Raw genomic sequence first — 113,944 nt, 5'->3', positions numbered from 1 at the left:
TGGAGGAGCCGATTCCGGGGCGGTCGACCCCGATCAGCCGGATGTGGTTCTTCTCGGCGTAGACCCGGGCGTCGGTCGGGATCTGGCGGCGCGCGCCCGGGGTGCCGTGCAGCCAGAAGACGGCGCGTCCCTGGGGGTCGCCGAACTCGGCGAACCCGAGCTGACGATCGTCGCCGACGGCGATATTGCCTTCCAATTTGGGACGAGCAATAGCGATAACCATGACGGCAGTGTTTCATGTGCGGTGTACGTCGAACCCGCAGATTGCCGGAGGAGCGGAGCCAGCCATGCGAATCATCGACGCCGACGGGCACGTCGCCGAGAACCCCACGCTGGCCGTCGAAGCCATCAAGCGCTGGCCCCAACACGTCACGGCGAGCACCGACGGGACGCCGAGGTTGATCATCGAGGGCCGCAAGTATCCGGAAGACCGCGGCCCCGGCGCCGGCTGCCCGCCTCTGCACGGGATCAGCACGGCGCCAGGCATCAACTGCCGGTCGACGGAGGGCGTGCTGGGCGACGCCGACCGCGATCACATCGACACCATGGTGCTGTATCCGAGCCTGGGGCTGTGTGCGCCCAGCCTCGAAGACCCCGAATTCGCCGCCGGGTTCGCGCGCCTGTACAACCAGTGGATCGCGGATTACTGCGCGCCGTCCAAAGGCCGGTTGCGCGGCGTGGCCGTGGCTCCGATCGAGCACGGCCAGGTCGCCATCGACGTGATGCGCGAAGCCAAGGACCTCGGGCTGGTGGCGACGCTCGTCCCGCCGGCACTCAAGACGCGAAACCTCGACCATCCCGACCTCGACCCGTTCTACGCCGCCGCGGTGGAGCTCGAGATGCCACTCGGTATCCACGGCGCGCCCGGCATTCATCTGCCGAAGATCGGCGTGGATCGCTTCACGAATTACATTCAGGTGCATTGCATCAGCTTTCCGTTCGACCAGATGACCGCGATGACCGCGCTCGTCTCCGGCGGGGTGTTCGATCGGCATCCGGGGTTGCGGGTCGCGTTCCTGGAGGCGGGTGTGGGTTGGGTGCCGTTCTTCATCGACCGCCTGCACGAGCATTTCGAAAAGCGTGGCGACTGGATCGAACACGGCTGGCAGCGCGATCCGCAGGAGTACGTGCAGGCCGGCAACATCTACGTGACCTGCGAGCCGGAGGAGCCCATCCTGCCCGGCGTCATCGACGTGCTCGGCGCCGATTTCATCATGTTCGCCAGTGACTACCCGCACTGGGACGGCGAGTGGCCGGAGAGCACCAAGCACCTGCGTACCCGCCCCGACATCAGCGACGACGTCCGCGCCAAGATCGGCGGCCTGAACGCACAGCGGTTTTACGGGCTCAACTAAGGCTATTCGCCCCACGTATGGGCGCGGCGCTTGCGCACCTGCTCGAGTTTCTCGTCGAGCCGTGCTTGCTCGTCCTCAATGGCGCGCCCCGCTTTGTCGACCGCGTTGTAGACCGCATCGTCGAGTTTGCACAGATCCGCCACAGACACCTCGGGTGATACGAAGACCGAGAAACGAATGCAGTCGTCCAGCATCGTAATGTCGACCTTCGGCGCCGGATCGAGCTCGCGATGAAACTGGCTTGCCAGCGCGCGTATCCAATATTTGGGCCACAGCGGAATGGGCTTGAGCTCGTAGACAATGATGGCGTGCTCGCCGTTGTAGATACCGATGGGCGCCTCGGTGCGGCTGAAGTGTGGTCTGGCCGTCATCGTGGACCTCCGTCCTCCGGTCTACCACCGTGTCGGTGATGCGCGGCCGCCGCGCCGCCGGACTGGTGGCGGGCTTCGGGTTTGGCGCTCTGCTCGCGCTTGCCTTCCCGGCGCCGTCCTGGTGGTGGTGGGCGTGGGTGGGGGCAGTGCCGCTGCTGCTGGTCGTGCGCGCCGCGCCGACCGCATGGGAGGCTGCCGCACGGGCCTGGTGCGGGCTTGCGGGCTACGTGCTGACCACCCAGTACTGGCTGCTGCCAAGCGCGGGACCGCTACTGGCGGTGCTGGCCGCCGGGCTGGGCGCGTTGTGGGCGCCGTGGGGATGGGCGGCGCAGCGGCTGCTGTCTTACCCGCTGACAGTCGGCCGGATGCTTGCCGCCACTGTCGTTTTGCCGAGCGCGTGGGTGCTGGCCGAGGCGGCTCGGTCCTGGCCCGCTCTGGGCGGACCGTGGGCTCTGCTGGGCGCCTCGCAGTGGAACCAGCCCTCCACGCTGGCGTCCGCGTCTCTCGGCGGGGTGTGGTTGACGAGTTTCCTACTGGTAGCGGCCAATACGGCGGTCGCCGGGGCGATCCTGCACCACGGTGTGCGCGGTCGGGTGATCGCCCTGCTGGTCGCTGTTGCCTGCGCTGCCGTAGGGCCGACGTGGTTCGTGCTGGGTCCGGCGCCTACGGCCGGTTCGACGGTGCGTGTGGCGCTGGTGCAGCCGGGCGACATCACGGATGCCGGGGCCCGGCAAAAGGCCGGTGAGGCGTTGACCGCGACGCTGGCGGGTCAGCGGCTAGACCTGGTGGTCTGGGGCGAGAGCAGCGTGGCAGTTGATCTCGCCAGTCACCCGAAAGCGTTGGCGGACTTGGCCGATCTGTCCAGACGCGTCGATGCTGACCTACTCGTCAACGTCGACGCGCCCACACCCACCGGGGCAATCTACAAGTCCGCGGTGCTTGTCGGCCCCCACGGTTCGGTGGGCGCGTATCGGAAGGTCCGCCTGGTGCCCTTCGGCGAGTATGTGCCGCTGCGCCCGCTGCTGGGCAGCATTACCCGCCACACCAAGGCCGCAGCCGCGGACCGCGGCCGAGGCAGCGGACCAGTGGTGCTGCGAACCGGCACGCTGACCGTCGGGCCGTTGATCAGCTTCGAAGCGCTGTTCTCCGACCTGCCGCGCCGAGAGGTGCAACTCGGCGCCCAGCTGTTGGCGTACCAGAGTTCCACGTCGACGTACCAGGGGAGTTGGGCGCAGCCACAACTGGCCGGCCAAGTCGCAGTACGCGCGGTCGAGGTCGGCCGCCCGGCGGTGCACGTCGGGCTTTCGGGGGACAGCGCCGCGTTCGACGCGCGCGGGCGACAACTCGTCTGGCGTCCAGGGGGTTACCGCAGCGCGACCGTCGTTTCTGTTCCTCTGGGGCCGGTCAGCACCCTCTACCAACGACTCGGGGACTGGGTGCTGGCCCTCGCGGTCTCGATCGTCGCGTGCTCCTGCGTGGTTTCTGCACGGCGGTCCCGCCGCCAGGCGGTTAGCGTGCCTGCCATCGCGGCGGGCGCTTCTCGGTGAAGGCGCGGGGGCCTTCTTTGGCGTCCTCGGTCGCGAAAATGCCGTCGCTGTGCCGGGTTTCGTTCTCGTACGCCGACTGCAGATCGAGCGCCAACCCCTCCACAGCGGACTGCTTCGTCGCCCAGACGGCAAGCGGTGCGTTGGCAGTGATCCGCTCGGCATAGTCGTAGGCGGCCTCCATCAACTGCTGCGGCGGCACGACGCGGTTGATCAGGCCCATGGCGAGCGCGCGCTCGGCGTCGACCATGTCGGCGGTCAGCAGCAACTCCATCGCATACGGGTAGGGCATCTGGCGCGGCAGCCGCACGGTGCTGCCGCCGCCCGCGAACAGCCCGCGCTTGGGCTCCATCACCGCGAATCGTGCGTCGGGCACTGCGACGCGAATGTCGGTGCAGCTCAACATCTCAAAGCCGCCGGCGACGCACACGCCGTTCACCGCGGCGACGATCGGTTTGTACACCGGGAACCGATGCAGGACGGCGTGGATCGCATCAGTTTTGTTCCACCCGTCGGGCCGGGGCAGCTCGCCGGTCAACTCCGGGATGAACTTCTTGAGGTCGGCTCCGGTGCAGAAGTCCCGGCCGACACCGGTGATGACGGCGACCCAGGCGGCGGGGTCGTCACGAAACGCGGCCCAGGCGTGGGCGAGGTCGCGGAAATGCTCCATGTCGAGCGAGTTACGCGTCTCGGGCCGGTTGATCGTGATCGTGACGATGTGTCCGTCGCGCACGTAGTCGATGCTCACCGCTTCCCTCGAGACTCGCTATGGGTGTTGACGTGGGTCCTATTGTTATGCGAACGGAGCCGTTACCGATACTCTCGTCCCCATGCAGACAGGGTGACGGTAGTTGAAGACGGGCCGTCACCGAGCTGGAAAACCACCACAGAATTGAGGGGTCATGGGCGAATTCGATCAAAATCAAGGTGAAGCGCCAGTCATTGTGAACCTTGCCGAGGCGGCGATGCACATGTACCGGGCCGCCATTGATTCGTTGCCTTTCCCCGAGGACAAGAAGTTTCAGAAGCGAGCCGAGGTGGTTCTTACCGGCATGCGCAAGCTGCGCGCCGCGCTGACCGACGCCGCGAGCCACAGCAGGTCCACACCCACCGTGATCATGGCGCTGGCCGATGTGCGGCGACGTTACGACGATCTGATGGAGCGGGCCGCGGCGGCGCCCGGAGCGACGCTGGGCCAGCAGCTCTACACCGCGCGCATTCATGCCAAGTTGTCGGCTCAGGAGGCGGCCAAAGGCGTCGGGCTTCGCCCGGAGCTTCCGGACGAGCTCGAGGCCGGGGCCACTCCAACCGACCAGGAGGCGGCGCAGGTCCAGCAGCTGATTGCCGCCCTTCGGGTGGCCGCAGGGTTGGACGACGCCGAGCAGTCCACCGAGACGTACGTCAACGGCTGGGATGAGGCGGTGGTCATGAACGGTGCCGCCGAAGAGGCAAACGCGGGAGCGCACTGACACCGGCGATGCACGGTGGTCGACGAGCTCGATGAGCTGTACCGGGTGAAGCCGGATGGCTTCACCGCCCTGCGCGCCAAGCTGGCCGCAGAGGCCAAGCAGCGGGGTGACGCTGCCGCGGCCAAGCGAATCTCGGCTGCACGCAAACCCACCATGGCGGCGTGGGTAGTCAACCGGCTTGCGCTGCAGCACAAGGAAATTCGATCGCGTCTCTCCGAGCTGGGCGACCAGCTCAGGGACGCGCACGCCGCGATGGACGGGCAGCGCATCCGCGGCCTGTCGGCGGAGCAACACCATCTGGTCGGCGAACTGGCCCGCACCGCCTTCCGGGCAGCCGGGCTGGAAAATGCGTCAGAAGCAGTGCGTGCCGATGTCACCGGCACGCTGCAGGCCGCGATCGCCGACCCCGAGGTCGCAGCCAAGCTGGGCAGGCTATCCAAAGCGGAGAGTTGGTCGGGGTTCGGGTTCGGCGAAGCGGCGGCGGCCGAGCCCACGCCCGAGGATGGGACCACGCGCCGTCAAGTCGACGAACTGCGGGCAGCCTTGGCCGCCGCCGAAAATGCCAAGGCCGAGGCCGACGATGCACTGACCGAGCGTCGCGACGAGCTCTCGGCGGCGAGGATGCGTCGCGACGAGGCTCGCACGAAACTGCGCGCGGCCGAACGAGACCTCAGCGCCGCGGAGAAGGCCTACGACCGGGCCCAGCAAGCCAGCCGCGACGCCGCGGAATCGGTGCGAGAAGCCAAAGCGCAACTGCGCGCGCAGCGCTAGCGGGGAAGGTCTCGCTGCCCGACGCCGGTTGCGAACTCCTTACCACGCAGCCGCCCGCCGGCGGTTGGCTCGAGGGGCGGCGTGCCCATGCCACTACCCGCCCGGAGCCCATCGAGGAATTCGCGGATGGCGTCACATGAGGTTCGCGACGGGTTCCACCCGAGCTCAGTGCGGGCACGTGTGGTGTCCATAACCGGCAGGCTCAGCGCCAGATCGAACAACGTTGGACTGGCGGGCACCAGGTGAAGATTCCATGCCGCGGCGATCACCGCTCGGACCGGGCGCGTCGGAAGCTTGACCGGGCGTGCGTTGAGCAGCTGCCCGAGGGTGCGGGCATCCAGCACGGGATCTGCAGCGACGTTGAACGCCCCGCGAACCGGCTGCACGACAGCGAGCCGGAAGGCCTGCGCAGCGTCGCTCGAGTGCAGGGCCTGCAGGCGCAGGCCGCGCAGGTCCGGGATCACCGGCAACAGCGATGGCCGAACCAGTGTGCTGGGCAGCAGCGGCCCGGCGAACAGCCGACGCTGCTCGGATGCCGACTCCCGCTTGAAGATGAAGCCCGGCCGCAATCGCACTACTCGGACGTCGGGGTGGTCGCGCTCGAATGTGTCGAGCACCCGCTCCAGATACGACTTCTCCCGGCCGTAGGCCGCGGTCGGCAGCGCATGGGTCGGCCAAGATTCGTCGACGCCGCGATCTTGCGGGCCGGGGGAGTACGCACCGACTGACGAGGCGTAGATCAGCGCCCCGACCCCGGCGCGCGCGGCGGCGTCGAAGACCCGGATGCTGCCGAGGACGTTGTTGCGCCAGGTGGTGAGCTCGTTGTGGGTGGGCTGAAAGATCCATGCCAGCTGCACGACGGCATCCGCCCCGCGCAAGTGGCGCTCGAGTTCATCGCTTGCGGCATCTGCTTGCACCCACGTCGTCTTGGCGGGCTGCCATGTCGGCCGGCGCCGCGCGATGCCCACGATCGCTTCGATCTGATCATCCGCAGCGAGAGCTTCGACGACACTGGTGCCGATGTTGCCTGTCGCGCCAATCACCGCCACTCGCATGGGGGACGGATACCCCGGGGCACCGGGCGAAAACCCGGGTGTCGCGTCAGCGGATCGGGAGACCGGTCAGCGCTCTGCCGATGACCAGTCGCTGAATCTCACTGGTTCCTTCGAAGATCGTGAAGATCTTGGCATCTCGATGCATCCGCTCGACCGGGTATTCGCGGGTATAGCCGTTGCCGCCGAGGATCTGGATGGCCTCGTCGGTGACATACACCGCGGTCTCGCTGGCGAACAGTTTGGCCATCGAGCCTTCGGCCGAGCTGAACGGCTTGTTGTTTCGCTGCATCCAGGCGGCCCGCCACACCAGCATCCGGGACGCGTCGATGCGGCTCTTCATGTCGGCCAGCTTGAAAGCGATGGCCTGGAATTCGGCGATTTTCCTGCCGAACTGCTCGCGTTGGCACGAGTAGTCCAGCGCGTACTCGTAGGCGGCACGGGCGATGCCCAAGGCCATCGCCCCGACCACCGGACGGGTGCGTTCGAACGTCATCAACGCGGCCTGGCTGGATGTTCGTTCACCGGAACGGATTTTGGCCAGCCGGCGCTCGAAACGTTCTCTGCCGCCGAGGATCAGCTCGCCGGGGATGCGGACATCGTCGAGAACGACCTCCGCGGTGTGGGACGCGCGAATGCCATGCTTTTTGAACTTCTGTCCCTGCGACAGTCCTTTCGTGCCGGGCGGCACAATGAACGTCGCCTGGCCACGGGTGCCCAGCTCGGGCTCCACCGATGCCACCACCACATGCACGTTGGCGATGCCGCCGTTGGTGGCCCAGGTTTTGGTGCCGTTGAGCACCCACTGATCGGAGGCTTCGTCGTACTTGGCCCGGGTGCGCACGGCTCCGACGTCAGAGCCCGCCCCGGGTTCCGACGAACAGAACGCGCCCAGCTTGGGATCGTCCGGGGTGCCGAACATCTGCGGCAGCCACTCGGCGAGCTGCTGCGGAGTCCCGTTAGCCGCCAGCGCCGCCGCGGCAAGACCGGTCGCCAAAATCGACAACGCTATTCCGGCGTCACCCCAGAACATTTCCTCGAAGACCGTGGGCATGCCCAAACCGCTTGACTCGCCTGCCATCTGGGCAAACAAGTCAGGCGTGTAAAGCCCCACCTTGGACGCCTCTTGGATGATCGGCCACGGAGTTTCTTCACGCTCATCCCACTCGGCTGCCGCCGGGCGGACGACCGACTCGGCGAATTCGTGCACCCAGTCGCGGACGTGCGCCACTTCCTCCGGCAGCTCCAGCGAGAAGGTCGCGTCCATCAGTGCTCCTATCGGCTCGGCACAGCACATACAGTAAACGCTTGTATACTCAGTGGACAAATCCGCAGGTCCAACGACATCGGAGGGGCGATATGCAGCGCAGCGATGTCCGCGCGGTCGGTGATTTGGCGGCCGAGGCGTCGTCGGTGGTGACGGGCGTGGTGCAGGAGATGCACGACGGCATTGCCAGCCGCGCCTTCGACTCGATCGGACCGTTGGGCACTCCCACCAGAGTCATCCACGACGGTCTGGCGCGCAGTATCTACCGCGGCGTGGGCCGCGGTGTTCGTGGCGCGGGCCACGCAGCGGGTGTTATGGCCGCTGATATCTGGGGCGACGACGGCGACGATGCCCTCGAGTCACGCGCCGGGGTTGCCGAGGCCATCGCCGCGATCAACGGCTTGTATGGGCATCAATTGAGTGAGCGCGGCAACCGGCTCGCCGGCGAAATGGCGATCCGGCACTGCGGCAAGCCGGTGCCGCCGGAGGCTGAGTCGCTGGCCGAGGCATTTCCGACGGCAACCGGGCGCGTAGTCGTCTTCATCCACGGCTGGTGCCACACCGAGCGGTGGTGGTCTCGCCGGCCGCGGGAGGGTGACGACACCCGCAGCTACGGTGACCGCTTGCGCGACGATCTGGGTTTCACCCCGGTCCTGCTGCGCTACAACACCGGGCTGCACGTGTCGGTCAACGGACGACAACTCGCCGACATCTTGGACCGATTGCAAGCGCAGTGGCCCGTCCCGCTCAGCGAGCTGGTGCTGGTGGGCCACTCGATGGGCGGGCTTGTGGCGCGCAGCGCCTGCCACTATGGCGTTGAGCAGCACCATGGGTGGACCGACATGGTGAGTCATGTTGTGTGCCTAGGCTCGCCACATCTGGGGGCCGATCTGGAAAAGGGGGTGAACATCGCATCGTGGGCGCTGGCGCGATTGCCCGAAACGCGTGCTATCGCAAGCTTTTTGAATGCTCGCAGCGACGGTGTAAAGGATTTGCGCTTCGGCGCCTGCCTCGACGAGGACTGGTGCGACGCCGATCCCGACGAATTCCTGCGCGATCGTTGCCGCGAGGTGCCGTTCCTGCCTGGCGCGACTTATCATTTCGTGGCTGCAACCGACGCCCGACCAGTGGTCGGGGTGATCGCTGGCGACAACCTGGTGCGCTCCTACAGTGCCTCCGGCCGGGGCAAATCGCGGCGAGTTCCGTTCGACGATGAGCACGGGGCGACGCTGAGCGGGCTGAATCACTTCGACTTGCTCAATCACCCGCGGGTTTACGCCAAGCTGCGCGATTGGCTAGAGCAGGGTTAGCGAGCAACCGATACGGCCGCGATGCGGGCGGCCACGTCTGCTGCAACCGCCAATGTGTCGCCGTCCTCGGCGGCCGAATAGCGGTCGGCGACCGGGTCGTAGACCGCGCCGGCGATCGATCCATGATCGGCGGGCAACTCGACCACCTGCACCGGCCAGCCGTTGTGCTCGAGGGCCGAAGCGAATTGGCGGCTCCACGCGACCGGTACGGCGTCGTCGGCCAAGCCATGGAGCAACGTGAACGGCGTCCGGTTCTCCTCCGACGGGAGTCCCGCGGCGGGTTGCTTTCCGGAGATCGGGTCGGCGACCAGGAAGGCACCGGCCAGACAGACGGTATGAGCGAACCGGACACCGTAGTGGCTTGCCTGCGTCGTCAGCCCCGCCGCTGCCGCGCCGCCCAACGACCAGCCCACGAGCACCAGGCCGTCGGGGTCCTCAATCCGGTCCCGGGCGAAATCCAGCGACCGCAGCAGATCGGCCCGACCACCGTCGTCGGCGTGTGAGTTCCAGTCGGGCACCACGACACCGCGGCCATGGCCGGCCAACAGGTCGGCGAGCGGACGGCAGGCGGCGCGGGCGTTGCTCTGCTGGCCGTGCCACAACAGGACGGCGGGCTGTGCGGGATCGCCGAAAACGTCGACCAGCCGGCCGGGCGCATACTCGACGGTCTCCATACCCGAAGTTTGCCGCGGCGACTAAGTCGTCACGGCTTTGGCGGCTGTCCGGCGGAGGGGTTGATGAGCGAACCGATGATGTCCAGCAAACCGGCGCCGCCTGGCGCTTTGGTGGGCTCGGGGGTCGCCGCGTCGTTCTTCTGCCAGGGCTGACAACCGTCCGTCTTGAACGCCCGGTCTGTCGGAGCGATCTGCACGACCTGGGGCTTTTTGCTCATCGAGTTGTCGATGATGTCATTGCTGCCTGCATTGCCCAGCCGCTTCCAGTAGCAGGTGCCGTTCTTGACGGGTCCAGCCGTGGTGTAGACGCCCGGAACGAGGTCGGTTCCCACTGTGTAGGTGCCGTCGTGGTCGATGGTGGTCTTGGGCCCGGAACCAGACTGCTGCGCAGGTGACGGTGACGGTGATGGGCCAGGTGATGGGCCAGGCGGCGGCCCGGGTCCGTGCGGATCAGCACCGGCGACACCGCTGTTCGTGCACCAACCGGCGAGAATAAGCGCCGCGGCGCCAAGTGCTGCTCGCTTTGACCTCACAAATAGCAGCATACGACGTTGCCCCCGGCGCGCACCGGCCGATATTGCGAGTTAGGCGGTCTTGGTCAGCAGCGGCAACAACATCTTGCGGCGTCTAGAGGTGGCGTCAGCGAAGTGCCCCAGCGCCTGATGTACGGAGCCGACGGTGGGAAAGCTGGCCTCGTCCTTGGTAATCCGCAGCACCCGGGTTACCGCTTGACTTGTAATAAGCGCCCATTCCAGTCCCGCCGGGCGACACTTGTCGTCGATGCGGTACAGGAATCGAATTCCTTGCGCGGGAAGGCATTCCACACCAGATAAGTCGAGGACGATCGGTTTGTCCGGCAATATGAAACGCTGGCAGTATTCGCTGAGGTGGTCGACGTTCATGGCGTCGATCGCGCCGGTGATCGTGACCACGGTTGCCAGGTGGCGACATTGCGCCCTGACCCGGGCGCCACCGCATTCGAATGGATAAGAATCGGTCATTTGCCGCCCCCAGTCCTCAAACTGTTCGCGACGTTATCCGGTTACTCTAAGGTCACCGGGAGCAGCTGCTAATACTTTGCTAAGAAAGGAATTTGACTGCCGAAACTACAGCGTCGAGGACTAGTTCAGTCGCTTGACGGTGCCGGCATAGCTGAGCGCCTGCTCGTACGTTTCGAGGTTGTCCCGGGAAATCTTGGCGTGCACCGGTCGTTCGAGCAGGAAACGTAGCACCGGGTTGTAGGCGTGGTAGGTCTCATGGAATGTCAGCACCGTGGTGCCGTCGGGCTGTTCCTCCAGTTCGTGGTAACCCTCGGCGCGCGACCACAGCGGCTTGCCGATCGCCACATAACGGGACAGCTTGTTGAGCTTCGCCTCGGTCACGGTTTCCCACGAACGCCCCTTGCCGCCCGACAGCAGATATTTGGGCACCGGGAAGACACACGTGCGCACCAGCCCCTCGCCGGCCTCGTCGCCTTCGTTCAGGATTTCCATGCTACCGGTCGGCCACTCGAGGACTCGAGGCCGCGGCGAGTTCGGCGGCGCCGGCGGATGCAGCACCCGCCACACCTTCCTCGGCGGCGCGTCGACATGGAATCGCACGGTGTAGGACTGCATCAGCGTTCTCCCCAGCTATTCCAATAAGTGACGGTTTCCGGCGGCGGGCGCGAGGCCGGCCGGAAGTCGGTGCCAATCGTGTATGCCACCGGAAACAGTGCGGCCTGCGTGACGGTGTCCGGGATGCCCAGCAGTTCGGCGACTTCCTGCTCCTTGGCCAAATGCATCGTCGTCCACACCGACCCCAGACCGCGGGACCGAAGCGCGAGCAGGAAGCTCCAGCCCGCAGGGATGATCGAGGCCCAGGCCGATGCCGCCACCAACCGGTCACCGTCGTCGAATCGGCGCTGCAGGCACGGAATGACATGCACGGGCACGGAGGCCAGCGTCTCGGTCAGCGAAAGCGCACTGGCATACACGCGTCGGGTCTGCGGATCGGACTCGGTGGCCGCGACCTGAGCCAGATACTCTGCGCCGATGCTGCCGTAGATCTCGGCGATCGCGGCGCGCTTGTCGGCGTCGGTGATCACCAGCCACCGCCAGTCTTGTGCGTTGCTCGCCGTCGGCGCCTGCATCGCGATGCGAAGGCACTCCAGGATCACGTCGCGACCGACCGGCCGGTTCAGGTCGAGGCGTTTGCGCACCGACCGCGTGGTGGTGAGCAGTTCGTCGACCGACGCGATGTCCACTCGTCCTCGCTCAGAGGTCGATCGCGCAGGACTGATCGACACCGAGCACGGTCAACGAGCGCCCCAAACCGAGGAAAACCGCGATGCACAGTGTGAGATCGAGGATTTCCTCGTCGGAAAAGACTTCGCGCAGCCGCCCGAACATGGCGTCATCGATCGACCCGTGGTCGGTTGCGAACCGTTCGGCGTACTCGATGGCAAGGCGTTGCCGTGGCGTGTAGCCGGGGTAGCTGGCATAGGTGGCGACATTGTCATAGAGCTCGGGTGAGATGCCCGCCTCGAGCACCGACTGCGCGCGGAAGTCCGAGCATGCAACGCAGTCGTTGATCTGCGCGATGCGCATCCGGGCCAGTTCACGCTCGTCGGGCGGCAGGATGCTCTGCTGGTAGGCGCCGCGGATCATCCGCTCAACCATGTCGCCGAGTTCCGGGCGCAACGTCCAGATCATCGCGGCCTCGCCGCCAGGGCCGTCGGGCACCTTCAACCTCGCCATCAGCTGAGGAAACCAGATTCTCAACTCAGCTGTCTACGGGGTAGCGTCCGTTGAGCGAGGGCGTTCAGGGTGGAGCGCAGCGCTCGAGGAGGTCTCGGCATGCTGTTCATGCACGAGGTGCACACGGTGCGCGGGCGCGCCGAAGACGAATTCGAGGCGGCATTCCGCGACGGCTGGATGCCGATGCTCGCCGACGGAGACGACGCCCGATTGCTGTGGTACACCAACCACGCCCACGGCAGCGGCCCCTCCTACACCGTCGTCACCGTGACCGCGGTTCGCGACGGAGCGGCGTGGGAGCGCCTGGCCCATCGCATTCAGCGCGGCGATCTCCGGCAATGGATGCGCGAATTGGACGAGCTGCGCCACGACGTCGACGGCAAGCTGCTGTTGGCGCTGCCGTGGTCGCCGCTGCAGGACATGTCGTTCGACGAGGTTCCGGCCGACGGGCGCCAGCACGAGCTGACGCTCTACATGCAAGACACCATGTGGCCGTACAAGGAGAAGTTCACCGAATACATCGACCGCTGCGGTGAGGTGTACTCCAAGAGCCTCGACCGAGCGGATTCCATGCTGACGATCCAGGCCGCGTTTCAGCCCGCCCTGGGCAGCCAGCTGCGCCGTGAGGTCGTGCTGATGCAGCGCATCCACCAGCCCGAGGCGCTGCTCAACCTGCTTTACACCGAGATTCCACCCGACTACCGGGCACCCGGAACCTGGATGTACGACGCGCTGGACCTACGCGATCAATGGGTCAGCCGGCTGCTTCGCACCTCCTCGTGGTCACCCCTGTACTGAGCGGCCCATGAACATCGGCACGCTCATCGACCCGGTCGCCGCCGCAGATCCCGACCGCGCGGCGCTCATCATGGGTGGGCACGTCATCGGATACGGCCAACTGGCCACCGCCGTCGAACAATGCGCCGGAGGGCTGGCCGCCAACGGGGTCGAGCCCGGAACTCGCGTCGCCGTCGTCGACGGCGGCAGTCTGCTGTCGATCGCAACGGTGCTCGCCGCGGCCCGCATTGGCGCGGCGGCGGCGTTGATGAATCCCGCGCTCACCGCACCGGAGCTGCGGGGTCTGATGCACAACGCCGGGTGCGCACCGGTCGGGGTGGCCGGCCAGACGTTCGCCCGCGGGCTCTTGGATGCGGGCGCGGCCAAGGTCTTGTCGGCCGACCTATTGCGCGACGGCCCGCTTCCGCCGCACGTGGAGCAGGTCGACGACCGCGACGCCCTGGTGCTGTTCACCAGCGGAACGACCGGGTTGCCGAAGGCCGTCGCAATCACCGGCGCACAGCTGAGTGCGCGGATCCGGGGGATTGCCCCGCCGTTTCGGGCCGAGGTGCCGCCCGCAGTGGGGATGATGTGCGTTCCGTTCTTCCACGTCGGCGGGTCGCTGGGCATGCTGGGCAGCCTGTATGCGGGCAACACCTCGGTCGTCCAGGATCGCTTCGACGCCGGGGAATGGTTGCGGTTGGTGCAGGAGCACCGCGTGGCTACCGCGTTCTTGGTGCCGACGATGCTGCAGCGGATCCTCGACCATCCCCGCTTCTCCGGCACCGACTTGAGCTCGCTGGTCGCCGTCGCGTACGGGGCCGCCGCCGCACCCGTCGCATTGGTACGCCGCGCGATGGCTGCGCTGCCGCATGTGGCGTTCGCCAACGTTTTCGGGCAAACCGAGACGCTGGGGGCCTACACCACGTTGTTGCCGGAAGACCACCGTGATCCCAACCGCGTGGGATCGGTGGGCAGGCCATTGCCCGGCGTCGAAGTGCGGGTGGTGGACCCCGACACCGGGGCCGACGTCGAGCCGGGAAACGTCGGTGAGTTGTGGGTCAAAACCGGCCAAAACGTCAGCGGGGGTTGGCTGCACACGGGGGACCTCGCGCGCCGGGATGCCGATGGCTATATCTATCCGGCCGGGCGGCTCAGCGACACCATCAATCGTGGGGGAGAGAAGTTCGGGCCGATCGAGGTCGAGGAAGCGCTGCGCACCCATCCGGCGGTGAGCGACGTGGCGGTCGCCGGAGTCACCGACGAGGAGATGGGTCAGCGGGTGGGCGCCGCCGTGGTGGCGCGCGCCCCGGTGACGCTCGAAGAGCTGCGGTCGCACTGTCGTGAGCGAATCGCCTATTTCAAGCTGCCCGAGCGGCTGATGGTCCTCGAGCGAATCCCGTACACCGAAACCGGCAAGGTCAATCGCCGTCAACTGGCCGCGTTGATCGCGGACGGAGCCTGAGCCGAAAGGACGTGGCGATGCTGTTCCTTCACGAGACCCACCGGGTGGTCGGCGCACGCGAGGACGACTTCGAGGCGGCCTACCGCGAGGGCTGGATGCCGACGCTCGCGCAAGAGGACGACGCCCGGCTGCTCTGGTATGCCAACCACGCGCACGGCACCGGGGTGTCCTACAACGTGGTCACCATCACGGGCATCGCCGACGGCGCTGCGTGGGAGGATCTGGCCCGCCGCGCCCAAACGGGTGATCTGGCCCCGTGGATGCGTGAGCTGGACAACCTGCGCCACGACGTCACCGGCAAGATCCTGCTGCCGGTCGAGTGGTCACCGCTGCATGAAGTGGACCTGACGACGGTTCCCACCGACGGTGCGACGCACCCGCTGAGCCTGTTCATGGAGGACACCGGCTGGCCCAGCGCGCCGCTGGACGACTACATCCGCTCCTGGGACGAGATCTACTATCGGGTGCTTTCCAAGGCGCCGCCGGGCCGACGCGTGCTCGAAATCCAGGCGTGCTTTCAGGTGGCGCATGGCAGCTACAAGCGCCGAGAAGCGATGCTGTGGCAGAAGATCGACGCGACCAACGACTACGCGGCCCTGGTTCATCTACTGACCACCGACATCCCGCCCGAGCACCGTGGCCCCGGAACCTACATGTTCGACGCCCTGAAGTACCGCGACCAGTGGCAGAGCCGACTACTGCGCACGTCCGCATGGTCGCCGCTGTATTAGCCGCGGCACAACAGCGAGAGTATCGTCGACCGGGCTGCGATCAGGCCAGGTCGAACCGGTCGAGGTTCATCACCTTGTTCCACGTCGCGACGAAGTCGTGCACGAACTTCTCGTTGGCGTCGTCGGCGGCGTAAACCTCCGCCAGACCGCGCAGCACCGAATTCGACCCGAACACCAAGTCGACGGCGGTGGCCGTCCACTTCAGTTCGCCCGTTGCGCGGTCCCGAACCTCGTAGACGTTTTCGGTCGACTCGGAGACCTTCCACTCGTTGCCCATGTCGACCAGGTTCACGAAGAAGTCGTTGGTCAACGTCTCGGGGCGGTCGGTGAAGACGCCGTGCTTGCTTTGACCGAAATTGGCGTTCAGCGCGCGCAGCCCGCCGATCAGCACCGTCATCTCCGGCGCGGTCAGGTTCAGCATGTAGGCCCGGTCGACCAGCAGGGTCTCCGGCGACAGCTTCTCGCCCCGCCGCAGGTAGTTGCGGAACCCGTCGGCCTTCGGCTCGAGCACGGCGAACGACTCCACGTCGGTCTGCTCCTGCGAGGCGTCGGTGCGCCCCGGCGTGAACGGCACCGTGATGTCGAACCCGGCCTTCTTCGCCGCCTGCTCGACCGCGGCGCAGCCGCCGAGCACGATCAGGTCGGCCAGCGAGACCTTTTTGCCACCGGACTGCGACTTGTTGAAGTCCTGCTGGACCTTCTCGAGCACCGGCAGCACCTTGGCCAGCTCCGCCGGGCTGTTGACCTCCCAATCCTTTTGCGGCGCAAGGCGGATCCGGGCCCCGTTGGCGCCGCCTCGCTTATCGGTGCCCCGGAAGCTCGCCGCCGAAGCCCATGCCGTGGACACGAGTTGCGGGATCGACAGCCCCGAGTCGAGCAGCTTGCTCTTCAGCGCGGCGATGTCCTGCTCGCCGATCAGTTCGTGATCGACCTGGGGGACGGGGTCCTGCCACAGCTGGGGTTCGGGAACCCACGGGCCGAGGTAGCGGGAGACCGGCCCCATGTCGCGGTGCAGCAGCTTGTACCACGCCTTGGCGAACTCCTCTTCCAGTTCCTCGGGGTGGTCCAGCCAGCGGCGGGTGATCTTGCCGTAGATCGGATCCATCCGCATCGAGACGTCCGTTACCAGCATTGTCGGCAGGCGCTTCGCCGACTCGTCGAAGGGGTCCGGGACAACCTGCTCGGCGTCCTTCGCGGTGTATTGCCACGCGCCTGCCGGACTCTTGGTCAGCTCCCATTCGTACTTGTACAGAGTTTCCAGGTAGCTGTTGTCCCACTTGGTCGGGGTGGGCGTCCAGACCACCTCGAGACCGCTGGTGATCGCGTCCTTGCCGACACCGCTGCCGTAGGCGCTCTTCCAGCCCAAGCCCTGCTGCTCTATGGGCGCAGCCTCGGGCTCGGGACCGACGAGATCGGCATCGCCGGCACCGTGGGTCTTGCCGACGGTGTGGCCGCCGACGATCAGCGCCGCCGTCTCGACGTCGTTCATCGCCATCCGACCGAACGTCTCCCGGATGTCGATCGCCGCCGCAAGCGGATCCGGCTCGCCGTTGGGTCCTTCGGGATTCACATAGATCAGGCCCATCTGGACGTTCGCGAGCGGCTCGGCGAGTTGCCGGTCGCCGCTGTACCGCTCATCGCCGAGCCAGGTGTCCTCAGGACCCCAGAACATCTCCTCCGGTTCGTGAACGTCCTCGCGCCCGAAGGCGAAGCCAAACGTCTTGAACCCCATGGATTCATAAGCACAGTTGCCGGCGAAGATGATCAGATCGGCCCAGGAGATCTTGCTGCCGTACTTCTTTTTGACGGGCCAGAGTAACCGGCGCGCCTTGTCCAGGCTGGCGTTGTCGGGCCAGCTGTTGAGCGGGGCGAAGCGCTGCGAGCCTTCGCCGCCGCCGCCGCGACCGTCATGGATGCGGTAGGTGCCCGCGGCATGCCAGCTCATCCGGATGAACAACGGTCCGTAATGGCCGTAGTCGGCCGGCCACCAGTCCTGCGATGTGGTCATCACTTCGAAGACGTCGCGCTTCAGCGCCTCGACGTCGAGTTTCTTGAATTCCTCCCGATAATTGAAGTCCTCTCCCATCGGGCTGGCCTGCGGCGCGTGCTTGTGCAGAATCGACAGATCCGGCTGGTTCGGCCACCAGTCCCGGTTCGTCATCGGCCGGTGTGCCTTGGGTTCCGGCGCGTCGATTACTGGGTTTTCGCTCTCGGACACGTGGTCCTTCCTTTCAGCGGTAGGTGAAAGGGGCGATCACATCTGTGATCGCGTCCTGGTTGGTGATGTCGAGCAGTCGGGGCACAGGCCCCAGTAGATGACCTCGGCTTCGTCGAGGGAAAAACCGTTATCGTCGGCCGGGGTCAGGCAGGGCGCCTCGCCGACCGCGCAGTCGACGTCCGCGATGGCCCCGCAGGACCGGCAGACGATGTGGTGGTGGTTATCGGCGACGCGGGATTCGTAGCGAGCGACGGAGCCCGACGGCTGAATTCGCCGGATCAGACCCACCGCGGTCAATGCATGCAGCACGTCGTAGACGGCTTGGCGGGACACCGTCGGCAGGCCGGAACGCACAGCGTCGAAAATCGTTTCCGTGTCGGCATGCGGGTGCGCCTCTACCGCCTCCAGAACGGCGACTCGAGGACGCGTCACGCGCAGATCCGCCATCCGGAGCTGGTCCGCGTAGTCCGACATCGAGGACACACAGACAATATGCGCACTTTTCTGGACCCAGTCAATACTTTGCGTGACGGTGGGAGAAATTCGCCATACGGCGGCGAGGTCTCGGCGATGAAACCCGCTGCCGCACAGGGGGATAGGCGAGGGCAGCGCAATTCGGTCTGGCGGACGGCGCGGTCGTCGCGCCTCGTTTTCAACCTGCCGCGTGACCAGCTGGTTCAGCAATTGTTATCAGCCACACCGGGTCGCCGACTCGCATTTCGGCCGATCGCACTGATACCCTCCCATCGCCGTCCGTTGTGAGGCCACGTGGAGGTGGGCCGCTCGGACCGGCGGCCCGGCATAGTGGCACGGACGAAACAGCAGTGGTACACGACGTAGCGGTGGCCTGACGGGAAGAGTGTTGTGCGAAGCGGAGAGATCAAGGCCCTCACAGGACTTCGCATCATCGCGGCGCTGTGGGTAGTGCTGTTCCACTTCCGGCCACTGTTGGCCGACGCCTCGCCCGGTTTCCGCACTGCGCTCTCTCCGGTACTGAACTGCGGCGCACAGGGCGTTGACCTGTTCTTCATTCTGAGTGGGTTCGTGCTGACCTGGAACTACCTCGATCGGATGGGCTGGTCGTGGTCGACGCGCGACACGCTGCACTTCCTCTGGCTGCGACTGGCCAGGGTATGGCCGGTTTACCTGGTCACATTGCACTTGGCCGCGCTGTGGGTCATCTTCACGCTGCACGTCGGTCATGTGCCGTCCAAGGAAGTGAGCCAACTCACCGCGGTCAGCTACGTGCGTCAGATCCTGCTGGTCCAGCTGTGGTTCCAGCCGTACTTCGACGGCTCGAGCTGGGATGGGCCGGCCTGGTCCATCAGCGCCGAGTGGCTGGCCTACCTGCTGTTCGGGGTGCTGGTGCTGGTGATCTTCCGGATGGCGCATGCGACCAGAGCACGCAGCCTGATGTGGCTGGCGGTGGGCGCCTCACTGCCGCCGGTGGTGATGTTGCTGATCAGCGGCCAGTTCTACACGCCGTGGAGCTGGCTGCCGCGCATCGTCATGCAATTCACGGCCGGCGCACTGGTGGCCGCCGCCGTGGGCAGGTTGCGCCTGACCGATCGCGCTCGCCGCGGCGCCGGGTATGCATCCTTGCTGCTGATCGCCGCCATCGTCGGATTGCTGTATCTGTTCGACGCGCATCCGCTACACGGAGTCCAAGACACCGGCGGGCTGGTCGACGTGCTGTTCGTGCCGCTGGTGATGACGCTGGCGATCGGCGCGGGCAGCCTGCCCACGCTGCTGTCCACCCGATGGATGGTCTATGGCGGGCAGATCTCGTTCTGCGTGTACATGGTGCACGAGCTGGTGCACACGTCCTGGACATGGACCGCCGAGCAGTTCCAGCTCACCCTGCACGGCTCGGGGGGAAAACTGATCGTTGCCGGCCTGCTCACCATCACCGTCGTTGCCGCTGCCGTGCTGTTCCACACCGTTGAAGAACCCGCGCGCCGGTGGATGCGCAGGATGGTTCATGACGGACCGCCGATCACCGACCTGCACACCGACCCGACCGCTGCGCCGGTGCCCGGCAGGGTTCAATCGATCGACCGTGTCCTCGAAGCGCGGCCAAAGTCGGTCTCGGCGCGCGCGGGGTAGACATCGCCCCGGCAGGCGAACGATGCTGCGGCACAGCTGATCAAGTACGATCCCCGATTGGCACGGACGGGTTACATTGATGCCGCACGCGGCCAAGGTCGTGCACAGTGGAGGTAGTAGTGGGTCGTCTGGCCACATTCGTCATCTCGGTGGCGGTGGTGTTCGGCATGGTCGGCCATCGGCCCGCGCCGCCGAGGCCTTTCCAGACCGTGAGTCGCGGGGCCCCAGTGGATCACATCGCGGTCGTCGGGGATTCCTATACGACCGGCACTGCTGAAGGCGGCCTGGGGTCCAACGCATGGACCACGCGTGTGTGGCTGGCGTTGGCTCACCAGGGCATGCAGATCGCACCCGACGTGGTGTCGGAGGGCAGAGCCGGCTACGTCGTCCGCGGCGACCACGGCAGCGTTTTCGAGGACCTCACCTCCAGGGCGGTCCACCCCGGTGATGCGTTGGTGGTGTTTTTCGGCTCGCGCAACGACGAGGGCAGCGACCCGTTGCGGTTGGCCGGAATGGCCCACGACACTTTCGATTTGGCGCGCCGCACTGCACCATCGGCGAGGCTGCTGGTGATCGGGCCGCCGTGGCCGACTTCCGATCCGCCCTTCGACATCCTCTACGTTCGCGACACCCTGGCCGCCCAGGCCCGTGATGCGGGCGCATCGTTCGCCGACCCGATCAGCGAAGGCTGGTTTGTCGGCAGGCCCGACCTGATCGGTCCTGATGGCGTACACCCCAACGACGCCGGCCACGCGTATATGGCGGACAAGATCGCCCCGCTGATACGAGCCCAGTTGTCCAGACGGACCTGACGCGTTTTGCGCAGGTGCGTCCCGGGTATCAGGACGTGGACCTGAGAGATTGGGGAATTCAGATGAGGTCTGAAGCTCGGACAACGATCGCTCTGTTCGGCGGCGCGGCCATGCTGGTGGTAGCGGTCGGATGCGGCGGCGGCGGCAAGAGCGGCCCGACCAGTAGCAGCACGACCACCACGAAGACAACAACGACCACCGTGTCGTCGAGCGTGGCACCTCCCGGCGGCCCCACCGGTGGCGGAGGCCCAGGCGGTGGCGGGGGCGGCATCCCCGGCGGTCCCACCGGCGGCGGAGGCCCCGGCGGTGGCGGCGGCGGCATCCCCGGCGGCCCCACCGGCGGCGGAGGCCCCGGCGGTGGCGGCGGTAGCATCCCCGGCGGCCCCACCGGCGGCGGAGGCCCCGGCGGTGGCGGCGGCGGCATCCCCGGCGGCCCGAGCGGTGGCGGCGGTCCCGGCGGTGGCGGCGGCTGCGTTCCCGGAGTGGGTTGCGGCGGCTGGCCGTGATCGGGCAGTGGCGGTGAGATAGCCGGTCACAGCCGAAATGTCCGCTTCGCTGGCCTGAGCGCGGCCGGCGGGTTTAAGGTTCGGGCAACTCGATTGCAAGGGGACCTTAAATGGCCAAGCTCAGGTTCGGATATTTCATCGCGCCGTTTCACCGTGCGGGCACCAACCCGACGCTTGCGTTGCAGCGGGACCTCGACTTCATCGAACATATCGACGCGCTCGGCTTCGACGAAGTATGGATCGGCGAACATCACTCGGCGGGCAGCGAGATCATCAGCTCACCAGAGGTTTTCATCGCCGCCGCTGCGCAGCGGGCCAAACGGATCCGGCTCGGTACCGGAGTCATCTCGCTCGCCTACCACAATCCGCTGTGGGTCGCCGACCGGTTGATGCTGCTTGATCACCTCACTCACGGGCGAGTGATCGGCGGAGTCGGACCTGGTTCGCTACCAACCGATTCCGCGATGATCGGGCTGAACCCCACCGACACCCGCGAGCTACTCGAAACCAACCTCGACATCGTCGTTCGCCTGCTGGCCGGCGAGACGGTGACCGCGAAAACCGCCACTCACGAATTGTTCGATGCGCGACTGCAGCTCGCGCCATACTCCGACGGCGGGATTCCACTGGCGGTCGCCGCCGTCGCCTCGCCCACCGGCGCGCGGCTTGCGGGCAAGCACGGCATCGGCTTGCTATCCATCGGGGCGACGTTGACGATCGAAGGCTTCAACGCGCTCTCCTATCACTGGGGCATCGTTGAAGAGCGTGCGGCGGCGTTCGGTACGCAGGTCGACCGCGCGAACTGGTCCCTGGTCGGTCCGTTCCACATCGCCGAGACCGACGAACAGGCCCGCGCCGACGTGAAATTCGGCATCGAGCCGTGGTTCCGCTACTTCCAGAAGGTCGCCGCGTTCCCACAGATGACCATGCCAGGAGATCAGCTCGACGAGATGATCGACGTCATCAACGACAACGGCGCCGGCGTCATCGGAACGCCGGAACGTGCACGGGCGCAAGTGCAGCGGCTATGGGATCAGTCCGGCGGCTTCGGTTGCCTGCTTCAGATGGGCCACGAGTGGGCCAATCCGGCGGCGACCAAACGGTCCGCCGAACTCTTTGCCGCCGAAGTGATGCCGCATTTCCAAGGCCAGGCGCAGCCGACGCTCGATGCCGCCACGCGGGCAGGCGAAGTGCGCGAAGACCTCGCCCAGACGCAAATGCAAGCCATCGAGCACATGACCAAGAAATATCAAGACGAGGTCGGCTCGAAATAGCGCTGCTGTCAGCCCGCCTGCAGTATTGCGGTCGCGACGGCTAGGCCGAGGCCGATCACCGCCGGCGCCGTGTCCGTAGCACTATCGGATGCGCGTATGTGAAAACCGATGGCGCCCAACAGAAGCAGAGCCAGACCAACGGCGGCGGCCACGCCGATCGGCCACCACACCAACCCGATGAGCACACCGGCGACCCCGGCAAGCTCGAGTAGCCCGATCGCACGCCATTGCATCGGCTTGACGCCGAGGTGGTCGCGGATGGCCAGCGATTGCCGCGCCCCCACAAGTTTGATCAGGCTGGAAAACGCAATAAGCGCAGCGAGCAACGCGGTCACGATCACTTCGGCGGTCATCACCACACGCTAATACCCGTCGCGGCCGCGAAGGCGCGCAATTCGCGCTCGATGTCGGATCCGGCCGGCTGGTAGACGAGTTCGGTGACGCCCAGACCGGCAAACTCGGTGACCGACTGCGATATCTGTTCCGCCGTACCGGTCACGGCGCTGCGGCTGGCCGCCGGGATGAGCTCGGCGACATGCGGCTCGTCGCGTGGATTGGCTTGCACCAGATGCCCGGCGTGGATCGCGAGATGCCGCTCCGCCTCGGGATAGGCCTCCACCGCCTCGCGCCATCCGCGCCCACCGGGCAGCGCGTCGACCGCGGCTGCGCCGCCGCGCTCGTACGCGGCGTGGTACAGGACCACCGCGCCGGGGCCCGCGGCGTCGGCGACACGTGGCGACGTCAGCTGCTCTCCCTCGTCGAGCACGGTGCCGAAGCACAGCAACGCCCGCCAATCGGTCACCTTGACCGCGTCGGGTTGGGGGAGGACTGCGGAGAACACGCCGTCGCCGAGATCGGCCGCCACGGCCAGGCCTTTCGGGCCGTCCGCGCCGATCAGGATCGGCAGCTCGATGGGTCGCTTCGCCCCGAAGCCGGGGAGGTGAAGCATGCGGATCTTCGCGCCGTCCCACTCGCCGGTCTCGCCGGCGAGCAGAGCCTTCAAGCAGCGGACGTATTCGGCGACCTGCCGCCACGGCATGGGCCGTTTGCCCAGCGCGAAGCGACCGGTGAAGCCCGAACCGATTGCCACCGCGACCCGATCGGGCGCTTGGTCGACGAGCTCGGCGATCGCGGCGGCGTTGACCATGGGATGACGCAGGCTGGGAACCAGCACACCGGGCCCCAGGCCGATGGTTGAGGTGCGTTCGGCACAGCGGCCGAGGATCATCCATACGTCGGGATAGAGCGCTGGCGAATCGTAGAGCCATGCCCGCCGGTAGCCGAGCGCTTCGGCCGTCTGCACATGCGACGGGGTATCGGATGAGGTGGCGAACGCGCACGAGATATCCATACCCGGACATTACCGACGCCGACGGTCAGGGTTCGTCGTCAGCCACCAGACCTTTGACCTGTTGGTGATAGATGATCTTGCCGCCGCCGGCCCAATTGCCTTCTGGGATCTCGCGAATCAACGTCCACACATGAAAAGCCCGTGATCCTGCCGGGTCGATTGCCGCGGCCGCGCAAACCGCGGCGTGCACATCCGCCGCGAGCTGTTCCTTACGGTCTTGGGACAGCGCGCCTTCGAACACCGTCATCTCGACGCGGAAGCGAGGCGCGCCGGAACCGCGGCCGCCCACCGATTGCGCCGCAGAGTCCAACGCATGCAGGTAGACGGCCGTGTTCTCGCGTAGGAACGGTGTGTCGGGGGCCCGTTCGGCTCGCAGCAGCGCCGCGACGAGCTCGTCGGTCAACCGGATTAGCTGGTGCTGATCCAACGAGCCGTGCACATATGTCAGGTCGATCATCGGCATTGCCAACATGCCTAGCATCCCGCATTCCGCGCCGCAGCAAGTAATAAGGTTTCGGCTGTGGAGGGAATGGCCGAGCTGGTGCCGGTGTTGCCGGCGCACCGCATCGACGAGGCCGCGCTGGCGCAGTATCTGCGCGGGCGGCTGCCGGGCTTCGACGGCACGGTGCAGATCCGCCAGTTCCAGGGCGGGCAGAGCAACCCGACGTATCATCTTCGCACCGATGCCGGCGACTACGTGCTGCGCAAGAAACCGCCGGGCAAGCTGTTGCCCCGGGCCCACGAGGTAGAGCGTGAACACCGGGTGATGGCGGCATTGGCCGACACGGACGTGCCGGTACCGCGGATGCGCCTGCTGTGCCAAGACGAATCGGTCCTCGGCACAACGTTTTTCGTCATGGATCATGTTCCCGGACGGGTGTTCCCCGATCGCGTCATGCGCGAGTCCACGCCGGAGCACCGCGCCGCGGTCTACGAGGATCTCGCGCGCGTGCTTGCAGCACTGCACCGCGTCGACTGGCGCGCGGTGGGGCTGGAAGGGTTCGGTCGCCCCGAGGGCTACATGCAACGCCAGGTGGTGCTTTGGACGCGTCAGTGGCGGGCCGCGCAGTTGGAGGAGATGCCGGCGATGGACCTCTTGGCGCAGTGGCTGCCGGAGCACCTACCGCCCGACGATGCGGCGGCGGCCTGCATCGCGCACGGCGATTATCGCCTGGGCAACGTGTTGATTCACCCGACCGAGCCGCGGGTGGTGGCGGTGCTCGACTGGGAGCTGGCGACGATCGGCAACCCCTTGGCAGACCTCGCCTACTTCTGCCTGACCTATCGCCTCCCCGGCGGAGCCGACGGCAGGAGCGGGGTAGCCGGTGAAGACCTCGTCGGCACCGGGATCCCCGACCAGCAGGCCCTCGTCGCGAGCTACTGCCGATACGCCGACCGCGAGCAGCCGGAGTCGCTTGATGCCTTCATCGTCTTCTCGCTGTTCCGGCTGGCCTCAATTGTCGCCGGAGTGTGGCGACGTGGCGTCGAGGGCAACGCGGCCGACACCCGCGCAACCGAGTTTCGGGAACGTTATCGTGAGCTGGCGCAGGCGGGATGGGATCTGGCGCAACGGTTTCCGGCCGCCGGGTAGCACTCAATACAGGTATATCGCCAGCAGCCCGGCCCACAGAATCGTCAACCAGGCGTCGGTGAACAGCTTGAGCCACCGCGGCGCGGTGCGCACTTCCATGAAGTACCGAATGATCATGCGACCCTTGATGAATCCCAGCAGCACGACGGCGACGGTTATCGGCACGCTGGCTATGGCCGCCGCGCCGCGGGTATGCCCAGGTGACAGCCACCACGAGAAGACGGTGATCGCGGACAAGACGATCCATGCGTAGGTGGTTGCCCGGGCGGCGGTCGTGGTCATCGGCTTACCTCATCACGTAAAGCAGGGCGAAGATGACGATCCACAGCAGGTCGACCATGTGCCAGTAGGTGGCTCCGGATTCGACCATGAACATCCGTCGGCGCCGGGGGTTGCCCAATTCGCGCGCGACGACGCCCAAGATCAGCAGGCCGAGCGACACGTGGAACAGGTGCACACCGGTGAGCGTGTAGTAGAACATGAAGAAGTTGTTGCTCGAAAGCGTGTAGCCCTGTGCGACTTTCGCCGACCATTCGTAGGCCTTGATCAAGATGAACGCCATCCCGCACAGGCCGCCCAGATAGGTCAGCCGCAGTGCGCGTGCATGGTCCTCGGCGCGGGCGGCCTGCACGCTGCGGGCGATGAACCAGGAACTGGCCAGCAGCACAAGCGTATTGAGCACGCCGATGTTGATGTTGAGATGCTCCTGGGCGTTTAGGAACTCCTCCGGTTTCATGGCGTGGTAGACCATGAAGATGATGAAGTAGGCCCCGAAGATGATCAGGTCGCCGAGCACCATCACCCACATGTGGCCGTCGCCGGGAGTATGCGCCACGCGCGGTTGCTCGGCGTCAGTCACCGACACTGTTGCCATAAGTCCGTCCTAGTCCAGCGGTGCCTCGTCGACCGGCTGGCGCTCGGTGGCCTTCATCAGAAAGACGATCACGCAGCTCAGCCAGAAGCCGAAGATCACCACGCCCATCCAGAAGGCGATCGAGCCGTTCCATGCGAACGGGCCTGCCTTGAAGACGAAGACCGGCACCGCCATGATTTCGGTGACGATCTGCCAAATAGACACATATGCCAGCCATTTCGGGAAGATCTCGTTCTTGTCGTACAGAATGGCCACCGCGAAGGCGAAGTACGCCGTCGAGAAGCATCCCAGCGATCCGACATACGACAGCAACCCGAGGTCATACAACAGGGCCAGTAGTTGCGGATCGCGATCCGGCCGGTACACAGCGGTCAAAAAGCAGAAGGCGACCAGCAAGCATCCGGGCAGCGCACCGACCGACATCGCCCCGATGTAGCAGTAGGCCATCACCGATCCGACCGTCATGCGCTTCATGTGGTAGCCGACGATGCCGTTGGCCACGCCGGCGCCTCCGATGATCAGCACCAGGACGCCGAAACCGAGGCGAATGGTCAACGCGTGCGCGTGGAAGAAATGCACCATCTGATCGGTGGTCACGTCGGGCCGCGGCGGGGGCATCACCCGGGCCAGCGCGAAGAAGATCACCCCGAACGCGGTGTAGAACGCCGGGACGATCCAAAACACCAGCCAGACATCGCGTTTGCCGGCCCGGGGGGGTTTAACGACGGGTTCGGCACCCGTTCGCGTGGAGACGGTGCTGCTCACCGGGCCACGCCCTCGTCGACTGCCTGCCGCTGCAGCACGCGGCGCAGCACGACGAACATCACCGCGACGAACAGTGCGAAGGCGCTGTTGCGAACCCAGAAGGCGAGTGCACCATTCCACGCCAGCGGCCCGGTGGTAAAGATGGCGGCCCCGACAGCCGGCGCCATGGCGAGCGCGGTGGCGATGGCGTAATGCCCGACCCACCGCGCAAAAACCGGGTTGGGCCCGTCGTCGAAATAGATTGCCAGGCCGAGGAATAGATTCATCGCCACGAACGCCCCGACGGGCGCGATGAAGATCATCCAGGCCATGTCGTTGAGCAGCATGACCAGCTCGGGGCTGCGGCCCGGGCGAAAAGCCGCCACCAGGTAGAAGATGTCGGCGAGCGCGAACAGGGTTGCGCCGCTGACCGCTGCGGTGAGGTAGCAGTAGGCAAAGACGTGACTTTGGGTGGCCATCCGTTTCATCTGGATGACGATCACCATGAAGAACGGCAGCAACATGATTCCGCACAGGTTGAAGGTGATCATGCTGAACCGGATCATCGCGGTGTGGTGGCTGTAGAAACTCGCAACCTGCTCGGACGTCATCTGCGGCGACATCGGCGGGAAAAATCCGGGGAACGCGAAAAAGGCGATCAGCAGCACGACCCCGAAAACCGGTGCGGTCCACAGGCTGATCAGCTGGGTCTTGATGTTGGCCGTTTTCGGTAGGTCTTCGGCTTCAGCAAGGATCTGCATCGCACCTCGATTCCAGGGGTAGCCGATCGGCTATCCCTGACGATAGGCGATCCGACCGCAAGACGGCAAGGGTCTCACTCGGGCAGCTTGAGCATCCGCCCGGTGAGCTGGATCAGCACCGAGCGCAGGGTCTCGTCGTCGATGTCGTCGACGAGGGGATTGATCACGGTGCCGGCGATCGCGCCGGAGAACAGCGCCGCCGAGATCCGCGCCTCGGTGTCGTCGGGTTCGTCGAGCAGGATGGCATACAACCGGGTGATCAACTTGCGGAACGGCTCGTGCTCACCCAAAAGACGCACCATCACCGGGTCGTTCTGCAGGGACCTAACCCAGCGGCGGCGTTCAACCGCCGTGCCGACCACCTCGGTCAACAACACCCTACGGGCACCCACCGAGTCCGCCTCCGCTTCGGCCGCCTCCAGCGCATCCTCTAACGTGGCCAGCTCCCTCTCGGCGACCGCGATCACGATTTCGTCTTTGGTCTTGAACTTGTGGTAGACCGCGGCCTTGGTGACCCCGACGGCGTCGGCGATCATCTGCAGCGACGTTCCGCTGACCCCGTGCTCGGCGAACAAATCCAGCGCGGCGTGCAGAATGCGGTTCTGGGCAGGGGTGTGCCGGACGCCGCCGAGCAGGCGTCGCCCCGCGGGCTGCTCATCTGGCACTCGTTCAGGTTAAGGGAACCGGCCCATACACTGACCGATCGTGGGCATTCTGTTTGGCTTCGCGCCGTGGATCGTCTATTGGGTGCTGGTCGGTAACGTGCCGTTCATTGTGGCGGCGTCGGTCGCACTGGCCATCGCCGTCATCGGGTTGGTGGTCGGCCGCGCCAGGGGCGCGCCGATGCGAACACTCGAAATCGGCGCTATCGGAACGTTCTTGGTGCTGACCGCCGTGACCTTGGCAGTGAGCCAGTCGTTCATGGAGCGCTGGATTCAGCCGCTGAGCAACGCGGGAATCTTCGTTGTGGCGCTCATCGGCGTGCTGATCGGCAAACCGTTCGTGCGTGAATTCGCCGCGGCCGGCCAGCCGCCGGATGTCGTCAAAAGCGATGTGTTCGGCCACCTCACCACGCGACTGACCTGGATCTGGGTCGCGGTCTTCGCCGGCATGACGATATCGTCGGCGATCCCGCCGATCATGGAGGGTTTGGGAGGAGAAGAAGCGACGATTCTGGACACCAAAAGACCGCTGTCGTTCGTCTTTTACTGGGTGATCCCGTTCGCGCTGATGAGCCTGGCGGCGCTGGCGTCACGGGTCCTGCCCGAGCGGCTGACCGCGGCGGCCGGCGAAATCGTCCGGCAGACCACTTTCGTCGCCTACAGCGAAGCCACCATCGACGAGCTGTACTACCTGGCCACCGAACACGCCAAGCGCGAAGTCGGTGCGGGGCAGGAGGCATTCGACGTCAAGGTCGGACGCATGGGCACGCCGCTGGTCGGAGACGACAGCCGGCAGTCATGGCCGTCGACGTACAAAGTGCGCCAGCGGTCCTAGAAGACGCGCACCCAGTCGATGAGCATGTCGGCGGGGTAAGCACCCGGCGCCGGGTCGCCGCCACCTGACCCGCCGACCGCAAGGTTCAAGACCGGGAACATTGTGTAGTCGGGGTCATTGAATGGCCATTTGCGGATGGGATCGTTGAGGTCTTCGATGCCGGTCGCCGGAACGCTGAAGTATGGCTGCGCGCCATCGGCATAGTCTTCCCAGAAGTAGAAACCCGTCTGATTCCAGGTGACTCGCCAGGTGTGCCACCCACCGTCGACTCCGATCGGGTGGGTCTCGAACGCTGTGCCGTACGGATCTGCGTGAACGGTGGTTCCCGACGGCCACTCACCGTTGCCGTACCACTCGACCAGGTCGATCTCGCCCTCGCGACCGGGGAAGTCGTTGGACAGCCACCAGGCCGGCCAGCAACCCGCGGTGAGGCAGTTGAGCTTGACCCGGGCTTCCCAGGTGGTCCCGATGCCCCCGCGCCAGTTGCCGCTGACCAAGCCGCCGAAGTAGGTGCCGCCGTCTCTGGTGGCGCGCAGTACAAGGTTGGAATTGCCGTCGAGGAACACGTTTTGACGGCTGTCGCGGTACTGCCCCCAGAACTCGGGCCGGTCGAACCCCACCGGGTTTTTGACCGGCGTGCGGTGGTTTGACACCGTCCATTTCGACGGATCGGGCGCTGAGCCGGCCGGGCCGTCGAACTCGTCGTGGAAAAGGAAACCGCCGGCTTGGGCGCCGGGCGCCGGGGCCTCCGGTCGCGAGGGGTGAGCCCGGGCCTTCGGGGCCGGGATCGCCGCTGCCAGCGCGCCGATCCCCACGGTCAACATGATGCTGCGTCGATTCATGTCAGGCACAAGCACAGGACCATAGCAGCCTTCTGGCAACATGGCGGCGTGTTCAGCGGGCAGGCCGGATGACCGAGCGCGACGCACAGCGCAACCTACTGGACCCGCTGATCATTGGCGTGTTGGGCGCCATCGTCAGTCTGGTCGGCGCGGGGCGTCCGTCGTTCTGGTACGACGAGGCCGCGACCATCTCCGCCTCGTACAGTCGATCCCTGGCTCAGTTGTGGCGGATGCTGAGCAATGTCGACGCCGTTCACGGCGTGTACTACGTGCTCATGCACGGCTGGTTCCAAATTTTTCCGCCCACCGAGTTCTGGTCCCGCGCGCCGAGCGGCCTGGCGGTTGGAGGCGCTGCGGCCGGAGTTGTGGTGCTGGGCAAGCAGTTCTCGCCTCGCACCGTCGCAGTGAGCTCGGGAGTTCTCTGCGCGATATTGCCTCGGGCGACGTGGGCCGGCATCGAAGCCCGCCCGTATGCCCTTTCCATGATGGCCGGTGTGTGGCTGACCGTACTGCTCGTTCGCGCCGTGTGCCGCAACACCGCGTGGATCTGGCTCTCTTACGGGATCGTCCTTGCATTGTCGATTCTGCTCGACATCTATCTCGTGCTGTTGTTGTTGGCTCACGCCGTTTTCATCGTCATTTTCCGGCGCAGGCGAAGTGTCTTGGTGCGCTTCGCCATTGCAGCGGTTCTGGCGGGTGGTGCTGTGACGCCGTTCGTGGTGACGGCAATCCGTCAAGCGCATCAGATCAGTTGGATCGCACCGATTGGCCGCAGGACGCTCGAAGATGTGGTGGTTCAGCAATACTTCGAAAGAAGCCCGCCGTTTGCGATCTTGTCGGCACTGGTTGTGGCGACGGCTATTGTCTTGTGGCTCTGCACATCCGCGCAACTCGCAGCGGGGGATAGGCAGATGTTGACGTTGGCGATCGCATGGCTGGCGATACCGACGACGCTGATCGTCATCTGGTCGGCGACGGTTCATCCGATCTACACACCGCGCTACATGACATTCACGGCACCGGCGATGGCGTTGGTCTTGGGCGTCTGCGTCGGCGCCATGGCGTTCAGACCGTGGGCGGCAGCGGCCATCGTCGTGCTTTTCGCGGTGGCTGCGCTGCCGAACTATGTTCGTGCACAACGTAACCCGTACGCCAAATACGGCATGGACTACAGCCAAGTGGCCGATTTGATCACCGCGAAGGCGGCGCCGGGTGATTGCTTACTGGTCAACGACACCGTGACGTTTATGCCGGCCCCCATGCGCCCGTTGATGGCGGCCCGCCCGGATGCCTATCGGAAGCTGGTCGACCTCACCCTGTGGCAACGCGCCACGGACCGCAACGACGTCTTCGACACCAATCTCATCCCAGAAGTCGTCGCCGCGCCGTTGAGCCACTGCCGCGTCGTGTGGATCATCACCGAAGCCGACAAGTCGATGCCCGCCCACCAGGAGGCTCAGCTGCTCCCACCGGGCCCCCGCTTCGGGGCGACCCCCGCTTTCGCGGTTCCACGGGACCTGGGCTTCCGGCTCGTCGAGCGCTGGCAGTTCAACCTGGTTCAGGTGATCAAGGCCGAAAAGCCGGCGCGATAAACCTCTACCAGACCCGGATGTAGTCGACGAGCATTCGCGCCGGGTAGGTGCCCAGCGCAGGATCGCCGGCGCCGACCCCGCCCACCGCAAGCGTGAACATGGGCGTCATCCAATAGCCGGGATTGTTGAACGGCCAGCGCATGTCCTCAGGAGGGGCGCCGTGGACGTGGATAGGCTTCGGAGGAACACTGAAGTACTGGGCGCCATCTCGCGAAAATTTGAAACCATCCTGATCCCAACGCATTTGCCAGGTGTGCCAAGCGTCGTCGACCAGGCCCGGGATTGATTTTCCTTCCCATGTCTTCCCGTTGGACGCCGCGTGGACCGTGGTTCCCGGAGGCCAGTTGCCGTTGCCGTACCACTCGAAAATGTCGACCTCGCCGTCGGGCAGAGGATCTTCCTGGACAGTCCAGAACGCCGACCACAGGCCGGGGTACAAACAGTCAAGCTTTATCCGCGCTTCCCAGGTTGTCCCGATTTGGCCGCGCCAGTTGCCGCGCAGTTTGCCGCTGAAGTACTGGTCACCTTCGCGTGTCGCCTGGAGGACCAGATTGGAATTGCCGTCGAGGAAGACGTTTTGGGAGCGGTAGATCCCTTCGACCGGTGGGAACACGTCGTCCTGCCAGGTCTGCGGGGTCCACTTCGACAAATCGGGGCCTTGGCCGGCCGCGCCGTCGAACTCGTCGGAGAAAAGGTACGGTCCGCCGGCCGCACCGGCCGGCGCCGCCGGTGGAGCAGGGTGGGCCCCGGCTTCCGGGAGCGGCATCGCCGCTGCCAGCGCGCCGATCCCCATCGTCAGCATGATTCTCCGTCGATTCATCTCAGGCACAGTCAGACAATATAAGAGACGCCATGGCTGTCCCGCAGCGCTATCGCGTGGCCGGCATACCACCGCTCCGCAATACCTCGAAACCGGTTTCAATGACGGCATCGGGGAGCTCCGGATGTGCCGCGAGCCAGTCATGGTATGCCCGAATCTTCTGGCGGGCCCTACCAGAGGTAGCCGTCGTTATCAAGCTCGCGGCTTCTATCCTGGTGGCCTGTGCGAACCGGCGATCGGCCGCCCGGTAGACCATTCGCTTGATTTCGCGATTGATCAACGGAGAACGAGTGGCTAAACGCTGCGCAAGATCCGCCACCTCCTGCGCGAGATCCGATCTGGCTACCACGCGGTGCACAAGCCCGTATCGATGCGCCGCCTCGGCGGTGAGAAACTCGCCCTCGAGCAGCATCCCCAACGCCCGACCTGCTCCCACCATGCGCACCAGCCGTTGGCTTCCACCACCGGCAGCGAGGATGTCGAGGGCCGACTCCGGTAACCCGATCTGCACGTCATCGGCAACGACACGGATATCGCAGGCCAGCGCGAAAACACAGCCTGCGCCCAGGGCTAGGCCGTTGATCGCAGTGAGGAACACCTTGTCCATCGCGTTCATCCGGCGCAGAGCCGCATAAGTATTCGCTTCGAAGACAAAATCTGCTGCCGCGGTCCGTTGCAGAAGCCGTTGGAAGCCTGCGCTTCGGGCCGCGAGGTTGCTGGCCACGGCCGCGGCCCTGGCGGCGGGATACGGCACCCGGAAGGGGAGCACTTGGCATGCCCGTGCCAACGAAGGCATATCGAGATGCGTCAGGTAGGTGTCGTCCGTGCCGGTGAACACCACTGCGCCGATCGTCTTGTCGCGACGGAGTTTTCGGGTCAGCTCGTCAAGCTCGATAGCCATCGGCGGATCGAAGAAGGGCCGCGGCGGGTGGTTGAACGTGACGGTGAGGACTCGACCGTCTTGCTGAGTCAGAAGCCGAGGTTGATCATGCATGCCCGCGTTGCCCCCGCGCCCACGCCCACGCCAGCCGCTCTGTCAGAGTGACAGCGTCGCGCACCGTATTCCAGCCGATTTGATCCACGGTGTCCGACTTCAGATGAAGGTTGCGGATCCAACCGTCGTCGTAAGACAACAGCGAGATTGCGTGCATGCCCTCGTAACGAGCAATGCTGGTGTCGCATGTGTTCGGAAACGACACGACGCGCAGGTCGATGCCGGCGGATGAGGCCACGTTCGTCGCCAATTTCACGTCGGCGGGAGCGAGCCGGCCGGTCAGACCCTCGCGTCGGGCGGCGACGAGATATCCACCGCTGCCGAGCGAGTCAAGATTGATCACCAAGGTGCGAGCTGGATCAAGACGTCGCCCATAGCCTTTGATCCACGCGCGCATGCCCGCGTTGCCGACTTCCTCCCCGCCCGGAAACACCAGTAGCACGTCGGTGTCGGGTAGCGGACGCTCTCGCAAACGGTTGGCCACTTCGAGGACGGTTGCCACGCCGCTGGCATTGTCATTGGCGCCCGGGGTGGTGTAGCTGCGCATCGATTGGATTGAGGCCAGGCCGGCGATACCGATGACGAATTGCGCGGCGATCCTCGCCCACCGCAGCGGTAACGCGGTGGCGGCCACAGCTATCAGCGCGGGGAAGTGGGTGGGCATGGTTTCTCCGGTCCGTCGCGACCACATTCTGTTGAGCGCGACCGTCCGCGGATGCCAGACAACCCCGTTGTGTGCGGCGTCGTGGTGGGCTACCAACACCAGGGTTCGGTTGCCTTCACCGGTAGCCGGGATATGCGCCGTGACCGATGTGCCTCGGCCGGCCGGCAGCAGCCGCCGGATCCACTGGTTTCGACCGCTGACATCGAGCTCATAGGACGCGGTGATCGCCGCCCCTAATAGCCGCCCGAGACGGCCGGGCAGAGCGCCGGCAACCATCGCGGCAAGCAGATAGGCAAGCTGAGCGGGCGCCCACGACGACTGGGTGCGAAACCGCGTGATCATCACGTCGGTCGCGCCGATGTCGTCGCGCAGCCGCCGAGCAATCCACTCGGCCGAACGGCGTTCGCCCGGAGTGCCGGTGCGGCGATCATGGGACGTCAATTGCTCGACATCCCGCCGCAGGCGTCGGCCGATCTCGTCGTTCGGCCGCGCCGCATCGTGTTGATCTTCAGCTACCAGTCCCTGGTTCGTCATAGGGTGTGATCCTGTTAGACGTCCACTGCCAAAGGCAGCGGGAGCGATGCCAAACACTGCCAATCCCGCTCTGACGTCGCCGGGCCTCAGAATTCCAGCCCCACCCACTGCCGCTCTGCCTGTCCTTGGCAGACTGTGCACATGGCACAGATAACTCTGCGAGGAAACGCGATCAACACCGTCGGCGACTTGCCCGCCGTCGGATCCACGGCGCCGAGCTTCACCTTGGTGGGTTCCGATCTCGGTGCGGTGAGCAGCGAGCAGTTCCGTGGTAAACCGGTGTTGCTGAACATCTTTCCGTCCCTGGACACGCCGGTATGCGCGACTAGCGTTCGGACCTTCAACGAGCGTGCGGCCCAAGGGGGTCTTTCCGTGCTGTGCGTGTCCAAGGATCTGCCGTTTGCGCAAGCACGGTTCTGCGGCGCGGAGGGCATCGAGAACGTCAAGACCGCTTCGGCGTTCCGGGACAGCTTCGGCGAGGACTACGGCGTCACGATCGTCGATGGTCCGATGGCCGGGCTGCTTGCTCGAGCTGTCGTGGTGATCGGCGCCGACGGCAACGTCGCATACTCCGAACTGGTGCCGGAGATCGCCACCGAACCCAACTACGATGCCGCGCTGGAAGCGCTGAACACAGCGGCGTAGCTCACGTGTCGCGCGGGGGAGACGCCGTGCGGGGTTCCGGCTTCCAGCCGACGTAGGTCAGGTACAGCCCGGCGGCGGCAAGGCAGACGGAAAACACCCATATCGCCGCGATCGCACCCGAGCGGTAGACAGCGTTGCCCGCTGCGTCGTACGTCGCGGGAATTGTGAGCAGCAGCAGCCCACGGATCGCCAGAAACCAGCCCAGCAGCGACACAATGATGGCCGCCGGGCTGCGCCAGTACTGGTGAAACGCGATGATCACCAGGCCGAACATCAGCAGGATCGCGCCGAAGAGCCACGCCCACATGGGGTTGGCCTCGAACTCCGTGAACAGCGATCGCATATAGCAGCCGCGGACGGCAATCGTGATGGGCACGATCGTGAAGAACGGGCCCAAAACGCGAGCGAACATGCGTGTGCGGATCTTTGCCTGCTCTGGTGTGCTCACTGCTGCACCTCCATGGAAGTTCGAGGACGATCTACCTGGACCGGGCGAATCGCCACCAGGACCACGCCGGCCGCGAAGACCAGCGCGGTCACCCACGGAAAACGCCCATCCGGCGCGAAGCCGAGAGCGGCAAAGAACGCGAGGCCATATGCGGCCATCGTGGCACCGGCGAGCATTCCCGGTTCGGCCCACCTACCCCTGACTGGTACGCCGAGGGCCGGCAGCGGGGAGGCGAAAACGCGCCGCCACCACCACAACAACGCCAGCTCACCCGCTGTCACCAGGCTGAGGATGACCACCCACTCAAGTCGCGCCAACCACCATTGCGCCGTTCCTTCGGTCGGTTGGGGCAACAGACCGCTCGGGTAGCCGATGATCGCCACGATCACGACGGGAATCATGTGCCATAGGTAAAGGGCCATCACATTGCGATTGGCGCCGCCCAGCAGGCGTTCGACTGGCTCGGCGTGCAACGCGCGGTTGACCATAGGGGCGATCATGATCACGATGCCCGCCTGCGCGCATCCGAACGCCAGCATTGCCATCGATGGCGGCTCGCTGTTTTGGACGGCTTGGCCGGGAACGCCGATCATGCTGACCGGATAGGGTCCCAGGCCGATCAGCAGTGCCAGCGCGATCCCGGACCCGACAGCCAGCAGCACGGGCCGGCGGCCGGCTAATAATCCACTGCGCCAAGCGATTCCGAGCTGGTACAGCGTCGCCCAGCAGAGCAGGTAGTTCAGCCACCCGAGGTAGGGCACGTGCGCGCCGACGGATGCGGCGTCTACGGCCGCGACGCCCAGCGCAAGCACCCCGGGCACCATGAGCCCCCAACGGCGTTGCGCGGCAACCGCAATGGGTGTCAGCGATGCCACCACCAGATACACGGCGAGGAACCACAGATGCATGGCCACCGCCCAACCCGCATATTCGAGCGTCGACCCGTCGATGTTGCAGATGTCCAGAACCACGACCACAACAGACACCGCCGCGACGTACACGGCTGTCGGCCCCAGCACGCGGGCCAGGCGATGGCGAAGCCAGGCCGGTCGCGACAGCCCGCCGGTGTCACACCGGTGCGCCCAGGACACCGCCCCTGCGTACCCGGCCACCAGGAAGAACGTCGGCACCGCCTGGAAGGGCCAGGTCAACCACTGGGTCCAGGGCTGGTCGAGCAGCGGGTTCTGGCGGCCGAAGTAGCCGTCGTGGTAGGTCACCGCCCCGGCCAGCCAATGCCCCAGCACGATGAGGATCACACCGGATACGCGGTAGAAGTCGACGGCCAGATCGCGGACCGGTCCCGGCTTCGTTTGGTCCATCAGCACATGCCCCGCCAATCAGTTACCGAAGTCTAATCAGGCGGAGTGGGCCTCTTCGACACGCTGTAGGCTGTGCTATCGCCCAAATACTTGGAGGGGGTCCACAAATGACCACGCTGTCGTTGACCAGACTGGCTGCTGCGGTTGGCGGTCTGACATTGTCGTTGATCGCCGGGGCCGGGGTCGCGTCGGCCGATGATCCCATCATCACCACGACCTGCAACTACTCACAGGTCGTGTCTGCGCTCAACGCGCAAGACCCGGCGACTGCCGCCAAATTCAACGCATCTCCTACGGCGCAGTCCTGGATGCGTTCATTTCTCGCCGCGCCGCCGGATCGGCGACAGCAGATGTATCAGCAGGTGCTCGGCATGCCCGGGGCCCAGAGCTATGTCGGGACGTTCACGCAGGTCGCCAATACCTGCAACAACTACTGAGAGCTCCAATCACAGGTGACCCAATAGCCGCTCAGCGAACGTCTCGGGATGTTCCCGGTGCATGAAATGGCCGCCTGGGACTTCCTCGACGGTGTACTCGTTCTCGAACATGCGGGCTGCTCCGCGATAGTCGGAGGGCTCGACGATCGGATCGTCGAGCCCGGCAAAGACAACCGTCGGCACGGCGATGCGCGCCTTCAGTGATGCGGAGGCAATGGGGGAGAGCTTGCGGTAGTAGCCGAATGCCGCGTTTAAGCTCGCCGGGTTCGAGAAGCTCGCGCGGACGGCATCGAATTCCTTCGGGTCGGGGTTCCATGTCGGAGACCATCGCCGGTAAATAGCTGGAAGCGCCGCGAAGTCATTGCGCGCGAAGCGCTTCGGCGCCCCGGGTAGCTTGTATGCCGCGAAGTGGCGGACGCCCCACAGCTTTTTCAGCGACGGCTTGATCGCTGCAGGGTGGGGGATGCCGATGACGAACAGCTTTTTCACTCGCTGCGGCCCGAGCGCTGCCGCACCGTATGCCGCGGAGGCTCCCCAGTCGTGGCCGATGACGATCGCGTCGCGGGCCCCGAGCGCGTCGATCAGTGCGAGCGGATCGCGTGCCAAGGTTTCTTGATCGGGGTCGCGATCCGGCATTGCGCTGGGGTGATACCCGCGCATAAACGGACTGACCGCGCGGTAGCCGTTGGCAGCGATCCGCGGGCGAAGATCGTCCCAGGAATGCGCGGTGTCCGGGAAGCCGTGAAGCATGAGCACGAGCGGCCCCGAGCCCTCTTCCAGATAGGCGAACCTCAGCCCGTTGGCGTCGACGAAATGGAGTGCATCAGCCACTGGGGTTACCAGACACGGATCCAGTCGACGAGCATCTGGGCCGGATAGCTGCCCGGTCTCGGGTCGCCTCCACCGGAACCGGCGACGGCGAGGTTGAAGACCGGAAACGCTTGGTAGCCGGGGTTGTTGAACGGCCAATCCGCGATGGAGTTGGCCGGAACAGTGAAGTACGGTTGCGCACCGTCGACGTAGTCCTGCCAGAAGCGGATGCCGGCGTCATCCCACTGGCAGCGCCACGTGTGCCACCCGCTGTCCACCGCGATGTTGTGAGTCGCCCACTCGGAGCCGTTTGGTTTCGTGTGGACGGTGGTTGCCGATGGCCAGCTGCCGTTGCCGTACCACTCAAGGATGTCGATTTCGCCGCGGTCGTCGTTACCCAGCCAGAACGCGGGCCAGCATCCAGCGGTCAGGCAGTCGAGTTTGATCCGGGCTTCCCAGGTGTGCCCGATCCCGCCCCGCCACGAGCTTTGGATTTTGCCGCTGTAGTAGGTGTTGCCGTCCTTCGCGGCGCGCAGCACCAGGTTGGACTTGCCGTCGAGGAACACATTTTGCCGGTCGTCGCGGTACTGTCCGACGTTCTCGGGTCGCTCCCAATACGTCGGGTCCTTCATCGGCTCGCGGGCCCGCGCCACCAGCCACTTCGACGAATCGGGGGCCGAGCCGGCCGAGCCGTCGAACTCGTCGTGGAACAGGTAGTTCCCGGATTGCCCACTTGGCGGAGCGGCGGGCGGGGGCACCCGGTCGGCTCGGGCCACCGGGGCGGGGAGGGCGGCCGCTACCACGCCGATCCCGGTCATCAGCATCATGCGGCGACGATCCATTTCGCGCATAAGCAAGCGACGATAGCAGCCGACGCAAATATCACCTGTTGCGGATGCTATAACGCACACATGACAGACACCGGGCACGTCATCACCCATGTTTCCGATACGGCCCGGTGGACCGCGTTATACCGGGCAACCGAATCAGCACGATCGGACGCGCTTTTCCGTGACCCGCTGGCCGCACGTCTCGCCGGCGACCAGGGCCGAGCCATCGTCTCCCGCGCGCCTCGAATGGCGCGCAGCGGGTGGTGGCTCGTCGCGCGTACCAAGATCATCGACGACGTCATCGCTGAAGCGATCGCCGACGGCTGCGACCGGGTGCTGAACTTGGCAGCCGGTTTGGACACCCGGCCGTACCGTTTGGATCTCCCGTCTGATTTCCCTTGGGTGGAGGCGGACTTACCCGAGTTGCTTGCGGAAAAGACGCAGCTGCTGGCCGATCAGACACCGCGATGCCAATTGACCCGAATTCCCGTCGACCTGGCCGATCCGCACGCCCGCAACGCCTTTTTCACCGAGGCCCTGGACGGCGCGACGAAAGCGCTTGTCCTGACCGAGGGCTTGTTGATGTATCTCCAAGACCGTGAGGTCGCTGCGCTTTCAGACGCGATCAAACGACCTGAGATCGCCTGGTGGATGCTCGACTTCGCCGGCCCGGGCCTGAAGAAGATGATGAACAAGAAGATGGCGGGCATGTTGCAGAATGCCCCCTTCAAGTTCGCACCCGAGAACGGGCTGGCCTACTTCGAAGACCTCGGCTGGCGGGCGCTGTCAGTGGAATCGCTGCTGGCTGCCGCCCGCCGCTTTGGTCGCTTGCCGATCTCGATGCGCTTGGTTTCGCTGCTGCCCCAACAGGATCCACGTCACCCGGGCAGGCGAGCCTGGAGTGCGGCCGCGCTTCTCACCCGCTGAGCGTTACGGCCCAGACGGCCGCATCGGCGGCCCGCTCGCTCGCCAGCTTGGACCCTCGGGCGAGACGGACCAGCCGAGGTAGCGCCTCGGGGTGCCTGGCCAGGTAGCGGGCCACCGCCCAGAACTTCGGCCTGCCGTCCGGGTAGGTGATGCCGAGAACCTCGGCATCGACGCTGCCGTCGCCGGCCCGGTCGCTGATCGCACGCACCACCGACCACGGCACGCCGCGCTGCTGGCAGACCTCGGCGACGGCGGCCGTCTCCATATCCAGCGACACCACGCCCTGGGCCCGAAGCTCCGCGTGGACCACTGGATCGAGGATCAGCTCGTCGCTCGTCCACATCTTGCCGTGCGCGTTGCCGAGGGGAAGCGGCTTGGGCCGGTATTCGGAGCCGTCGGCGCCGTTGACTACCAGCTCAGGCATTATCAGCGCCCCGATCGGGGTGTCGATATCGATGGCTCCGGTGATGCCGACGACGATCACCCATTCGATGTCGACCGTGTCCAGCAATCGGATGGTCGCGGCGTGCGCCCGGGCCGTGCCCATCCCGGTGGCGACCGCGATCACTTCGCGGTCGCCGATCCGGCCGACTAGGCCGGGGTCCGTTTTCTGCAGTCGCAGCCGCCGTCGAAGCGGCCGGAGCTCCAAAGGCATGGCACAGAGGAAAGCGATCACGACGCTGGGGATCAACCCGTGACGAATCGCTCTAGTGCCTCCAGCGACCCGGCGAGGTAGTCCTCAGGAAATATGGGCATGCGGCCGACCCGGTCGCGGAAATCCTGAGGCGTCCCGCTCCAGTCGTAGGTGAGGGTGACGTCTGTGCGGTCTCGGTTCGGAACCAGGTCGTAGCGCCACCACCACCCACCGGGAGAGTGGTTGCCCGCATCGTCGAGCGTTCCCGGCATCCACCCGATGGCACGGTCCTTGTCGAACACATTGACCAGGTTGTAGGTGACGTAGTCGCCTCCGGCCGCGGTGAGATACATATTCATCGCGAAGATCTGTCCGGTGCTGGTGATCGGCGCCGCGTCCACCGCATCCCGGACCCAGTCGGTGGGCTCGGTGTTGTAGTGGCGTGATGGGTTGGCGAGGACGGCGAAGATCTGTTCCGGGCTCGCGGCGATCGTGCGGGTGGCGACGTAGCGTTCGGTGTCGACGGTCATGGGCTGTCCTTGGGTCCGTACGCACGGGCGATATCGGGGGAGTCGAGCCAACCCGAGTATGTGGGGCGCGAGGGCCAACCCTCGGGCGAATCGAGCCATTCTTCCTGGCGGCCCCACGGCAGAATGTCGATCAGCCCGAAGGTGTGGCTGAGCTGCTCAGTGCCGCGTCCGTTCGTGTGCCACGTGCGGTACACGGTGTCGCCGTCGCGCAGGAACACGTTGACCGCGAAGCCGCCGTTCGGCGGTGCATCCATGTCGGCGCCGAACGAGCTCTCCGATGACGAGTACCACTCCATGCGGTTGCCGACCTTCTCTTTGTAGGCCAGCGCCTCCTCGATCGGTCCGTTGGTGACGATGACGAAGCGGGCGTCGTAGTTGTCGAGGAACTCCAGTCGAGTGAACTGCGACGTGAAGCCCGTGCATCCTCCGCACTGCCACTCCGCGCCATCTGACCACATGTGGTGGTAGGCGATGAGCTGGGAGCGGCCGTCGAACACATCGACCAGGCGGATGGGCCCGTCAGCGCCGATCAGCGTGTAGTCGGAAAGTTCGACCATTGGCAGACGGCGCCGCTGAGCGGCGATCGCATCAAGTTCGCGGGTCGCCGCCTTCTCGCGTTTGCGCAGCTCGTCGAGTGCGGCGCGCCAGGTCTGGTGATCCACGATTGGTGGCAGTGCCTTGGACATGGGATCCGCCTTTGCTATCCGATTCGATCTCAAAGGTATGACTGGTCGCGCCGCCGGAATTCATCGGTCGCTGCCGGGGCCCCGGCCATGTCGCCCCCGGCCTTCGGTGGAGTCGAAGGCGGCGGCAATCACGTCGGCGAGGCGCTCCAGGGCCGCGGCGATAGCCCACAGCGCGTCGCCTCGGGGCGCCGATTGAGAAACCGGAGCCGGCGACGCGTGGGCGGTGCTCGGCGGTGCCGGCTGACGCGGCGGTGCCGGCTGACGCGGCTGATTGGCCTCACCAACCGCGGCGAGCCGCGGTTTCCTGCTTTCGTCCCATTGCACCCAGTAGCCCTGTATGTCAGTGCGGTAAGCCAAGGCTCTGTGGTCACCACGATGACCACGCTCGAGCGTGCATCCATGCACCCACGCCACTTGGTGGTCTCCACCGATTGCGGCCAGCGACCGCCACAGTTCTTCATCGAGCATCACGGTGGCAAAGCACCGATCGTCGCTCACCCTGCCGTCCCGGTGCCGGTTCCCGTCACAGCACGCGGCCGGTGTTGGTCAGTCACCGGATGCAGTATCCGCCGTTGTCCGCGATATGTCGCGGGTTGGCCTGAACCCCGGGATCAAGGCAGCCGAAAAGTTAGCCTCTGTTCCTATGTCGGTGGCTGTTCGGACGCTGTCCGCGATGTCGGCGTCCTTGCTGCTGTTGGGAATTGCCGGTGTTGCTCCGTTAGGCGTAGCGGGTGCGGAGCCCGTTATCACACGACCCGACAAACAGGCGGTGGGCTGGGACACCTACCGCCGATTGGATCGGTTGCCGTATCTGAGCGCCGGCACACAGACTCTGCAGGTGTCGAGCTTCGATCGAAGCGGCGGTGATTTCGATATCTCCACCGGTAACAAGAACGGCAGCGGCGGATGTTTGGCATCCGGTGGCGCCGGCTGCGTCATCGCGGAGGACCGCGGCGCCGGCGAGATTGATTCGATCTGGTTCACCCGCGACGGCGGAAATGTGACCCGCATCGGAACAATCCGCATCGAGCTGGATGGACAGACGGTGATCGATACACCGCTGCAATCCTTGGTCGACGGTGGATTGGGTGCGCCGTTCGTGTGGCCTCTGGTGGCCAACGCTGCGCAGTCACCGGGCGGAGTTTATGTCAAAGTACCGATGCCGTACCGACGGTCGATGCGAATCAGCGTCGCGTCGAATTTGCAGTACTACCACGTCGATTACCGCCAGTTTTCGACCGCCGACGGCGTGGCCACTTTCTCGCCCTCCGACCCCGCCCGCGACGTGATCGCCACCCTGCGCGCGGCGGACGCCGTCGACCCCAAACCGGGAACACTCGCAGCAACGCATACCAATCGGGTCGTCGAGCTACCCGCCTACGGTGGAGCGACGATCGCGGAATCGACTGGCTCGGGCAGTATCTCGGCACTGCGTCTACGGCTGTCCGAACCGACCGATCAACTCCTGACCGGGTTGCGGCTGCAGGTCGAGTTCGACGGCCAAACCATGGTCGACTCGCCTCTTGGTGAATTCTTCGGCGCCGGACTCGGCGCCACCGATGTGCGATCGCTGATGTTCGCCACGATCGCCGAACCCGGCGGCTCGTTGTCGTTGTCGGAGTGGTGGCCAATGCCTTTCGCCAGTACCGCCCGTGTCACCCTCGTCAACACGACCGCCAATCCCGTACCGGGCATCGGCAGCGATGTCGTCACCACACCCGATCCCCAGTGGGCACCCGCGTTAGCCAGCGGCCGCGCCGGCTACTTCACCGCCCGCTCGCATGCCGGACCCACGACCATCGGTCAGGACTGGTTGTTCGCTGATGAACACGGCCACGGCAAATTCGTCGGCGTCAGCCACACCATCCGCGGTACCCGGATCAAAACGTCGTTCAGCGAGGGCGCCCCGTACTTTCTCGAAGGAGCCGAACGGGTTTACACAGACGGTGCGGCGTCGCCCCAGTGGTACGGCACCGGTACCGAGGACTTCTACGAGGGCGGCTGGTACTTCAAAGACGGCACGCACTTCAGCGCCCCGGTCACAGGCCAACCCGACCAGCGCACGGCCACAGGTGGTTGCGCGGATTACTGTATCGCCGCGTATCGGCTGATGCTGGCCGACGCTATCGGTTATCACTCGGCATTTCGATTCGGCATCGAGCACGGTAAACGCAACATGGTCCAACCCGACTACAGCTCAACCGCTTTCCTCTACACACAACCGAACGACACCGTCGCACCCACCGACGACGTCAACCCTGCCGATCCTGTCAGCCGACTCCTGCACCGCTACACCGACGCCGACGCCACCGAACAGCCGCTGATCAGCGAATACGAGGGGAACGACGACACCCGCCCTATCGCCGGTGTAGTCCACGCCACCCAGGCTCCGATCACATTCGACGTTCAAATCCAGCCGGACAATCACGGCATCCTGCTGCGCCGCACGTCGGACCAATCGATCGGCTATCAATCAGCGGACGTTGCCATCGACGGTGTTCCTGCCGGGAACTGGTTGCAGCCGCGCAGCAACACCTTTCACCGCTGGCTTGATGACACCTACCTTGTGCCTGACTCACTCACCGCAGGGAAAGCCCGGGTAACCGTCACACTCACACCTATCCGCAGCGCCCCACCCTGGACCGCCAGCCGCTACCACGTGGAGGCACTGACCGGGCCGTAGAATCGCGCAATCTACGGAAGTGAAAACCGTGAGCCGTAACTATGTAGCCGCCCTTTGCGCGATCGTGTTCGCCCTTGTTGGCTGCACACACCCAACGGCGCCAACCACACCGGGGGTGGGTGCCTCCACAACGACAGCGGCCGCCATGGCGCTCGGGTCAACACCGAGGCCTGCCGCGCCGAGCCCGCCCGCGGGCGCTCAGCCTCGGCTGGCGTCAGATCCCGCGCAGCTGGCCGACGACCTTGCCGCCGACGAGCTCGCACTGCGTGATCCGTCGACGGGGGAGCCGGCGCTGGCGGCGGCGGCGCGCCGCGAGCAGGCGGCCTATCGCGCCATCGGACGGCACCCCGAATGGGATGCGATCACGCGACCGCGAATCCCGCCGTCATTGCTCGACGTCTACGACCGCAACGTCGATGCCCGTCGACAGCTCACCGCGATAACGCCCGTGCGGGAAACGCTGCCTGCGTGGCGCATCGAACCGCCGGCTCCGGCCGACCAGCTGCTCGGCTACTACCACGAAGCGGAGTCGGTGTCCGGCGTCGGCTGGAACTACCTGGCCGCCATCAACCTGATCGAGACCCGCCTCGGGAGCATCGTCGGCGCGAGCACCGCCGGCGCGCAAGGCCCCATGCAGTTCCTACCCGCCACCTTCGCCGCCTATGGCGAGGGCGGCGATATCCACTCGCCCCGCGACAGCATCATGGCGGCGGGCCGCTACCTCGCAGCCAACGGCTTTGCGAACGATCGCGACCACGCCATCTACCGCTACAACCACGCGAACGAATACGTGCGCGCAGTCAACGACTACGCAGCGCTGATCGCCGCCGATCCCGCTGTGTTTGCCACGTTTTACCGGTGGGACGTCTACTGCTACACGACCATGGGCGACGTGCTGCTCCCGATCGGTTACGCCGCGGCTTCACCGATCCCGGTGGGCGACTACCTGGCAACCCATCCGCAATAACTCGTTGCCACCGGCGCCCGTACCGTCGTCTTCGTGCGCTGGATTGTCGACGCCATGAACGTGATCGGGGTTCGCCCGGACGGGTGGTGGAAGAACCGTCGACGCGCGATGGTCAGACTCGTGGACCAGCTTGAGCGCTGGGCGTTGGCCGAGGGCCAACACGTGAAAGTGGTGTTTGAGCATCCGACGTCCCCGCCGATTCACTCGGCTGTGATTCAGATAGGACACGCGCCCGCGGCGGGCGCAAACTCGGCTGACGATGAGATCGTCCGGTTGATCCGCGCCGACGATCGGCCTGACGAAATCAAAGTGGTGACGTCGGACATCACGTTGGCCGATCGGGTCCGCGACGCAGGCGCTTCCGTCTATCCGGCCGCAAGCTTCCGAAACCTTATTGACCCGCTTGGCTAATCGACAAAAAAGGCACGCCCACCTGGCGTGAGGGGAATAATGCGGGGTCTAAGGAACGCACATGAGCATTACTCACACGATGACGCGGATCATCGCCGGGGCCCTGCTGTCGGGCGGCGTCGCGGCCGCAGGGGTCGGGCTGGCCACAGGTACCGCCTGGGCTTGGGGCGGCCCGTATACCTGGTGTCCGGGGCAATCCATGGACGACCCCTCGGGGCCAAACCGGTACGGCAACCAATACGCATGGGACATGAATGTCTGCCATACCTGGTACCGGGTCGACTACGGGTACGGCAATGTTCCGAGAATCATCAACGGCACGTCGACGCTGCAAGGTTCGAGTGCTTGGGACGGAGACAATCCACCGCCTCCCAATCCGTCGGGTGTCAATTGCGGCCTGTTTTGGTGTCCCGTCCCGCCGCACTATGACCCGAATTTCCACGGCTGAGTTATTGCGCTAGTCGTGGGGGAGTCCGTCGAGCAGAGCCTGCCACCGCTGCTGGATTGCTCCTTCTGACCAGTCGGGATGGGTGTGGATCCACAGGCGGTCGGCCTCCACACCGGCGAGTACCAGATCGGCGGCCTGCCGCGGGGAAATCCCGGCATCGTCCAGCAGTGACTGCATCTGCTCGCGTTGTTGCGCACCAACGCCATTCACGTCGGCGCTGACGGCATCAGCGAATATTCGCGTCGCCACGGGACCCGGCAGCACGGCGGAGACACCGATCCGGATGTCCTCTGCTTGAAACTCGTGGAACAGACACTCCGTTAAAGCGAGGACAGCGTGTTTGCTTGCAATGTAGGGGGCTTGGAACGGACCGACCATGAGGCTGCCCACCGACGCCAGATTGACGATGTGCGCCGGCGCACCCGCGGCGATCATCGCCGGCACGAACGAGCGCACGCCGTGATACACACCGGTCACGTTGATCCCGATCGTCGCGTCCCACCGCTTCTTGTCGATCTCCCAGAGCCGCCCGGTGGTTTCGATGCCGGCGTTGTTGACGAGAAGGTTGACCGGACCGAAGGATTCGGCCGCGACTGCGGCGAGTCGGTCCACCTGGGCGGCGTCGCTGACGTCAGTGGGTACGCACGTCACGGTGGCACCGTCGTCGCGCAGCTCGGCTGCCAGAGCCTCGATGCGATCGGCGGCCACGTCGGCCAGCACCGTGCGCATCCCTCGATCCGCCACGGCACGCGCTATCGCCGCGCCGATTCCCGAGCCGGCTCCGGTGACGACGGCGACGTTGCCCTTCGACAGCACGTCAGCGGACATCCCGCACCTGGGCGGTGGACTGCAATTCCCGCATGCGCGTCAGCGCGCGTTTTGTAAGTCGCATCGACAACGAGGGGGAGAGCCGCTCCAGGTACCAGAACACTTTCCACCACGCCGGCACAACAATGATCGCGTCTCCGCGTAGCACGGCGCGAATGGCCCGCTCGGCGAACTTCTCGGGTGGCATCGGCCGCAGCTGTTGCCACTGTTTGAGGATCTGCTCGTCGCTGAGGCCGGCCTTGATGGTCCTTCCGTATTGGCCGCCGGTGAGTATCGGGGTCCGGATCACGCCGGGGCACAAACCGAGACCCGCACGCCGTGGCGTTCGGCCTCGATCCGCAGTGATCTCGAGATCGCGACGACGGCGTGTTTGGTAGCGGTATAGCTCGTCTGCCCGGCTGTGGCGACAAGACCGGCCATGGACGCCGTGTTCACAATGTGGCCCGAGTGCTGTCGGATCATGATCGGGTAGACCGCTTGGATGCCGTGCACCACGCCGCGCAGGTTCACGTCGAAGACATCGTTCCAGTCATCGAGCGTGTACGAGTCGACCTCACCGGCGACCCCGATACCGGCATTGTTGAACAGATAGTCGATCCGCCCGGATTGGCGCACCGCCTCGGCGACAGCGCGTTCGAACGACGAGTAGTCGCGCACATCAAGCTCGATCGCGTGCGCCTTTGCATCAGCAGTATTGAGCCGTTGCGCCAGCTCCTGCGCCGGGCCGATCTGGCGATCGGCGATCCATACCTCCGCGCCCCGGTTGCTCAGCTCGGTCGTCAACGCCGCGCCGATGCCGGACGCGCCGCCGGTCACGAATGCGATCTTGCCTGACACGCTCGATGCCATTGCGAAAGGATACGTCGCCTCCGCAGGTGAATTATTTCCCGCTGGCTCCGCCCTTATTTGTTCCGTTCGATCCACTGGGTCAGCGCATCCTCGAGCGCGGCCGCGACGCCTATACCGGCGGTGTCGGCGGCCTGCTCGAACTGCTCGACCAACTCGGTTGGGACGGACACATTTACCTTGGAGCGCGCCGGTTTTGGCTTCGGAGGACGGGGGACAGGGGCATGCCGAGCGGCAGTGGCCTCCATCGTTTCACGCAGTGCGGGTATCTCGTCGAGCAAGCGGGCGAGATCATCGCGCTCGATACGCAGCACCTCGGCCGGCCCGATCGTCGTAACGGTCGCGGAACGCAATTTCCCACGGCGCAGGGCAGATTCGCCGATCACCTCGCCCGGCCCCAACACGGCAACGCGGTCCTGACCGACGTACACTCCGACCTCTCCGCTGAGCAGGATGTAGCATTCGTCCGACGGCGTCTGCTCACGAATCAGCGGCCACGGCACCGACTGTGAAGTGCGATGTGCAGCGCGGACGAGGCGCTCCAGCTCATCATCGGAGAATTTGTCGAATGCGGTGAATTCGCGCAGCCGACGAACGTCCTTCTCGGGTCCTTGCGCCTCTGAGTTCATGTCGGGCTCCTGATGCGCCATATGACAGTGACATCGAGGAGCCTAATGCGTTTTCTGCAGGATCCAGCAGACTTGACGACATTGTGGATTACTGCCTCGATGACGAGATAACCGACAGGAGAGCCGTGGAGCCGCAAGAGATCGATGACGAACTATCCACGACTGGCGCGCAGGAGTTGCTCGCCAGCACCTCGGCCGCCCACCTCGCCTACATCGGGGAGGATGAGACACCGCGGGTCGTTCCGGTCGGATTCTTCTGGACTGGCAACCAATTCGTCATCTCCACGGCGGCAACCGCGCCGAAGGTCAAGGCGCTGTCTACTCGCCCGGCCGTTGCGCTGGCCATCGACGCAGGCGATACTCCCGACCAGGCGCGATCCCTTTCGATACGCGGGCAGGCGAGTGTCGAGATTGTCGATGGCGTGGTCGACGAGTACCTCGCCGCGGCGAGGCGGTCCATGGACGCCGAAGGCGCGGCCGAATTCGAGCGCAACGTCCGCGAGATGTACGACCAGATGGCTCGAATTGCGATCACGCCGCACTGGGTGCGCTATTACGACTTCGGCGCTGGGCGAATGCCCCGGTTCCTGCAGGACCTGGCCGAACGGAACCAATCCTAAGGGCTGGTAACCCGCCGAGGCCAAATTTCATGATGGTTTCAGTTGAGCAAAGGTACGGCAGCTTACCCGCGATGCGAAAGCTCATATCGCCTGCTTGGCTTTAGAGTTGGCTGCCATGGTCGGACTGGACAATTACGTGAAGCGCTGGCGCACAGCGCTTCACGTAACCGCGTCCGCATTGATAGTTGCCCTCCTGGGACTCGCCATCACCCCCGTAGCTCATGCGGCGACGCCCACGGCGACGTTGTCCGTGGAACATGCCTGGCAGACCGGTTTCATCGCGCGCTTCACCGTCACCAACTCGAGTACGGTGCCGCTAAGCGATTGGAAGCTTGAATTCGACATGCCGGTGGGACAATCCGTCTCGCACACGTGGAATAGCACCGTTACCCAGTCTGGCACGCACTACGTGCTCACCCCGGCAAATTGGAATCGCACCATTGCACCCGGTGGTTCAGCCACAGGTGGTTTCAGAGGGGTGCTGACCGGTTCCTACTCGCCACCGTCGAATTGCGTGCTCAACCGGCAATATCGTTGCACCTAGGGTGACTGCGCACCGAGGCTCGACCGCTCCAAGACCCACCAACCCCAAAGCCGCATACCGGTCAATCGCGTTTCGCCTCGTAGCGCAGCAGGACCGTGCCGCCCGCGAAGGTGCGGTTCTCCAACAGACGCAGCGACATCCATGACGGCAGCGTTGGAAAGAACGGGATGCCGCCGCCCACGGCAATGGGCGCCACCACGATCCGGTTACTCGTCCACCAGTCCGGCCTGCACGATCGGTGCGGCCAGCGGCGCGCCGGCCACCTCCAGTCTGCCGTCGGTTTCGGCTTTCAGCTTCGTCACCACCTCGACCGGGTCGCCGCGTTCCAGGCGGGAGTTCCAGTCGACGGACTCCAGGGTGCGCGAGAACACAACCTTGGGCATGTCGCGCCAGATGCGGGCGAAGTCAACGATCAGAGGGGTGGCGTCCGGAGCCTTGTCGGCGGTCGGCCAGTACGCGGACATCAGTTCGTAGAGCCGCCGGCCGTAGAACGACAGGGCAGTCTCCCGCTCGAAGTCGTTCCAGTACTGGTGGAGTTCTTCGCTGGGATCCGCCCAGTCGATGTTGCCTTGCGCGTCGGCGATGTACCCGTCCACCGACACGTTGAAGCCATAGCTGAGTTTGCCCATGAAGATCAGACTGCACCGGAGGGCAAAACTCACCGCGACGCCCCTCCACAGTAGGGCGAGGTGTACTTGACATAATGTCGCTTATCGGTACAGGGGCCGACGTGGGGCGCAGCGAATAAAGCAGTTAGATCGGTCCCTTGATTGAGGCGTACGTGCGGTCGCCCAACTATCTGCTGCGCATTCTTTCTGTTCCGCGACCAGGTCGGTCAGGCGGTTGAGCGGACCGAGGGCCGCCGAACTGGGCGGCGAAGGCGCTCTCGACCACTCCGCTCCTTTCGGCTAGACCACCAAAATTCGTCACTGTGACGAAATCACCTGGGGCGCAGTGCTATTCGTGGGCGGCTTGTAGCTTCCCTTGGGTCTTGTCACAAGCGCTTCGGTGCGCTGTAGGTTTACCAGTCGGACCGGGTAGCCTGAGCGTCGGCGGCTAGGGTGGCGACGGATCTCCTCCCCGCCCCTTGGCCCCACCCCAGTCCATGTCTATTCGTCACTGTGACGGAATGCCTTGCAGCGCAGGGCTATTGGAAGGAAAGCGATAACCACTATGGCCCAAGAGTCTGCCTCCCACCTGATAGACGCGAGAATCAAGGAGCTGGGTGATTGGCGGGGCGAGATGCTCGCTCGCATCAGAGAGCTGATCAAACAGGCCGACCCGGAAGTGGTCGAGGATTGGAAGTGGCGCGGTGTCCCGGTCTGGTATCACGCCGGAATGATCTGCACCGGTGAGACCTACAAGAATGTCGTAAAGGTGACCTTCGCCAAGGGTGCATCGTTGGCAGATCCGTCGGGCCTTTTCAACTCCAGTCTCGAAGGCAACACCAGACGTGCCATCGATTTCCATGAGCACGACAAAATTGATGAAAAGGCATTCAAGGCGCTCATTCGTGCAGCAGTGGCACTGAACACTTCCTGAGCCTCGGCCAGAGCTCCGCGGACAGCAATTCGTCACTGTGACGCTTCTCCCCCGTATCCTGAACCTGTGAAGTATGCCGCGGCACACCGCGTTTCAGGTTCGAGGGCGCGGTGGCAGGACGTCGAGCCAGGAATCCGGGAGCAGCTCGATCAGCTGCCCGTCGGGATCGCGGATCATCGCCGATTGCTCGGATACCGTGTCCTTGACCACCGATCCCCCGAAGTCGTCGACCGTACCCAGCACGCCGTTGAGATCGGATACCGACAGCGACATGTGCGTGAGTCCCAGTTCGTCCATGACTCGAACCGGCCCCGCATGCACCTCGCGTTCTGAATAGTCCATAAGTTCGAGGACAAAGCCGTCGCGGACCAGGTAAGTCGCATGCACTCCGAGGGGCTTGTCCAGTTGCAGAAGCTTATCGGTGCCGTCATCGGGCGGTTCGAGTTCCCACCAGAACTTGAATCCAAGCAGGCCCTCGTAGAAGCGCCGCGACCGCTCGCGATCCGCGACGCAAAGTCCAACGTGGTTGAAAACTGTTCGGTGACGGGTCATTACAGCCTTCCGTAGCGGGTGAGTGTCGAGGATCTTGCGCTTTCGATCCAGATCGTGGCCCGCTCGAGACATCCTCCGACGCCGGCCTCGGCGACCCACGACTGGATGCACAAAACCATGCCTTCCTCGAGGATGGCCTCGCTTCCGCGGCCCAAACCGATCAGCGGCGGCTCCGCGCCCAGTCCCAGCCCATGGGCCAGCGGCACCGGCGACTCTGAATTGCCAGCGCTCTCCCAGGCTCGATACAGGTCCGCGCCGGTGTTGCCCGCACGGCACGCCGCCAACAGTGCGTCCATGCTGCGCGTGCACCGCGAGGACAGATCCGCCGCTGCCGGCGGAGCCGACCGTCCCGCCGTGCGCGTACGGGCCAGTGCCGCCTCGTATCCGGCGTACAGCGCGCCCGGCGCGAGCACAACCAATTCGCCGTCACCGATCGGACGGTCGGAGCACAGATGGCGGAATCTCACGGGACCACGCGTGGGCGTGGCGAAGCAGACGCTTTCCGACGGCGCAATCGGCGCCCCGAGGCTGGCTATCCGCTCGCAGTAGATCCCGAGCAGTTCGCGCTCGGTGATGCCCGGCTGCAAGGCGTCTTCGAGCGCACCCAGCGCGGCCTCGGCGATGGCCGACGCCACCTCCAGGCAGGTGATCTCATCGGGCGTCTTGATCCGCCGCGCCGTTGCCATCACCGGTGCGGCATCGAGCAGCTCGGCCGAGTCGGAGAGCTGGGACAGCAGATCGGCGAACAACGGTGTCAATCCGTCGGTGCCGATCCGCCGCGACTCCGGCAACCCCGGTATCTCGGCGAGCGACTTCGCCAGGTTGGCCGGGTTCCAGCTCAGGCCGTACAAATCGTCACGGCCGATTTCCGGCGGCACTCCCTCGTCCCACGTCGAGAGCAAGTGCACTCGGCCGGTTTCCCGCACCACCACGGCGGCCGGCGCAAACGGAAGCACCCCGGCTCGGGCCAGCAGTCGAGCGCCTGACACGTAATGCACGTCGCCAACCCCGCCGAGCACCAGCGCGTCCAGATCGTGGCGTTCCATACCGGAAAACACTGTGGCGCGCCGTTGCGCCCGCAGTCGAGTGAAGTCGACGCGGGCATCGTCCTCCAGGCCCATCGTCCCGACGAGCAAACCGCGGTCACGCGCAGTGGGGCTCATGCGTCCAGGCCGTAAGGGTCATAGGTTGAGCCGCTGAGTTTGACCCATCCCGCATCGGTCACGGCGACAATGTCTTCCGAGCGGTACCCGGCCGCACCGTCATCCCAGATGACGGGCTCGAAAACGGCCACCATTCCTGGTTGCATGATGAGCTGCTCGTCGAACTGCTCGCCGAGATCGGTTCCGATGAGCGGCATTTCGGCGCTTTCTGTTCCGACGCCGTGAGCCAGGTAGAAGTGCTCGATCCATGGACGAACACCGTCATTGGCGTCAGTGGCGACTTTGCCGAGCTGACGGGCCGAAACGCCGGGTTTGAGGATGTCCAGCGCGGCGTCGACCACGGCACGCCAGCGGCGGAACTGGGACTGCTGCCGGGCATTTGGAGCGGGATGGGCGCTGGTGATCCAGGTCCGCCCATAGTCGGAGGCATAGCCCTCCCAGATGATGCCGGCGTCCACCCAGATGATGTCGCCTTCCCGCAGGAACCGGTCGGTGGTGACGGTCGGGTAAGCGAGGTCGCCGTGCAGTGTCCACGGGCCAAGCTCGCGGGTCGGTGCCATCACCTGCCAGATCGGATCGATGCCGTTTGCGCAGGCACCCAACTCGAAGATGCGGCGTAGGAAGACGGCGCTCAAATCGATCTGCCGGATTCCCGGTCGCAGGCGTTGCAGCGCGTCGATCATCGCCAACTCGTTGAGCCGCTGCGCCTGGCGAATACACGCCACTTCGTCGGGCGTCTTGATGATCTTTGCCGCGCCCATCACCGCGGCGGCGTCGACCCAGGCGAATTCGGGCAGCCCACGCAACATCGCGTGCGTCTGGTCGTCGACCCCGACAACTGCGCCGCCGCGGAAGTGCTGGGCGAGGGCCGTCGCGAAGTGCTCCATCCCGTCGTCGAGATCCGGAAACAGCGGCCCGTGCAGATGATCATCGGGAAGGTCGGCGGGCACCCCGTCGCCGTATCCGGTGTAGAGATGCGGCGACGAATCCCCTTTGACGACAACCGCCACGGGCCGGAACAGCGCCGCGCGGTCGCCGTCCTGGGCCGGCACGGCGGCGCCGGTGGCATAGGCCACCGAGCTGGAGCCGAGCAGAACCAGCCCGTCCAAACCCTGGGCCTCGAGCTGATCCTGCAGTCGCTGGAAGCGCTCCCTACGCATCCGGGCGAGGTCGGGCACCTCTGGAATAAGTGATCCGCCAATCGTGGCCTCGGCTGACGCGGCCAACCAGAATCACCTCGATCTACACCGCGGAAGGGCGCATCCTAAACTTGCAAAGATAGCGCAATAAGCTGATAGCTTAGCGGCGCCAGGGCTGTGCGTTGGAGGATTGCCGATGACTGGAGTAGGGCGTCGCGACGTGGCCCCTGAGGTGGTCGCCGATTTCGATCATCATTCCGACGAGTTCAACCTCAACCAACAGCAGGTCAGCGGCGAGCTTCGGCGACGGTGTCCGGTGGCGTGGAACGAGAATTACGGCGGATTCTGGTTCGTCACCAGTTACGACGCAGTGACTCAAACCGCCCGCGACGGCGAAACCTTCGCGCACAAGTACGAACCGAACGCGCCCGATGGTGTGGACTACCAGGGCGAGATGGGCATTCCACGGCCCGAAGGTCAACCGGCCCTGGGAATCGGCGAAGTCGACGGCCCCTATCACCAAGCCCTTCGACACGCCCTTGCACCATTTTTCTCGCCGGGAGCCGTGCAGAAGATGCGACCGCTCATGGAACAGTGGGCCCACTGGTTCCTCGATCAACGCATCGGCGACGGGCAGATGGACCTGGTGCTCGACTACGCGAGCCCGGTCCCCGCGATCCTGACCATGAAGCTGATGGGACTGCCCTACGACAACTGGCAGCTCTACGCCAACCTGTTTCACTCCGTGATGGCCGCTCCCCAGGACAGCGAGGAGTACGCCAAAGCCATCGCCGAGGTTCCGGCGATGATGCAGGGCGTAATGGCGTTTGCGGCGACCAGACGAGCCGAGCCGCGCGATGACCTGACCAGCTTCCTCATCCAGTTCGAATTCGACGGCAAGCGGCTCGACGACGAGCAACTGCTCGACATCCTGTGGAATCTCATCGCCGGCGGCGTCGACACGACGACGTCACAGACCGCGCTGACCCTGCGGCACCTGGGCACGCATGCGGACCTACGCCGGCAACTCATCGACCGCCCGGAGCTTTACCGCACCGCCACCGACGAGTTCCTTCGCTACTTTTCGATCAATCGGCAACTCAGCCGGACGGTGACCCGTGACGTCGTCTTGGGCGGGCAACACCTTCGGCGCAACGATCGCGCCATCATCAGCTGGCTTGCCGCCAACCACGACGAGCGAGAATTCGAGCAGCCTGACCGGATCATCCTGGACCGCAGCCCCAACCGCCACGTCGCCTTCGGGCTCGGACCGCACCGGTGCATCGGATCTCATTTGGCACGGGTCATGTTCGAGGTAATGATAAGGGCGGTTCTGGAACGCATTCCCGACTACCAGGTCGACCTCGCCGGCGTCGACGAATACCTGGGCAACCCCAGCCTTACCGGGCTGGGCAAGCTGCCCGTCACCTTCACTGCTGGAGTGCCGCTGGGCATCTCACGCCCATAACAACCTACGGGCTTCGCAACGGGAACGGATCATTGGTGAAGTCGATCTGTGCCGCCGGATTACTGACCGCGGTAGTCATCCCGGACCCAAACGGGCCCGTCTGGTCGAAAAGCGTTGCCGTCCCGACGGCGACGCCGTCCGACGCCCAATGTGAGTCGGCCTGCACACCAATCCATTCACCGACCGGCAAGCGAGCCAACGCGACTGTCAAATCGCCGTTGATATAGCCGACACCGCGGGTGCCTAGATTCGTCACCAGGCTCGTGGCCTCCGCGGCCATGACCCCCCGCACGAAGTCTGAGTTCTTCTCGCCTGCTACCACTTCGATAGGCCGGTTGTAGAAGCGCTTACGGGACGCGTTCTGCTGCTCACCGGGCGACCGGCTCCAGCCGCCGTCGTCGCTTCCGACCTGCGTCAGCACGGCATCGTCAACGGATGGCGGCGACGGGAACGTCATCGGCGCTGTCCACAGCCGACCTGGCGGCGCCGCCGAGCGGCGATACTGCAGCAAAGTAGCGCGCGCGACCAGCCGGCTGTCCTGGATCAGGTCGCACTCCGCGCTGCGAATTCGCCTGCCATCACGCACGACGCGCACCGTCACCGTCGTCGGAATGCCGCGTGCTGCTCGCAGCAAGTCCACCGTCAATCGCGTGGGCATGAAGTCCTCTGAGCCACTGTCTAGTTCGAGTGCACGCGCCGCCAACCCGACGACGGCTGGGCCGTTCAGATGGTCATTGCCCCAGTGACTCTGCGCAAATTGTGTCGGCAGGAATTCGCCGCTGCTGCTCAGCGCGAAATGCGCGGGCTCTTCGGTCACTGGGGCATCTTCGCACAGCACGCTAGCCTCGCATGGGTGGGCTTCTTTTTCGCCTCGGTAGTTGAGACTTTTTCTCTGAGTCGACGACTGCACAGGGTCGTCTTGCATGTGCCGGGCCTCGACCGGCTCGGGTTGCCGGATTGTGCAGATGCGGCGGTGGGAATCTACTTCCCAACCACCGGCCCCGAGACAACAGCACCGCAGGGGCGCACTTACACCGTCCGCCACTGCGACTCGACGACCAACCAGATCACCGTGGACTTCGTGCTGCACGGACGAGGAGTCGGGACCGACTGGCTGAGTCAGGCGGCACCGGGCGACCGTGTCACGCTGGCGCACCCCAACTCGTGGTATCGGCCATCATCCGCATCCGATTTCCAACTGCTGGTGGCCGATCTCGCTGGACTGCCGGCCCTCGCCCGCATCGTCGATGAGCTGTCGCCCGAATCGCGAGCTGTGGCGATCGTGGAGGTTATCGACCGAAGCGACCTCGACTACCTGCCCGCGCGGCCGAATGTGTCCGTCGTCAACTCCGTTGGCACCGGAAACGGTGTCGCTGAAAGCGTTTTGGCAGAATTGGTAGCAGATCAGCACTGCTCGGACGATCGCAGCTACGGCTGGGTAGGCGCCGAGGCAAGCCAGACACGCGCCATCCGAAAGTATCTACGTACCGAAAGAGGCTGGGGACCAGAGCAATTAGATGTCCTGGGTTACTGGCGCCGTCATTCCGAACACTGGGACGCGCGGTATGAGCAGGTCGGCCCGGAACTATTCGCGGTGTACCAGCGGGCGCTGGCCGAGGGTAAGACGGAGAAGGCCGCGCGCGAAGAGTTCGACGCCGCGCTGGAACGGGCCGGCCTCTAACCGCCCAGCCGCTGGCCGTCGACGCCGAAAAAATGCATGTGCCCGCGGTGCGGATGCAACCGCACCCGGCTGCCCCGATGGGGCGGGTTGTGCCCATCGGCGCGCGCGGTTATCGGCTGACCCGGCGCTCCGTCGGGTCCGGTGATTCGCCCATAGAGGTAGGCGTCTGCACCGAGCTCTTCGACGACGTCGACCTGCATTTCGACACCGAGGCCCCCGATCTCGAAGTGCTCCGGGCGGATACCGACCACGATTTGTTCGGCCGCGTCGGCGATCTCGCGGGGTATTGGGATCAGCCAGTCGCCCAACGACACGGATTGGTCGGCGACCGGAAGGGTGAAAAGATTCATCGCAGGCGAGCCGATGAACTCCGCCACAAAGACGTTGACCGGGTTGCGGTAGAGGTCTCGCGGCGCCGCGAACTGTTGCAGCACGCCGTCGCGCAGCACGGCGACGCGGTCACCCATCGTCATGGCCTCGACCTGGTCGTGGGTTACGTAGACGGTGGTGGTGCCCAGCCGCCGCTGCAACCCGGCGATCTGGTTGCGGGTTTGCACGCGCAGTTTCGCGTCGAGGTTGGACAGCGGTTCGTCCATCAAGAACACTTGCGGTCGCCGCACGATCGCCCGTCCCATGGCCACCCGCTGGCGTTGTCCGCCGGACAGATCCTTGGGTTTGCGGTCCAGGTAGGGTTCGAGGTCGAGCAGTCGAGCCGCATCCAATATCCGCTCGCGGATCTCGGCTTGCGGGATTCTGGCGATCTTCAACGCGAAGCCCATGTTCTGGGCCACCGTCATGTGCGGGTACAGGGCGTAGTTCTGGAATACCATCGCGACGTCGCGGTCTTTGGGGTCGTCATGGGTTACGTCTCGCGTCCCTATACGGATACGTCCGGAATCCACCGTCTCCAATCCCGCGATCATCCGCAGTGACGTCGTTTTGCCGCATCCGGACGGTCCGACCAACACGACGAACTCGCCGTCGCCGACGGTCAAATCCAGGTGGTCGATCGCGGGCCGCGTTGTGCCGGGATAGCGCCGTGTCGCTTGCTCGAAAGTAACTGTCGCCATTGCAGAACACCTACCCGCCGAGACCGGTGACGGCGATCCCGCGGATGAACGCGCGCTGGGCAACCGCGTAGATGAGAATCAACGGGAGCAGGATAAGCATGGATGCCGCCATCAGCACTGGCCAACGGGCCACGTACTCGCCCTGCATGTGCACCAACCCGAGCGTGAGCGTGGCGATGCTCATACGCTGAATCATCAACAGCGGCCAGAGAAAGTCGTTCCACACGTTGACCCAGGTGAGTACCGCCAGCACCATCACCGCCGGCTTGGCGTGCGGAAGCAGTATGCGCCAATAGATCTGCCACGGCGAGCAGCCGTCGAGGATCGCCGCTTCCTCGAGCTCTGTCGGCAGGCTGAGGAAGAACTGGCGCATCAGGTAGGTGCCGAACGCGCTGCCGAACAATCCGGGCACGATCATCGCCCATGGCGTGTCGGTGAGCCCGGCGACGCGCATCAGGATGAACTGCGGGATCACGGTAACGGTCAGCGGCACCATCAGCGTGCCCAGGTACAAGACGAACAACGTATCGCGACCCCGGAACCGTAACCGCGCAAAGGCATATCCGGCCAGTGAGCAGAAGAACACCTGTCCGGCACTGACGCACCCGGCATAGAGCACGGAGTTGAAAAACATTCGCCAAAACGGCATCAGGGAGAACACATCGCGGTAGTTGGACCATTGCGGGTGGCCAGGGAGCAGCTTCGGCCTCGTCACTTCGCCTTCGCTCTTCAACGAGCCCGAAACCGCCCACAGGATCGGAAACAGCGCACACCATGCGATACCGACGAGCGCGGTATACAGCGCGATGCCACGCATAACGCTGGGCTTGATCACTCGCTCGGCTAGGCCCACGATCGTTCCTCCGCGGCGGTTCGGCGGCGCGTGAGCCGCAACTGCACGACGGTCAGTACCAGCAGGATGGCGAACATCACCCAGGCCAACGCGGACGCGTAACCGAATTCCAGGAACGCAAAGGCGCGCTGGAACAACATGATTCCCAGGACATAGGTTCCCGTCTCGGGGCCGCCGTTGCGTCCGGTGAGAACGTAGACGAGGTCAAATGCCTGAAATGCGTGGATGATCGAGATGACCACCACGAAGGACAGTGCGCCACGGATCAACGGCACGGTGATCGACACGAACTGCCGCAGCTCCCCGGCGCCATCGAGTTTGGCTGCCTCATAGAGGGTGTCGGGCACTCCCTGCATAGCGGCCAACAGGATGACGGTCGCGAAGGGCACGCTTCGCCACACGCTGACCATGCACAGCGAGACCATGGCCCAATTCGGGTCTACCAGCCACGGGACCGGTCCGACTCCGATCCAGCCGAGCATGATGTTGAGCAGGCCGTTGTCCGTGTTGAACACGAACTGCCACACGACGGCGATCACCACCGACGACACCGCGAGCGGCAGAAAGACAATCGTTCGAAAAATACCGATTCCCTTGACTTTCCGGTTGAGCACACCGGCCACCGCGAGGCTGATCAAGACCGTCGGAACGATGGTCCCGACGGTGTAAACCATCGTGTTGCGCAGTGCGATGACGAAAAGCGGGTCGGCGGCGAAGAGGTTGCCGAAGTTCGACAGGCCGACGAATTTCGGCGGTGTGAACAGATCCCAGTTCTGAAAGCTCATGTAGAGCGAGAATCCGAGTGGGAACAGCATGAACACCGCGACCGCCGCGAGGTTGGGCGCGACGAACAGACGCCCGGCTCGGGCGCGTCGCCGAGAATATCGGCGCCGCGGCGTCACCACGACGGCGGATTCGTCGATCGGTGTCATGGGCTGCGCAGCACCTCGTCGATCTCGTGCGTGAGTCCGTCGGCCAGCGATCTCGCCGGCCGTGAGCCACGCAGCACCGGGCCGAAGTTGCGTTCCATCAAGGCAGTGATCTTCGCCCACTGCGGCGTGACCGGCATGCCCTCGGAATGGGCGGGCCCGCCGGTCAGCACCGCGAGATTGCCGATCCTCCTGTGGGCGTGGGCGAATCCGGGCGACTCGATCGCCGACCGCAGCACCGGCACGAACAAACCGGATTCACCGATCACGGCCTGTCCGACGGGGCCGGTGGCGAACTTTACGAACTCCCAGGCCTGCTCCTTGCGGCGGCTGCTCGCCGCGATGGCAAGCCCGGTGGTGCCGATGTTCGAGTGGGCAGCCCGGCCTCTGGGTCCCGTGGGGAGCACGGTGACATCGAAATCCAGCCCGTCGGCCCGGTCGAACGTCTGGTATCGCCAGTGCCCGCCCAGCGCCATCGCGGCCTGGCCAGAGGAGAACAGATCCATCGTGGACATCGACTGGGTTTCCGAGGAGGTGGGTGCGACGTTGTGCTTGTTGGCCAGGTCGGCGTAGAACTGCACGCCCTCGATGAATGCGTCGTGGTCGAAGTTGAGGTGAGTCGGATTCATCCGCGGGGTGGACCACGGGACACCGTTGTTCATTCCGAACAGCCCCGCCGCGTACGCCGCAACCCAGGTGTCGACGAATCCCCACTGCCTGACCTTCCCCGATCGGTCGCTCTTGGTGAGCGCCTTTGCGGTGTCAAGGAATTCGGCGAAAGTCCACGGCTGTTCCCATCGCCCGGGCGGCGGACGTATACCGGCGTCGGCGAAGAGTTTCTTGTTGTAGAACAAGAAGTTTCCGGACCACTGTTCGGGAAAGGCGTACTGGCCGCCGTCGAACGTGAACGTCTCATACAACGATGCGACGCTTTGTTCCTTGAGCTGCGCGGCGAAATCCCGATCTCGCGACAACATGGTGTTGAGGTCCAGCAGTACCCCTCGGTCGGCGAACCCGGCATACGTGAATTCCCATGCCATCAGCACGTCCGGACATTTGCCGCCGGCGCAATAGGTCGAGATGTGCTGCAGCGGGTCCGGTCCGGACAGCAGGGTGCGAACCTTGATGGCGGGATGGCTGCGCCGAAAGGCATCGACGACCCGCAGCCTGGCATCAGCCTCTTCCGGATTGGCCGCGAAGAAGAACGTCAGCGCATCGTCGCCGGGACCACACCCGGTGGGCCACAGCGCCAGTGAGGCCGCGCCGAGCGCGCCGGCGCAGCGCAACAGCGTCCGCCGTGCGAACCGTTGGTCGGACATGGCGCTCCCGATGTCGGTGGTGCTTTCTCAGTATTCCCGGGTGTGCGTCATCGCGGCAGCGTGATCACGGCCCTGCGCAGGCGCTCGGCCTCACCGATGATGTCGACGGTGTGAATGCGGCCGCCGGCGCCGATGCCGATGACCAGCAGCGCCTCCAGGTGTCCGCCCGGCGCGAGCGCAATGCCGGGTGCGCCGTCGACGAGCACCACGGCGCCGGTCCGGGCGCGGCGGGTGAACCGTCGGGTCTCCTCGGCGACTCGCCTGGCGCCGCGGACTTCGGTCGGCACGTCGGCGGGCACCAGGACCCGGTCCACGCGGCGCACGACGTCGGGGGCCAGCAGATTCAGCAGCGTGGCGATGTCACCGCCGCGCGATGCCGCCAGGAAGGCCTCCACGATCTTGCGGTGTTGGGTCGTCGGCGTGGGTTCGGCAGTTTGGCCGGCGTGCAGCTGCCCTCGTGCCCGGCTCGCGAGCTTCTTGGCCGCGTCCGGTGACCGGTCCAACAGGTCGCCGATCGTCTCGAATGGCAGACCGAACACGTCGTGCAGTACGAACGCGACCCGTTGCGCGGGCGAGAGCCGGTCGATCACCACAAGCAATGCCCGGTCGACCGAATCCGCCAACAGCACGTCCTCGTCAGCCGGCGCCGCAGCGACCGCGTCTACCGAGTCCAGTTCCTCCAGCGGCTGCTCGGCTCGCCGTTTGCGCGCCCGAAGCTGGTCGATCGCCTCGCGCGCTGTGATCGTGGTGAACCAGCCGGTCAGGTTCTCGATCGCATCGAGGTCTGTGCGGCTGGCCTTGAGCCAAGCGGATTGCACCGCATCCTCGGCGTCGGCGGCCGAGCCGAGCAGATGGAAAGCCACCGTGCGCAGGTGTCGCCGGTCCGCGTCGAAACGCTGCGCGAAATCCTCGATCGTGCTCATGGGTCACCTTCCCTACGCGGAAACCGTCAAGGAGGTGAGTACATCCAAAGTTCCGCAATAAAGGAGCCCAACGCAATGAGCATCGCATACCTCGTTGTCACGGTGATCACCGTGGTTGTTACCGCGGGAGTCGCCGTGGCCGACTACATTCCCGCCGGCTTCGTGCTGGCCAACTCGGCGGAGGTGGGAGTGCCGCGCAGTTGGTTGCCCATGCTCGGGACGCTCAAGCTCGCCGGAGCCGTCGGACTGGTCGCGGGTCTGGTGGTGCCGGCCATCGGCATCGCGGCCGCGGTGGGTTTGGTGTTGTTCTTCATCGGCGCGATCGTCACGCATATTCGAGCCGGCGTGCTCTACAACATCGCCTTTCCCGGCGCCTATCTGCTGTTGGCGACGGCCTCGCTGCTACTGCTCGCCATGCAGTGAGTGTCCGCGCCCATCAGGCGTTCGGCGCCACCGCCACGCCGGCCGTCCGCAGTGCGTCGACGGCCGCAGCGGTGGACTCCTCCCCTACCCCCGCCGTCAGATCGAGCAACACCCGTGTGGCGAAACCGGCCCGCGCCGCATCCTGCGCGGTCGCGCGCACACATTGATCGGTGGCGAGGCCGACGACGTCGACCTCGTTGACATCGTGGCGGCGTAGCCACTCGGCCAACGGCGTACCGGTGTCGTCGACACCTTCGAACCCGCTGTAGCCCGCCGAATAGGCGCCCTTGCGAAAAACCGCGTCGATGCGGCTGAGGTCGAGGCTGGGATGGAACTGCGCCCCGGGACTTCCGGCGATGCAATGCGGCGGCCATGACGACACATAGTCCGGGTGATCAGAGAAATGGTCGCCCGGATCAATGTGGGAATCCTGGGTGGCGACCACGTAGTCGTAGTCGGTGCCGGCAGCCAGATAGGCAGTGATTGCGCGGGCCACGGCGGCACCACCGGTCACAGGGAGCGAGCCGCCCTCGCAGAAGTCGTTTTGTACGTCGACGATGATCAACGCCCGCATACCCCACGGTATCGCCGGTGGACGCAGGGGCTACCCGCTCAGGCGGCGACGCGGCGCGGCGGTGTCCAGTGACCACAAGTGCGCGCACGTCGGGCACTGCAGATGCACCACCGCGGCGTCGTTGCTGAGCAGGTATTGCCAATGAGTGCGGCAGGACCGGCCGGTCCGGCATGGGTCGCATGCAGAGCCGTGGTCGCAGTTCGGGCAGGGCAGCCATGCGCGGCGGCTCCTGTCGGCGTCCGGATCAATCGGAAGCATTGTCCACCGCCCGATCCGGCAGCACGCCTGCGCTGACCAGCGCGTCGTAGTAGCGCTGCTGCTGGGCGTCGAGATTCGAATAGAGCATCGCGTAGGCCTGGTCCTCGTCGGCCAGCGCGCGAATCGGATCCCAGCCCGGCCCGATGGCCTCCAGGACGGCCGCGCGCCGCCGGGCCTCGTCGAGTGTGAGGTCGTAGACGAATTCCAGGTGTGTACGGTCGGACGGCACGGCGAAAGGCTCGCGCAACATAGGTCGGCTATGCAATGACCGGGATCACACACCGCCGAAAAAACGCCCCGGTGGGGTGTGCGTTGCATCACGTAGCTCGTCAAATTATAGTCCAGACACGTGTCCAGACAGCTCGCTGACGTCCCTGCCGATCCTTCCGCCGTGACACCTGTCGGCGACGCCATACCGGAACGGGCGTGAGCATGCGGATTGCCCTGCTGTCCTATCGCAGCAAGACGCACTGCGGCGGGCAGGGGGTATACGTCAGGCACCTGAGCCGCGGCCTGGTCGAACTCGGACACCACGTCGAGGTGTTCTCCGGTCCGCCCTATCCCGAGGGCCTCGATCCCCGGGTGGTGCTGACCCGCGTGCCCAGTCTCGACATGTACCGCGAACCCGACCCGTTCCGAATCCCCCACCCCCGCGAAATCCGCGACCGGATCGACCTTCTCGAGCTGGCCACGGTGTGGACGGCGGGATTCCCCGAACCCCGCACGTTCAGTCTGCGGGCCGCCCGTCTGCTCGCCGGCCGACGGGACGATTTCGACGTGGTGCACGACAATCAGAGCCTGGGCGTAGGCCTGCTCAGGATCGCAGAACTCGGGCTGCCTGTGGTGGCCACCGTGCACCACCCGATCACTCGTGACCGGTTACTGGATCTCGCGGCAGCACGGTGGTGGCGTAAACCGTTGGTACGCCGGTGGTATGGCTTTTTGGGTATGCAAGAGGAAGTCGCCCGCAGCATTCCGGACCTGTTGACCGTCTCGTCGTCGTCGGCCACCGATATCACCACGGACTTCGGCGTCAACCCGGACCAACTCCACGTGGTGCCGTTGGGCGTCGACACCAGCCTGTTCGCGCCGTCCGCACAGCGGCGAATCTCCGGGCGCATCATCGCGATCGCCAGCGCCGACCGACCGCTGAAGGGCGTCGGTCATCTGTTGCAGGCGGTGGCCAAGCTTCGCACCGAACACGACTTGGAACTGCAACTTGTCGCCAAGCTGGAGCCGAACGGGCCCACCGAGAAGCTGATCGCCGAACTCGGTATCTCGGATATCGTGCATACTTCCAGCGGGCTTTCCGACGCGGAGCTGGCCGCGCTTTTTGCGTCCGCCGAAATCGCTTGCATTCCATCGCTTTACGAGGGATTCTCGCTCCCGGCGGTGGAAGCAATGGCCAGCGGAACGCCGATCGTGGCCAGCCGTGCCGGGGCGTTGCCTGAGGTGCTCGGGCCCGACGGCGAGTGCGCACGGCTGGTGCGACCGGGCGACGCCGCTGAGCTGATCCGGGTGCTCGGCGAGCTGCTGGTGTCGCCCGATCAGCGGCGCCGCCTCGGGACGGCCGGCCGTCGTCGCGCCGTCGACGTGTACAGCTGGGAGTCCGTCGCCGCGCAGACCGCGCGGGTCTATGAACACGCGATCAGCCGTGACGCAGCGGTTCACGATTCCGCCGCGGCAGTGGTCAAGCCGTGCTGACGGTCGACTTCGACCGGCTGGGTATCGGTCCCGGCACCAAGGTCATCGACGTCGGCTGCGGCGCGGGTCGGCACAGCTTCGAGGCATACCGGCGGGGTGCCGATGTGGTCGCGTTCGATCAAAATGCCGCCGAGCTGGCCGATGTCGACACCGTGTTGCGCGCCATGGCCGATACCGGCGAGGCGCCGGCTTCGGCTACCGCCGAGACAGTCGCCGGGGATGCGCTGGCGCTGCCCTATCCCGACCGCACATTCGACTGCGTGATCGCGTCGGAGATCCTTGAACATGTTCCGGCGGACGACGCGGTGATCGACGAGCTGGTTCGGGTGCTCAAGGTCGGCGGCAAGCTGGCGGTCAGCGTGCCCCGCTGGCTACCCGAACGGGTGTGCTGGCTGCTATCCGATGACTATCACAGCAACGAGGGCGGCCATATCCGGATTTACCGGGCAAGCCGGCTGCGTGCCAAAATCGCCAACGCCGGAGTGACGTTCACTCATGCCCATCACGCCCACGGGCTGCATACACCGTTTTGGTGGTTGAAATGCCTTGTCGGGGTGTCGAACTCAACACACCCCGCTGTCGCCGCCTACCATAGGATGCTGGTCTGGGACATGGTGCAGCGGCCGTGGCTCACCCGGCTGGCCGAATCAACCCTCAACCCGATGGTCGGCAAGAGCGTCGCGCTGTACTTCGAGAAACCGGTGCCCGCCGTTGAATTGGTTTAAGGCACCGGACGTCCCTGGCGTCCTCTCGCCCTCACAATGCCGGCAGACGGCGGAATCGATTGCCGCCCTGCAAGAGCCGTCCGGGGCGATCCCGTGGTCGGAAGGCGGGCACACCGACCCCTGGGATCATGTCGAATGCGCGATGGCGCTTACCGCCGCGGGTTTGATCGGCCCGGCGCGCAGTGCGTTCGACTGGTGCCAGCACCAACAACGCGCAGACGGCTCCTGGCCGATCCAGCTGCGTGCCGGAGTCGTCGAGGACGCCAACAGTGACAGCAATTTCTGCGCCTACGTCGCGGTCGGAGTCTGGCACCATGTGCTGGTCACCGGTGATCACACGTTTGCCGCCACGATGTGGCCGACGGTGCGCGCGGCGATCGACTTCGTGCTCGAGTTGCAGCTTGCAGGCGGTGAAATCTGTTGGGCACGTGGCGCTTCCGGCCCGGTTACCGAGGCGCTGCTGACCGGATGTGCCAGCATTTTCCACAGCATCCGCTGCGCGCTTGCCTTGGCGAACTGCGTCGACGAGCCGCAACCGGAGTGGGAGGTCGCCCTGGGCCGGCTGGGCCACGCGATCACCGCCCACCCGTCGGCCTTCACCGAGAAGCCGCATCACTCGATGGACTGGTACTACCCGATCCTGGGCGGCGCGCTTCGCGGTCCCGCCGCGAGCAGCCGGATCGCCGAGCGGTGGGGCGATTTCGTCGTCGACGGGCTCGGTATCCGGTGTGTCGACGACCGGCCGTGGGTGACCGGCGCGGAGACTTGCGAATTGGTGTTGGCGCTCGACGCGATGGGCAGCCGGCACGCGGCGCTGCGGCAGTTCGCCGCCATGCAGCACTTGCGCGAGAAAGACGGCTCCTATTGGACCGGGCTGGTATTCAGCGACGGAAAGCGCTGGCCGGTGGAACGGACCACCTGGACCGGAGCGGCCGTGATTCTGGCGGCTGACGCGCTGTCGTGCACCACCGCGGGCAGCGGCATCTTCCGGGGAGACGATCTGCCGCGCGGGTTGGAGGGCGACTACGACTGCGAATGCGCGATCAGCTCGGGCTGATGGCGCCGGGCGTGCCGGCGGTTCGCTCCAGCACCCGCAACGACCCGCTCACGGATTTCTCCACGAACTCGCCGCTTTGCACTGCGCGGCAATAGATCTGATAAGGCGCCTGCCCACCGTCGCGCGGGTCGGGGAAGACGTCGTGGATGATCAGCGCGCCACCCACGCTGACCCATCGCGCCCAGCCGTCGAAGTCCGCCTGCGCGGCCGCCTCGCTGTGCCCGCCGTCGATGAACAACAGCTGCAGCTGAGTGCGCCAGCCGCGGGCCACCACGGTCGATTTGCCCACCACCGCCACCACGTTGTCGTCCAGGCCGGCATCGTCGAGCGTGCGCCGTAAGACGGGCAAGGTGTCGAAACGTCCGGTGGCCTTGTCGACCAGCGACGGATCGTGGTATTCCCACCCGGGCTGATGCTCTTCGGAACCATGGTGGTGGTCGACGGTGTAGAGCACGCTGTCCCGGGCAATCGCGGCCGCACCCAGCAGCACTGTCGACTTGCCGCAGTACGTCCCGATCTCTACGCCCACACCGTTATCGAAGTAGGCCAGCGCGGCGTCGTGCAGCGCCCGGCCCTCATCGGCGGGCATGAATCCGGTGACACGATCGGCAAGTTCGAATAACCGCGCGGTGCGCTCGGCGGACTCGGACCTAGCAGGCATCACCTGAAACCGTAACAGCACGGTTGCTGCACCTGCACGGCTGTAGTAGTGTCCAGACACGTGTCCGACCCGGTGGCTCGGGAATCAACCAGACGCCGACTGACCGCCAAGCAAGCCGATACCGTTGATCGGCTCGGCCACGCCGCGATTGAGGTACTTAGCCGAGAGGGCTTCTCCGGCTTGACGATTCGCATGGTCGCCGCCGAGGCCGGTGTTGGTGCGGCGACCGCCTACACGTACTTCTCGTCGAAAGAGCACCTGGTTGCCGAGGTCTTCTGGCGACGGTTGGCGTCCAGCCCCGTCCCTCCCAACGATTCTCCGGATCCGGCGGTTCGGGTCATCGCGGTACTGCGCCACATCGCGTTGTTGGTGGCCGACGAGCCCGAGCTGGCCGGCGCGGTGACAACCGCGTTGCTGGGCAAGGATCCCGAGGTCAATCATCTGCGGTTGCGCATCGGCCGCGAGATTCATCAACGTCTCGTCGCAGCCTTGGGCCCCGACTGCGCTCCCGACGTCGTCGAATCACTGGAGTTGCTGTACGCGGGGGCACTGGTGCGCGCGGGCATGGGCTATGCCTCGTACACGCAGATCGCCGACCGGCTCGAGAAATCGGCGCGCCTGCTTTTAACCGAGAGACCGTCTGCCCTGGCATGATCGCGCCATGGGCGTCGTCGACCACCCCGAGCGTGACCAAAGTTGGGACAGCGCGGCGCGCTCGGAAACCGAAATCCAACGATTGGACCGCAATTGGGCCAGCATCCTGCAGGAATTGCGGGTGGTTCAAACCGGCGTCCAGCTGCTCACCGGATTTCTGTTGACCCTGCCGTTCCAGCAACGCTTCGACGTGCTGAGCATGCCCATGCGAGCGGTCTATCTGGCGACAGTGGGCTGCTCGGTCGGCGCCACCGTGCTGTTGGTGGCCCCGGTCGGCATGCACCGCTTGCTGTTTCGACGGCATCGACTCCAGTCGCTGGTGTCGGCCGCGCATCGTTTCGCGTACGCCGGGCTCTTACTACTGGGTCTGGCGCTAACCGGCGTGACGGTGATCATTTTCGGTGCGGTCGCCGGCCTGGGGGCCGGCGTCATCGCCGGGGGCTGTGCGTTCGTGGCCCTGGTCGGTTTCTGGGTGTTACTGCCGGTGTGGGTACGAGACGAAGCGCCACCGGCACAGTAACGGCGCCGGGGCCGGTTTGCACACCGGTCAGGCCGGGAACACACCGCCCATGTTGATCCGCAGAATCGCCCGTCCCCTGTTGTCCGCGGTATTCATCGGCCAAGGTGTCGAGACATTACGAAACCCCAGGGTCACCGCCGATGCGGCGGAGCCGACCATAGCGGCGTTGCGGAATCTGCCGGAGCCCATCGGAACCAACGTTCCGGCCAACCCGGAGACGGCCGCGCGGCTGAACGCGGCTGTCCAAGTCGGCGGCGGTGTCTTGCTCGCCACTGGCAAACTGCCGCGGGTGGCCTCGGCAGCGTTGGCGTTGACCGTGATTCCGGGCAGCCTGGGAGCGCATCTGTTCTGGAGTGAAAGCGATCCGGAACGTAAAGCGCAGAAACGCCGCGACTTCTTCACCGACCTAAGCCTGCTGGGCGGGCTGATCATTGCGTCCGCCGACACAGCGGGCAAGCCGTCGCTGGGCTGGCGTGGCCGACGAGCCGCGGGCCGGCTCTCCGAGGCGGTCGCCTCGGCACTGCCGGGGGCTGGATCCGACAGCGCCCTGCTGGATTCCGAACTGGGTGAAAAGATCGGGCGCGGACTTCAAGTGGGCGCCGAGCGCGGCCGCGAACTGGCCAGCACGGCGGTCGAGAAGAGCGGACCGCTGGTCGAAGCCGCGCGCAAGCGCGGCGGTGAGCTGGCCAGCACTGCGGGGGAAAAGAGCGCGCCCGTGGTGGAGGCCGCACGCAAGCGCGCACGTAAGCGTGGCGCTCAGCTGGCGGAGACGGTGCGGGAACGCGGCGCCGAGCTGGCCGAAACTGCGCGCGAACGCGGTGGTGAATTCGGTGAACGAGCTCGCGAACGTGGCGCCGAGCTGGCCGCCGAACTCGCCGAAACGGCCCGCGAACGGGGCAGTGAATTCGGTGAACGGGCCCGCGAGCGCAGCGCCGAACTGGCCGCCGAACTCGCCGAAACCGCCCGCGAACGCGGCGGCGAACTGGCTGCGCGCGGACGGGTCAAAGCTCGTCGTTGGCGCTGACCGGGCGCTCGACACCGGGCGCGGCCAGACGGCGATGCCGTCCGCTCCACACATATAGCGCCCAGGACACGGCCACCAACCCAAACACCACCAGCGGCACCGAGCCGGCCCAGCCGGCGGGATAGAGCACGCCAGTGATGTAGTGGGCGATAAATCCCTCTGACGGCAGCGGTGCCATCCCTGCATTCGCGCGTCCCCAGCGTTCCAACCCGGTCAACGGGCAGTCGAGATGTTCGACGGTGATCGCGACACCCCACAGCACCGCAGGCACGTGCAACCAGATGGTGCGCCGCCAGCGCAGCGCGACAAACCCGCCGACGACCACGTAAGCGATGAATGCGAAATGGGCTGCTATTGCCAGCACCACCACGATCTCGTACATCCGCGGTCCCAGGTCGGTTTGCACCACCGAATTGCTAACTATGCTAAAGCGTGTCGAAAGCGTGTCGAACAACCAAGGTGGCCGGGAGCGAATCCGATGACAACAGATCCCGCCGATCCCAACTCGCCGCAATACGGGTATCCCGCCGGCTACCCGTCCCCCTCGGCACCTGGCCAGCGACCCGCTGGGCGGTGGGTGCGGTTTTTCGCCCGACTCATCGACGGCATCATCGTCAACATCGTGGCGTTCCTGCTCTCGCTGTTCCTACTGGAGAACGACTACTGGTTCCTGGTGACCGGATTGTTCTCGGGCGTTCTCACGTTCGGGTACTTCATGCTCTTCGAAGTCACGCAGGGCTCCAGCCCGGGTAAGAAGCTGCTGGGCCTGGCGGTCCGCGGCCCCGGCGGCGCACCGAAGCCGGACGTCAAACAGTCGGCCATCCGCAACGCGTTCACCCTGTTCGCGGTGATCCCCTACTTCGGGGGCCTGCTGGTGTTCATCGCCATGGTGGTGATCGCGGTGACGATCAACTCCAGCCCGACCAAGCAGGGCAAGCATGACGAGCTGGCCGGCGGCACCCAGGTGATCAGGGCCTGACGCCCGTCATCGGTGGCGCCGCGCCAGAAAGCTCTCGATGATCGCGTCGACGGTGTCGCCGACGTCGATGGTGACCCCTTCCTCATCGGCTCCGAGCGGCTCCAAGGTGTCGAATTGCGACTTCAGCAATGACGCGGGCATGAAGTGCCCCGATCTTGCGGCAGTGCGCCGGCCGATCAGTTCCGGCGAGCCGCTCAGGTGCAAGAACTCGATGCGCGAGCAATGCGTGCGCAGCTGGTCGCGGTATTTGCGTTTGAGCGCCGAGCAGCTGATGACACCGCCGTCGCGGTGCTGGGCCAGCCACTCCCCGATGGCTTCCAGCCATGGATATCGGTCGTCATCGGTAAGCGGTTCACCCGCGGCCATCTTGGCGACGTTGGCTTCCGGGTGAAAGGCGTCGGCGTCGGCGAACGGGACTCGAAGGCGTTGTGCCAGTGCCGCGCCCACTTTCGATTTGCCCGATCCGGACACACCCATGACCACGATCGGTGGCAGCGGGCCAGTCACTGCGGGAGTTGATTGCGGTTCCATTCCAACCAGCCCACCCCACTGCGGCCGTCGGCGGTGCTGACGGTGGCCCAAACGCGCGGGAATTGGCTTACCCGCCCGTCGGGAGCGACCAGACGTAGCGGTGCGTGTCCACGCACGTCGACCGTCGCCGTGATCCCGCCGGGCTCCACCATCAGCGTCGCGTTCACAGGTAACCCGTTGGCGTCGAACACTTCCCGGACCGAGACGGTGCGCAGCTCGGTGACCTCGCGGTCGCTGCCCTGGATGTAGCCGATACCGACCGGCGGGACGCCGGGAATTCGTAAGTCGACGGAATGCAGGTGGGTCCCGTCGTCGAGATGCAATGCGCTCCACACCCAGTCCATGCCCCACCAGTCCCGCACTCCCCATGAGTGGTCGCGCTGGCCGGCCACCGAGTCGACGGTGTGGCGAGCACCGTCGATGGAGACGGAACCGGAGACGACACAAGGTATCTCGTAGCGCGTGGTCAGCCGGTACTGGTAGGGCGCGCCGTCGGTGGCCCACGCCAGATCCCACCCCACCTCGACCGGCACCCCCGGTTCTCCGCGCAAAAGCGCGGCGGGTTCGGCGTACGACTGGCCGCGCCCCTGCAGACGGATCCGGTACGTGTGGAGCGGCTCGCTAATCGAGTGCGTGAAATCGATTGTTTCCGTTCGCACCGTCCAAGGATCGGCAGGCAGCGGCACCTCGAAGTCGACGACTGCGATGGTGGGCATATCCGGGCCGCACAGCAGCGCGTGCAACCATGCTGTGTGCTGGTTGGGTACCAGACCCAGTCGGGCCCAGCCGCCGAGTCCCGTTGCAGCATCGGCGAAGTCGGCATACCAGCTTTCGCTCCACAGCGCCTCGTCGGTCGCGGGGTGTGCGCCCTCGTCCTCTGGTGACGGCCGCAGCGCCTCGACCGGAGTCGGCGCGGCCAGTATCGCGAGCGCGTCGGTGTCGAGCACGTGCTCGCAGTGCCGTTGCAGCATCGTCATGAACATGGCGTCGCCGCGTTCGGTGCGTTCCACGAGCATCGAGGAAACGATGGCCATCATCACACCGAAGAAGCTCTGTCGGCGCACTCCTTCGCGAACATCGGCAAGGCTGATCGGCGCGCCTGGCCCGAGCGCGTCGTGATACGCCCGCAGCAGCACGTCGTAACGCGTGCGCCGGTCCGCGACAGTCAGCGCGCAACCGAGGAAGTAGGCCAGATCGGTCATCGCCGGTCCCCAGGTGACCGTCTGCCAGTCCACCACTGTCAGCGGACGGTCGGCGCCGGCAGCGCCGAACAGCATGTTGTCCAACCGATAATCGCCGTGCACCAGCCCGTGCAGGCGGGAATCGGCGGCCTCGTCGGCCAGGTAAGCATCGAACCCACCGACGAGCCGTTCGCACACCGCGCGGTGCTGCGGTGCGATCTGGTCGCGGTAGCGGTCGACGAATCCGGCATACAGCTGGGTGATCAGGGCCTGGTTGATCGGGGCGTCGCGGCGCAGCCATGGCGCCTCGGCAAGGGTGGTGTCGCCGAGCAGCGGACCGTGCAGGCGGGCCAGCTCGGTGACGGCGACCTGGGCCTGCGCGGCTGTGGCGCCCCGGATTTCATCGCCGACGACCGCTGGATTGGCATCACCGAGCAGTACATCGAAGACACCGGCAGAAGCGTCGAAAGCGGCGTGGTAGCACGGTGCGACCGGTCCATGCAGGCGCGGTGCGATATCGCGGTAGAAGCCCACTTCACGCTCGTACAGACCCAAACTCACTCCGGTCTGCCGGCTGACCGGGTCGGTGGCGGCCACCTTCAGCACCACCGACGCCGGTCCGCCACCGTCGGTATAGATCAGCAGAACCCGGTAGCACTGGCTCATCTGCCCGGTGCCGATGCGCTCGACGGTGAACGAGGTGACGGTTCCGGCGCGAATCGCCGCGGTCAACCACGCGGCGGTGAGATCTTCGGGCCGTTCGACGATTTCGCCGGTCTGCGGAGGCATCATCGCGACTCGGCTCTCAGTGCGCCAGCGAGAAGCCCTGCCATGCCATCCGCCGCTCGGGGTGGGGATCGAACTCCACGTGTGACTTGCGGTCGAAGACCATGACGGCCCGGTTCGCATCGGTATACACCGGCCAGTCGTCGCCGGGTACCCCGGTGCGGCTGAATGATCGCCAGCGCCTTTGTACTTCGCTGGTGACCCGACGCGCGGACCGTCGATCGGCAGCCGCGGTGAGCAACGCCCCGAGCTTGGTCCGGTAAATGCCGAAGACGGCGAGCAGCTCGGTGGCATGCGTGGCACCCAGGCCCGACCAATTCAGCACCCGGGGCGCATAGTCGTACCGATACACATAGGTGGGTGCGTGACGGCCGTGGGCCTCGGCGATATCCCAGGCCGCCGAGCCGAAAGCGAAATCGCCGCCGAGCCGTATGCAGGCAGACCGTTCCGGGTAGTCGGGGTAAGCGCCGGTAATGCGTTCCCGCGCCGCGGGATCCGTCTCGGCCAGGAGCGCTTCGATCATCGGCTCGGTGGTGGGCAGCAGCGGCAGGAAGCGGGTGAACAGGCGGCCCTCTTCGGCGTTGGTACCCACAATGAGGGGGATCCGATGTGCCTTGCCGCGCTGCATCGCATCGACCGGGTCCAGCGGTAGGCAGTCGTCACCGAAAACCGGGCCGATCGGGAAGGCGCCCAGCATGTTTCGCACGCCGTCGTCGATCAGCCGGTTTTGCGCAGCCACCAAATCTGCGGGAGAAGCCTGCAGCAGTGCCGCGGCGGCATCCTGCTTGCGCACACCCAGCAGGGTTGCGTATCGCGCGGCGAACTCTGCCGCGACTTCGCGGGAACGCACCATGCCCGTCGCAGGGCTTTCCGAAATCGCCTGGTGGAAAAGCCCTTCGGCGGCCGGCACCGCCAGCATCGTGGCCACGGCGTGCGCGCCGGCGCTTTCGCCGAATAGGGTGACGTTCTGCGGGTCGCCGCCGAATTCGGCGATGTTCTCCCGGACCCAGCGCAGTGCCAGCACGAGGTCCCGCAGGAACAGATTGCTGTCCAGGGTGATGTCCGCCGTCGACAGCGACGACAGGTCCAGACAGCCGAGTGCGCCGAGCCGGTAGTTGACCGATACGTACACGCATCCGCGCCGGGCCAGCGATACGCCGTCGTACAGCGGAGTAGCGGAGCTGCCGAGGATGTATCCGCCGCCGTGGACGAAGACCATGACCGGCAACGCTTCACCATGCGCTGCTTCGGGTGTCACGACATTGAGGGTGAGGCAGTCCTCTCCCATCGGCTGGAACTTGCCGACGCCGAGCATCGTGTACCGGCGCTCTTGCGGCGCGCACTTGGTGAACGCGTGGCAGTGCCGCACACCCGACCACGGCTGCGTCGGCTGCGGCGCGCGAAACCGCAGTGCACCGACCGGCGGCCGGGCGTACGGGATGGACCGCCAGCGGTGCACGCCGTCACGGGTGAAGCCTTCGACGGCGCCGGCGGTGGTGGTAGCGCGGACGGTGTGTTCGTGCATATCCCGACGTTAGCGGAATCGGCTAGCGCTGCGCGTTGCGGTCGTCGGCGGGCCGGGCCGCCGAGGTGTCTGCGGCGGCGAGTTCGAGCACCTGAATTTCCCCGCTCCCGCCGTCGACCTCGACGAGCGCCCCCGGCGGCAGACGCCGTGTCGCCCCCTGGGCGTCGACCACACACGGGATTCCGAACTCGCGCGCCACCACCGCGGCATGCGACATCGGACCACCGAGGTCCGTCACCACCGCTGCCGCATAGGAAAATGCGGCGGTGTAGCCCACATCGGTGACCTCCGCGACGAGGATCTCCCCTGGCTCCAGGTCGTCGATGGTGTCCGGCCAAACGATCCGCACCCGGCCGCGGACGCGCCCGCCGCAGACACCGAGACCCTGCAAGGTTTCTCCGGCGGTGAGGACCGTCGCCAACGCGGTGACCGCCTGCCAAGTGCCACTGAATACTGCCGGCGGAACGAAGCCGGCCAGCCGGCGTTGTTCCTCCCGGCGGCGCGCCACCAATTCCGTGACGTCGGAGGGAATGGCGTCGAGTTCGTCGACCAACAGATAGAACACGTCATCGGCGCTCTGGAGAACACCTGATTCGGCGAGCCTTCGCCCGTACTCACGTAGCAGATTGCGCAGCAGCCAGATTGCGCGCACCATTCTGTCCCGACGCACTTCGCGGTCACGAATTTGATGTGCGGCCACCGCAGCGACAGGGCGGGCCTGTAGCGGGATGCGCGGATGGTGTGACTCCGGGCGGGTGGGCGCGCTCAACGATTTCGCCACCATCCGGATCAGCAACTCGGGATCGTCGGCATAGCTGTTGGACCGCATCTCGACCTCAGCCGGGCCGCGATGCCCGATCAGGGCGAGTGCGGCATGGACCGCGGCGTGGAATTCCGGCGCCTGCGCCGACAGCACGTCAAGCCGATCGCCGGGCTCTTGCAGCAGCCGAGTCACATTGAGGTCGCGTTTGGCCGCGTCGACCAGCCCGTACACCGTGTTCAGCGGCTGTGCGCTCACCAGATCGGGACCCACCGCCGGCGTGATGTTCCGTCCGCCCAGGCCGCGCAGGATCAGGCTGAGTGCAGCGAACGCCATGAATGATCCCGACGCCAGCACCCAACCGTGTACGACGTGATCGCGCGCCAACAAGATCAAGCTGAGCAGTCGGTTGTCGTCCAGGTGCGAAAGATCGCCGCCGCCAAGGTGTTCCAGGCGGTCGACATCGGCGATGAAGTCGCGTGTATCGCGGGCCGAGCCGACGCTCAGACCCGCCAGGTTGACGCCGAATACTCCAAGGTTGCGGATGGTGCGTAGTTGCCTTGGGGCGCGCCCGGATTCGCGGGGCAACCGCTGATCACCGAAGACGGGCAAGCCGGCCAGGCTCGGACCGAAGAACTGGCTATTGCTGATGACGGTCGCAGGTTTGACGAACGGCACGGTTTCGGCCATGAAATGCGCGGACGTCAGGCCCCCGTACAACCGGTGTGCGAAGACGCCGATTGTCCGGGTCGCGATTTCGCGCTGGATCAATCCGCCTGGCCGTAGCCGTGCGGCGGTTATCGCGCCGGCTGCTCGTAGCCCGCGCACGGTCACCGAGGCCGACGACGGCGAGAACGGGCCGGGGAGCGCCTCCGACAAATTAGTGGCCAAGAATGTCGGAAACCGCGGGTCGATCGGCGTATCGAATTCGCCGTTACCGCCGGGCGGACCCGCAAGCACCGGGCTGGTTCCGTCGGCGGCCGGGGCATCCACGGCGGGGATGTCAGCGACATGGGTCAGCCGCCACGGCAGCGACACCAACCACTTGGCAACCCTGACCCGGCCGCGCACCGCCAATGCGACGTCGTCGACGCATTCGTCGGCGCTCCAGGCCGGTGTGAGGTTCCAGTGGTCGCGAAGCCGCGAGGTATCCATCGTCGGGGCACTCAGCAAGCGGTTCAGCTCGGTGGGTGAACCACGTATACACCTGCTCGCCGGGACGATCGGTCGTCCGAGCACACCGGCGATCTCACGCAAGGTCGTGTCACCTGGCGCCGCGAGATTCACCGGCCCGCTTTGGATACAGGTGTCGACGATCGCCCGCAAGAACAGCCGATGGACGTCATCGGTGTGCACGACTTGCAGCCGACGATCGGCGGCCCCGTCGGCATCGATGAACACCAGTGACGCCAACACGTGGCGCACCCAGTTGTCGATGTGCCGGCCGAGGATGACCGCGGAGCGGACGGCCACCCATTCCGCGCCGGATGCGGCGAGCATCTCCTCGGCGCGGGCTTTGTCGCGCCCCGCCGCGGATACCGGGTTCAATACGTGTGCCGACGAGGCGAACACGATGCGACGGGTACCGTTGCGTGCCGCCGCGTCAAGCACGTTGGCGGTCCCGCCGATATTGATCTCGCGGCCGCCGCTGCCGGGGTTGGCCGACCAGGCGCAGTGGGCGACGACGTCCGCGCCGGTCATCGCGCGCCGCACTGCCGCCGCATCTCGAATGTCGCTCTGCACGAATTCGGCTGCACTCGGCCAACTTTCCGGCCGGCGACGAGCTAGCCCGATGACCTCGTGCCCCTGGCTGAGCAGCCGGGCCACGATGCCGCGACCGACGACTCCGCTTGCTCCGGTGACCGCGATTCTCATCTGTTAGTCGTCGTCGAGGAACGCCGCGTTGACCAGGTCATCGAGATCCATGTCGGCGATGTCTTTCTCCCTGGCCTCCGCCTCTGCGGCGCCGTCGGTCTCGTTGGCCAAGTTGAGCAACAGGTCCAGCACTCCGGCTTGCCGAAGGCGTTTGACTGGAATCGACGCCACGACGCGCTGGATTTCCGCCTCCGCGGGTGCAGCCTGTTCGGTCGGCTCGGTTGAGGCGCCGAGGAGTTCTTGACGGAAGTAACCGGCCAGCGCGGCAGAGTTCGGGTAGTCGAATATGAGCGTGGGTGAAAGCGCCAGCCCGGTGGCGGCTTTGAGCCGGTTGCGCATTTCCACCGCGGTCAGCGAGTCAAAGCCCAACTCCTGGAACGCCTTATCCGGGTCGATGGCCTCCACAGTGGTATTGCCCAACACCGTGGCGATATGCGAACGCACCAAATCCAGCAACACCGCGTGCTGCTCATCCTCAGGCAGCCCTTCCAGACGTTGCAGCAGCGCTGATTTCGACTTTGCGGCGGCCAGCGAGTCATCGACCTGACGCCGCGCGGACGCGTTGATCAGGTCGACGAACATCGGCGGCAGGGTGCCGGCGTCGTGCTTGGCGCGTAGCGCGGTGAAATCGATGTGGGCCGGAACCAGGAACGGTTCGTCGACAACCATTGCGGTGTCCAGCAATGCGAGGGCTTCCCCAGCGGACATGGCCACGATGCCGTCGCGGGCGAAGCGGGCGAAATCGACGGTCCCCAGCCCGCCGGTCATGTCGCTGGTCTGGTCCCACAGACCCCAGCCCAGCGATATCGCCGGCAACCGATGAGCCCGCCGATGCGCCGCCAACCCATCCAAAAAGCAATTGGCCGCCGCATAATTGGCCTGACCCGACGACCCCACCAAACCAGCCATCGACGAAAACATCACAAACGCCGACACATTCAAATCCCGCGTCAACTCATGCAAATTCCAGGCCGCATCCACCTTCGCCCGCAACACAGCATCCACCCGCTGCGCCGACAACGACGTCACCACCGCATCATCAAGCACCCCCGCAGCATGAATCACCGCCGAAAGCGGACGCTGCACCGGAACATCGGCAATCACCTTCGCCAACGCCTCACGATCGGCCGCATCACAGGCCACCACCTGCACCTCAGCACCCGCCCCGGCCAGCTCCGCGCTCAACTGCGCGGCACCCGGCGCCTCCGCCCCACGGCGGCTGACCAACACCACATGCCTGACCCCATGGCGGTTCACCACATGGCGGGCCAACGCCGAACCCGCCATCCCCGTACCACCAGTGATCAACACCGTGCCCGCTGCCCACGCATCCGGCATCGTCAACACGACCTTGCCGACATGACGCGCCTGACTCAAAAACCTCAACGCCGCCGGCGCACGACGAACATCAAACACCGTCACCGGCAACGGACGCAGCGATTTGTTCGCAAACATCGCGGCCAAATCGCTGAGGATGCGCCTGATGTGGTCCGCGCCAGCTTCGAAGAGATCGAAGGCGCGGTAGCGCACGCCGGGGTGGTTGTCGGCGACCACGCCGGGGTCACGGATGTCGGTCTTACCCATCTCCAAAAACACCCCGCCCGGGGCGACCAACCGCAGCGAGGCGTCCACGAAATCACCGGCCAGCGAGTCGAGCACCACATCCATGCCCCGCCCGTCGGTAGCCGCCCGAAACTTGTCCTCGAACTCCAGGCTGCGCGAGTCAGCGATGTGATCGTCCTCGAAACCCATTGCCCGCAACGTGTCCCACTTACCGCGGCTGGCCGTGGCGAACACCTCCAGCCCCCAATGCCGGGCCAACTGCAACGCCGCCATACCCACCCCACCAGTAGCGGCATGAATCAACACCCGCTGCCCGGGCTGCACATCGGCCAAGGTGGACAGCGCATAGTGGGCCGTCGCGAAGACGACGGGCACGGTCGCGGCGTCGGTGTAGGACCATCCGGCGGGGATGCCCAGCAGCAGCCGTTGGTCGGTGGTCGCGATGGTGCCGGTGCCTTCGGGGAACAAGCCGGCGACTCGGTCGCCTACTGCGAATTCGGATACGTCGGCGCCGATCTCGATGACGACGCCGGACGCCTCAACCCCCATGGCGGCGTCGTCGTCCGGGTAGAGGCCCAGGGCGATCATCACGTCGCGGAAGTTGGCCGCCATAGCGGTTACGGCAACCCGGACCTGCCCCGGCTCCAACGGCGCGTCGGCGTTGGGCACGGGTTCGAGTTGCAGGCTCTCGAAGGTGCCGGCGCTGGAAAGCCCCAGCCGCCAGGGCTTCTCGTCGTCCGGCGGCACCAGCAGGCCGTCGACTGCCCGGCTGCCGTGCACCCGGGGGATATGAATGACGGCGCCGCGTAGCACGACCTGCGGCTCACCCACCGCCAAAATCCCGGCTATGGCGGCGTCGTCAAGCGGCGCGTCGGAATCCACCAACACGATCCGGCCCGGATGCTCGGTCTGCGCCGACCGCACCAACCCCCACACCGCGGTACCCGCCAGATCCGTGACGTCCTCACCCGGCAGCGCCACCGCTCCCCTTGTGCCGACGATCAGCACACCGGTGGCGTGCTCGGACAACCAGGACTGCAGGGCGCCGAGCGCTTCGTGCGTGCGCGCGTATGTCCCAGCCAGCGGCTCATCGCTGGTCGGGGCCGATTCGAACACCTCATACGACGGCGTATCGGCGTGCGACGGAGGCGACGTGGGCGACCAGATCACCTCGAACAGCCGATCCGGACCCGATCCGGATAGCGCAGCCATCAGCTGCCGCTGCGACACCGGCCGGGCGACCATCGAGGACACCGACAACACCGGCAACCCCAACCCGTCGGCCAACTCGATGGACACCGCCGACGGACCCGTCGGCGCGATCCGGGCCCGCACCGCCGACGCGCCGGCGGCATGCAACGACACTCCCTGCCACGAGAACGGCACTAGCACGCCGTCATTGGAGTCGGCACCGCCGGTGGCGACGATCACCGCATGCAGCGCGGCATCCAAAACGGCCGGGTGCACACCGAACCCGCTGGCGCCGCCCGCCACCTCCGGCAGTGTCACCTCGGCGAACACCTCGTCGCCGCGACGCCACATCGCAGTCAAGCCTTGGAACGCCGGACCGTAGCCGTATCCCCGTTCCGCCAGCTGGTGGTACACCCCGGTCACATCGACCGGTGCGGCGCCCGGCGGCGGCCATGCCGATAGATCCGCGCCCGCTTCGCCGCTTCCGGAACTGAGCTGCCCCTCGGCGTGCAACACCCAACCGGAGCCGGCGTCGGCCCGCGAAAACACCGACACGCTACGGGAACCCGTCTCTAAGGCGGCGCCGACGACCACCTGAACCGCCACCGAGCCGGAGGCCGGCAACACCAGCGGCGCCGCCAACATCAGTTCTTCGATGACGCCGCAACCGACTTCGTCGCCGGCGCGGATCACCAACTCCACGAACCCGGCCCCGGGGAACAGCACTACCCCACCGACCGCATGGTCGGCGAGCCAGTCCTGTGACGCGGGTGAGAGCCGACCGGTCAATACCACCCCGCCGGACGCGGGCAGTTCCACCACCGCGCCCAGCAACGGGTGCTCGCTGGATCCCAGGCCCAATCCGGCGGCATCGACCGCGGCGGCGTCTCCGGACAGCCAAAAGCGCCGTCGCTCAAAGGCATACGTCGGTAACTCCACAAGCCCGGCGCCGGGCAACATCGCGCGCCAATCCACCTGCACGCCGGACACGAAAGCCTGGGCCACCGCAGTCGTCAGGCTGACCGGTTCGGGTCGATCTTTGCGCAGCATGGGCACCGACACGATGTCGACATCGGGCAGCGACTCGTCGATGGATGCGGTCAGGCCACCGCCTGGCCCGGCCTCGAGGAAGCGGCTGGCCCCGGCCGAGTTGGCGTAGCGGACGCTGTCGGCGAACCGCACAGCATTTCGGATGTGACGGGTCCAGTAGTCGGCAGAGGCGAAGTCGTCGCCCGCCAGTTGTCCGGTCACGTTCGAGATGATCGGGATATCGGGTTCGCCCAGGGTGAGTCCGCCCGCGACCGTGCGGAACTCGGCGATCATCGGCTCCATCAACGGCGAATGGAATGCGTGCGACACGGCCAGCCGATGGACTCTGCGGCCTTGATCACGTAGCTGTTCCGCAATGGCTGTGACCGTGTCCTCGGCGCCGGAAATCACCACCGACGCCGGACCGTTGATGGCCGCGATGCCGACGCCGTCGCTGAGCAGAGGCCGGACTTCGTCTTCGGTTGCCTGCACAGCCATCATGGCGCCGCCGGCGGGCAGAGCCTGCATAAACCTGCCGCGGGCGGCCACCAGCACCGCCGCATTCTCCAACGAGAGGACCCCGGCCACGTGCGCTGCGGTCAGCTCACCCACCGAGTGGCCCATCACGAAGTCGGGTCGCACACCCCAGGATTCCAGCAGCCGGAACAGCGCCACTTCGACCGCGAACAATGCAGGCTGCGCGAACTCGGTTGTGTTCAAGAGCGTTTCGTCGTGCCCCCACATCACCTCGCGCAGCGGACGCAACAGATGCCGGTCCACTTCGCCCACCACGGTGTTGAAGGCCTCGGCGAACACCGGGTAGGCGGCATGCAAACCCATTCCCATGCCGAGCCATTGGGAGCCCTGACCGGGGAAGACGAACACCGTTTTGCCCGACGGTGTCGCGTTGCCTTGGATGACTGTGCCGCCGGGGTTGCCGTCGGCTAGCTCGGACAATCCTGACAGCAACTGCTCGCGGTCGGATCCGACCACCACCGCCCGGTGCTCGAACTTCGAGCGGCCCGCCAACGACCATCCCACATCGGCGGGGTCCAGCTCGGTGCGGTCGTGTATGTACCCGGCCAGCTGGGCGGCTTGCTTACCCAGTGCCGCAGCACTTTTCGTCGAGATCACCCATGGCACCACCGCGGGCTTGGGGCGCGGCTCCTCGACCGGCCCCGCCGCCACCGGAGGAGCCTCGATGATCACGTGCGCATTGGTGCCGCTGATCCCGAACGAGGAGATTCCGGCGCGGCGCAACCGGCCATCGGCCTTCCATGGGCGCGGCTCGGTCAACAATTCCACCTGGCCCGCCGACCAATCCACATGCGGGCTGGGCGTGTCCACGTGCAACGTCGCCGGCAGCAGCTCGTGGCGCATCGCCAGCACCATCTTGATCACGCCGGCCACACCCGCGGCGGCCTGGGTGTGACCCATGTTCGACTTGATCGATCCCAGCCACAGGGGCTCGGACCGATCCCGTCCATACGTGGCCAACAGGGCTTGCGCCTCGATCGGATCCCCCAATGTGGTTCCGGTGCCGTGGCCCTCGACCGCGTCGACCTCTGCCGGGCTCAATCCGGCGTTGGCCAACGCCGCGCGCACCACCCGCTGCTGCGACGGACCGTTCGGGGCGGTCAATCCGTTGGAGGCTCCGTCCTGGTTGACCGCTGAGCCACGCACCACCGCCAACACCGGATGACCCAACCGCTGCGCGTCCGAAAGACGCTCGACCACCAGCATTCCCCCGCCCTCGGAGAAACCGGTGCCGTCGGCCGCCCCGGCGAATGCTTTGCATCGTCCGTCCGGCGACAGCCCGCGCCAACGGCTGAACTCCACGAAGATGTCGGGGGTGGCGTTGACGGTGACGCCGCCCGCCAAGGCCAGGTCGCATTCGCCCGAGCGCAGTGACTGCACTGCCATGTGCAAGGTCACCAGCGACGACGAGCATGCGGTGTCCACCGACAGCGCCGGGCCCTCCAGTCCCAGCACATAGGCCACCCGGCCGGAGGCCACGCTCGACAGCTGGCCGGTCAACCGGAATCCTTCCACCGGTTCGGCGGAGAACATGCCGTAGCCCTGAGTCATGACGCCGGCGAACACCCCGGTGGCGCTGCCCCGCAAGGTGGTCGGGTCAATTCCGGCCCGCTCCAACGCCTCCCAGGTCAGTTCGAGGAACATGCGTTGCTGGGGATCCATGGCCAGCGCCTCGGAGGGACCGACCCCGAAGAATGCGGGGTCGAAGTCGGCGACGCCCTCCACGAAGCCGCCCGTGCGGGTATAGCAGGCACCCGGTACGTCGGGATCGGGGTTGTACAACTCGGCCAAGTCCCAGCCGCGGTCGCTCGGGAATTCGGTGAGTACGTCGCGCCCCTGAGACACCATGTCCCACAGGTCTTCTGGGGAGTCCACTCCGCCCGGGAAGCGGCAGGCCATGCCGACGATCGCGATCGGCTCGTCACCTGTTGCGCGCACCGCCGGTACGGCTTTGACTTCTTGTGGGACGCCCGCAAGTTCGCTGCGGATGTATGTGGCAAGCCGGCTGGGTGTCGGGTAGTCGAATATGAGTGTGGGTGAAAGCGCCAGTCCGGTGGCGGCTTTGAGCCGGTTGCGCATTTCCACCGCGGTCAGCGAGTCAAAGCCCAACTCCTGGAACGCCTTATCCGGGTCGATGGCCTCCACAGTGGTGTTGCCCAACACCGTGGCGATATGCGAACGCACCAAATCCAGCAACACCGCGTGCTGCTCATCCTCAGGCAGCCCGTGGATGCGGTGTGCCAGTGCGGACTTCGATTTCGTCGCGGCCAGCGAGTCGTCCACCCGTCGGCGGGTGGGCGCGTTGATCAGGTCGACGAACATCGGCGGCACCACCGCGGCGTTTGCGCGTAGCGCGGCGGTGTCGATGCGGGCCGGAATCAGGAACGGTTCGTCGACAATCATCGCGGTGTCGAACAGTTGCAACGCCTCGGCCGACGACAGTGCCATGACCCCGCCGCGGCTGAGCCGGGCCCGACTCGCGGCGTCGAGTCCGCCGGTCATGTCGCTGGTCTGGTCCCACAGGCCCCAGCCCAGCGATATCGCCGGCAACCGATGAGCCCGCCGATGCGCCGCCAACCCATCCAAAAAGCAATTGGCCGCCGCATAATTGGCCTGACCCGACGACCCCACCAAACCAGCCATCGACGAAAACATCACAAACGCCGACACATTCAAATCCCGCGTCAACTCATGCAAATTCCAGGCCGCATCCACCTTCGCCCGCAACACAGCATCCACCCGCTGCGCCGACAACGACGTCACCACCGCATCATCAAGCACCCCCGCAGCATGAATCACCGCCGAAAGCGGACGCTGCACCGGAACATCGGCAATCACCTTCGCCAACGCCTCACGATCAGCCGCATCACAGGCCACCACCTGCACCTCAGCACCAACCCCGGACAGCTCCGCGCTCAACTCCGCCGCCCCCGGCGCCTCCGCACCGCGGCGGCTGACCAACACCACATGCCTGACCCCATGGCGGCTCACCACATGGCGGGCCAACGCCGAACCCGCCATCCCCGTACCACCAGTGATCAACACCGTGCCCGCCGCCCACGCATCCGGCATCGTCAACACGACCTTGCCGACATGACGCGCCTGACTCAAAAACCGCAACGCCGCCGGCGCACGACGAACATCAAACGTAGTGACCGGCAACGGACGTAATACGCCGTCGTCGAACAGTTTCGCCAGTTCGAGCAGGTGTTGGTGCATGCGGTCCCGGCCCGGTTCGAACAGGTCGAAGGCGCGGTAGCGCACGCCGGGGTGGTTGTCGGCGACCACGCCGGGGTCACGGATGTCGGTCTTGCCCATCTCCAAAAACACCCCGCCCGGGGCGACCAGCCTCAGCGAGGCGTCCACGAAATCACCGGCCAGCGAGTCGAGCACCACATCCATGCCCCGCCCGTCGGTAGCCGCCCGAAACTTGTCCTCGAACTCCAGACTGCGCGAGTCAGCGATGTGGTGATCGTCAAAACCCATCGCCCGCAACGTGTCCCACTTGCCGCGGCTGGCCGTGGCGAACACCTCCAGCCCCCAATGCCGGGCCAACTGCACCGCCGCCATACCCACCCCACCAGTAGCGGCATGAATCAACACCCGCTGACCGGGCTGCACATCGGCCAGGTGCCGGAACGCGTAGTAGGCGGTGGCGAAAACCGCTGAGATGCCGGCGGCTTCGGCGTATGACCAGTCGGCAGGCTTGGGCAGCAACAACCGGGTGTCGCCGGGGACCAGGGTGCCGCTGGTGTCGGGGAAGAAACCCATCACCGAATCGCCGACCGCGAATTCGGTGACGCCGGGGCCGACTTCGACGACGACGCCGGCGGCTTCGCCACCGATCAGCGCGTCGTGGGTGAACATGCCGAGGGTGATCATCACGTCGCGGAAGTTGGTGCCGATAGCCCGGATGGCGACTCGGACCTGCCCCGGCTCCAGCGGCGCATCAGCGTTGGGCACGTGCTCGAGTTGCAGGTTCTCGAAGGTGCCCGCACTGGAAAGCCCCAGCCGCCAAGGCTTGTCGCCGTCCGGCGGCACCAGCAGACCCTCGACGGCGCCGCTGTTGCGCACGCGCGCGGTGTGAATGGCGCCGCCGCGCAGCACGGCCTGCGGCTCACCCACCGCCAAAATCCCGGCTATGGCGGCGTCGTCAAGCGGCGCGTCGGAATCGACCAACACGATCCGGCCCGGATGCTCGGTCTGCGCCGACCGGGCCAACCCCCACACCGCGGCACCGGCCAGATCCGTGACGTCTTCACCCGGCAATGCCATGGCACCGCGGGTGACGATCACGAGAACGCCGGAGTCGTGCTCCGACAGCCAGGACTGCACCGCCGCCAGCGCCGCATGCGTGCGCTGATAGCTGCCGGCGACCGGATCCTCGGTTGCGGGCAGTGATTCGAAGACGTCGTACGAGGGCGCAGCAGCAGCAGCTGCGGCGCGGGGCGACGCCGGTGACCAGACCACCTCGAACAGCCGATCCGGCGCGGAGCTCGGCATCGCCGCCATCAACTGCTGCTGCGACACCGGCCGGACCGCCATCGAAGCCACTGACAGCACCGGCAACCCCAGTCCGTCCGCGAGCTCGATCGACACCGCCGACGGGCCGGCCGGCGCGATCCGGGCCCGCACCGCCGACGCGCCGGCGGCATGCAATGACACTCCCTGCCAGGAGAACGGCAAGGCCAGCTCGGGGTTGTCGTGGCCCATGACCAGCGCGTGCAGCGCTGCGTCCAACAGCGCAGGGTGTACCCCGTACCCGCTGATGCCGCTGGCCGCCTCCGGCAGTGTCACCTCGGCGAACACCTCGTCGCCGCGACGCCACACCGCGGTCAAACCCCGAAACGCCGGACCGTAGCCGTAGCCTGACGCCGCCAGCCGCTGGTACCCGTCGGCGATGTCTACCGCCGTGGCGCCGACCGGTGGCCATGCGGCCAAATCCGCTTGCGGTTCAACGGCTTCCGAGCTCAAGACTCCTTCAGCGTGGCAGATCCACGCCGATTCCGCGCTCTCCCGGGAGAACACGGACACACTACGGCGCCCAGAGTCTTCGGCCGGGCCGACGACCAGCTGTACCGACACCGAACCCGAAGCCGGCAGTGTCAACGGCGCCTGCAACGTCAGTTCGTCGACCACCGAGCAGCCGACCTCGTCGCCGGCGCGGATGGCCAACTCCACAAGCCCGGTACCCGGGAACACGACCACGTCGCCAACGGCGTGGTCGGCCAACCATGACTGCGTCGACGACGACAGCCGGCCGGTCAGCACCGCCCCGCCCGAATCCGGCAGTTCCACCACCGCGCCCAGCAGCGCATGCTCGCTGGCGGCCAATCCAAGGCCGGCTGCGTCAACCGCCGCGCCATCACCGGACAGCCAAAAACGGCGCCGCTCAAAGGCATACGTCGGCAGCTCCACAAACCCGGCGCCGGGCAACATCGCGCGCCAATCCACCTGCACGCCCGACACGAAAGCCTGCCCGGCTGAGGTGAGGAATCGCCGGAGGCCCCCGTCATCGCGGCCGAGGGTGGGAATGACGATCGCTTCGGCACCGTCAGCGCAGTCGGCGACGGTGTCTTCGATGCCGGCAATCAACGCGGGATGTGGGCTGGATTCGATGAAGGTCCGGTAGCCCTGCCTGCAGGCGCCGCGCACGGCCTGGTCGAATTCCACGGTCTGCCGAATGTTGCGATACCAGTAATCCGCGTCCAACTGGGCGGTGTCCACAAGATCGCCGGTGACGGTGGAAAAGAATGCGGTGGGCGAAGCATGCGGTTCGATCCCGGCCAAAGCGTCGGCCAGTTTTTCACGGATGACCTCCACGTCGACGGAGTGCGATGCGTAGTCGACGTCGATGCGACGGGCGCGCAGATCCTGTTCGGTGCAGTGCTGGACCAGCTCGTCGAGTGCGGCAACTTCTCCGGACACCACGACTGCAGCTCGTCCGTTGATAGCGGCGATGTCGATCCGATCGCCGAACGGTGCCAACAACTCCCGCGCTCGCTCGGCGCCGCACGCCAGTGACACCATGCCGCCGCGACCGGAGAGCTCGCGCAGTAACTTGCTGCGCAGCGTCACCACTCGCGCCGCGTCGCGCAGCGACAACGCGCCTGCGACGTATGCGGCGGCGATTTCGCCTTGCGAATGCCCGATCACGGCGTCCGGCTGCACACCGATCGATCGCCATAGTTCGGCAAGCGACACCATCACGGCGAACAGCGCCGGCTGTACCACGTCGACCCGGTCCAGGCCTGCTGCGCCCGGCGCCCCGCGCAGCACGTCGAGCAGCGACCAGTCGACGAACTCGGAGAAGGCCTCGGCGCATGCATTGATCTGTTCGGCGAAAACTGGTGCAGTATCAAGCAACCCGACACCCATGCCGAGCCATTGGGACCCTTGGCCGGGGAAGACGAATACCGTTTTACCGGCCGGTCTGGCGCTGCCAGCGACCACGTCGACGCCGGGCAGCCCGTCGGCCAGCTCAGCCAAACCGGACAGCAACTGCTCCCGATCGGATCCGAGCACCACCGCCCGATGCTCAAATTTCGAGCGGCCCGCCAATGACCATCCCACATCGGCGACATCCAATTCCGGCCGAGCGGCGACGAACTCCGACAGCCGGGCCGCCTGGCGGCTCAGTGCGGCAACGCTTTTCGCCGACAGCACCCACGGCGCCACCGCCGGCCGACGCACCGGCTCCTCGGCCGGCCCCGGCACCGCCGGAGGAGCCTCGATGATCACGTGCGCATTGGTGCCGCTGATGCCAAACGAGGAGACCCCCGCCCGGCGCACCCGGCCATCGACCGGCTCGGGCTTCCATGGACGAGCGTCGGTCAACAACTCCACCCGTCCCGCCGACCAATCCACGTGCGGGCTGGGCACATCCACATGCAACGTCGGCGGCAACAGTTCGTGGCGCATCGCCAGCACCATCTTCATCACGCCGGCGACGCCGGCCGCGGCCTGAGTGTGACCCATGTTCGACTTGATCGAGCCCAACCACAGTGGCTCGGTGCGATCCTGGCCGTAGGTCGCCAACAACGCCTGGGCCTCAATCGGATCCCCCAACGTGGTGCCGGTGCCGTGCCCCTCGACCGCATCCACCTCCGCCGGGGTGAGCCCCGCGTTGGCCAACGCCGCGCGCACCACCCGCTGCTGCGACGGACCATTGGGCGCGGTCAACCCGTTCGAGGCCCCGTCCTGATTGACCGCCGAACCGCGCACCACCGCCAGTACCGGATGACCCAGCCGCTGCGCATCGGAGAGCCGCTCCACCACCAACATCCCGCCGCCCTCGGACCACCCGACTCCGTCGGCGGCCCCGGCGAAGGGCTTGCAACGACCGTCCGGCGACAAGCCGCGATGACGGCTGAATTCCACGAACACTGTCGGTGTGGCGTTGACCGTGGCTCCGCCGGCCAAAGCCAGATCGCACTCCCCCGAGCGCAGCGATTGCACGGCCATGTGCAACGCGACCAACGACGACGAGCACGCGGTGTCCACCGACACTGCCGGGCCTTCCAACCCGAGCACATAGGCCACCCGGCCGGTCGCCACGCTGGAGGTCATGCCGGTCAGCCGGTAGCCCTCGATCTCTTCGGCGAGCATGCCGTAGCCCTGCACGATGAGTCCGGCGAACACCCCGGTGGCGCTGCCCCGCAACGTGGTCGGGTCAATTCCGGCCCGCTCCAACGCCTCCCACGACATCTCCAGCAACATGCGGTGCTGCGGATCGGTCGCCAGCGCCTCGGTCGGCGACACTCCGAAGAACGCCGCGTCGAAGCCCGCGACGTCGTCGACGAATCCGCCGGCACGGGTGTACACCTTGTGCGGCATGTCGGGATCGGCGTCGAACAGATCGGCAAGGTCCCAGCCCCGGTCGGTCGGGAACTCCGACATCACATCGCGGCCCTCGGCGACCATGTCCCACAGGCTCTCCGGACTCTCGACCCCACCCGGGAACCGGCAGGCCATCCCGACGATCGCGATGGGCTCACGCGACCGCTCCACCAGTGCACGGTTCTTACGCTTGAGGCGCTCGACCTGGACTAGCGCCTTCCGCAACGCTTCGGTCGCGTGCTGGAGTTGGTCAGCCATGTCGATACCCCTTGTTTGACGTCGGTGGTCGCTGGATGCGGGACGCGGCGTCTGCAAGCAACACTTCCGATACTCCCGGCTTCCTACACGGGGAATTGGCGCCGTGCGCCGACGTGCCCGCTCGATTCATGCCCTGGGTCGGCGGCCTATTCCGGCGTAGCCCAGCGATCTATGGCGAGACTGTACCTGCTGGCTGATGCATCGCTCACCCGAGGACACCCGGCCCGGTCAGCGCCATCCGTCGGCCGCTTGCGCGGCTCGCATCAGCGCGTCGCACAACTCGCGCAGTTCGGTTGGCCCGGCTCCTTCGTCTAGCGCTGTGGCAACATCTTCTGCCGCGCATCGCACCTGGTAGACGCGGTCGGATAGGTCGGCAGCCTCCTCGGCGGAGAGCACCACGGCGTCCGGCGGCAGCGACGATCCTTTAGCGCCGTTGATCGAGGCCCGCTGCTCGTAGGCACGCTGCCGGCAGGACTGCCGGCAGTACTGGCGGCGCCGGCCCATCCCGCTATCGGTCACGTCACGACCACACCGGCACGGCTGTGGTCGAACACGACGGGTCACGGGCCCGACTTTAGCCGGGGCGACGCCGCGATCCCGGTATCATGGATGGTCGAGTCGCACCGGGAACTACCCAGACGGCCGTCGCGTTGTCAGCCCGGAGAGAATTGCGCTAAGAGGATTTTAAGAGGACATATAAGGATGGTGGACGATGGCTGATCGTGTGCTGAGAGGCAGTCGCCTGGGCGCCGTGAGTTACGAGACGGACCGCAATCACGACCTCGCGCCACGTCAGATCGCGCGGTATCGCACCGAGAACGGCGAGGAGTTCGACGTCCCATTCGCCGACGATGCCGAGATCCCCGGCACCTGGCTGTGCCGCAATGGCATGGAAGGCACCTTGATCGAGGGTGACCTGCCGGAGCCCAAGAAGGTCAAGCCGCCCCGCACCCACTGGGACATGTTGCTGGAGCGTCGCTCGGTCGAGGAGCTCGAGGAGTTGCTCAAGGAGCGCCTCGAGCTGATCAGGTCCCGTCGGCGCGGCAGCTGACGCAGCCACTCACTTGCGGACCGGCACCGCTTTGTTGCGGTTCAGTCGTCCGCTGATCCCCCACTGCGCGACTTTGACCAGCGCCTCGCGGATATTGGATCCGCTCATCTTGGACACGCCCAGTTCACGCTCGGTGAAGGTGATCGGCACTTCGACGACCACGAAACCGTTGTTCACCGCGCGCCAGGTCAGATCGATCTGGAAGCAATAGCCCTTGGAGTCGACGGCGTCCAGGTCGATCTGCTCGAGCACTTCGCGCCGGTAGGCGCGGTAACCGGCGGTGATGTCATGCACGCCGAGACCGAGCATCAGCCGCGAATACGTGTTGGCGATCTTGGACAGCGCCACCCGACGCCACGGCCAATTGTGCACCGTCCCGCCGTCCACATAGCGCGAACCGATGGCAAGGTCCGCCCCGGCGTCGACGGCGTCCAACAGCCGGTGCAGCTGCTCGGGTGCGTGGCTGCCGTCGGCGTCCATCTCCACCAGCGTCGAGTACTGCCGGCTCAGACCCCAGCCGAAGCCCGCCAAGTACGCGGCGCCAAGGCCATCCTTGGCGGTGCGGTGCATGACATGAATCCGGTCGGGGTCGGCCTGCGCCAGCTCGTCGGCCAGCTCTCCGGTGCCGTCGGGACTGCTGTCGTCCACGACGAGCACGTGCACGTCGGGACGGGCGCCGTGCAGCCGTTGCAGGATCAGCGGGAGGTTCTCCCGCTCGTTGAAGGTGGGGATGATCACCAGTGTGCGCTGGCTGGGACGATCGCCCGTCATATGGCTCCTCTGTCTGGCCCTCACCGGGCTAAGCGTTCGCCGCCTCGTCAGGTGCCGTGTCCTCCGCACCCGCCTCGAGCGCGCTGTCCTCGGATCTCTCCGGAGTCGGGCCGAGCTTCTTCGCCAGCGGCAACAGGCGACGGTTCAGACCCGGGAACCACCCATTGTGCAGCATCGCGGCGACGACGACGGCGCCACCTGCCACGACGAGAACCCACTGCAGGATCGGGGCCCATCTGGCGGCCGGGGTCAACGTCGTCTTGAGGCGCACCTGGGTGTCCAGGTAGTCCGGCTCGAAAAAGCTCGTCCGGGCCAGCTCACGGCCATCCGGCGTGACCACCGCGCTGATCCCGGTATTGCTGGCGACGACGGTGTACCGGTCGAGCTCCACGGCGCGAACCTTGGAGAAGGCCAGCTGCTGCTCGCTCATCCTCTGGTTGAAGTTGGCGTTGTTGGCGGGCACTGCGAGCACCTGGGCGCCGTTGCGGACCGACTCCCGCAGGGCGCGGTCGAAGATCACCTCCCAGCAGGTCGCAACCCCGACCGGGACGCCGGCGGCATGCACCACCCCGGTCCCGTTGCCCGGGACGATATAGCCGGCCCAGTCGGCCATCGACGAGAGGTGCCGGAAGAAGCCGCGCCAAGGCAAGTACTCCCCGAATGGCTGGACGATCTGCTTGTCATGGCGGTCGGCCGGTCCCGTCCCGGGCTTCCAGACGACGACCGTGTTGGTCTCTGCCGGAGCGTTCGGCGGCCGACCGGGAACCTCGAACAATGCCCCGACCAGGATCGGCGCCCCGATCGCATCGGCCGCTGACGAAATCAACAGCGCCGCGTCGCGGTTGCGCGACGGGTCGACTTCCGACGCATCCTCGGGCCAGATGACGAACTGAGGTTGAGGGGCGCGACCGGCGCGCACGTCCTCGGCCAGCCGGCGGGTCTCCCGGACATGGTTGCCGAGCACCGCAAGGCGTTGCGCGTTGAACTCCAAACCCAGCCGGGGCACGTTGCCCTGAATCGCCGCCACGGTGACGATCGGTTCGTTGCCCGATCCGGTACCGGAGTGGCGCACCGAGGGCCACACGAGCATGGTGATGAGCAACATAAGGCAGACGCAGATGGTCGGCAGCAGCACCGCGGGCGGCACGTCGCCTGCGCCCTCGGGCTGACGCGGCTGACGCGAGGCTCGCCACCACGACACGATCTCCAGCCCCATGGCGGTCGCGCTGCATCCGATCAACACGATCGCCGATGACAGCAATGCGACGCCCCCCAGCCGAACCAGCGGCAGAAACGGGCCGGCGGTTTGACCGGCGGCAACCACGCCCCACGGGAATCCCCCGAACGGAATCACCGATTTCAGCCACTCCTGTGCCGCCCACAGCACCGCGAACCAGATCGGCCATCCCGGCAGCCGGCGGACCACGACGGCCAGCAGGCCGAAGATCCCCGGGAAGACCGAACACACGACGACCAGTGCCAGCAGGGGCATCATCCCCACCAGAAGGCTGACCCAGTGCACCAATGGCAGGTAGTACGCCAACCCGAACAGGAATCCGTAGCCAAGGCCGCCGACGGGCGTGGTGGCCGGTTGGATCAGTACCCAGGCCAGCAGACCAAACGCCAGGATGGCGGCCCACCACCAGTCGAAACTCGGGAAGCTGGAGCAGAGCAGCAAACCAGCGGCGACCGTGACACCCAGCCGCAGCAGCCGCGGCCGCAGCGCCTTGCCCAGCCACGCCAGCAGCGCCCTGCCGAACCCGGGCAGCCGCTGCCGAATTTCGTCCCACAGCACGGCGGCGCTGTTCCCTGTCCAGGGCAGCTCGTCGTCCTCCGCCTCGACGTCGGTCGCCTCGCGGTCGTCGTCGAGGTCCGCCGCGTCATCGGCCTGGACGGGAATCTCACCGGTGGACTCGTCTTCGACGGCCGGGATGACGTCGGTGTTCTCGGCGGGACGCACCCGCCGACCGGACCGCTTGATCTCCTTAGCCATAGATGACCGCACCCCGATGCACGGTTTGCCGACAACGGGGCAAGGTATCGGCCGGCCCCAGCCGTGGCAAGGCCGGCACCCTTGACCGGGGGTCGGTGGACCACCGACGGACGGCATCGCTTGGTGTGCTGACGTCGAGTTCAGCGATGTCCCAGACGGCATACGACGCGGGGGCACCCGGCACCAAGCTGCCCATCAGACCGTCGCGGACACCGCCGGCCCGCCAGCCGCCCCGGGTCGCGGCGGCAAACGCCGCTCGAGTGGACAACGCGCTGCCCGCAGTGTGGTGGTTAGCCGCGGCCCGCACCGCCGCCCACTGATCGAGATCCGTCACCGGAGCGTCCGAACCGAGCGCGAGGGGCACGCCTTCCGATGCTAACAGGGCAAACGGGTTGAGCCGGCTGGCGCGATCGGCCCCGAGGCGGCGCGCATACATGCCGTCGCGGCCGCCCCAGAGGCGGTCGAAATTCGGTTGCACGCTGGCAACAATGCCCCACGCGCCCAGCTTTTTCGCCTCCTCCGCGGTCACCATCTCGACGTGCTCCAGGCGGTGACCGCATCGAGCCACCGCAAACACCCCAAGGTCGTCGACCACATGTTCAAAGGCGGCGACCGCCGCCGAAACCGCGGCATCGCCGATTACGTGGAAGCCAGCCGTCGCTTCGGCCTCGGTGCAAGCACGTACATGCGCGGTGATGGCGTCGGGATCGAGGTAGCAGGTGCCAGCGCAGTCCGGGGCGTCCGTGTATGGCTCGTGCAGCCAGGCGGTGCGCGACCCCAGGGCGCCGTCGACGAACAGGTCACCACCCAGTCCGACGGCACCGGTGTCAGCAAGCACGGCACGCGCTTGCGCCGCGCTGGTCACGGCCTCGCCCCAGTAACCGATCACCTCGACGCCGTGGTTGATGGCGTGTAGCGCCCGCCAGTCGTCGAGCCCGCCGATCTGCGGGCCGGCGCATTCGTGCACGGCCACGATCCCGTTGGCGGCCGCGGCGTCCAACGCGGCGACCCTGGCGTCGGCGCGCTGGACATCGGTCAGCAGGTCCCGGGCGGCGGCGCGGACCCGGTGGTGGGCGTCGCCGACCAGAGGCCGCTGTCCGTCGAATCCGACCGCTGCGGCGAGTCCAGAGACTCGCGCGCGCAGACCGGTCGACGCCAGCGCCGAGTGCACGTCGATGCGGGCCAGGTAGGCGGGCCGGTCCCCCAGCACCGCATCCAGCTCCGCGGTGCTGGGCGGCGCGTTCTCAGGCCAGCAGGATTCGTCCCAACCGTGCGCCCACACCGGCTGGCCCGGATGCGCAGCGGCGTATGCGGCGATCAGCTGCAGGCAATGTGCGCGCGAGGTCGCGGGCCGCAAATTCAGTCCGGTGAGAGTCAAACCCGTGGCGGTCAGGTGGATGTGGCTGTCCACGAAGCCCGGCGCGACGAAGCCGCCGTCGAGATCGACGACCTCGGCGCCGGGAAACTGGCCGCGGCCGATGTCGTCGCCGCCCAGCCAGACCACGACGCCGTCGCGCACCGCCATCGCCGTCGCATCGGGGTGGGTCGGGCTGTGCACCCGGCCATTGACCAACAGCCTCGTGGCGCTCGCGGTCACCTTGGTTTAACCGGGCGCGCCCGGCAGCGCCGGCGGGTCGACATCGGTGACGTCGATGACCTCGCCATCGATGTAGTCGTCCCGCGAGGGGCGAGCGGACGCGTATCGGTCGGCGCCCGCGGTCGCGACCGTGATCAGCGGGGCACGCCGGCCGATGCCACGCATCGCCATCGCGGTAACCAGCGGGCGCACCGCGGCCCGCGTCGCCGGCAACAAAAGCAACAGCCCCGCGACAGTGGTCACCAGGCCGGGAACGACAACCAGGCCGGTGCCCAGCGCAACCAAGGCGCTGTCGGTGACCAGGCGAGGCTGCGGAGCCGCCAGACCGGCGCGCAGCCGCTTGAACTGGGTCTTCATCTGCGAGCCTGCGAGCACAACTCCGACGAGGAAGGCGGCCAGTATCAGCAGCAGGGTGCGGCCGAGCCCGATCGTCGACGCCAGCGCCACCACCGCCGCGAGCTCGACGAGGGCGTAGACGAGAAAAAGTCGCGACACCATGAACAGGCAACGTCGCGGGAAGCGACGGGAGTTCCGCGAGCGGCCGCAGCACGGTTAGATGACTGACGTGACGACAATCGAGATCGATACCCCGGCCGGCCCGATCGACGCGCTGCTGGATGTGCCGGACGGGCAGGGGCCATGGCCAGGCGTGGTGGTGATTCATGACGCCATCGGCTACCAAACCGACAAGGAGTCCATCAACAGCAACATCGCCACCGCCGGATACGTCGCACTCACCCCGAACTTGTTCGCCCGGGGCGGCAGGGCACGCTGTATCGCCAAGGTCATGCGGGACCTGAGAACCAAGCGCGGGCGCGCACTCGATGACATCCTGGCGGCCCGCGACCACCTGCAGTCGCTGCCGGAATGCACCGGCCAGGTCGGCATCGCGGGCTTCTGCATGGGCGGCGGTTTCGCACTTGTCATGTCCCCCAAGGGGTTTGGAGCATCAGCGCCGTTCTATGGCACACCTCTGCCCCGCGAACTGAGCGAAACACTGGACGGGGCCTGCCCGATCGTGGCCAGCTTCGGCGGCCGTGACCCGCTGGGCATCGGGGCGCCCAAAAAGCTGCAACGGGTTCTCGACCAAAAAGCGATCACCAACGACGTCAAGGTCTATCCGCGCGCGGGGCACAGTTTCGCGAACAAACTTCCCGCTCAGCCACTGCTCCGCATCACCGGATTCGGCTACAACCAGGCCGCCACCGAAGACGCCTGGGCCCGTGTGTTCGCGTTCTTCGGCGAACACCTGCGCGACGGCGCGTCGAGCTAACCGGCAGTCCGCAATTCCAGGCCGACGTTCTTCTGCATGCCGCCGCGCAGCTTGCTGAACATGTTGAACACCCGGCCGACCGGACCGTACCGTCGACCGATGGCATCGTAGACCGCGCCGTTGTGAGATTTGTCGAGGATGGTCGCCGTCGCCTCGATGGCCTCACTTTTCGGGCGCCCGCGGATATCGCAGACGGCAAGTGTGACCCGGGGGGTGTTGCGGATTCGCTTGACCTTCCACGACTTTTCCTCACTGATGACCAGCAGCCGCTCGCCGTCACGGGCCACCCAGACCGGCGTCGGCTTGGGCCGGCCGTCCTTGGTGAACGTGGTCAACAAGACGTACTGCGCCTCAGCGATATCTGCGAAGGTCGGGGCCACCGCGCCAGTCTAAGGTCACCGAATCGTCAGCCTTCAAGGTCGCCTTCGGTTTCCAGCAATACCCGGCGCAGCCCTTCGACGGTGTCCGGTCGCGGGTCGGCCCACATGCCACGGCCGACCGCCTCGAGCAGCCGTTCGGCCATCCCGTGCAGCGCCCACGGGTTGGATTCGGACATGAATTTGCGGTTCTCGAGATTCAGCACGTAGGCCTCGGTGAGCTGTTCGTACATCCAGTCAGACATCACGTGTGCGGTGGCGTCGTAGCCGAACAGATAGTCGACGGTGGCCGCCATCTCGAAGGCGCCTTTGTAACCGTGTCGGCGCATCGCGCTCATCCAACGCGGGTTGACCACGCGGGCGCGGAAGACGCGGGTGGTCTCCTCGGACAGCGTGCGGGTGCGGATGGCGTCCGGGCGGGTGTTGTCGCCGATGTAGGCGGCGGGCGCGTTGCCGGTCAGCGCCCGCACGGTGGCCACCATGCCGCCGTGGTATTGGAAGTAGTCGTCGGAGTCGGCGATGTCGTGTTCACGAGTGTCGGTGTTCTTGGCGGCGACGGCGATTCGCCGGTATTGACGGTTCATGTCCTCGGTGGCCGCACGTCCATCCAGCCCGCGCCCGTAGGCGAATCCGCCCCATGCCGTGTACACCTGCGCCAGGTCGGCGTCGTCACGCCAATTGCGGCTGTCGATCAGCTGCAGCAGCCCGGCGCCGTACGTCCCCGGCTTAGAACCGAAAATCCTTGTAGTAGAACGCCTCTGGTCACCGTGCTGGGCCAGGTCGACCTGAGCGTGGGCACGCACGTAATTGTCGTCGTCGGACTCGTCGAGATCGGCGACCAGCCTCACCGCGTCGTCGAGCATCGTCACGACATGTGGGAACGCGTCGCGGAAGAACCCGGAGATCCGCACCGTCACGTCGATGCGGGGCCGGCCCAGCTCCCACAGCGTGATGGGCTCGAGGTTCACCACTCGGCGCGACGCGTCGTCCCACACCGGCCGAACTCCCAGCAACGCAAGCACTTCGGCGATGTCGTCGCCGGCCGTGCGCATCGCCGAGGTCCCCCACACCGACAGCCCGACCGATCGCGGCCAATCGCCGTAGTCGTCGCGGTAGCGGGCAAGTAGCGAATCGGCCATGGCCACACCGGTTTCCCACGCCAGCCGTGAGGGCACCGCTTTCGGGTCAACCGAATAGAAGTTGCGGCCGGTGGGTAACACGTTGACCAGCCCGCGCAGCGGCGAGCCGGACGGGCCGGCCGCGATGAACCTGCCGTCAAGTGCCCGCAGAATCTGGTCGATCTCGGCGGCGGTCCCGGCCAGCCGGGGTACTACCTCGGTAGCGGCGAATCGCAGCACCGCGGCAACTTTGGTGTCGTCGGTCAGATGCTCGGCAGCATCGGCATCCCAGCCGGTTTCCTGCAGCGCCTCGACCAGCCGACGGGCCTGAGCCTCGGCGTCGTCGACCGACGTCCGCTCGTCGGTGCCGTCCTCGGCCAGCCCGAGCGCCTGACGCAACCCGGGCACCGCGTGCTCGCCGCCGAACAGCTGACGAGCCCGCAGGATCGCCAGCACCAGGTCCGCTTCCTGCTCGCCCGCCGGCCGTTGGCCGAGGATGTGCAGGCCGTCGCGGATTTGGACGTCCTTGATTTCGCACAGCCAGCCGTCGACGTGCAGCAGCATGTCGTCGAAGGAGTCGTCCTCGGGCCGTTCGGTCAGTCCCAGATCGTGGTCCATCTTGGCCGCCCGGATCAGCGTCCAGATCTGCTGGCGAACGGCGGGCAGCTTGCCGGGATCGAGCGCGGCGATGGTGGCGTGCTCGTCGAGCAGTTGCTCCAAACGCGCGATGTCGCCATAGGTTTCGGCGCGTGCCATCGGCGGGATGAGGTGGTCGACGAGGACAGCGTGCGCGCGCCGTTTGGCCTGGCTGCCCTCGCCGGGGTCGTTGACCAGAAACGGGTAGATCAGCGGCAAGTCGCCCAGCGCGGCGTCGGGTCCGCACGCCGCCGACATGCCCAGCGTCTTCCCCGGTAGCCACTCCAAGTTGCCGTGCTTGCCGAGATGCACGACGGCGTGGGCGCCGAAGCCTTCCGGAGGGGCCGCGCCGAGCCAGTGGTAGGCGGCCAGGTAGTGGTGGCTGGGCGGCAGGTCGGGGTCGTGGTAGATCGCCACCGGGTTCTCCCCGAAACCTCGCGGCGGCTGCACCATCAGCACGACATTGCCGGCCTGCATTGCGGCGATGACGATTTCGCCGTCTGGGTCGTTGGTCCGGTCGACGAAAAGCTCCCCCGGCGCGGGTCCCCAATGCTTTTGCACCAAGTCGGTGAAGTCGGCGGGCAACGTTGCGAACCACTCGCGATAGTCCTTGGCCGACACCCGGATTGGGTTACCGGCCAGCTGGTCGCCGCTGAGCCAGTCGGGGTCTTGGCCGCCGCGCTCGATCAGCGCGTGCACCAGCGCGTCACCGTCTTGTGCGTCGACGCCCGGCAGCTCGCCGATGCGGTATCCATGCTCACGCATGGCCCGCAGCAACCTGACGGCACTGGCCGGGGTATCCAGACCAACCGCATTGCCGATCCGAGCATGTTTGGTCGGGTAGGCGGAGAACACGACCGCTATCCGCTTGTCAGCGGGGCTGATTCGGCGCAGTTGCGCATGGCGGACCGCCAGGCCGGCGACCCTGGCGCAGCGCTCCGGATCGGCGACATAGGAAATCAGCCCCTCGTCGTCAATCTCTTTGAACGAGAACGGAACCGTGATGATGCGTCCGTCGAACTCGGGGACGGCGACCTGGCTGGCGACGTCGAGCGGGCTGAGCCCGTCGTCGTTGTCCTGCCACTGCTGGCGGGAGCTGGTCAGGCACAGGCCCTGCAGGATCGGGATGTCCAGTGCCGCAAGGTGTTCGACGTTCCAGGAATCGTCGCCGCCCGCTGCTGCCTTGGCTGGTGTCGCTCCCCCGGCGGCCAGCACCGTCACCACCATGGCGTCGGCTCGGGCCAGCATTTCCAGCATGTCGGGTTCGGCCGTGCGCAGCGACGCGCAATACAGCGGCAGCGGGGACCCGCCGGCAGCTTCGATCGCCTGGCACAGTGCCTCGACGTAGCCGGTGTTGCCGGCGAGTTGCTGCGCCCGGTAATACAGCACGACCACGGCCGGGCCGCCGGTGTCCGTGGCGGTGCGCTCCAGCACGCCCCAGGTGGGTGTGCTCACGGGTGGGGTGAAGCCGAAGCCGGTCATCAGCAGCGTGTCGGACAGGAAGGCGTGCAATTGGCGCAGGTTGGCCACACCGCCCTGGGCCAGGTAAATGTGCGCTTGCAGCGCGATGCCCGCAGGCACCGTGGAGCGCTCCATCAGGTCGGCATCCGGCGATTGTTCGCCGCTGACCACGACGGCCGGCACGCCGCCGGCCAGCACCATGTCGATGCCGTCCTGCCAGGCGCGGTAGCCCCCGAGGATGCGGACCACCACCAGGTCGGCGGTGCGCAGCAACTCCGGCAAGTCGTCGGGCACTAGCCGTGCAGGGTTGGCCAGGAGGTAATTGGCGCCGCTGCTGCGGGCGGTGATCAGGTCGGTGTCGGACGTCGACAGCAACAGCACGGTCGGCTCGGGCACCCGTCATTCGTACCGCAACCGCGCTCGACTGGTTAAGCAGGCTGCCCGAAGCGCAGCCGCGGCCGACGACTCGACCGGCCAGCGCAGTCCGGAACTGATTCAGGCCTCCGACCGGGCCGAACCAACTAGCCGGACAAGCTGGTCACGGCGCTCGATCCCGAGCTTGGCGAAAATGCGGTAGAGGTGTCCGTCCACCGTCCGCACCGATACAGACAGCCGATCGGCGATCTCACGGTTGGATAAACCGGTTGTCACCAGCATCGCGATCTCGCGTTCCCGGTCAGTGATCGGCAGCGGCTGCGCAGCGGCATCGACTGCGGGTGTTTTGACCCCGCCCTGACTGGCTAGCCAGTGCGCCCGGGTCGATGATTCCAGTTCCTTGCCGCGGTGGCCCGCGCGCGCATGTTCCCGTGCCGCTTGGGCTGCGGCATCCGCGGCAAGCGCCAGCGCCGGCATTACGGCGAATCGATCCGCCGCGGCATCGAGCAGAGCTCCGTTGCGCGTGGCCAAGCCGCGGGCATGTGCGGCGAACGCATCTGTCAACGGAGTGCTCAGCTTCCCGGCCAACTCCGCCACCCGCGAGGCGTTTGAGCGGTCGCCGAACCGAACGGCCGTGTGCAGCGCGCGAATTTCGATGGCGGACATGCCCGTACGCCGAGCAATCTGCGCGGCGCGGATCGCATGCGTCTGCGCAGCCGTCGTCTGCCCGGCAGATGCCCGCTCCCAAGCCCGGGCGAGCTCGAGTTCCGGCAAAAACACGGCCACCTGCGGTCCATACGCTTCTTCGGACATCCGCAACAACTCGGCGGCCGCCTCCCCCTTCCCCCGGGCGCCTTCAGCCTGCGCTGACCATGTCGCCACGAGCATCGTCCAGGGCGACGGAAAACCATCCGACACCGCCGATAGCGCATCGCGCAGCGCGGCGCAGGCGAACGGTAGCGCGCCACGGGCCAGCTGCACCAGTCCTTGCATCGCATCGACCATGGCGTCGGCAGCGGGCACACCAGCGGCCATCGCGGTATAGCGTTCCAAGACCCGTTCGGCCCGTGGGTGGTCACCGGCCGCGGTCGACGCCAGGATCTCGGCTAGCCCGATGGCGAACCGCTGCGGCCCCGATTCGCTGAGCGCCGCGGCCGCCAACCCCGCCTCCGCTATCTGCCCGACTTCGCCGAACCGGCCGGCGAGGGCCAATGCAAGGGCCGTTGCTACCGCCGCCCACACCGTCGCAACCGGCACCAGACCGGACGCACACAGGGTCGGCCCGGTCTCGATCGTCGTCGCAACGTCCCCGGAGAAGAACGCGAACGACAGCTCCATGGCGGCGACGAGACCCACGCCCGCCTCGGAATCGACCCGCTCCTTCACGTCCGCTAGTACCTGCCGGGCGGGCTCAACCTGCCCACAAACCCAGAACAGATTCGCGGCGCGCAGACAGCCCCAATGAATGGTGAGCAACTCATCTTCCCCGCTGGGATCGACGTCGACGAGCACCGCCTCCGCCTCGTCGCCTCGGCCCTGCCATCCCAGCGCGTCGGCAAGCACCAGCGCCGCGGGCAGCCCGCCGCCGTGATCAAACGCGAACCGGGCCAGCTCCTCTCCGTGACCGACGGCCGACATCGTCACCGCGTGCGCCGCGGCACCGATGATCACCGGGAGGTCCGGGGGCAAGTCGCTGCGCACCATGAACTGCGCCAGGCGGATCTGGCCGCGCACGTCCGGCAACCTCGAGCGTCGGCCTCCCATCTGCAGGTACTTCTGCAGAGCCTGTGCCAATCGTCCGTTGAGCTGCCGGGAACGCACCACCCCCGCGAGCCGAAGTGCGGCTTCGCCCACAACGGGATGATTCAGCTGCGCCACCATGTCTGAGCCGTCGGCAACCAGCTTGATCAAGCCACGGCGCTCCAGCCGCCCGACGGCCTCGGCGTCGCAAACCTCCCGCAAGATCTCCCAGTCCACCAACTCTGCGACGGCCAAGGTCTCTACTGCTTCCAGTTCTTCTGGAGCCAGGGATCGCAGCCGAAGCTCGAGATGGTCGTAGAGTTCGCGGCCCGCGCGCAGCGGGCCTCGAAGGTGCCACCCGTTCTTGGTGTGGACCAGCACTCCACTTTCCTGACCGGCACCCAACAAGCCGCGCAGCAGCAGCAGATTGCCTGCGGTCCGGCGGTATAACTCGTCGATCAGCCGGGACTCGACGGCACCGCCGAGGACTGCGCGGGCCAGTTCCTCGGTCTGCTCCCAGGTGAATGGGTCGATGTGCAAACTGCGCAACAGTCGATTTTTGACCAACGCGCTCACCGCGTCGGGCATCGCATCGCCCGAACGAATCGTGACGATCAATCGCGCTGTGCCGTCGGCCGCCAGCTGGTAGACCAAGGTGGCCGAGAGTGGATCGAGCAACTGAGCGTCATCCACAACGACAACCAGGTTCTCTTCCTGCGCCAGAGTTTTGTGTGCGGCGGCAAGCATGGTGGCGGGTTCATGCGCTGCGTCGACTGTGACCGACCGGGAAAAGGCGCCTAACGGCACGGCGCCCCCGGTCTGAGTGCCCAGCACGAAACGCAACGTCCGACCTTCAGACCGCAACGCGTCGGCAACTGCGTGAGCCAGCGTCGTTTTGCCAACCCCGCTATCACCGACCAACGCGACGCCGCGCACGTCAGAGCGGGGCGCGAGCGCCGCCACCGCTCGACGGAACTCTGCTTCGCGGGCAACTATCGGCCACCTTGATTCGGTTTGCAACGGGCGCCGAACCTCCCCCGGTTTTCCTCTCCTGAAGCGGACGCTACCTGGAGTCGGCGGGTTGTTTCGGCGAGATGTCGCATTTGCGAAGAAGAATCTTTGGCAAACCCAATCCGGCTAGGCGTCAGATTTGGATTTCACAAGTTCCCTGGAACCAGTCGGCGTGCGGGGCGAAATGATGGCCTGCGGGCGGCAGTATTTGCGGATTCCGTCGGCGCCGCCGCCTCGCGACCCGATTCCGGACTGCTTCCGGCCACCCATCGGCACGGCGTGGGCCGAGATGTTGTCCAGATCGGCGTCGGCCAAGAACTTCGCGGCGTTGCCCGCCCAGTAGTTCACAAAACCGGCAACGCCGGCCGGCTCGGTCAAGGCCTCGGCACGTGTCTTGCCGCTTTGCGACTGGATCACGTCGGCGATGTGCGCGATGTTGTCGGACACCCAGTCCTGGAACTTCAGCAGCGACGCCCCGCGGCCCTTCGGACCGATCGCCTCCCATTCAGGCTGAAACAATGGCAGTTCCCGAGCCGTCACGGCGACGGCTTCGGGCGCCTCGTTCCGAATCTCACCGACCACCCTGTTGTCGGCGGGGTTTCGGACAGCGATGAACAGGTTGCGCGCCTTCGATTCGCTCACTCCGCCGGACCCCTCTCAGCGTTGCTACCGGATGTCCCTGAACCATCGCCGCCGCGGGACGGGGTGCATAGAGCAATGCGCCTACCCCAATTTCCTGCGCTGGGCGCGGGTCGGGGGCCCGGCCCAAGCCGAACCCCCGATACCCGTAGTTCCGCTCCGGCGGAGCTACCGCTTCGTCCGGCTTAGCCGGCGGCCACGGCCTTCTTGCCGAAGATCCGCTCCTGCATGGCGGTGTCGCCGAACGACTGGGCCTGAATGACCTTGCCGTTGCGGAAGGTGAACACATCGGCTTCCTGAGACGTTTCGCCTCCGGCAGTGACTTCGGTCAGCACGACCACGACATCGCCGTCGGCGAGAAAGCGCTTCGTTTGGACCGAAGTCGTCTTCTCCGCCAATTGCGCCAGCAGCCCGGTCATTTCGGCCTTGCCGCGGTAGGTCCCGCCGATCGCGCTCTCACCGGGAATGCTCCACTCCACCGCGTCGTCGAAGACGCTCAAGGCGGTCTCGAGGTCGCCCGCGTTGAAAGCGGCGTAGCCCTTCTTCGTTGCCTCGATATTCTGGTTGGACATCCGAACTCCTTCTCTACCTTGTTGTTACACCGTCGGCGTAATCGCGGCGTGCTGTGCCGCGGTCACCGAACGCTTCACTGCCCCTTGGGGCTCGGCGTGCCGTTTCGCCTGTGCAACGCGCCACAGGATGGACGGGCGTAGCAGCCGTACGGGCGAGTCGACCATTCCGATGACCCGCATGAACTGGCCCGTGACCGCGGGGTCCGTTTCGGCGGCCGTCATCACCCTCTCCAGGAACGCGTTGGTGATGCGCATCGACGTCGGTCGCGGTCCCACCACTTCGGGCAGAGCCAAGTCGGAGCCGACGGCGGTGTGCCAGGCCACTCGGATCTGCTTGGCGCTGGCGCGAAAGAAGCGTCGCGGTAAGCCGCGCCGGCCGCGGCGCAGACAGTCGCGCAGGACGGTCGCCTCGATGGCCGCGACCGTCATCCCCTGCCCGTAGATCGGGTTGAAGCTGCAGATCGCGTCGCCGATCACAAGCAGTCCGTTGGGCATCCGCCGCATCTTGTCGTAGCGACGCCAGCGGTTCGACGGAACCCGGTGGTGGCGCACCTCGTCGAGCGGGTCGGCCGACCGAATCGCGTCCAGGAACTCGGCGGGCGCGAAATCGGCTGCGAAGCTGAGCATATCGGCACGACGGCTCGGTGGCGCAAGCCCCATCATGGCGCCGACGGCGACCATCCAGGTGTTGTTTTCGTACCCGAACATCGCGAACATCGTGGGCCGCCCCGGCTCGGGGAAGAGCGCGATCATTCGCTCCTTGACAGTCCCGGGGGCGATGCGCAGCAGCTGACAGGCGTAGGCGAGGTGCACCATCAGCTCGTCCTCGGGGGGACGGCCGTAACCGAGTTGCTCCAGGAAGAGCGGCGTGCGAGAGCCCCGCCCGGTGGCGTCGATGACGAGGTCGGCGGTCAGCGTCGTCACCCGGTCGTTGTCGCGATTCACCACCCGCGCACCGGTGACACGCCTGGAATCCGGTGTCGCGGTCAGGCCGACGACGTCGTGGCCCTCGAGGAAGGTCACGTTGGTGATCGCCTGGACTCGCCGCCGGACGTTCCATTCCAGGCATGGCCGGCTCGGGAACAAGATCGACGGCGCATTTGGTGCCTTGCCGTCGCGGGCCATTTGGTGGCTTCCGACCGATATGTACAGCCTCGACAGATCGCCGTCGTCCCAGCTTTCGACGCCGCCGGCCGCCAGTTCATCGCGGAACCCGGGGAACAGCTCGTCGAGGATCTGTGCACCACGCGCGAGCAGTGCGTGGATCATCCTGCCCTGCGGGACGCCTCGCCGGTTCACGGGATCGGCGGGCAATGCGTCCCGCTCGACCAGCGTCACCCGCTCGTAGAAGTCGGCCAGCACACGGGCCGCCAGTAGGCCGCCCATGCTGGCACCAAGCACAACCGCATGACCACGATGTTTCGACATACCGGGCAGTGTCTGGCGCCGCCTTGGGCGGCAGTAGCGTAGACGACTACTCGTTTTCGGCATCAGCCCTATGAGCAGGGCTTTCACCTGCGACCGGGGTGGTTGCGCGGGTTCGGATCGGCCCCACCGCCAGCACGTCTTCGACGCGCCTGCACTCGCGTAAAACCCGCCTGCGGACATAACCGCGATTGACGTAGCTGCCTACGCTAGGCCGCTTGCCCGGCCAGCGACACGCTAGGGGTGTCGCGACGACGCAGAGCGCACCGCCGCGATGACCAGAACAAGGTAGGGCATGTCATGAGCAAGCGAGGCGCTGTCGTGGCGCTTCAACGGACAAATCGCCATCGCACAGCGCACGAGGCGGCGCCGGCAACCGCGTGCGCCTCGTGCCGCACGAGACTGCCCGGCGGCGCCCGATTTTGTCACGCATGTGGCGCGGCGATCAGCTTCCCGCACAAAACCACCGAGTTCAAGCAAGTGACAGTGTTATTCGTCGACGTGGTCCAGTCGATGGATATCGCCGCGGCGCTGGGCCCGGAGCGGTTCCGCGAGGTCATGACCGAGCTCTTCAGCCGCTCTGCGGCTGTGGTCCAGCGCTACGGCGGCATTGTTGACAAGTTCACCGGCGACGGCATCATGGCGCTGTTCGGCGCGCCAATCGCGTTGGAAGACCATGCTGTCCGCGCGTGCTTTGCCGCACTTGACATTCAGTCCGAGGCACAGCGTCTGAGCACGAAAGTGGAAAATCTGGCCGGGATTCTTCTGCAGCTGCGGGCCGGCCTGAACTCCGGTCGGGTTATCGTCGGCGAAATCGGTTCCAGCCCAGTGAGCTACACCGCCATAGGTGAAGACGTCGGTATGGCCCAACGGATGGAATCGGTGGCACCGCCCGGTGGGGTGATGCTCACTGAGCCCACAGCCCGGCTGGTCGAGACCGCTGCTGTCCTTGGCGACACCGAGATGGTGCACGTCAAGGGAGCCCACGCCCCGATGCCCGCCCGTCGGCTCATCTCAATGGCGGGTGATCGCGGGCGGATCGGTCGCTTTGAATCACCGCTGATCGGGCGTGAGCAGGAAATCAAAGCGTTGACCGCAATAATCGATCAATCGGTCAAGGGAACCGGGTGCGTCGTCGGTGTGCTCGGGGAGCCCGGTATCGGGAAGAGCCGAATCGCTCACGAATGTGCAGAGATCGCCAGCGACTGTGGCATCCAGGTTTTTTCGACGTTCTGCGAATCCCATGCGAGCGAGATCCCATTTCACGCGGTCGCACGCCTGCTGCGGGACGTGTTCGACGTCAACGGTGTTGACGCAGAGACGGCGCGGGCACGGGTGCGCGCGAAAATGCCGGGAAGCGACAAGGCAGACCTTCTTCTGCTCGAGGATCTACTCGGCGTCCGGCAAACCGAGGTAGCGCTGCCGGAAATCGATCCCGACGCCCGTCGACGCAGGCTCTCCAACCTGCTCAACGCCGCGTCGTTGGCGCGCCGTACACCGACCCTGTATATCGTCGAGGACGCGCATTGGATCGACGACACAAGCGAGTCGATGCTCGCGGACCTTGTCTCAGTCATACCGCGAACCAACGCGGCCGTGCTGATCACCTATCGCCCTGAGTACCGCGGAGAACTCAGCCGAACACCGAGCGGTCGAACGATTTCCCTGGCCCCGCTGGATGATTCGCAGACAGGCGCGCTGGTCAGCGAGCTACTTGGGTGCCATCCCACGGTCAGAAGACTCGCTGCGCAGATCACCGAGCGGGCGGCCGGGAACCCGTTCTTCGCCGAGGAAATGGTGTGTGATCTCGCCGAGCGCGGCATCATCGAGGGCGCATGCGGAAACTACACCTGCCTGGGTGATGTCGCGGATGTGAGCGTACCCGCAACGCTGATGACCACCATCGAGGCCCGTATCGACCGCCTCGGCGCTTCGGCCAAACGGACTCTGAATGCCGCGGCGGTCATCGGATCGCGGTTCAGCATTTGCCTGCTGAATGAGCTTCTGGACACGACCGCCCTCGACGAGCTCGTCGAGGCCGAGCTGATCGACCAGGTGACCGCTACGCCTAGTCCCGAGTACGCATTTCGTCATCCGCTGATCCGGACAGTGGCCTATGAATCGCAGCTGGTGTCTGCGCGTGCCGACCTTCATCGCCGCCTAGCCGTCGCCATCGAATGGCGCGAGCAGGACACGGTCGATGCTCACGCCGCTCTGATCGCCGAGCACCTGGAAGCCGCGGGCGACATGGCCGAAGCTTTCGAGTGGCACATGCGTGCCGCCGCATGGTCGGTGAGCCGCGACATCGCCGCGGCTCGATTGAACTGGCAACGTGCCAGCGGTGTCGCAGACCGGCTGCAAGCTGACAATCCGTCACGGACCGCGATGCAGATCGCCCCTCGCACGATGCTGTGTGGGACTGCCTGGCGCACAGGAGGACTCGCGGCGGATACCGGGCTCGGCAAGCTGCGCGAACTTACGGCCGCCAGCGGCGACCGCTGTTCTTTGGCGGTCGGCATCGCCGGCATCCTCTCGCTATTGACGTTCAACGGCGGGTTTCACGAATCCTCACGGTTAGCAGCCGAGTTGGCCGACCTTCTCGATTCGATCGGCGATCCGACCATGATTGTCGGGCTGCTTTACGGCGCTATCTACGCCAAGGGCGAGGCCGGGGAGATGGCTGAATCGCTGCGCTTGGCCCAACGGGTAATCGACCTGGCCGACGACGATCCCACCAAGGGCAACATGATTCTGGGATCGCCGCTGGCCCTTGCCTACACCGCCCGCGGCGTCAACAAGTGTGCTCTGGGCATTCCGGGCTGGCGTGCTGATATCGACCACGGCGTGGCGATGGCGCGTCCGTTCGACCCGATGTCGCGTGTTCTGGTGGTTATCTACAAGTACGCGTTCGGCATCACGACCGGAGCGCTCGCGGCTGACGCGACCGCACTGAGGGAGACGGCCGAAGCGCTCGAGGTCGCCGAGCAGTCTGGCGACGACGTTACTCTGTGGTTGGCTCGAGTCACTCGAGGTATAACTCTGGCTCACCTCTCGGGAAACCAACGCGCACAAGGCTACGAGCTGCTGGTGCAAAGCAGGGACGCCGCGAATCAGCTTTCCAACGTGATGGGTGTGATGATGGTCGACGTCCATGTCGCGCTGGAGAAGCTGCGCCGCGGTGACCTCGATAAGGCGATTCAGTTGTCCCGAAAGGTCATCGAAGACCAGTTCGACACCGGCGAGATTCTTTATCGAGGTTGCGCCACAGCGGTTCTCGTCGAGTCGCTGCTGCGCCGCGGGCGTGTCGGCGATGACGCCGAGGCTCAGGCAGCGATTGACAGGTTGGCGGCCGTGCCCACCGATCCCGGCTTCGTGGTGTTCGAGATCCCGCTGCTGCGCCTGCGGGCGCGACTGGCACGTACCCGCGGCGACGAGGCCGCCTTCCGCGACTTTGCCTGTCGGTATCGCGCGACGGCGATGCTTTGCGGATTCGAACAAGACATCGCGATCGCCAATTCGATGCTCGTCGCCGACTCACGACCACTCGGTCGCCATAGTGGAGTAGGCCATCGACCCGTACCGTGGACGGGTGCGCAGGACCCGTGAGCACGACGCCTGCCCCGGCGCGCTGCAAGTGCACCGGGCCGCCGACGGCGCGCTGGTGCGGGTGCGGCTACCCGGCGGGATGATCAGCGCCCGGCAACTGGTGGCGTTGGCCCGGGCATCGGCCGACTTCGGCTCGGCGGCGTTGGAGCTGACGGCCCGCGGCAATGTGCAGTTGCGTGCGATTACCGACGTGGCGGCGGTCGCCTCGGCGATCGCGGACGCCGGGTTGCTGCCGTCGGCGACCCATGAGCGGGTCCGCAACATCGTGGCGTCGCCGCTGTCCGGCCGGGTCGGCGGAACGACGGACGTGCGGGGATGGGTTGCCGATTTGGACCACGTGATCCAATCCGAGGCTGCGCTGGCCCAGCTGCCCGGCCGATTCTGGTTCAGCCTCGACGACGGCCGCAGCGACGTGTCGGGCCTGGGCGCCGACGTCGGTGTGCAGGTGCTCGGCGATTACTGCGCGCTGGTTTTGGCCGGGCGGGACACCGGCGTGCGGGTTGAGCGCGCGGAGGTCGTCTCGAGTCTTGTCGAACTGGCTGTGCGGTTTGTCGCAGTACGCGAAAATGCATGGCGCGTCGCGGAATTAGCCGACCTGCAGGCGCTGCTGCCCGGCGTGGAACTCGGCAATCCTTTTCCACCGGTTACCAAGCCGCCGGTCGGCTGGATTCCCCAGGACGACGGTCGGGTCACGCTGGGCGCGGCAGTGCCGCTGGGCGTCTTGCCTGCGCACGTCGCCGAATACCTGGCCGCGATCGACGCCCCGCTGGTGATCACGCCCTGGCGGTCAGTGCTGGTGTGCGACCTCGACGACGCGGTCGCCGACGCGGCGCTGCGGGTGCTGGCGCCGCTGGGCCTGGTCTTCGACGAAAACTCTCCGTGGCTTTCCGTCAGCGCTTGCACCGGCAGCCCGGGCTGCGCTTACTCGGCTGCAGACGTGCGCGCTGATGCGGCGCGGTCGCTGGGCGAGAACTCCACCGGGCACCGTCACTTCGTGGGCTGTGAACGCGCGTGCGGCAGCCCGCCCGCCGGTGAGGTGCTGGTCGCAACCGGCGAGGGCTACCGGCTACTCAGGTCTTAAGGTGAGCGGGTGCTGGACTACCTGCGCGACGCCGCCGAGATCTACCGGCAGTCGTTCGCGGCCATCCGCGCCGAGGCGGACCTGCGGCGATTTCCCGCCGACGTCGAGCGTGTGGTGGTCCGGCTGATCCACACCTGTGGGCAGGTCGACGTCGCCGAGCACGTCGCCTACACAGACGATGTGGTCGTTCGGGCCGGCGCGGCGCTGGCCGCGGGCGCGCCGGTGCTGTGCGACTCGTCGATGGTGGCCGCGGGGATCACAAGGGCTCGGCTACCCGCCGCCAGTGAGGTCGTGTCGCTCGTCGCCGATCCGCGGGCGGCCGAGCTGGCCACCCGCCGGCACACCACCCGCTCGGCGGCCGCGGTGGAGTTGTGGGCGGACCGGCTGGCCGGCGCGGTGGTCGCCATCGGTAATGCCCCGACGGCGTTGTTTCGGCTGCTCGAACTGGTCGACGAGGGGGTACCCGCACCGGCCGCGGTGCTGGGTGGCCCCGTCGGGTTCGTCGGGTCGGCGCAGTCGAAACAGGAGCTCATCGACCGTCCGCGCGGGATGTCCTATCTGGTGGTGCGGGGCCGTCGCGGTGGCAGTGCGCTGGCCGCGGCCGCCGTCAACGCGATCGCGGCCAAGGCCGAATGACCGGCCGGGGCACGCTCTTCGGGGTCGGGCTGGGGCCGGGAGACCCGGAATTGGTGACGGTCAAGGCGGCGCGGGTGATCGGCGAGGCCGACGTGGTGGCCTATCACAGCGCCCGGCACGGCCACAGCATCGCCCGCGGCATCGCCGAACCGTATCTGCGTACCGGTCAGATCGAGGAGCATCTGGTCTACCCGGTCACCACCGAGGTAACCGACCACCCGGGCGGCTACGCGGGCGCAATCGAGGACTTTTATGCCGCCGCCACCGAGCGGATCGCCACTCATCTGGACGCCGGCCGGGACGTCGCGCTGCTCGCCGAAGGTGACCCGCTGTTCTACAGCTCTTACATGCATCTGCACACCAGGCTGACGGCGCGGTTCAATGCGGTGATCGTGCCGGGCGTGACGTCGGTCAGCGCGGCCTCGGCGGCGATCGCCACACCGTTGGTCGCCGGCGACGAGGTGCTGTCGGTGCTGCCGGGCACCTTGCCGCCCGCAGAGCTGGCTCGCCGGCTCTCCGACGCCGACGCCGCGGTGGTGCTCAAACTGGGCCGCTCGTATCCCGCTGTGCGTGAAGCACTTTCGGATGCAGGTCAGCTCGATGACGCGCTCTATGTGGAGCGGGCCAGCACCTCGGATCAGCGGGTGCTGCCCGCGGCGGACGTCGACGAGGCCAGCGTGCCGTACTTCTCGCTGGCCATGGTGCCCGGCGGCCGGCAGCGACAAGCGCGACGCGGCGGTGTAGCGGTGGTGGGTTTGGGGCCGGGGCAAAGCGACTGGATGACCCCGGAGAGCCGCCGCGAACTCGCCGCGGCCACCGATCTGATCGGCTACGGCCCTTACCTGGACCGGGTCACCGTGCGCGACGATCAGCGCCGCCACCCCAGCGACAACACCGACGAGCCCGCCCGGGCGCGACTGGCCTGCGCGCTGGCCGAGCAGGGCCGCGCGGTGGCGGTGGTTTCCTCGGGTGACCCGGGCGTGTTCGCGATGGCGACCGCGGTGCTCGAAGAGGCCAAACAATGGCCGAGTGTGCAGGTACGGGTGATTCCCGCGATGACCGCCGCGCAGGCCGTGGCCAGCCGGGTCGGCGCCCCGCTCGGTCACGACTACGCGGTGATCTCGCTGTCCGACCGGCTCAAGCCATGGAGCGTGATCGCCGAGCGCCTGGCCGCCGCCGCCGCGGCCGACCTGGTCCTGGCGATCTACAACCCGGCGTCGAAAACGCGGACCTGGCAGGTGGGCGCCATGCGGGATCTGCTACTGGCCCACCGTGAGCCCGGCACACCGGTCGTGATTGGCCGCGACGTGTCCGGTCCGGATGAGCGCGTCACCGTGGTGCGCCTCGCCGACCTGAACCCGGCCGATGTCGACATGCGCTGCCTGCTTATTGTCGGCTCGTCGCAAACCCAGTGGTACGCAGGCGATTCCGCCGACCGGGTCTTCACTCCGCGCCGCTACCCGCCCTGACGTACCGAGTGCTCGAAAAGGCCAATCGTCGATTTGCCGAACCGTACGACGAATCATCGTTAATGTATGGCGCATGACTACCGTCAAATTCGCTGCGGGCGCTGCGATTGCATCGTTGACGCTCGGGGTTGCCCCGATCTCGGCTGCCGACGTGCCGGACGAAACCGACGTGCCGGGCATGACTTACGGCGTCGAGGTGGGTGCGCCCTGCTCGAATTTTCACCGATACATCTTTGGGCGGACGGCGAGCGGTCAAGCCGTGGCGTGTGTTTCGTCCGACGGCTCATCGGGGAACTGGGTGCTGTCGTCGCCGCTGAGCGGTGTCCAGCAGATCGGTACACCCTGCCCACCCGGCCAGGACGCCGCCGCGCAGTCGCCCGACGGCGTGGGACTGATGTGCGTGATCAACCAGGGGTGGCAGCCGGGTCCGTAGTCGGCAGGCCGACTGAAACTTTCCTAAGCCGGGCCGCCGTACTGCCACACCAAGCCATGAGTTCCCGTCATCATCGGGTTGCACCACATCGTCTGCCCCTCAGCATCGGTCGTGGTCGCATGCAATGCCGGGCAAGGATCGCCGGGCCCTGGCGGGTCGGCCTGCGCCATACCGCCTGCGGCAATTGAGCCGAATACTGCGACAGCAGCCACAATCGCGGCGCTGGCAATTCGACGAGTATTCATGGCAGATACCTCTTTTCGGACTATGAGTAGTGCTCAGACGATTCCGGCGACGGGGCGCTCGCCCTCGGCGGTCTCGCCCCGGACGACCGCCGCCAGCTCGTCACGGGTATTGACGCCGACGCGCTGGCAGGCCCGGTAGACGTGGCCTTCGACGGTTCGCACCGACATCACCAGCCGCTCGGCGATCTCGCGGTTG

106 protein-coding genes and 3 pseudogenes (2 of these 109 only partly in view) are annotated in these 113,944 nt (G+C 66.1%); 42 read left to right on the top strand and 67 right to left on the bottom strand.

Features of this window, described 5'->3' with window-relative positions:
• A protein-coding gene (locus AWC06_RS21600) for an alpha/beta fold hydrolase (RefSeq protein ID WP_085199984.1) crosses the window boundary here: on the bottom strand, positions 1 to 223 show its 5' end (the start). Its footprint begins 692 nt before the window's first position; 223 of the gene's 915 nt are visible here — the first part of the coding sequence; its start codon is at positions 221 to 223; the stop codon falls past the left edge of the window.
• Positions 224 to 287: 64 nt separating this feature from the next.
• On the opposite strand from AWC06_RS21600, the gene AWC06_RS21595 reads away from it, so the two are divergent.
• Entirely contained in the window at positions 288 to 1,355 is a 1,068-nt protein-coding gene (locus AWC06_RS21595; protein ID WP_085199983.1) for an amidohydrolase family protein, read from the top strand.
• Between the two features lie 2 nt (positions 1,356 to 1,357).
• Here AWC06_RS21595 and AWC06_RS21590 read toward each other — a convergent pair whose 3' ends face one another.
• On the bottom strand, positions 1,358 to 1,726 hold the full coding sequence (locus tag AWC06_RS21590; protein WP_085199982.1) for a hypothetical protein: 369 nt from the start codon (positions 1,724 to 1,726) through the stop codon (positions 1,358 to 1,360).
• A 38-nt stretch (positions 1,727 to 1,764) separates the two neighbouring features.
• On the opposite strand from AWC06_RS21590, the gene lnt (AWC06_RS21585) reads away from it, so the two are divergent.
• Complete coding sequence (gene lnt / locus AWC06_RS21585; RefSeq protein ID WP_085199981.1) at positions 1,765 to 3,273, top strand: apolipoprotein N-acyltransferase; 1,509 nt, start codon at positions 1,765 to 1,767, stop codon at positions 3,271 to 3,273.
• Here lnt (AWC06_RS21585) and AWC06_RS21580 read toward each other — a convergent pair.
• A complete protein-coding gene (locus AWC06_RS21580; protein ID WP_085199980.1) occupies positions 3,236 to 4,018 on the bottom strand; it encodes an enoyl-CoA hydratase/isomerase family protein in 783 nt (260 codons plus the stop codon). The two genes, lnt (AWC06_RS21585) and AWC06_RS21580, sit on opposite strands and share 38 nt — an antisense overlap.
• Before the next feature lie 196 nt (positions 4,019 to 4,214).
• On the opposite strand from AWC06_RS21580, the gene AWC06_RS21575 reads away from it, so the two are divergent.
• Positions 4,215 to 4,739 carry an XRE family transcriptional regulator gene (locus tag AWC06_RS21575; protein WP_372458171.1) on the top strand — a complete coding sequence of 175 codons (525 nt, stop codon included), beginning with the start codon at positions 4,215 to 4,217 and terminating at the stop codon, positions 4,737 to 4,739.
• Between the two features lie 15 nt (positions 4,740 to 4,754).
• Complete coding sequence (locus AWC06_RS21570; protein WP_085199978.1) at positions 4,755 to 5,510, top strand: hypothetical protein; 756 nt, start codon at positions 4,755 to 4,757, stop codon at positions 5,508 to 5,510.
• On the opposite strand, the gene AWC06_RS21565 is transcribed toward AWC06_RS21570, so the two are convergent.
• The gene (locus AWC06_RS21565; protein ID WP_085199977.1) at positions 5,507 to 6,565 is read right to left on the bottom strand and encodes an NAD-dependent epimerase/dehydratase family protein; all 1,059 of its coding nucleotides are present in this window, start codon (positions 6,563 to 6,565) and stop codon (positions 5,507 to 5,509) included. The genes AWC06_RS21570 and AWC06_RS21565 overlap by 4 nt on opposite strands.
• Before the next feature lie 46 nt (positions 6,566 to 6,611).
• Complete coding sequence (locus AWC06_RS21560; protein WP_085199976.1) at positions 6,612 to 7,829, bottom strand: acyl-CoA dehydrogenase family protein; 1,218 nt, start codon at positions 7,827 to 7,829, stop codon at positions 6,612 to 6,614.
• 92 nt (positions 7,830 to 7,921) lie between these two features.
• On the opposite strand from AWC06_RS21560, the gene AWC06_RS21555 reads away from it, so the two are divergent.
• A complete protein-coding gene (locus AWC06_RS21555; RefSeq protein WP_085199975.1) occupies positions 7,922 to 9,139 on the top strand; it encodes an esterase/lipase family protein in 1,218 nt (405 codons plus the stop codon).
• Here the strand turns inward: AWC06_RS21555 and AWC06_RS21550 are convergent.
• The 6 genes from AWC06_RS21550 to AWC06_RS21525 form a co-directional block, all read right to left on the bottom strand.
• Positions 9,136 to 9,813 (bottom strand): alpha/beta hydrolase family protein, encoded by a 678-nt coding sequence (locus AWC06_RS21550; protein ID WP_085199974.1) that lies wholly within the window; start codon positions 9,811 to 9,813, stop codon positions 9,136 to 9,138. The two genes, AWC06_RS21555 and AWC06_RS21550, sit on opposite strands and share 4 nt — an antisense overlap.
• Before the next feature lie 29 nt (positions 9,814 to 9,842).
• Complete coding sequence (locus AWC06_RS21545; RefSeq protein WP_085199973.1) at positions 9,843 to 10,358, bottom strand: Rv1352/Rv1906c domain-containing protein; 516 nt, start codon at positions 10,356 to 10,358, stop codon at positions 9,843 to 9,845.
• Positions 10,359 to 10,397: 39 nt separating this feature from the next.
• Positions 10,398 to 10,814: an STAS domain-containing protein gene (locus tag AWC06_RS21540; protein WP_085199972.1), complete on the bottom strand. Its 417-nt coding sequence runs from the start codon at positions 10,812 to 10,814 to the stop codon at positions 10,398 to 10,400.
• A 120-nt stretch (positions 10,815 to 10,934) separates the two neighbouring features.
• Positions 10,935 to 11,429, bottom strand: a complete 495-nt coding sequence (locus tag AWC06_RS21535; protein WP_085199971.1) for an SRPBCC family protein — start codon at positions 11,427 to 11,429, stop codon at positions 10,935 to 10,937.
• Positions 11,429 to 12,058, bottom strand: a complete 630-nt coding sequence (locus AWC06_RS21530) for a nitroreductase family protein (RefSeq protein ID WP_085199970.1) — start codon at positions 12,056 to 12,058, stop codon at positions 11,429 to 11,431. The genes AWC06_RS21535 and AWC06_RS21530 overlap by 1 nt, the downstream gene beginning before the upstream one ends.
• A gap of 10 nt (positions 12,059 to 12,068) precedes the next feature.
• Entirely contained in the window at positions 12,069 to 12,551 is a 483-nt protein-coding gene (locus AWC06_RS21525) for a carboxymuconolactone decarboxylase family protein (RefSeq protein WP_085199969.1), read from the bottom strand.
• 99 nt (positions 12,552 to 12,650) lie between these two features.
• Between AWC06_RS21525 and AWC06_RS21520 the strand changes: the two genes are divergently transcribed.
• Genes AWC06_RS21520 through AWC06_RS21510 form a run of 3 tightly spaced genes read left to right on the top strand, consistent with a single transcriptional unit; the run spans position 12,651 to position 15,524 of the window.
• Positions 12,651 to 13,349, top strand: a complete 699-nt coding sequence (locus AWC06_RS21520) for a hypothetical protein (RefSeq protein ID WP_085199968.1) — start codon at positions 12,651 to 12,653, stop codon at positions 13,347 to 13,349.
• A gap of 7 nt (positions 13,350 to 13,356) precedes the next feature.
• Positions 13,357 to 14,793, top strand: a complete 1,437-nt coding sequence (locus AWC06_RS21515; protein ID WP_085199967.1) for a class I adenylate-forming enzyme family protein — start codon at positions 13,357 to 13,359, stop codon at positions 14,791 to 14,793.
• Between the two features lie 17 nt (positions 14,794 to 14,810).
• Entirely contained in the window at positions 14,811 to 15,524 is a 714-nt protein-coding gene (locus AWC06_RS21510) for a hypothetical protein (RefSeq protein WP_085200117.1), read from the top strand.
• A 40-nt stretch (positions 15,525 to 15,564) separates the two neighbouring features.
• On the opposite strand, the gene katG is transcribed toward AWC06_RS21510, so the two are convergent.
• Positions 15,565 to 17,685: a catalase/peroxidase HPI gene (katG, locus tag AWC06_RS21505; RefSeq protein ID WP_227371116.1), complete on the bottom strand. Its 2,121-nt coding sequence runs from the start codon at positions 17,683 to 17,685 to the stop codon at positions 15,565 to 15,567.
• Between the two features lie 93 nt (positions 17,686 to 17,778).
• Positions 17,779 to 18,225, bottom strand: coding sequence for a Fur family transcriptional regulator (locus AWC06_RS21500; protein ID WP_085199965.1), 447 nt, complete (start codon positions 18,223 to 18,225; stop codon positions 17,779 to 17,781).
• Positions 18,226 to 18,606: 381 nt separating this feature from the next.
• Here AWC06_RS21500 and AWC06_RS21495 point away from each other — a divergent pair, with 381 nt between their 5' ends.
• From AWC06_RS21495 to AWC06_RS21480, 4 genes are all read left to right on the top strand, one after another.
• Positions 18,607 to 19,848 (top strand): acyltransferase family protein, encoded by a 1,242-nt coding sequence (locus AWC06_RS21495; protein WP_085199964.1) that lies wholly within the window; start codon positions 18,607 to 18,609, stop codon positions 19,846 to 19,848.
• A 119-nt stretch (positions 19,849 to 19,967) separates the two neighbouring features.
• Complete coding sequence (locus AWC06_RS21490) at positions 19,968 to 20,660, top strand: Rv0518 family GDSL lipase (RefSeq protein WP_139820166.1); 693 nt, start codon at positions 19,968 to 19,970, stop codon at positions 20,658 to 20,660.
• A gap of 62 nt (positions 20,661 to 20,722) precedes the next feature.
• Complete coding sequence (locus AWC06_RS23365) at positions 20,723 to 21,166, top strand: hypothetical protein (protein WP_169715391.1); 444 nt, start codon at positions 20,723 to 20,725, stop codon at positions 21,164 to 21,166.
• Positions 21,167 to 21,276: 110 nt separating this feature from the next.
• On the top strand, positions 21,277 to 22,440 hold the full coding sequence (locus AWC06_RS21480; RefSeq protein ID WP_085199963.1) for an LLM class flavin-dependent oxidoreductase: 1,164 nt from the start codon (positions 21,277 to 21,279) through the stop codon (positions 22,438 to 22,440).
• Positions 22,441 to 22,448: 8 nt separating this feature from the next.
• Here AWC06_RS21480 and AWC06_RS21475 read toward each other — a convergent pair whose 3' ends face one another.
• Genes AWC06_RS21475 through AWC06_RS21465 form a run of 3 tightly spaced genes read right to left on the bottom strand, consistent with a single transcriptional unit; the run spans position 22,449 to position 24,254 of the window.
• A complete protein-coding gene (locus AWC06_RS21475; protein WP_139820165.1) occupies positions 22,449 to 22,793 on the bottom strand; it encodes a DoxX family protein in 345 nt (114 codons plus the stop codon).
• Positions 22,793 to 23,791 (bottom strand): LLM class flavin-dependent oxidoreductase, encoded by a 999-nt coding sequence (locus tag AWC06_RS21470; protein WP_085199962.1) that lies wholly within the window; start codon positions 23,789 to 23,791, stop codon positions 22,793 to 22,795. Before AWC06_RS21470 ends, AWC06_RS21475 begins: the two co-directional genes overlap by 1 nt.
• Before the next feature lie 25 nt (positions 23,792 to 23,816).
• Positions 23,817 to 24,254, bottom strand: coding sequence for a tautomerase family protein (locus AWC06_RS21465; protein ID WP_085199961.1), 438 nt, complete (start codon positions 24,252 to 24,254; stop codon positions 23,817 to 23,819).
• A gap of 66 nt (positions 24,255 to 24,320) precedes the next feature.
• Here AWC06_RS21465 and AWC06_RS21460 point away from each other — a divergent pair, with 66 nt between their 5' ends.
• Positions 24,321 to 25,382, top strand: coding sequence for a phosphotransferase (locus tag AWC06_RS21460; RefSeq protein ID WP_085199960.1), 1,062 nt, complete (start codon positions 24,321 to 24,323; stop codon positions 25,380 to 25,382).
• Positions 25,383 to 25,385: 3 nt separating this feature from the next.
• On the opposite strand, the gene AWC06_RS21455 is transcribed toward AWC06_RS21460, so the two are convergent.
• From AWC06_RS21455 to AWC06_RS21435, 5 genes are all read right to left on the bottom strand, one after another.
• Positions 25,386 to 25,664: a cytochrome C oxidase subunit IV family protein gene (locus tag AWC06_RS21455; protein WP_085199959.1), complete on the bottom strand. Its 279-nt coding sequence runs from the start codon at positions 25,662 to 25,664 to the stop codon at positions 25,386 to 25,388.
• Between the two features lie 4 nt (positions 25,665 to 25,668).
• A complete protein-coding gene (locus AWC06_RS21450) occupies positions 25,669 to 26,256 on the bottom strand; it encodes a cytochrome c oxidase subunit 3 family protein (protein WP_085199958.1) in 588 nt (195 codons plus the stop codon).
• A gap of 9 nt (positions 26,257 to 26,265) precedes the next feature.
• Positions 26,266 to 27,021, bottom strand: coding sequence for a hypothetical protein (locus tag AWC06_RS21445; protein ID WP_085199957.1), 756 nt, complete (start codon positions 27,019 to 27,021; stop codon positions 26,266 to 26,268).
• Entirely contained in the window at positions 27,018 to 27,761 is a 744-nt protein-coding gene (locus AWC06_RS21440; RefSeq protein WP_085199956.1) for a hypothetical protein, read from the bottom strand. The genes AWC06_RS21445 and AWC06_RS21440 overlap by 4 nt, the downstream gene beginning before the upstream one ends.
• A gap of 74 nt (positions 27,762 to 27,835) precedes the next feature.
• On the bottom strand, positions 27,836 to 28,426 hold the full coding sequence (locus AWC06_RS21435; protein WP_085199955.1) for a TetR/AcrR family transcriptional regulator: 591 nt from the start codon (positions 28,424 to 28,426) through the stop codon (positions 27,836 to 27,838).
• 40 nt (positions 28,427 to 28,466) lie between these two features.
• On the opposite strand from AWC06_RS21435, the gene AWC06_RS21430 reads away from it, so the two are divergent.
• The gene (locus AWC06_RS21430; protein ID WP_085199954.1) at positions 28,467 to 29,258 is read left to right on the top strand and encodes a hypothetical protein; all 792 of its coding nucleotides are present in this window, start codon (positions 28,467 to 28,469) and stop codon (positions 29,256 to 29,258) included.
• On the opposite strand, the gene AWC06_RS21425 is transcribed toward AWC06_RS21430, so the two are convergent.
• Positions 29,255 to 30,115, bottom strand: a complete 861-nt coding sequence (locus AWC06_RS21425; RefSeq protein ID WP_085199953.1) for a glycoside hydrolase family 16 protein — start codon at positions 30,113 to 30,115, stop codon at positions 29,255 to 29,257. The genes AWC06_RS21430 and AWC06_RS21425 overlap by 4 nt on opposite strands.
• Before the next feature lie 53 nt (positions 30,116 to 30,168).
• On the opposite strand from AWC06_RS21425, the gene AWC06_RS21420 reads away from it, so the two are divergent.
• Positions 30,169 to 31,692, top strand: a complete 1,524-nt coding sequence (locus AWC06_RS21420) for a glycosyltransferase family 39 protein (protein ID WP_085199952.1) — start codon at positions 30,169 to 30,171, stop codon at positions 31,690 to 31,692.
• A gap of 4 nt (positions 31,693 to 31,696) precedes the next feature.
• Here the strand turns inward: AWC06_RS21420 and AWC06_RS21415 are convergent, their stop codons facing one another.
• From AWC06_RS21415 to AWC06_RS21405, 3 genes are all read right to left on the bottom strand, one after another.
• Positions 31,697 to 32,512, bottom strand: coding sequence for a glycoside hydrolase family 16 protein (locus AWC06_RS21415; RefSeq protein ID WP_085199951.1), 816 nt, complete (start codon positions 32,510 to 32,512; stop codon positions 31,697 to 31,699).
• Between the two features lie 49 nt (positions 32,513 to 32,561).
• Positions 32,562 to 33,353: an enoyl-CoA hydratase/isomerase family protein gene (locus tag AWC06_RS21410; RefSeq protein ID WP_169715390.1), complete on the bottom strand. Its 792-nt coding sequence runs from the start codon at positions 33,351 to 33,353 to the stop codon at positions 32,562 to 32,564.
• 145 nt (positions 33,354 to 33,498) lie between these two features.
• Positions 33,499 to 34,704 (bottom strand): M28 family peptidase, encoded by a 1,206-nt coding sequence (locus AWC06_RS21405; RefSeq protein ID WP_085199949.1) that lies wholly within the window; start codon positions 34,702 to 34,704, stop codon positions 33,499 to 33,501.
• A gap of 141 nt (positions 34,705 to 34,845) precedes the next feature.
• Between AWC06_RS21405 and tpx the strand changes: the two genes are divergently transcribed.
• Positions 34,846 to 35,349: a thiol peroxidase gene (tpx, locus tag AWC06_RS21400; protein WP_085199948.1), complete on the top strand. Its 504-nt coding sequence runs from the start codon at positions 34,846 to 34,848 to the stop codon at positions 35,347 to 35,349.
• Between the two features lies 1 nt (position 35,350).
• Here tpx and AWC06_RS21395 read toward each other — a convergent pair whose 3' ends face one another.
• Together AWC06_RS21395 and AWC06_RS21390 are read right to left on the bottom strand one after the other, a co-directional pair.
• Entirely contained in the window at positions 35,351 to 35,797 is a 447-nt protein-coding gene (locus tag AWC06_RS21395; protein ID WP_085199947.1) for a hypothetical protein, read from the bottom strand.
• On the bottom strand, positions 35,794 to 37,116 hold the full coding sequence (locus AWC06_RS21390) for an acyltransferase family protein (RefSeq protein WP_085199946.1): 1,323 nt from the start codon (positions 37,114 to 37,116) through the stop codon (positions 35,794 to 35,796). The genes AWC06_RS21395 and AWC06_RS21390 overlap by 4 nt, the downstream gene beginning before the upstream one ends.
• Positions 37,117 to 37,223: 107 nt before the next feature.
• Between AWC06_RS21390 and AWC06_RS21385 the strand changes: the two genes are divergently transcribed.
• Complete coding sequence (locus AWC06_RS21385; RefSeq protein WP_085199945.1) at positions 37,224 to 37,553, top strand: hemophore-related protein; 330 nt, start codon at positions 37,224 to 37,226, stop codon at positions 37,551 to 37,553.
• A gap of 9 nt (positions 37,554 to 37,562) precedes the next feature.
• On the opposite strand, the gene AWC06_RS21380 is transcribed toward AWC06_RS21385, so the two are convergent.
• Complete coding sequence (locus tag AWC06_RS21380) at positions 37,563 to 38,384, bottom strand: alpha/beta fold hydrolase (protein ID WP_085199944.1); 822 nt, start codon at positions 38,382 to 38,384, stop codon at positions 37,563 to 37,565.
• A gap of 5 nt (positions 38,385 to 38,389) precedes the next feature.
• On the bottom strand, positions 38,390 to 39,214 hold the full coding sequence (locus AWC06_RS21375) for a glycoside hydrolase family 16 protein (RefSeq protein ID WP_085199943.1): 825 nt from the start codon (positions 39,212 to 39,214) through the stop codon (positions 38,390 to 38,392).
• Between the two features lie 60 nt (positions 39,215 to 39,274).
• Between AWC06_RS21375 and AWC06_RS21370 the strand changes: the two genes are divergently transcribed.
• Entirely contained in the window at positions 39,275 to 40,120 is an 846-nt protein-coding gene (locus tag AWC06_RS21370) for a class I SAM-dependent methyltransferase (protein ID WP_085199942.1), read from the top strand.
• Here the strand turns inward: AWC06_RS21370 and AWC06_RS21365 are convergent.
• From AWC06_RS21365 to AWC06_RS21350, 4 genes are read right to left on the bottom strand one after another with little or no spacing between them, the layout of a single operon-like run.
• Complete coding sequence (locus AWC06_RS21365) at positions 40,110 to 40,796, bottom strand: phosphorylase family protein (protein WP_227371172.1); 687 nt, start codon at positions 40,794 to 40,796, stop codon at positions 40,110 to 40,112. The genes AWC06_RS21370 and AWC06_RS21365 overlap by 11 nt on opposite strands.
• An 11-nt stretch (positions 40,797 to 40,807) precedes the next feature.
• The gene (locus AWC06_RS21360; RefSeq protein WP_085199940.1) at positions 40,808 to 41,284 is read right to left on the bottom strand and encodes an SRPBCC family protein; all 477 of its coding nucleotides are present in this window, start codon (positions 41,282 to 41,284) and stop codon (positions 40,808 to 40,810) included.
• Positions 41,281 to 41,970: a DUF899 domain-containing protein gene (locus AWC06_RS21355; RefSeq protein ID WP_085199939.1), complete on the bottom strand. Its 690-nt coding sequence runs from the start codon at positions 41,968 to 41,970 to the stop codon at positions 41,281 to 41,283. Before AWC06_RS21355 ends, AWC06_RS21360 begins: the two co-directional genes overlap by 4 nt.
• A 60-nt stretch (positions 41,971 to 42,030) precedes the next feature.
• Positions 42,031 to 42,468 (bottom strand): hypothetical protein, encoded by a 438-nt coding sequence (locus AWC06_RS21350; protein WP_085199938.1) that lies wholly within the window; start codon positions 42,466 to 42,468, stop codon positions 42,031 to 42,033.
• Positions 42,469 to 42,613: 145 nt separating this feature from the next.
• On the opposite strand from AWC06_RS21350, the gene AWC06_RS21345 reads away from it, so the two are divergent.
• The 4 genes from AWC06_RS21345 to AWC06_RS21330 all read left to right on the top strand — a co-directional run bounded on the left by AWC06_RS21345 (position 42,614) and on the right by AWC06_RS21330 (position 46,479).
• On the top strand, positions 42,614 to 44,653 hold the full coding sequence (locus AWC06_RS21345; RefSeq protein ID WP_085199937.1) for a DUF2961 domain-containing protein: 2,040 nt from the start codon (positions 42,614 to 42,616) through the stop codon (positions 44,651 to 44,653).
• Between the two features lie 145 nt (positions 44,654 to 44,798).
• Positions 44,799 to 45,620 carry a lytic transglycosylase domain-containing protein gene (locus AWC06_RS21340; protein ID WP_227371173.1) on the top strand — a complete coding sequence of 274 codons (822 nt, stop codon included), beginning with the start codon at positions 44,799 to 44,801 and terminating at the stop codon, positions 45,618 to 45,620.
• Between the two features lie 33 nt (positions 45,621 to 45,653).
• The gene (locus AWC06_RS21335; RefSeq protein WP_139820162.1) at positions 45,654 to 46,031 is read left to right on the top strand and encodes an NYN domain-containing protein; all 378 of its coding nucleotides are present in this window, start codon (positions 45,654 to 45,656) and stop codon (positions 46,029 to 46,031) included.
• 61 nt (positions 46,032 to 46,092) lie between these two features.
• Complete coding sequence (locus AWC06_RS21330; RefSeq protein WP_227371174.1) at positions 46,093 to 46,479, top strand: hypothetical protein; 387 nt, start codon at positions 46,093 to 46,095, stop codon at positions 46,477 to 46,479.
• Between the two features lie 9 nt (positions 46,480 to 46,488).
• Here AWC06_RS21330 and AWC06_RS21325 read toward each other — a convergent pair whose 3' ends face one another.
• The 3 genes and pseudogenes from AWC06_RS21325 to AWC06_RS21315 all read right to left on the bottom strand — a co-directional run bounded on the left by AWC06_RS21325 (position 46,489) and on the right by AWC06_RS21315 (position 48,782).
• Positions 46,489 to 47,307, bottom strand: a complete 819-nt coding sequence (locus AWC06_RS21325) for an SDR family NAD(P)-dependent oxidoreductase (RefSeq protein ID WP_085199936.1) — start codon at positions 47,305 to 47,307, stop codon at positions 46,489 to 46,491.
• Positions 47,297 to 48,156, bottom strand: a pseudogene (locus AWC06_RS21320) (SDR family NAD(P)-dependent oxidoreductase). The gene AWC06_RS21325 and the pseudogene AWC06_RS21320 overlap by 11 nt, the downstream one beginning before the upstream one ends.
• Positions 48,157 to 48,209: 53 nt before the next feature.
• Positions 48,210 to 48,782 carry a cyclic nucleotide-binding domain-containing protein gene (locus AWC06_RS21315; protein WP_085200111.1) on the bottom strand — a complete coding sequence of 191 codons (573 nt, stop codon included), beginning with the start codon at positions 48,780 to 48,782 and terminating at the stop codon, positions 48,210 to 48,212.
• 125 nt (positions 48,783 to 48,907) lie between these two features.
• Here AWC06_RS21315 and AWC06_RS21310 point away from each other — a divergent pair, with 125 nt between their 5' ends.
• Together AWC06_RS21310 and AWC06_RS21305 are read left to right on the top strand one after the other, a co-directional pair.
• A complete protein-coding gene (locus AWC06_RS21310) occupies positions 48,908 to 49,402 on the top strand; it encodes a pyridoxamine 5'-phosphate oxidase family protein (RefSeq protein ID WP_085199935.1) in 495 nt (164 codons plus the stop codon).
• Between the two features lie 115 nt (positions 49,403 to 49,517).
• Entirely contained in the window at positions 49,518 to 49,946 is a 429-nt protein-coding gene (locus tag AWC06_RS21305; RefSeq protein WP_085199934.1) for a cellulose-binding domain-containing protein, read from the top strand.
• 61 nt (positions 49,947 to 50,007) lie between these two features.
• Here AWC06_RS21305 and AWC06_RS21300 read toward each other — a convergent pair.
• Positions 50,008 to 50,575, bottom strand: a pseudogene (locus tag AWC06_RS21300) (dihydrofolate reductase family protein).
• A gap of 544 nt (positions 50,576 to 51,119) precedes the next feature.
• On the opposite strand from AWC06_RS21300, the gene AWC06_RS21295 reads away from it, so the two are divergent.
• Positions 51,120 to 51,488 (top strand): DUF1801 domain-containing protein, encoded by a 369-nt coding sequence (locus AWC06_RS21295; RefSeq protein WP_085199933.1) that lies wholly within the window; start codon positions 51,120 to 51,122, stop codon positions 51,486 to 51,488.
• A gap of 93 nt (positions 51,489 to 51,581) precedes the next feature.
• On the opposite strand, the gene AWC06_RS21290 is transcribed toward AWC06_RS21295, so the two are convergent.
• From AWC06_RS21290 to AWC06_RS21280, 3 genes are read right to left on the bottom strand one after another with little or no spacing between them, the layout of a single operon-like run.
• A complete protein-coding gene (locus AWC06_RS21290; RefSeq protein ID WP_085199932.1) occupies positions 51,582 to 52,040 on the bottom strand; it encodes a VOC family protein in 459 nt (152 codons plus the stop codon).
• Positions 52,040 to 53,203: a M24 family metallopeptidase gene (locus AWC06_RS21285; RefSeq protein ID WP_085199931.1), complete on the bottom strand. Its 1,164-nt coding sequence runs from the start codon at positions 53,201 to 53,203 to the stop codon at positions 52,040 to 52,042. Before AWC06_RS21285 ends, AWC06_RS21290 begins: the two co-directional genes overlap by 1 nt.
• Entirely contained in the window at positions 53,200 to 54,363 is a 1,164-nt protein-coding gene (locus AWC06_RS21280; RefSeq protein WP_085200110.1) for a M24 family metallopeptidase, read from the bottom strand. Before AWC06_RS21280 ends, AWC06_RS21285 begins: the two co-directional genes overlap by 4 nt.
• A gap of 175 nt (positions 54,364 to 54,538) precedes the next feature.
• Between AWC06_RS21280 and AWC06_RS21275 the strand changes: the two genes are divergently transcribed.
• Positions 54,539 to 55,810: a cytochrome P450 gene (locus AWC06_RS21275; protein ID WP_085199930.1), complete on the top strand. Its 1,272-nt coding sequence runs from the start codon at positions 54,539 to 54,541 to the stop codon at positions 55,808 to 55,810.
• A 4-nt stretch (positions 55,811 to 55,814) separates the two neighbouring features.
• Here the strand turns inward: AWC06_RS21275 and AWC06_RS21270 are convergent, their stop codons facing one another.
• Complete coding sequence (locus AWC06_RS21270) at positions 55,815 to 56,627, bottom strand: thioesterase family protein (RefSeq protein WP_085200109.1); 813 nt, start codon at positions 56,625 to 56,627, stop codon at positions 55,815 to 55,817.
• Positions 56,628 to 56,663: 36 nt separating this feature from the next.
• Between AWC06_RS21270 and AWC06_RS21265 the strand changes: the two genes are divergently transcribed.
• Positions 56,664 to 57,491, top strand: coding sequence for a siderophore-interacting protein (locus AWC06_RS21265; RefSeq protein ID WP_085200108.1), 828 nt, complete (start codon positions 56,664 to 56,666; stop codon positions 57,489 to 57,491).
• Here the strand turns inward: AWC06_RS21265 and AWC06_RS21260 are convergent.
• The 5 genes from AWC06_RS21260 to AWC06_RS21240 are packed head-to-tail and all read right to left on the bottom strand — an operon-like array spanning position 57,488 to position 62,585.
• Entirely contained in the window at positions 57,488 to 58,561 is a 1,074-nt protein-coding gene (locus AWC06_RS21260) for an ABC transporter ATP-binding protein (protein ID WP_085199929.1), read from the bottom strand. The two genes, AWC06_RS21265 and AWC06_RS21260, sit on opposite strands and share 4 nt — an antisense overlap.
• A 10-nt stretch (positions 58,562 to 58,571) precedes the next feature.
• Positions 58,572 to 59,378, bottom strand: a complete 807-nt coding sequence (locus AWC06_RS21255) for a carbohydrate ABC transporter permease (protein WP_264480425.1) — start codon at positions 59,376 to 59,378, stop codon at positions 58,572 to 58,574.
• Between the two features lie 26 nt (positions 59,379 to 59,404).
• Positions 59,405 to 60,346, bottom strand: coding sequence for a carbohydrate ABC transporter permease (locus AWC06_RS21250; RefSeq protein ID WP_085199927.1), 942 nt, complete (start codon positions 60,344 to 60,346; stop codon positions 59,405 to 59,407).
• Positions 60,343 to 61,662 (bottom strand): ABC transporter substrate-binding protein, encoded by a 1,320-nt coding sequence (locus tag AWC06_RS21245; protein WP_085199926.1) that lies wholly within the window; start codon positions 61,660 to 61,662, stop codon positions 60,343 to 60,345. Before AWC06_RS21245 ends, AWC06_RS21250 begins: the two co-directional genes overlap by 4 nt.
• Before the next feature lie 47 nt (positions 61,663 to 61,709).
• A complete protein-coding gene (locus tag AWC06_RS21240; RefSeq protein ID WP_085199925.1) occupies positions 61,710 to 62,585 on the bottom strand; it encodes a sigma-70 family RNA polymerase sigma factor in 876 nt (291 codons plus the stop codon).
• Positions 62,586 to 62,660: 75 nt separating this feature from the next.
• On the opposite strand from AWC06_RS21240, the gene AWC06_RS21235 reads away from it, so the two are divergent.
• Positions 62,661 to 63,008: a DoxX family protein gene (locus AWC06_RS21235; protein WP_085199924.1), complete on the top strand. Its 348-nt coding sequence runs from the start codon at positions 62,661 to 62,663 to the stop codon at positions 63,006 to 63,008.
• 13 nt (positions 63,009 to 63,021) lie between these two features.
• Here AWC06_RS21235 and pncA read toward each other — a convergent pair whose 3' ends face one another.
• Together pncA and AWC06_RS21220 are read right to left on the bottom strand one after the other, a co-directional pair.
• Entirely contained in the window at positions 63,022 to 63,582 is a 561-nt protein-coding gene (gene pncA / locus AWC06_RS21230; RefSeq protein ID WP_085199923.1) for a pyrazinamidase PncA, read from the bottom strand.
• 244 nt (positions 63,583 to 63,826) lie between these two features.
• Positions 63,827 to 64,069: a DUF6400 family protein gene (locus AWC06_RS21220; RefSeq protein ID WP_085200107.1), complete on the bottom strand. Its 243-nt coding sequence runs from the start codon at positions 64,067 to 64,069 to the stop codon at positions 63,827 to 63,829.
• A gap of 203 nt (positions 64,070 to 64,272) precedes the next feature.
• Here AWC06_RS21220 and manT point away from each other — a divergent pair, with 203 nt between their 5' ends.
• The 3 genes from manT to mmpH are packed head-to-tail and all read left to right on the top strand — an operon-like array spanning position 64,273 to position 67,326.
• Entirely contained in the window at positions 64,273 to 65,544 is a 1,272-nt protein-coding gene (gene manT, locus AWC06_RS21215) for an MMP alpha-(1->4)-mannosyltransferase (RefSeq protein WP_085199921.1), read from the top strand.
• Positions 65,538 to 66,269, top strand: coding sequence for a class I SAM-dependent methyltransferase (locus tag AWC06_RS21210; protein ID WP_085199920.1), 732 nt, complete (start codon positions 65,538 to 65,540; stop codon positions 66,267 to 66,269). Before manT ends, AWC06_RS21210 begins: the two co-directional genes overlap by 7 nt.
• The gene (gene mmpH, locus AWC06_RS21205) at positions 66,256 to 67,326 is read left to right on the top strand and encodes an MMP endo-(1,4)-3-O-methyl-alpha-D-mannosidase (RefSeq protein ID WP_085199919.1); all 1,071 of its coding nucleotides are present in this window, start codon (positions 66,256 to 66,258) and stop codon (positions 67,324 to 67,326) included. Before AWC06_RS21210 ends, mmpH begins: the two co-directional genes overlap by 14 nt.
• Here the strand turns inward: mmpH and AWC06_RS21200 are convergent.
• A complete protein-coding gene (locus AWC06_RS21200) occupies positions 67,313 to 67,987 on the bottom strand; it encodes a class I SAM-dependent methyltransferase (protein ID WP_085200106.1) in 675 nt (224 codons plus the stop codon). The genes mmpH and AWC06_RS21200 overlap by 14 nt on opposite strands.
• A 60-nt stretch (positions 67,988 to 68,047) precedes the next feature.
• Here AWC06_RS21200 and AWC06_RS21195 point away from each other — a divergent pair, with 60 nt between their 5' ends.
• From AWC06_RS21195 to AWC06_RS21185, 3 genes are read left to right on the top strand one after another with little or no spacing between them, the layout of a single operon-like run.
• Entirely contained in the window at positions 68,048 to 68,641 is a 594-nt protein-coding gene (locus AWC06_RS21195; protein ID WP_085199918.1) for a TetR/AcrR family transcriptional regulator, read from the top strand.
• 7 nt (positions 68,642 to 68,648) lie between these two features.
• Positions 68,649 to 69,161 carry a DUF6328 family protein gene (locus AWC06_RS21190; protein WP_085199917.1) on the top strand — a complete coding sequence of 171 codons (513 nt, stop codon included), beginning with the start codon at positions 68,649 to 68,651 and terminating at the stop codon, positions 69,159 to 69,161.
• 49 nt (positions 69,162 to 69,210) lie between these two features.
• Positions 69,211 to 70,185, top strand: a complete 975-nt coding sequence (locus AWC06_RS21185; RefSeq protein WP_085199916.1) for a DoxX family membrane protein — start codon at positions 69,211 to 69,213, stop codon at positions 70,183 to 70,185.
• Here AWC06_RS21185 and AWC06_RS21180 read toward each other — a convergent pair.
• Positions 70,163 to 70,567, bottom strand: a complete 405-nt coding sequence (locus AWC06_RS21180) for a DUF2784 domain-containing protein (protein ID WP_085200105.1) — start codon at positions 70,565 to 70,567, stop codon at positions 70,163 to 70,165. The genes AWC06_RS21185 and AWC06_RS21180 overlap by 23 nt on opposite strands.
• A gap of 96 nt (positions 70,568 to 70,663) precedes the next feature.
• Here AWC06_RS21180 and AWC06_RS21175 point away from each other — a divergent pair, with 96 nt between their 5' ends.
• Positions 70,664 to 71,164: an RDD family protein gene (locus AWC06_RS21175; protein ID WP_085199915.1), complete on the top strand. Its 501-nt coding sequence runs from the start codon at positions 70,664 to 70,666 to the stop codon at positions 71,162 to 71,164.
• Between the two features lie 6 nt (positions 71,165 to 71,170).
• Here the strand turns inward: AWC06_RS21175 and AWC06_RS21170 are convergent, their stop codons facing one another.
• The 6 genes from AWC06_RS21170 to AWC06_RS23360 form a co-directional block, all read right to left on the bottom strand.
• Complete coding sequence (locus AWC06_RS21170) at positions 71,171 to 71,641, bottom strand: gluconokinase (protein ID WP_227371176.1); 471 nt, start codon at positions 71,639 to 71,641, stop codon at positions 71,171 to 71,173.
• A 26-nt stretch (positions 71,642 to 71,667) separates the two neighbouring features.
• Positions 71,668 to 73,665, bottom strand: coding sequence for a DUF7064 domain-containing protein (locus tag AWC06_RS21165; RefSeq protein ID WP_085200104.1), 1,998 nt, complete (start codon positions 73,663 to 73,665; stop codon positions 71,668 to 71,670).
• Positions 73,666 to 73,681: 16 nt separating this feature from the next.
• On the bottom strand, positions 73,682 to 75,187 hold the full coding sequence (locus tag AWC06_RS21160; RefSeq protein WP_085199913.1) for a carboxylesterase/lipase family protein: 1,506 nt from the start codon (positions 75,185 to 75,187) through the stop codon (positions 73,682 to 73,684).
• 22 nt (positions 75,188 to 75,209) lie between these two features.
• Positions 75,210 to 77,822, bottom strand: a complete 2,613-nt coding sequence (locus tag AWC06_RS21155; RefSeq protein ID WP_085199912.1) for a PEP-utilizing enzyme — start codon at positions 77,820 to 77,822, stop codon at positions 75,210 to 75,212.
• A gap of 3 nt (positions 77,823 to 77,825) precedes the next feature.
• Positions 77,826 to 90,239, bottom strand: coding sequence for a type I polyketide synthase (locus AWC06_RS21150; protein WP_085199911.1), 12,414 nt, complete (start codon positions 90,237 to 90,239; stop codon positions 77,826 to 77,828).
• 228 nt (positions 90,240 to 90,467) lie between these two features.
• Complete coding sequence (locus AWC06_RS23360; protein WP_211282010.1) at positions 90,468 to 90,743, bottom strand: hypothetical protein; 276 nt, start codon at positions 90,741 to 90,743, stop codon at positions 90,468 to 90,470.
• A gap of 208 nt (positions 90,744 to 90,951) precedes the next feature.
• On the opposite strand from AWC06_RS23360, the gene rbpA reads away from it, so the two are divergent.
• Positions 90,952 to 91,290 (top strand): RNA polymerase-binding protein RbpA, encoded by a 339-nt coding sequence (rbpA, locus tag AWC06_RS21140; RefSeq protein WP_085199909.1) that lies wholly within the window; start codon positions 90,952 to 90,954, stop codon positions 91,288 to 91,290.
• A gap of 9 nt (positions 91,291 to 91,299) precedes the next feature.
• Here the strand turns inward: rbpA and lnt (AWC06_RS21130) are convergent.
• The 3 genes and pseudogenes from lnt (AWC06_RS21130) to AWC06_RS21120 form a co-directional block, all read right to left on the bottom strand.
• Positions 91,300 to 94,054: pseudogene (gene lnt, locus AWC06_RS21130) on the bottom strand (apolipoprotein N-acyltransferase).
• Positions 94,047 to 95,579, bottom strand: a complete 1,533-nt coding sequence (locus AWC06_RS21125; RefSeq protein WP_085200103.1) for an amidohydrolase — start codon at positions 95,577 to 95,579, stop codon at positions 94,047 to 94,049. The pseudogene lnt (AWC06_RS21130) and the gene AWC06_RS21125 overlap by 8 nt, the downstream one beginning before the upstream one ends.
• Before the next feature lie 78 nt (positions 95,580 to 95,657).
• Positions 95,658 to 96,149, bottom strand: a complete 492-nt coding sequence (locus AWC06_RS21120) for an FxsA family protein (protein WP_085199907.1) — start codon at positions 96,147 to 96,149, stop codon at positions 95,658 to 95,660.
• Between the two features lie 67 nt (positions 96,150 to 96,216).
• On the opposite strand from AWC06_RS21120, the gene AWC06_RS21115 reads away from it, so the two are divergent.
• A complete protein-coding gene (locus tag AWC06_RS21115; protein WP_085200101.1) occupies positions 96,217 to 96,924 on the top strand; it encodes a dienelactone hydrolase family protein in 708 nt (235 codons plus the stop codon).
• On the opposite strand, the gene AWC06_RS21110 is transcribed toward AWC06_RS21115, so the two are convergent.
• From AWC06_RS21110 to AWC06_RS21085, 6 genes are all read right to left on the bottom strand, one after another.
• Positions 96,921 to 97,304: a PPOX class F420-dependent oxidoreductase gene (locus AWC06_RS21110; RefSeq protein ID WP_085199906.1), complete on the bottom strand. Its 384-nt coding sequence runs from the start codon at positions 97,302 to 97,304 to the stop codon at positions 96,921 to 96,923. The genes AWC06_RS21115 and AWC06_RS21110 overlap by 4 nt on opposite strands.
• A 26-nt stretch (positions 97,305 to 97,330) precedes the next feature.
• Positions 97,331 to 100,912, bottom strand: coding sequence for a cobaltochelatase subunit CobN (gene cobN, locus AWC06_RS21105; RefSeq protein ID WP_085199905.1), 3,582 nt, complete (start codon positions 100,910 to 100,912; stop codon positions 97,331 to 97,333).
• Positions 100,913 to 101,011: 99 nt separating this feature from the next.
• Complete coding sequence (locus AWC06_RS21100; protein WP_085200100.1) at positions 101,012 to 103,627, bottom strand: LuxR C-terminal-related transcriptional regulator; 2,616 nt, start codon at positions 103,625 to 103,627, stop codon at positions 101,012 to 101,014.
• 141 nt (positions 103,628 to 103,768) lie between these two features.
• Positions 103,769 to 104,284: an aldehyde dehydrogenase family protein gene (locus AWC06_RS21095; protein WP_085199904.1), complete on the bottom strand. Its 516-nt coding sequence runs from the start codon at positions 104,282 to 104,284 to the stop codon at positions 103,769 to 103,771.
• 182 nt (positions 104,285 to 104,466) lie between these two features.
• Positions 104,467 to 104,853, bottom strand: coding sequence for a nuclear transport factor 2 family protein (locus AWC06_RS21090; RefSeq protein ID WP_085199903.1), 387 nt, complete (start codon positions 104,851 to 104,853; stop codon positions 104,467 to 104,469).
• 24 nt (positions 104,854 to 104,877) lie between these two features.
• Entirely contained in the window at positions 104,878 to 106,281 is a 1,404-nt protein-coding gene (locus tag AWC06_RS21085; protein ID WP_085199902.1) for an FAD-dependent oxidoreductase, read from the bottom strand.
• A gap of 318 nt (positions 106,282 to 106,599) precedes the next feature.
• Between AWC06_RS21085 and AWC06_RS21080 the strand changes: the two genes are divergently transcribed.
• From AWC06_RS21080 to AWC06_RS21060, 5 genes are all read left to right on the top strand, one after another.
• On the top strand, positions 106,600 to 109,884 hold the full coding sequence (locus tag AWC06_RS21080; RefSeq protein WP_308066236.1) for an ATP-binding protein: 3,285 nt from the start codon (positions 106,600 to 106,602) through the stop codon (positions 109,882 to 109,884).
• A complete protein-coding gene (cobG, locus tag AWC06_RS21075; protein WP_085199900.1) occupies positions 109,868 to 110,965 on the top strand; it encodes a precorrin-3B synthase in 1,098 nt (365 codons plus the stop codon). The genes AWC06_RS21080 and cobG overlap by 17 nt, the downstream gene beginning before the upstream one ends.
• A 9-nt stretch (positions 110,966 to 110,974) precedes the next feature.
• The gene (locus AWC06_RS21070; RefSeq protein WP_085199899.1) at positions 110,975 to 111,601 is read left to right on the top strand and encodes a precorrin-8X methylmutase; all 627 of its coding nucleotides are present in this window, start codon (positions 110,975 to 110,977) and stop codon (positions 111,599 to 111,601) included.
• The gene (locus AWC06_RS21065; protein WP_085199898.1) at positions 111,598 to 113,070 is read left to right on the top strand and encodes a precorrin-2 C(20)-methyltransferase; all 1,473 of its coding nucleotides are present in this window, start codon (positions 111,598 to 111,600) and stop codon (positions 113,068 to 113,070) included. The genes AWC06_RS21070 and AWC06_RS21065 overlap by 4 nt, the downstream gene beginning before the upstream one ends.
• Positions 113,071 to 113,143: 73 nt before the next feature.
• Positions 113,144 to 113,503, top strand: a complete 360-nt coding sequence (locus AWC06_RS21060) for a hypothetical protein (protein WP_085199897.1) — start codon at positions 113,144 to 113,146, stop codon at positions 113,501 to 113,503.
• A 23-nt stretch (positions 113,504 to 113,526) separates the two neighbouring features.
• Here AWC06_RS21060 and AWC06_RS21055 read toward each other — a convergent pair whose 3' ends face one another.
• The gene (locus AWC06_RS21055; protein WP_085199896.1) at positions 113,527 to 113,748 is read right to left on the bottom strand and encodes a hypothetical protein; all 222 of its coding nucleotides are present in this window, start codon (positions 113,746 to 113,748) and stop codon (positions 113,527 to 113,529) included.
• A 33-nt stretch (positions 113,749 to 113,781) separates the two neighbouring features.
• Positions 113,782 to 113,944, bottom strand: the end of a protein-coding gene (locus tag AWC06_RS21050) for a LuxR C-terminal-related transcriptional regulator (RefSeq protein WP_085199895.1). Its footprint extends 2,480 nt past the window's final position; the window shows 163 of its 2,643 coding nt (coding positions 2,481-2,643); the start codon falls outside the window, past its right edge; its stop codon occupies positions 113,782 to 113,784.

Source organism: Mycobacterium fragae (assembly GCF_002102185.1).
Lineage (GTDB): Bacteria > Actinomycetota > Actinomycetes > Mycobacteriales > Mycobacteriaceae > Mycobacterium > Mycobacterium fragae.
This window is presented reverse-complemented; position numbering and strand designations above follow the sequence as displayed.

Bases quoted from the DNA above. Each gene is read 5' to 3' on its own strand.
- AWC06_RS21595 (WP_085199983.1), top strand. From the start codon at position 288: ATGCGAATCATCGACGCCGACGGGCACGTCGCCGAGAACCCCACGCTG.
- AWC06_RS21590 (WP_085199982.1), bottom strand. From the start codon at position 1,726: ATGACGGCCAGACCACACTTCAGCCGCACCGAGGCGCCCATCGGTATC.
- lnt (WP_085199981.1), top strand. From the start codon at position 1,765: ATGCGCGGCCGCCGCGCCGCCGGACTGGTGGCGGGCTTCGGGTTTGGC.
- AWC06_RS21565 (WP_085199977.1), bottom strand. From the start codon at position 6,565: ATGCGAGTGGCGGTGATTGGCGCGACAGGCAACATCGGCACCAGTGTC.
- AWC06_RS21560 (WP_085199976.1), bottom strand. From the start codon at position 7,829: ATGGACGCGACCTTCTCGCTGGAGCTGCCGGAGGAAGTGGCGCACGTC.
- AWC06_RS21555 (WP_085199975.1), top strand. From the start codon at position 7,922: ATGCAGCGCAGCGATGTCCGCGCGGTCGGTGATTTGGCGGCCGAGGCG.
- AWC06_RS21550 (WP_085199974.1), bottom strand. From the start codon at position 9,813: ATGGAGACCGTCGAGTATGCGCCCGGCCGGCTGGTCGACGTTTTCGGC.
- AWC06_RS21545 (WP_085199973.1), bottom strand. From the start codon at position 10,358: ATGCTGCTATTTGTGAGGTCAAAGCGAGCAGCACTTGGCGCCGCGGCG.
- AWC06_RS21540 (WP_085199972.1), bottom strand. From the start codon at position 10,814: ATGACCGATTCTTATCCATTCGAATGCGGTGGCGCCCGGGTCAGGGCG.
- AWC06_RS21535 (WP_085199971.1), bottom strand. From the start codon at position 11,429: ATGCAGTCCTACACCGTGCGATTCCATGTCGACGCGCCGCCGAGGAAG.
- AWC06_RS21525 (WP_085199969.1), bottom strand. From the start codon at position 12,551: ATGGCGAGGTTGAAGGTGCCCGACGGCCCTGGCGGCGAGGCCGCGATG.
- AWC06_RS21520 (WP_085199968.1), top strand. From the start codon at position 12,651: ATGCTGTTCATGCACGAGGTGCACACGGTGCGCGGGCGCGCCGAAGAC.
- AWC06_RS21515 (WP_085199967.1), top strand. From the start codon at position 13,357: ATGAACATCGGCACGCTCATCGACCCGGTCGCCGCCGCAGATCCCGAC.
- AWC06_RS21510 (WP_085200117.1), top strand. From the start codon at position 14,811: ATGCTGTTCCTTCACGAGACCCACCGGGTGGTCGGCGCACGCGAGGAC.
- katG (WP_227371116.1), bottom strand. From the start codon at position 17,685: ATGACGAACCGGGACTGGTGGCCGAACCAGCCGGATCTGTCGATTCTG.
- AWC06_RS23365 (WP_169715391.1), top strand. From the start codon at position 20,723: ATGAGGTCTGAAGCTCGGACAACGATCGCTCTGTTCGGCGGCGCGGCC.
- AWC06_RS21480 (WP_085199963.1), top strand. From the start codon at position 21,277: ATGGCCAAGCTCAGGTTCGGATATTTCATCGCGCCGTTTCACCGTGCG.
- AWC06_RS21475 (WP_139820165.1), bottom strand. From the start codon at position 22,793: ATGACCGCCGAAGTGATCGTGACCGCGTTGCTCGCTGCGCTTATTGCG.
- AWC06_RS21470 (WP_085199962.1), bottom strand. From the start codon at position 23,791: ATGGATATCTCGTGCGCGTTCGCCACCTCATCCGATACCCCGTCGCAT.
- AWC06_RS21465 (WP_085199961.1), bottom strand. From the start codon at position 24,254: ATGCCGATGATCGACCTGACATATGTGCACGGCTCGTTGGATCAGCAC.
- AWC06_RS21460 (WP_085199960.1), top strand. From the start codon at position 24,321: ATGGCCGAGCTGGTGCCGGTGTTGCCGGCGCACCGCATCGACGAGGCC.
- AWC06_RS21455 (WP_085199959.1), bottom strand. From the start codon at position 25,664: ATGACCACGACCGCCGCCCGGGCAACCACCTACGCATGGATCGTCTTG.
- AWC06_RS21450 (WP_085199958.1), bottom strand. From the start codon at position 26,256: ATGGCAACAGTGTCGGTGACTGACGCCGAGCAACCGCGCGTGGCGCAT.
- AWC06_RS21440 (WP_085199956.1), bottom strand. From the start codon at position 27,761: ATGCAGATCCTTGCTGAAGCCGAAGACCTACCGAAAACGGCCAACATC.
- AWC06_RS21420 (WP_085199952.1), top strand. From the start codon at position 30,169: ATGACCGAGCGCGACGCACAGCGCAACCTACTGGACCCGCTGATCATT.
- AWC06_RS21415 (WP_085199951.1), bottom strand. From the start codon at position 32,512: ATGAATCGACGGAGAATCATGCTGACGATGGGGATCGGCGCGCTGGCA.
- AWC06_RS21405 (WP_085199949.1), bottom strand. From the start codon at position 34,704: ATGACGAACCAGGGACTGGTAGCTGAAGATCAACACGATGCGGCGCGG.
- tpx (WP_085199948.1), top strand. From the start codon at position 34,846: ATGGCACAGATAACTCTGCGAGGAAACGCGATCAACACCGTCGGCGAC.
- AWC06_RS21390 (WP_085199946.1), bottom strand. From the start codon at position 37,116: ATGGACCAAACGAAGCCGGGACCGGTCCGCGATCTGGCCGTCGACTTC.
- AWC06_RS21385 (WP_085199945.1), top strand. From the start codon at position 37,224: ATGACCACGCTGTCGTTGACCAGACTGGCTGCTGCGGTTGGCGGTCTG.
- AWC06_RS21375 (WP_085199943.1), bottom strand. From the start codon at position 39,214: ATGCGCGAAATGGATCGTCGCCGCATGATGCTGATGACCGGGATCGGC.
- AWC06_RS21370 (WP_085199942.1), top strand. From the start codon at position 39,275: ATGACAGACACCGGGCACGTCATCACCCATGTTTCCGATACGGCCCGG.
- AWC06_RS21360 (WP_085199940.1), bottom strand. From the start codon at position 41,284: ATGACCGTCGACACCGAACGCTACGTCGCCACCCGCACGATCGCCGCG.
- AWC06_RS21355 (WP_085199939.1), bottom strand. From the start codon at position 41,970: ATGTCCAAGGCACTGCCACCAATCGTGGATCACCAGACCTGGCGCGCC.
- AWC06_RS21345 (WP_085199937.1), top strand. From the start codon at position 42,614: ATGTCGGTGGCTGTTCGGACGCTGTCCGCGATGTCGGCGTCCTTGCTG.
- AWC06_RS21340 (WP_227371173.1), top strand. From the start codon at position 44,799: ATGGCGCTCGGGTCAACACCGAGGCCTGCCGCGCCGAGCCCGCCCGCG.
- AWC06_RS21330 (WP_227371174.1), top strand. From the start codon at position 46,093: ATGAGCATTACTCACACGATGACGCGGATCATCGCCGGGGCCCTGCTG.
- AWC06_RS21325 (WP_085199936.1), bottom strand. From the start codon at position 47,307: ATGTCCGCTGACGTGCTGTCGAAGGGCAACGTCGCCGTCGTCACCGGA.
- AWC06_RS21315 (WP_085200111.1), bottom strand. From the start codon at position 48,782: ATGAACTCAGAGGCGCAAGGACCCGAGAAGGACGTTCGTCGGCTGCGC.
- AWC06_RS21305 (WP_085199934.1), top strand. From the start codon at position 49,518: ATGGTCGGACTGGACAATTACGTGAAGCGCTGGCGCACAGCGCTTCAC.
- AWC06_RS21295 (WP_085199933.1), top strand. From the start codon at position 51,120: ATGGCCCAAGAGTCTGCCTCCCACCTGATAGACGCGAGAATCAAGGAG.
- AWC06_RS21290 (WP_085199932.1), bottom strand. From the start codon at position 52,040: ATGACCCGTCACCGAACAGTTTTCAACCACGTTGGACTTTGCGTCGCG.
- AWC06_RS21285 (WP_085199931.1), bottom strand. From the start codon at position 53,203: ATGAGCCCCACTGCGCGTGACCGCGGTTTGCTCGTCGGGACGATGGGC.
- AWC06_RS21280 (WP_085200110.1), bottom strand. From the start codon at position 54,363: ATGCGTAGGGAGCGCTTCCAGCGACTGCAGGATCAGCTCGAGGCCCAG.
- AWC06_RS21275 (WP_085199930.1), top strand. From the start codon at position 54,539: ATGACTGGAGTAGGGCGTCGCGACGTGGCCCCTGAGGTGGTCGCCGAT.
- AWC06_RS21260 (WP_085199929.1), bottom strand. From the start codon at position 58,561: ATGGCGACAGTTACTTTCGAGCAAGCGACACGGCGCTATCCCGGCACA.
- AWC06_RS21255 (WP_264480425.1), bottom strand. From the start codon at position 59,378: ATGCGTGGCATCGCGCTGTATACCGCGCTCGTCGGTATCGCATGGTGT.
- AWC06_RS21250 (WP_085199927.1), bottom strand. From the start codon at position 60,346: ATGACACCGATCGACGAATCCGCCGTCGTGGTGACGCCGCGGCGCCGA.
- AWC06_RS21245 (WP_085199926.1), bottom strand. From the start codon at position 61,662: ATGTCCGACCAACGGTTCGCACGGCGGACGCTGTTGCGCTGCGCCGGC.
- AWC06_RS21240 (WP_085199925.1), bottom strand. From the start codon at position 62,585: ATGAGCACGATCGAGGATTTCGCGCAGCGTTTCGACGCGGACCGGCGA.
- AWC06_RS21235 (WP_085199924.1), top strand. From the start codon at position 62,661: ATGAGCATCGCATACCTCGTTGTCACGGTGATCACCGTGGTTGTTACC.
- pncA (WP_085199923.1), bottom strand. From the start codon at position 63,582: ATGCGGGCGTTGATCATCGTCGACGTACAAAACGACTTCTGCGAGGGC.
- manT (WP_085199921.1), top strand. From the start codon at position 64,273: ATGCGGATTGCCCTGCTGTCCTATCGCAGCAAGACGCACTGCGGCGGG.
- AWC06_RS21200 (WP_085200106.1), bottom strand. From the start codon at position 67,987: ATGCCTGCTAGGTCCGAGTCCGCCGAGCGCACCGCGCGGTTATTCGAA.
- AWC06_RS21190 (WP_085199917.1), top strand. From the start codon at position 68,649: ATGGGCGTCGTCGACCACCCCGAGCGTGACCAAAGTTGGGACAGCGCG.
- AWC06_RS21185 (WP_085199916.1), top strand. From the start codon at position 69,211: ATGTTGATCCGCAGAATCGCCCGTCCCCTGTTGTCCGCGGTATTCATC.
- AWC06_RS21180 (WP_085200105.1), bottom strand. From the start codon at position 70,567: ATGTACGAGATCGTGGTGGTGCTGGCAATAGCAGCCCATTTCGCATTC.
- AWC06_RS21175 (WP_085199915.1), top strand. From the start codon at position 70,664: ATGACAACAGATCCCGCCGATCCCAACTCGCCGCAATACGGGTATCCC.
- AWC06_RS21170 (WP_227371176.1), bottom strand. From the start codon at position 71,641: ATGGGTGTGTCCGGATCGGGCAAATCGAAAGTGGGCGCGGCACTGGCA.
- AWC06_RS21165 (WP_085200104.1), bottom strand. From the start codon at position 73,665: ATGCCTCCGCAGACCGGCGAAATCGTCGAACGGCCCGAAGATCTCACC.
- AWC06_RS21160 (WP_085199913.1), bottom strand. From the start codon at position 75,187: ATGCACGAACACACCGTCCGCGCTACCACCACCGCCGGCGCCGTCGAA.
- AWC06_RS21155 (WP_085199912.1), bottom strand. From the start codon at position 77,822: ATGAGAATCGCGGTCACCGGAGCAAGCGGAGTCGTCGGTCGCGGCATC.
- AWC06_RS21150 (WP_085199911.1), bottom strand. From the start codon at position 90,239: ATGGCTGACCAACTCCAGCACGCGACCGAAGCGTTGCGGAAGGCGCTA.
- AWC06_RS23360 (WP_211282010.1), bottom strand. From the start codon at position 90,743: ATGGGCCGGCGCCGCCAGTACTGCCGGCAGTCCTGCCGGCAGCGTGCC.
- rbpA (WP_085199909.1), top strand. From the start codon at position 90,952: ATGGCTGATCGTGTGCTGAGAGGCAGTCGCCTGGGCGCCGTGAGTTAC.
- AWC06_RS21125 (WP_085200103.1), bottom strand. From the start codon at position 95,579: ATGGCGGTGCGCGACGGCGTCGTGGTCTGGCTGGGCGGCGACGACATC.
- AWC06_RS21120 (WP_085199907.1), bottom strand. From the start codon at position 96,149: ATGGTGTCGCGACTTTTTCTCGTCTACGCCCTCGTCGAGCTCGCGGCG.
- AWC06_RS21090 (WP_085199903.1), bottom strand. From the start codon at position 104,853: ATGTCCAACCAGAATATCGAGGCAACGAAGAAGGGCTACGCCGCTTTC.
- AWC06_RS21085 (WP_085199902.1), bottom strand. From the start codon at position 106,281: ATGTCGAAACATCGTGGTCATGCGGTTGTGCTTGGTGCCAGCATGGGC.
- AWC06_RS21065 (WP_085199898.1), top strand. From the start codon at position 111,598: ATGACCGGCCGGGGCACGCTCTTCGGGGTCGGGCTGGGGCCGGGAGAC.
- AWC06_RS21060 (WP_085199897.1), top strand. From the start codon at position 113,144: ATGACTACCGTCAAATTCGCTGCGGGCGCTGCGATTGCATCGTTGACG.
- AWC06_RS21055 (WP_085199896.1), bottom strand. From the start codon at position 113,748: ATGAATACTCGTCGAATTGCCAGCGCCGCGATTGTGGCTGCTGTCGCA.